The sequence below is a fragment of the Flavobacterium lacus genome (assembly GCF_003268815.1).
GTDB classification, from domain to species: domain Bacteria; phylum Bacteroidota; class Bacteroidia; order Flavobacteriales; family Flavobacteriaceae; genus Flavobacterium; species Flavobacterium lacus.
Genome location: NZ_QLSV01000002.1, coordinates 1 through 115,343, shown reverse-complemented (window position 1 = coordinate 115,343; position 115,343 = coordinate 1). Strand labels below are relative to the sequence as shown.

The following is a 115,343-nucleotide window of genomic DNA, read 5'->3' as shown; positions in this document are numbered from 1 at the left end:
AATTGGCAAGATGAGATCTATAGAAGAACAGATTTTGTTGATAATAATTTATCCATCAAAGGAAATTTGTTTGGAGTTTTGCCTACCAGACTTTCGGTTGGTAATACCTATCAAGAAGGTTTGCGTTTAACAAATGCGTTTACCAGAAATTCTGTTTCTTTGAACTTATCACCTTCTTTGTTTAAAGATCATTTAAAGTTGAGATTGTCTGCAAACTACACTAATCAAAGAAATCGCTTCACTGATGCTGTTGAGGGCTCTGCTATTAGTTTTGACCCTACACAACCGGTGTATGATGCCGAGTCGCCTTCAGGTGGATTTTTTGAATACTACAGTATAAATGGAAGTGGTGAGACGGTCTATGCTACACCAGCTATAGGTAACCCAGTTGCACAGCTTTTACAAACGTATGACAAAGGTATAAATAACCGAATTTTTGGTAATTTTGAAATGGATTATAAATTTCATTTTCTACCAGAATTAAGAGCTGTTTTAAATTTAGGATATGATAAAGCGAATGGTGAAAGAAATATTTTAAGAGGAAGAGATGCTCGTTCAGGATATTTAAATAACAACATATCAAGAGGAACAATTGCTAACGAAGAGCAAGAAAGAATTAATTCATTGTTAGATTTTTATTTAGTTTACAACAAACAGTTTGGTAAATTGAACCTTGAAGCGACAGCTGGTTATTCTTATCAAAAATTTGAAGTTTCCGGATTACGATTTTTTAATCTTGTAGACCCTACTAATACTGAAGAGCAAATAGCTTATGCAGATGATGATGTAGTGCTTTTGGGTTATTTTGGAAGAGTGAATTTCAATTATAATGACAAGTATCTTCTGACCTTAAATTACAGAAGAGATGGTACATCTAGGTTTGGAGAACAAAATCGTTTTGGAAATTTCCCATCTGTAGCTTTAGGATGGAAGATTAAAGAGGATTTCTTTAAAGATTCACAAACACTTTCTGAGTTAAAACTTAGACTAGGTTGGGGGGTTACAGGACAGCAAGCTATTGGTGATACAAATTTTTATCAGCAAATCTACAATTCTGGTTTGCCAACATCACAATATATAATAGGAGGGCAACCGATAAATGTTGGGGTTTCGACTGCTTTTGGGCCAATTAGATGGGAGGAAACGGCTACTTATAATTTTGGTTTGGATTATGGTTTTAACGATAATAGATTAAATGGATCGTTGGATTTATTCTACAAAGAATCTACAGACTTATTACAAACAGCTCCTTTTGCTGATGGGTCAAATTTTTCTAATCAAGGGCCTCAAAACATCGGTGATATGAACATCAAAGGGATAGAGTTTTCAGTTAATTACGATGTAATTAAAAATGATAACTTAAACTGGAATGTTGGTTTTAATGCCACTAAATTTGAAAGACGAATCGATCAAATCGCACTAGGAACTCCGATTTTAGGTGGTTTTGCTCCGGGAACGGGTGGTACATCTCAGATTTCTCAAGAAGGATTTACTCCAAACTCATTTTTTGTTTACAAACAATTGTATAGTGCAGATGGTTCTCCAATTGAAGGGGCATTTGCAGATATAAATGGCGATGGGCAAATCAATGGTGATGACCGTTATATATACAAAAATGGTGATCCGGATTTGTTGTTAGGTTTTAATACAAGCTTAAATTATAAAAGTTTCGATTTGTCGTTTAATTTAAGAGCAAGTTTCGGTAATCGAATTTATAATGCTGTTAAAGCGGACAGATCTACGTTTAGTAGAATTGAAAATGGTGTTTTGGAAAATATTTCACCTAACGTTTTATACACAGAGTTTGTTCAACCTAATAATGAAGCATCTGTACTATCAGACATGTATATTGAAAATGGTTCATTCTTACGAATGGATTATGCTACAATCGGTTATACCTTTAAGAACTGGTTAGGTGGAAAAGCATCGGTTCGCTTATTTTCAGCTGTACAAAATCCATTTGTTATTACTGAATATTCTGGGTTAGATCCAGAAATAACGGGTGGTGTTGACAATACTATTTATCCTAGACAAAGACAATTTTTGTTTGGTGCTAATGTGAAATTTTAAATAAAAAACTATGAAAAAAATGAAAAACAGAATTGCTATCTTTTTAGGTCTTGCTTTTTTAATGGCAGCCTGTGAAGATGATTTAAATGTAATTCCTGAAGATGACAATCGTCAGTCTTTAGACCAGTTTTATGCTCAGCCCGGAGCATATCTTCAAGCAATAGCTGGAGTTTATGGTAACTTGGCATTAACTGGAACAACAGGTCCTGATTCTTCTAATATCGGAGGAATTGATGCTGGTACTAGTCAATACGGTCGTGTGCTATGGTACATGCAGAATTTGGCTACTGATGAGGTTATTTGGAGTTATGAAAATGACCCAGGAACTGCTGAAATTCAACGTAATACATGGAACGCAACAAATCCAATTGTTCGTGGAATGTTCAGTAGAGGTATGTTTCAAGTTACTTTGGTGAATGAATTTTTAAGACAATCTCAGCCAGGTGTTTTAAGCTCACGAGGGATAACCGATGCGCAAACATTGGCCAGCATTGAAGAGTATAGATTAGAGGCTAGAGCTCTGAGAGCCTTAGCCTATTATCACTTAATGGATTTATTTGGAAAAGCTGCATTTACCACTGAAAACGATGCTATTGGTGTTGCCGGTCCAGAATACAACAGACAACAATTGTTTGATTATATCGAAAGTGAATTACTTGATATTCTTCCAAACCTAAAAGCTCCAAGAACAAATCAGGAAGGTAGATTAGACCAAGCTTTTGCTCGTATGATTTTAGCAAAAATTTATTTGAATGCTGAGGTTTACGTTGGTCAAAATCGTTACAGTGATTGTGCGGCTCAATGTACTGCCATTATTGGTTCTGGTTATTCTTTAGCGTCAAATTATCTAAATAATTTTAATGCTGATAACCATACTTCACCAGAAGCGATTTTCTTTATTCAATCAGATGGACTAGTAACGCAAAACTATGGGCCAACTACCGTTATGATCAATGGTCAAGTAGGATCAATTGAGGCTAATGGTGATCAATTCGGTGTTGGTGGTTGGGGAGGTGCTCTTCGTTTAAGAAAACAGTTTGTTCAAAAATTTGATGGGCCTCAATTTAACAACGACGCTAGAAAGACCATCATTTCAGGTTCAAGAAATATTGATATTTTGAACATTGCAGATAGAAACCAAGGCTATATTTTAGCTAAATACTCAAACAAAACATCAACAGGTGTAGCAGGAGTTAGTAGCACATTTGTTGACACTGATTTTCCTCTTTTCAGACTTGCAGATGCTCATTTAATGTACGCTGAATGTGCCCTTCGTGGAGCTGGAGATGCTTCATTAGCATTGAGTTATGTAAATGCTTTGCGAGAAAGAGCGAATAATGGCTCACAAGCTAATAATATAACATCTGGAGACTTAACACTCAATTTTATTATTGATGAAAGATCAAGAGAATTGCATTGGGAAGGACATAGAAGACAAGATTTGATTCGTTTTAATCGATATACTGGAGGTGCATACAATTGGGCATGGAAAGGAAATAGTGCTAATGGAGTCCCAATTTCGGCAAATCTTAAATTATATCCAATTCCACAAGCTTCACTAGCTTCAAATCCAAACTTAACACAAAATCCTGGGTATTAATATCCTTAACTCAAATATATTATACAATGAAAAATACATTTAAATTACTTTTTACCGCAATCCTTATCTCAGGATTATGGTCTTGTGAAGATGAACAAGAATTGATTTTTAGCAATCCACCGGCAAGTTTTGAAATAGTTACCCCTTTAGATGGATCAGTGTTTTTGGAGCCTGATCGTGCGGGAGATATTGCATTAACTGTTACATGGAATGATGCAGACTTTGGAGATGCTATCATCGCAAACTATGACGTAGAAATTTCATTGCCAAATGCAGAATTTGCTTCACCTATAGTAGCGGGGAACACAACAAATAATTTTGTAACATGGACGGTTGAAGAGTTAAATGGAGCAGCCACTTTAGCTGGTGTTGAGCCATTTACTGATACTCCGCAAGATATTAGCATTAGAGTAAAAGCTTATCTTGGAACAAATCAGTCCGAAATTGTTTATTCAAATGTGATTACTGTTGGAGTAACCACATATACTACTGAAACTCCTCTACTTTACGTAGTAGGTAATTTTTTAGCAGCTGGTGGTTATGGAAATGATTGGACGCCATCAAGTGCAGTGCCTTTAGCCTCTTCTGGTTTTGGAGAAACCGATTTTGAAGGGTACGTGTTTTTCAACGCTGCATCTTTTGAATACAAGTTTTTGCCAACAAATGTAAGTTTTGATGGTGATTATGGAGATGATGGAAACTTTTCAGGGACACTTGTTCAAGAGGGAGAAGTTAACTGTACAGGTACTGGTGCAGGTTATTATAGAGTTCAGGCCGACACAGACTTGCTAACTTATTTAATTACACCAACAGCTTGGGGTATTGTAGGTGCAGCAACTCCTGGAGGATGGGATAATAGTACTGCTTTGACGTATAATTCTACCTCTAAAAAATGGGAAGGAACTGTTGTAATGACGGCTGGTGGTTACAAATTTAGAGCGAATAATGCATGGACTGTCAACCTAGGAGGTAGTACAGATTCGTTAACATATAACGGTCCTGATCTTATTTTAGATGCATCGGGAACTTACCTTGTTAAACTTGATCTAAGTAACCCAAGAGCATATTCTTATGAGTTAATTGCTCAATAATATTTTAAAAACCTCAAAAAAGGGCTGTATCTCTACAGCCCTTTTTTATCATTAAAAATTTTTTACTATGAAAAGAAATTATTTTTTTATTTTTTTATTAGCCTTAATTTCATCTTTTGCTTTCAGTCAAGTTACTATTACGCCTGCAACTTTTAATGTGGATGATCAAATTACCATCACCGTTTCTACTGCTGCTCAAGCTTGTAACCAAATGGGAACTAATCCTGCTAAAGTATACATGCATGCCGGTATTGGTGATGATGTAAATGCATTTGGATTTTCAGTAATAGGTAATTGGGGTCAAGACGATAGCGTCGGTTTGATGACTAATAACGGGAACGGTACATGGTCAATAACTTTAACACCGAGTACTTATTTCGGAATTAATACCACGCAACAAGCTAATGCTACAAAGCTAGGAATGGTGTTTAGAAATGCCAATGGTTCTCAAAAGATTGAAAGACTACCCTTATGTGATGACTTTATATTCGATGTAGGTACTTTTCAAGTAAACTTGTCATCTCCGGGGAATAACACCTCAACCATTATAAATTCGGGTGGTAATATTTCGGTTGCTGCAACAAATACTGGCGGTAATGCAAGCTATGTTTTAATAGCAAATGGAGTTACGATCAATACAAATGCTTCAACTGCGAATTATTCTTTTGATCATACCAATATTACTTCCAATCAAACGTATGAATTACAAATAACACTCGGCTCTTCAACAATTACCAGAAGATTTAGTGCTATTGTAAACCCTGGAACATTAGCACAAGCAATTCCAGGTGGCTTGGAAGATGGTATCAATTATAATCCATCTGATCCAACACGAGCAACATTAAAATTAAATGCTCCCGGAAAAGATTTTGTCTATGTAGCCGGCAGTTTTAATAACTATCAACCAAATTCTTCTTACGCAATGCGAAGAGACCCTTCCACCAATATTTTTTGGTTGGAATTAACAGGATTAACCCCCGGACAAGTTTACACCTATCAATATTGGGTGGTAGATCAAACCCCTGTTGCGAATTCGCCGGTTTTAGTGAAAACAGCGGATATGTATTCAACGCTAGTTTTATCTCCTTTTGATGATCCATGGATTCCAGCAGTAACCTATCCAAATTTACCTACATATCCTGCCGGTCAAGAAAGAGAAGTTACCGTTTTGCAAACAGGACAAACACCTTATAATTGGAGTGATGCAACGTTAAATTTTGTTAAACCGGATAAAGATAATTTAGTGGTTTATGAGGTTTTAGTAAGGGATTTTGACGCCAACAGAAATTATCAAGATATTATCGATAAAATTGATTATTTTTCAGATTTAGGTATTAATGCTATACAATTTATGCCAGTGATGGAGTTTGAAGGAAATGAGAGTTGGGGTTATAATACATCCTTCCACTTGGCTCTGGATAAGTTCTATGGAACGGCGGATAAATTTAAAGAATTGGTTGATGTTTGTCATCAAAGAGGTATTGCAGTAATTCTTGACTTAGCATTAAACCACTCTTTCGGAAGAAACCCTGGCGTTAGAATGTGGATGAATGATCCCGATGGCGATGGATGGGGACCACCTTCTTCTGATAATCCGTATTATAATACAACAGCTCGTCACAGTTATAGTGTAGGGGAAGATTTTAATCATCAATCTGCTTTAACGCAATATTATACACGAAGAGTGGTAAAACAATGGATTGAAGAATTTAAAATTGATGGTTTTCGTTGGGATTTAACCAAAGGTTTTACACAAAATTGTACTGGGCCTGACGAAGGATGTACGAATGGATATCAAGCCGATAGAGTGCAAGTGTTGAAAGATTATGCTGATTATTCTTGGAGTCTAGATCCAAACCACATTGTAATTTTCGAACATTTAGGTTCTGATAATGAAGAACAACAATGGGCAAATTATAAATTAAATGAAGGAAAAGGAATTTTGATGTGGGGAGAAATGTATTCACAATACAAAGAGCTTGCCATGGGATTTGCTACTCAAAATATCAACCGTATGGGTCACGTAAGCAGAGGATTTGCCGGGAAAAGATTAATCGGTTATCCGGAAAGTCACGATAAAGACCGAATGATGTATGAGGCCATAACCTTTGGAAATGGTGGTGGTACTGCTCCGGTTAACGGAAATTTAACCAATGCTTTAGCGAGAATGGGAGCCATTGGAGCAACAAGTATTTTAGTCCCTGGACCAAAAATGATATGGCATTTTGGAGAGCTTGGTAGTAATCAGTCTATTTTTACATGTAGTAACGGAACGGTGAATGATGAAGGTCCTTTTATTCCAGGTGATTGTAAATTGGATACTAAACCACAAGTACAGTGGACCGAAAACTGGTTGTCTGACCCGAGAAGAACTGCGATTTTTGATGATTGGTCACGAATGATTAAACTAAAAATTAACGAGCCTGTTTTCAATGGAGATTATGCCATAAGTCCTAATGGAAGTAATATTCGTCAACGAATTTATGTGTTTAATAATTCTTTACAGGCTCCACAAATAAGTAGTGTAGTTATTTTGGCCAACTTTTCCGTGGCTGCTCAAAACATTACTCCAGATTTTCCTTTTGTAGGAACATGGTATAACTTAATGGATGACACAGAATTAAATGTAACCAATACTACAACAGCTATTAACCTGCTTCCAGGTCAATTCAGAGTATATGGCAATAGACCATCCACGTTGTCTACTAACAATTTTGAAATTAATTCGAATGTTACGTTGGCTCCAAACCCAACTTCTAACTCGTTCACTATTTCAGTCGCCACAACAAAAGTGGAAGTGTATTCTGTAACTGGACAATTAGTGAAATCATTTAATAATTCGTTTGACAACACGTATTCTTTTGATGTAAGTGACTTAAATAAAGGAATTTATTTTGTTAAAGCAGCCGACGAAAACGGAAATGAAAAAATCATGAAATTACTTAAAAATTAATATTTGAAGTTAGTTAATTATAATACAATGCCATTAAGCCCAGTTCTTTAACTGGGTTTTTTGTTTTTTTATAACTATTGTGAATTAGATTTTAATAATTTAATTTCGTGCCATGAAAAAGTCAATTAAAACAATCGTTTTTAAGATTCTTAAGATAGCTGGAGTAACCTTTATGGTCTCGTTGTTATTACTTTTTCTATTGCCCACACTATTTCCTGAAACCATAACCAATAAAGTTAAATCATTTGCAAATGAAAAGCTCAACGGAGAATTAAGTTTCAAAGAAACCAATCTTTCTTTTTTTACTCATTTCCCTTCTTTAACACTATCATTAGATGAGTTTTTGTTAAAAGGTTCGGCTCCATTTGAAAAAGATACATTAATTTCTGCTAAAGAAATTGCATTTGGAATTAATGTAAAATCCATTTTTTTTGATGAGAAGATAAAAATTGATAAAATATTTCTTTCTGGTGGACTTATCAATGTAAAAGTGAATAAAAAAGGTCAGCCTAATTACAATGTTTATCTTTCAGATAATATAGAAGAGTCCACAGACTCAACTTCTGCTTCTATAAAATTAGAACGTATAGACATTAAAAAAATACGGTTGGTTTATGAAGATCAATCTACCAAAATGCTTATCAGAGCGAAAGAATTTAATTACTTAGGGAAAGGGGATTTGCATGAATCAATTTTTGACTTAAAAACGAAAGCACAAATTGAAGGATTCGATTTTTCATTTGACAATCAAGAATATCTAAAAAATAAAAAGGTAAATGCTGAACTTATAACCAAAATAAATACCAACTCTCTTGCCTTAGTTTTTGAAGAAAATAACTTGATGATTAACAAACTTCCGGTTGAATTTAAAGGCAAATTCAATTTCTTAAAAAATGACTATAACCTAGATTTTACTGTAAAATCGGTAAATAGTCAGCTCAATGACTTTTTTACAGCTTTGCCGCCTCAGTTCATCACTTGGCTTTCCAAAACAAATATCAAGGGAAAAACAGATTTGCTTTTTTCGTTAAAAGGGAAATACATTGCCGAAGAAAATGAAAAGCCGGATATTCATTTTAATATGAAAATTAGAGATGGATTTGTTTCTTACAACAAAGCACCATTTCCCGCGGAAAATATTTTCCTGAATTTTGACACGAAATTACCTTCATTAGACACCGAAAAATTGGTTTTAAAAATTGACTCTATCTACTTTGATGTAGGGAAAGATTTTTTTAACGGAAATTTAAAAATCAATGGTTTGTCCAATCCAGTGATTGATGCCAGAATTCGCTCAAAATTAGATTTAGCTAAATTAGATCAGGCTTTAGGAATTGAAAATATGGATTTAAAAGGAAGTTTTTCTGCCAACATAGTTTCCAAAGGAGAATACAACAAGGAAAAGAAAAAATTTCCCGAAACTAAAGCTAATTTGGAACTTAAAAATGGTTTTGTAAAGTCACGCTATTATCCCAATCCTATAAAAAATATCAATTTTAAAGCGGTTGTAAACAATGCTACAAGTCAATTCAACGATTTTAGTTTACTAATTTCTCCCGCTACATTAGAATTTGAAGAAAAACCTTTTAATCTGTATGCATCACTTCAAAATTTTGAAGATATAGCTTATGACATCAAAGCAAAAGGCGAATTAAATATTGAAAAGATATACAAAGTATTTTCGCAGAAAGGATTAGGTGTAACCGGTTTTGCCAAAATGGATTTAGCTTTTCAAGGCAAACAAAGCGATGCAACTTCGGGAAAATACAACAACCTAAATAATAAAGGAACGTTAGAGCTTAAAGAAATTAAGATTAATTCAGCCTTTTTACCCAAACCATTTGTGATAAACGAAGGTCTCTTTTTGTTTAATCAAGACAAAATGAATTTCACTAATTTTATTGCTTCCTACGGCCAATCCGATTTCAAAATGAATGGTTACATGGAAAATGTCGTCAATTTTGCCCTTTCGGAAAAGGAAGTTTTAAAAGGAAGTTTTTCGGTAGATTCCGACTTTATCCAAATAAATGAATTCATGGCTTTTGCAGATGAAACTGAAGAAGAGAAAGACACTACCATCCAAAATGGTGTGGTAGTCATTCCGTCAAAATTTGATTTTAATCTCAAGGCAAACGCAAAAAAAATCAATTTTGACGATTTAAATATTGAGAATTTAGCTGGGAAAGTAAATGTAAGTCAAGGAAAATTATCACTACAAAACACTACCTTTTCCCTAATCGGAACAAAAGTGAGTATAGACGCAGTTTATTTTCATGAAACGCCCACTCGAGCAGATTTTGATTATAAAATTAGAGCTTTCGATTTTGATATAAAGCGAGCGTATGACGAAGTTGCCCTATTTAGAGAAATGGCCTCCGCGGCAGAATATGCCGAGGGAATTATCTCATTAGACTATAAAATAGCCGGAAAGTTAGACGGAAACATGATGCCGGTTTTTCCTTCGCTGGTGGGAGGAGGAACACTTTCTGTAAAAAAAATCAAAATAAAAGGCTTTAAATTATTTAATGTAGTGAGTCAAAAAACAGAAACCGATGCGTTGAAAGATCCCGAAATTTCTAAAATTGATATCAAAACAACAGTAAAAAATAATTTAATAAAGATTGAACGTTTCAAATTTAAAACTGCCGGTTTTAGACCAAGAATTGAAGGCGAAACCAGTTTCGATGGTAAAATTAATTTGAAAATACGAATCGGACTTCCTCCTTTAGGCATCATAGGAATTCCTGTTAAAGTGACCGGTACACAAGAAAATCCTGAAATTGGAATTGGTAGAAAAACAGAAGATTTAGAAGAAACAGACTATGTGGAAGGAATGGAGTTAGCTAAACCCGAAGTCAAAACCAAAACAACTCCAATTGTTTCTGATGAATTGCAACCTCAAACAGCAAAAGATTCACGAAAAACGGATTAAATTTCAATTTTTTTTATAAAAACAAAAAACCCGAATAGAACTATTCGGGTTTAAGTGGTACCTCCAGGGATCGAACCAGGGACACATGGATTTTCAGTCCATTGCTCTACCATCTGAGCTAAGGTACCTTTACAATTGCATGCAGTTTTGCTTGTTGATTGCGGGTGCAAATATAGAACGATTTTTATTTTATACAAAACAATTATTAAAAAAAATCTATTCGTACCTTCGTCCGCAGAAAAGTGAATTATGGTTTTAGTGGTTGATATAGGAAATACTCGAATTAAATGTGCTGTTTATGAGGTGAATACATATATTGATTCCTTTGTTTTTGAGGATAGTAACGCACAAAATAAATTTAAAAATATTTTTACAACCTATCCAAAAATCAAGGATTTGGTAGTCTCCTCTGTTGGAAAAGAGTTAGATTTTGATTTAAAATCACTTTCAAAAAGTATAACTATTCATGTTGTCTCCCATCTTGATTCCTTTCCGTTTCAAAATAAATACGCAACGCCAAAAACGTTAGGAATCGACAGAATGATACTTGCATCGGGAGCAACTTTACTCTATCCGAAACAAAATCGACTTGTTATTGATGCAGGAACTTGCATAACCTATGACTTTATAGATGAAAATGACCATTATTGGGGAGGTGCCATTTCACCGGGTTTTAGACTTAGGTATGAATCATTACATCAGTTTACAGCAAAGTTACCGTTATTAACTTTTGAAGAATCTGAAATATTTTTTGGAAACTCAACAAATGAATCTATTCATGCGGGAGTAGTAAACGGTTTACTGTATGAAATAGATGGCTTTATTGACGGTTTTAAAAAGCAATATGAAAACTTTACCATAATTTTAACGGGTGGAGACACTGTTTTTTTGGCAAAAAGATTAAAAAATACCATATTTGCCAATTCAAATTTCCTTTTGGAGAGTTTGAACCAATATTTTCAATATAAAATCAAAAATGATTAAAAAAATTCTGATAGGCTTTTGTCTATTCTTTTCTGCATTAACTTGGGCCCAAGAAGGGACAGCTTCTCCTTATTCTTTTTATGGAATTGGCGATGTGATATTTAAAGGTGCTGTTGAAAATCGTTCGATGGGAGGTGTGAGTGTTTTTAGTGATTCAATACATGTTAATTTACAAAATCCAGCTTCATTTTCTCATTTGAAACAGACAACATTTACCGTTGGAGCAAATTACAATAATTTAAAATTAAACACCACCTCCGAATCTGAAAAAGCAAGGAGAACAACGATTGATTATTTAGTGGTTGCTGTACCTGTTTCTAAAAAGTTTGGGGCGTCTTTGGGGCTGCTTCCCTTTTCATCTGTTGGGTATAAAATTGAAAGTATTAATGATGATCCATCGCAACAAAGTTCTAGATATTTTGGAGAAGGAGGTGTCAATCGATTTTTTGGAGGTTTAGGATATTCAATAAATGCTCATTTAAGCATTGGTGCAGAAGTGAATTATAATTTTGGAAATATTTCAACCAATTCAGTTGAATTTATCCCTACCATTCAATATGGTACCAGAGAATTAAATTCCAGTAGAGTTAATGGTGTAAATTTTAATTTTGGTGCAATGTACAATAGAAAAGTGACCGAAAAGTTGACCCTCTTTGGTAGTGTTGCCTATTCACCAGAAAGTATTTTGAATTTAGATAATGAAAGAAATATTACTACGGTTTTAGTCACAAATAATTTTACAGTAATTCCTCAAGAAGAAGGCATCCTTCAAAAAAGCACTTCAAAACTTAAACTACCATCTAAACTTGTTTTTGGTACAGGAATTGGTGAGGTTCGAAAATGGATGGTAGGTACTGAGTTAACCATACAACAATCCAGTAATTTTGCAAATCGATTCAACGATATTAATAACGTACAATACGAAAATTCAACTAAGTTAAGTTTGGGAGGGTATTTCATTCCAAAATACAATTCTTTCAATCGCTATTTGGAAAGAGTTACCTACAGGGCCGGTTTTAATTACGCAAACACTGGTTTAATTATTAATAATGAGTCCATAAATGATTATGGCATAACTTTTGGTTTAGGTTTACCACTTGGAGGAAGTTTTTCTAATATCAACATCGGTTTTGAGTATGGAAAAAGAGGCACAACCAATGCAGGTTTGATCGAAGAAAACTACATCAATATATTTATAAGTTTATCATTGAATGATAAATGGTTTGTTAAAAGAAAATATGATTAATACAGAAATTTTATAACTATGAAAACTAAACTAATTATTGTCTTTGCGTTTCTAATCGGAATAATGAATGGAAAAGCTCAGAGCGACGCAGATTGTGCAGAAAAATTATCTATTTTTAATGAGCTTTGTAAAGCAAAAGATTTCGCTGCTGCTTATGAACCTTGGATGTACACGCGTAAAAATTGTGCTTCCTTTCACGAGGCAATTTACATTAGAGGTGAGCAAATAGTAAATTATCGTATTGAAAACGCTAAAACACCTGCTGAAAAAGAAGCTGAAGTGCGTGATTTGGTTAAAATGTACGGAGAATATGATACGCACTTCCCAAACAATAATAGAGGGAATAAAGTAAGAAAGTCAATGGCGTTGTTCGAAAACAACGTTGGAACTCCAGAGGAAGTTTATCAACTAGTTGATGATGCTTTTAAAACAGACAGAGCAAACTTTACAAACGCAAAAGCACTTTATGTTTATTTTGAAATCTACGTAAACGATTTTGAGGCTGGTAAAAAAGGTATTCAATTACAAGATTTATTTAATAAATATGACGAAATTTCAGATAAAATTGACGAAGAAGAGAAAAAACTTTCAGATGAGTTAGATGTAATTTTGCAAAAAGAAGAGGCTGGCACCGAGTTAACCAAAAAAGAAGCTAGTGTCAAAAATGCCAATCAAATTAACCTAGATGCTTTTCAAACCATCAGAACAAGTATGGATAATAAAATCGCACAGCTATCTACTTGTGATCGTTTAGTGCCTTTTTTAACGGCAGGCTTTGAAGATAAAAAAGGAGATGAAGAATGGTTAAAAAGAGCCGCAGAACGATTATACAAAAAAGGATGTTCTTCTGACCCGTTGTTTTCAAAAATATCTGAAACCTTACACCAGTTGAATCCTACAGCCAAATCGGCCTACAATTTAGGGGTTTCTTATTATAACAAAAAGAATGTTACAAAAGCATTGGAATATTTTAACCAATCGGCAGAATTGCATAAAGACAGTGGTGAAAAAGCAAAAGTGTATTACACTGTAGCAAGAAATATCTACGGAAGTAGTAACAAATCACAAGCAAGAGCTTTTGCAGAAAAAGCTGTTGCTGCAAAACCTTCTTTTGGAGAAGCTTACGTTTTTATCGCTCAGCTTTATGCCAATAGTGCTAACGAATGCGGAAACGACCCTTTTGAAAAAAGAGCCATCTATTGGTTAGCTGCCCAAACTGCCAGAAAAGCAGGAACTACAGCAGGAAATGCGGCGGCAGCTTCCTACGATAAACTAGCTCCTTCTAAAGCAGATATTCACAGTGCAGGAAGAGCAGGCGAAAGCATCCGTTTTAGCTGTTGGGTTGGAAGAAGTGTTACGGTTCCTAATTTATAAACGATGCATTGCATACATAAAATAATCAATTTCAGTGTCACAGTTTTTACTGTGACATTGTTTTTTGGTTGCCAAAGCAATTTTAAAGATATCCAACGAATAAATGTTTCCGAATTTATGGCTTCGGGTGAAGCAGATTCTGTTAATCTGAAATATACCGATTCGGGAAGAATTAAAGCCGTTTTAGTAAGTCCAAAAATGATGGATTACGGCACAGTTCTTTATCCTTTTACTGAGTTTCCAAATGGAATTGAAGTAACATTGTATGACCAAGAGGGTAAGAAAAACTTCATCCAATCGGATTATGCAGTTACATTCAAAGGAACAGAAATTATAGACTTACAAGGCAATGTAAAAATGACTTCTGAAGGAGGCCAGTATTTGGAAACGGAGCAATTATACTACGACCAAAAAAACGAATGGTTTTTTACCGAAAAAAAGTTTAAATTTACCGACCCATACAAAGGAGAAACAAAAGGTGAGGGCCTAGATTTTAGTAAAGATTTTAAACGAATCAATTTTCAAAAAGTTTCCGGTGTAATTAACGAAACCGAATAGTAGGGGAGTATTTAGTAGGGATTAAGGAGTGATTATTAATGAGAAAGCCTCAACTTATTGCAACAACAGACAGCCTACAACAGATAACAGATAACAGACAACCGACAACCGACAACAAACATGACCTATTTAAAATACATTCAATATTTTTATCTTTTTGCAGCCGGATTTTTTATTTACCAAGGTTTTGCCAATTGGAACGCTGAGGAAAAAAGTCCTTGGATGCTCTTTTTTTTTGCTGCGTTAGCCATTTTCATGTTCTTTTTCAGAAGACGTTTTATGAATAAAATGGATAATCGGGACAAGAAATAAACGTTATGGAAGTCAGTATCATTCTTGTTTCTTTGCTGCTTTCGGCGTTTTTTTCCGGCATGGAAATAGCGTTTGTCTCTTCAAATAAAGTGTACCTCGGAATAGAAAAAATGCAAGATGGGTTTGTGGCTAAAATTTTAACCAAAATAACCCAAAATCCATCCAAGTTCATAGCCTCCATGTTGGTGGGAAATAATATTGCTTTAGTAATTTATGGTTTTACCATGGGCGATTTAATCATTAAATTGATTTATCCGGAATTCATCAATAATGATAATTTACCGTTTCAAGTTTTAATGATTCAAACGCTGATTTCAACCGCTATCATTTTGGTTACAGCCGAATTTTTACCAAAAGTTTTTTTTCAAATTTATGCCAACACCTTTATTAAAATATTTGCTGTTCCGGCTTACTTTTTTTACCAATTGCTCTATTATATCTCTTCTTTTGTAATTTGGATTTCCGATTTTTTTCTTAGGAAATTATTCAAAACCGAAGGCGACGAGGCTCAACTTTTTTTTAGTAAAGTAGAATTAGGAAATTTTATTTCCGAACAAATGAATTCGGTCGAAGATCATAACTCCGTTGATTCTGAAATTCAGATTTTTCAAAATGCTTTAGAGTTTTCCGGTGTAAAAGCAAGGGATATTATGATTCCAAGAACCGAAATTTCTGCCGTAGAGATTCATGATTCGGTTAAAGAATTAAAATCCCTTTTTATAGAAACCGGTTTCTCAAAAGTAATGGTTTTTCAATCTTCTTTAGACGATATTGTGGGTTATGTACATTCATTTGAATTGTTTCGCAAACCAAGAACTATTAAATCAGTGATGATACCAGTAGAATTTGTGCCTGAAACGATGTTCATCAAAGATGTTATGAATTTGCTCACCAAAAAACGTAAAAGCGTTGCCATCGTATTAGATGAATATGGCGGAACCTCCGGTATGATAACCATTGAAGATATTGTGGAAGAACTTTTTGGTGAAATTCAAGACGAACACGATTCAGACGAAACGCTGATTGAAGAACAACTCGGAGAGAAAGAGTTCAGGTTTTCCACTCGTTTGGATGTTGAATATATTAATGAAGTATATAAATTAAACATTCCTGAAGATGATTCTTATTCAACTTTAGGCGGATTTATCGTAGATCATGTCAAGGAAATACCTCAAAAAGGCGAAGTGATCGAAATTGATAATTTTCAGGTCTTAATTGAAGAGGCTTCGAATAAAAAAATAGAGTTGGTAAAAATGATAATTGATTTTTCAGATTAAATCAATTTGCTTTTGTAGTTATAAAAGCGAATATTCTTCTTTATTGAGTAGCATTATTTTTCGCTACGTAAAAAATCCACAAAATATATTGAATTCTTTATAATTATTTCACAGATAATTGTATTTTCGCAAACTGAAATAAAATTAAACACAAATAGAAATGGCGATTTTAGGAAAAATTAGACAACGTTCATTTATTCTTATAGTGATTATTGCGTTGGCATTATTCTCTTTTGTATTAGCAGATGTAATTCAAAGTGGCGGTTTTAGCCAAACTTCAAACAATGTAGGAACAATTAATGGAAAAGACATTCCCTTTGAAGAGTTTAGAATAAAAGTAGGAAATGCTGAAAAATCAGGTCAAGGAATGTCAAACATTCAGGCCGTTAATCAAGTTTGGAATCAAGAAATAAACCTTGCTTTATTATCTGAAGAACTTGAAAATTTAGGAATTAGAATTGGTGAAAATCATTTAATTGAAACATTGAAGGCAGACCCTAACTTTGGTCAGAATCCTTCCTTTCAAAATGAATTAAAACAATTTGATATCAACAAGTACAGAGAGTATATTAAATCAAGTTCAAACCAAGAAGAAGTTCAGTATTTTGAAAATGTAGAGGAAAACGCAAACATCAATGCAAAATACCAATTGTATAGCACCCTGGTCAAATCGGGTTTCTTTACCACTCAAAATGATGCTAAATTCAAATATAATTTAGAAAACAAAAAAGTTACGTTTGATTTTGTGGCTGTTCCTTATTCATCAATCAAAGATAGCGATGTAAAAGTGACTGATGCTGAAATTATCGAGTTCATGAAGAAGAACGAGAAAAAATACAAAGCAGATGAAACAAGAGAAATCGAATTTGTTGTGATCGAAGATCAACCATCAGATTCAGATAAAAACGACATCAAAAATAAGTTAAATTCATTCTTGGCTCCATCAGTAAGATATAATAAGGAAACAGATTCAAACGATACAATTCCTAGTTTTTCTGCAACAACTGATGTAATTAAATTTGTAAATGAGAATTCTCAATTCCCGTATGATTCAACCTATATAGGAAAAACGGATTTACCAGCTGAACATGCAGAAGCTATTTTCAACTTAGCAGATGGTCAAGTTTATGGTCCCTATCAATATGGTGAATACTTTGCTTTAAGCCGTTCGATGGGAAGAAAAGCGGGTGCGAAAGCAAGAGCTAGTCACATCTTAATCAGTTTCACAGGTTCAAGAGCTCAACCAAAAGAAGATAGAACAAAAGAAGAAGCAAAAGTAAAAGCAGAAGGAATTTTAGCAGAAGTTACTGCAAATCCAGATGCGTTTACGATGCAAGCATTTACTGTTTCAGAAGATCAAGGTTCTGCACAAAAAGGTGGAGATTTAGATTTCTTCGGACCTGGTCAAATGGTTCCTGCCTTTAATGATTTTGTTTTCAATAATCCAATCGGAAAAGTTGGTTTAGTAGAAACTGAATTTGGTTACCACATCATTAAAGTAACAGACAAACAAGATGCTATTCGTTTAGCAACCATTGCTCAAAAAATTGAAGCTTCAGAAAAAACTTCTGAAAATGCTTATACAAACGCAGTTAAATTTGAATTAGCGGCGAATGATAAATCATTTGAGGCAGCTGCAAAAGAGGCTAAATTAACAGTTAACCCATCTATTCGTGTAAAAGCGTTAGACGAAATGTTAGGTCAATATGGCTCACAAAGACAAGTTATTCGTTGGGCTTTTGAAAAAAATACCGATGTAAATGATGTTAAACGTTTCGAACTTCCTAAAGTGGGTCACTTAATTGCAAAATTGAAAAAGGTAAACGAAGAAGGTTTATTAGCCATCGAAGATGCCAGAATTCAAGTCGAGCCAATCTTGAAGAACAAAAAGAAAGCTGAGAAAATCATGGCAAAAATGAAAGCAACTTCATTAGATGCGATTGCCCAAGCCAATGCAGTGCAAGTGCAAACAGCATCAGATGTAACTTTGGAGAACCCATCTGTAGCATCTGCCGGTTACGAGCCAAAAGTTGTTGGAACTGCTTTTGGAACCGCTGTGAATAAACTTTCTGCTCCAGTAGAAGGTAATGCGAGTGTTTTTGTAGTAAAAACGACCAAAGTAACGGAGCCTTTACCAGCCAAAGATTTTACAACACAAGTGAATGCTTTAAAATCTCAAAATGCTTCTGCTGTGGGTAGAGTATTTGGAGCATTAAAAGAGAAAGCCAAAATTAAAGATAACAGATTACAGTTTAATTATTAATTCAAACCGTAATTAGTGAAAAATCCCAACCTTTATCAAAAAAGTTGGGATTTTTTTATTTTAGAATCATCTCATGATAACGAAGGATGGTTTCAAAACCACGTTCTTTAAAATAAGCACTGGGATCATCTTTTGAAACCACAAGCACAAAATCTCCGCCCCAAGCTCCTAAACTCTTAATTACGCCTTTAAAATCATAAAAGAAAGCTTCTTTGATGGTGATGGTTTCCAGCACTTCACTCATAATGCTCTCATGCTTTTCCATTTCATAAACAAATGATTTTAAATCGGAAGAAGAAAGGACAGCATTCGTAATCTTATTTATTTTTTCAATGGTTTTTCCAATGTTGTGTTGGTTGTTGATGTAATTGGCAATCGCCGATTTACTACTTTGTTTTCGGTTCAAATAAACAAAATACAAGTTGTTTCGAAATTCCGGATAAAATTCTACCGTTTTAAATTCCGGTTGATTATTGATTAATTGATAAACGATTGGCGAATCTTTTTTTGCACAGGCGATGTCATAACCACTTCCTCCAAAACTTCGGTTCAACAATTCAAAAGCATCAATGTGTAACCATTGCCCAATGTTGTTAATTAATGTAGAAGAAGTACCCAAGCCCCAATTTTTTGGAAAGGTCAAATTGGTTTGGATGTTGAAACCATTTTTATCTAAAAAATCCGGATTCATTTGATAAGCTTCATGCAAAATTTCCAACAACGTGTTTCGAACTGAATTTTCTGCATCAAACTGTTTATTGATGATTTCGTCAAAAGTAAATTCATCTTCAAACCAAGTGCTTCCGTCTTGATCAAAACTTTTCCATAGAATTTGTTTGGATGGAATTGGTTCCACAGTTAAATTCTGTCCGAATTTTGTTGGTAAAGCTAATGCCAAAGCTCCGTCAAGAACTACATATTCTCCGGTTAAGAGTAATTTTCCGTTGCTGTAAAAGGTTTTTTTCAAGGTGATTTATTTTCTAATTTCTTCCAAAAATCCCGCCACAGAAGCATGTGAAATCGTATTGTCTTTAAAATACTCCGCTACTTTTATTCTTTCTTCTGCCGTAGCGTGATATTGATTTAAAATATTGTTAATGTGCATTTTCATATGACCTTCCTGAATTCCTTTGGTTGTCAATGAACGCAAGGCAGCAAAATTTTGAGCCAATCCAACAGCGGCCACAATTTGCATTAATTCGCGTGCCGATGGTTTTTCTAAAATTTCTAAATTCAATTTTACTAAGGGATGTAACGAAGTTAAACCGCCCACCGTTCCTAACGCTAACGGAATTTCTAACCAAAATTTAAAAATGCCGTTTTCAATTGTTGCGTGTGATAAACTGCTGTATTTTCCGTTTCGGCTTGCGTAAGCATGTGCTCCGGCTTCCACGGCTCTAAAATCGTTTCCGGTTGCTAAAACCACGGCATCAATTCCGTTCATGATGCCTTTGTTGTGCGTCACTGCCCGATAAGGTTCTATTTGTGCAATTTGAACGGCTCGCACAAATTTTTCGGCAAATTCTTTTGGGTTTTCGATTTGTTTTTCGGCTAAATCTTCAATTGAACAGGAAACTTCTGCTCTAACAATGCAATTCGTCACATAATTCGACAAAATACTCATCACCACTTCGATGTTTTTTTCTTCTTCCGAAAAAAATTCAAAAGTTTGAGCTTCTTGTTTCAAGGTTTTAGCAAATTGCTCCAAACACGAATTGATAAAATTCGCACCCATGCTGTCTTTGGTTTCAAAAGTTGCATGCAATTGATAGTAATTTTCTAAATCAGCAGTTTTATCATTCAAAACGATGTCTAAAATGCCACCACCGCGTTTTTGCATATTTTTAGTAATGCTTTCTGTTTCTGAATAGAATTTTGCTTTCCTTTGATTGAAGAAATCAACTAATTTCGATTTATCTCCTTGATAAATAAAATGAACTTGTCCGATTTTTTCGGTGTTCAAAACCGTTGTTTTAAATCCGCCACGTTTCGACCAGAATTTAGCCGATTTAGCTGCAGCAGCCACGACCGAACTTTCTTCAATCACCATCGGAACAGTATAATTTTTTCCGTTGATGTTGAAATTTGGAGCAATTCCCAACGGTAAATAAAAATTGGAAATCGTATTTTCGATGAATTCGTCGTGCAACTGTTGTAGTTTTTCATCCGTATTCCAATAGTTTTTAACTAATGAAATAGCTTCTTCAGGTTGTGAAAAATACTGCTTTGCAATCCATTCAATTTTTTCAACTTTGGATAATTTGGAAAATCCGGAAATTTCGTTGTTCATATTTGATGCTTATGGTGGTGCAAAGATACAACTAAGAGGAATAAAAGTTTAAAGTGAATTCTTGTATTTTATCAAACCGAAGACAATGATTTCTTTAGTTTCCATTTTTACTCTATAAACAACTGTGTAACCTTTGAAAATATAATCTCTTATTAAATCATCTTCAAAGTAAATAGATTTTCTAAAATGAAACGGATTTTTTTAGTCTTTTAAGATATTTTTTTGTAAATCATTCTTGAATTTACGAGCAGCTTTAGGTTTGTCTTTTCCTATAAATTCAACTAAATCGGATAGGGCATTGATAAATTTTTCGGAAAAACTAATCTTCATATTTTGAAATTATTTTTTCCATAACCAAATCCATTTCTTCCATCGAAATACACTTAGATTTTCCACTCTCAATATCTTCTAATTCCTTTTGCAAAATGGCTTTATTTTTTTCAAAAAAAGGATCTTCCTGAATAATTTGAACTTCATTTTCAGAAAATGAACTTAATAATTCAAGAATTTTTGATTTTAAATTGGCTTGAAATTGAATTCGAATAGTTTCCATACTAAAATATTTACACACAAATTTAATGAAAATTAAAATTAGATGTGTTTTTTAAAATTTCTATTTCATTTCAAAATCCCTAAAATTGCTATTTAACAGAAAAAAACTCGTTTTATTCCGATTTTTTCACTAAAATTGAATCTTTTTTTAATGCATCAAAAATGAATCAATTCTCAAAACTCGTTTGTTTCTTATTTCTTGTGTCCGTGGCCGCAATCGGTCAGCAAAAAATAACCTTAGAAGACATCTGGTCCTCAGGAACTTTCCGAACAAAGGGGATGGATGCTTTGCAAGCTCTCAAAAATACCAATCAATATACGGTTTTAAATGTTGACAGAACTTCACGAACTTTTCAAATCGATTTGTACGATTTTGCTACGTTGAAGAAAGTAAGCACGCTTATTGATACGAAAAATCATTCAGATTTAAAATCCATTGACAGTTACACCTTCAATTCAACTGAAACGCAATTGCTGATTGCATTGAATTCGGAACCAATTTACCGACATTCTTCCGTGGCTGATTTTTATATTTATGATTTAACATCCAAGAAAATACAAAAAGTAGCCGATTATAAAATTCAAGAACCTACGTTTTCTCCCGATGGGAAAAAGATTGCTTATGGTTTTGAAAATAATTTATATGTATATGATCTAGCTTCCGATAAACATACTAAAATTACAACAGATGGGAAGAAAAATCAAATCATCAATGGAATTACCGATTGGGTTTATGAAGAAGAATTTGCTTTTGTAAGGGCTTTTGATTGGAATAGTTCGAGCACACATTTAGCCTACATTAAATTTGATGAAACCGATGTGCCGGAATTTTCAATGGATGTGTTTGGGAAGGAATTATATCCTTCGCAAGAGGTTTTTAAATATCCGAAAGCGGGCGAAAAAAATGCGTTGGTTTCTTTGCATATCTATGAAATAGCTTCAACTCAAATCCAAAATATCAATTTGAGTCAATATAATGATTTTTACATTGCTCGAATGAAATGGACAAATGATGCAAATGCGTTGAGTATTCAAGTGTTAAACCGTCATCAAAATAATTTAGATTTACTTTTTGTGGATGCTAAAACCGGAACGACAAAAGTGGTTTTGAATGAAAAAGACGCAGCTTATGTTGATGTAACCGATAATTTGACCTTTTTGAAAGACAACAGTTTTATTTGGACTTCAGAAAAAGATGGATTTAATCACATTTATCATTACGATAAAAATGGTAAGTTTCGCAATCAAATCACCAAAGGAAATTGGGAAGTGACTTCCTATTACGGTTTTGATGAAAAAAATGGGGAAGTTTATTATCAATCGGTTGAAAATGGTTCCATTAATCGAGACATTTACAAAATCAAATTAGACGGGAAAAATAAAGTCCGTTTAACGAATAAAACCGGAACCAACAAGGCAACTTTCAGTCCGAATTTTCAATATTTCATCAATTCTTTTTCCAGTTCAACTGAACCAACTTCATACACCTTACACGATTCTAAAGACGGAAAGCAAGTGCAATCCATCGTTGATAACAAAGAATTAGCTTCAAAATTAGAAAGTTACAATCTCCCCACCAAAGAATTCTTCGAATTAACGACCGAAAAAGGGCATAAACTAAACGCTTATATCATCAAACCAAAAGATTTTGATGCTTCTAAAAAATACCCATTATTATTATTTCAATACAGCGGACCGGGTTCACAACAAGTAGCCAATCAATGGTTGGGAGCGAATGATTTTTGGCATATGATGCTGGCTCAAGAAGGCTATTTAGTAGCTTGTGTGGATGGAAGAGGAACCGGATTCAAAGGAGCTGCTTTCAAAAAAGTCACTCAAAAAGAATTAGGAAAATACGAAGTAGAAGATCAAATTGATGCCGCAAAAGTACTGGGAAATTATCCGTACATCGACAAAGCTCGCATCGGAATTTGGGGCTGGAGTTACGGCGGATTCATGTCAAGCAATTGTATCTTAAAAGGAAACGATGTGTTTAAAACAGCCATTGCTGTTGCTCCGGTAACCAATTGGCGTTTTTATGATTCGATTTATACGGAAAGATATATGCAAACGCCTCAAGAAAATGCAAGTGGTTATGATGATAATTCGCCCATTAATCACGTAGATAAATTAAAAGGAAATTACCTTATCATCCACGGAACTGCTGATGACAACGTACATTTTCAAAATGCAACCCGCATGATTCGTGCCTTGCAATTGGCCAGCAAACAATTTGACCAAGCCATTTATCCCGACACAAACCACGGCATTTATGGCGGAAAAATTCGACTACAATTGTACACCAAAATGACTAACTACCTTAAAGCTAATTTATAACCAAACTTATGACAAACGATACTTCGCTGGATAAAAAAGAATTATTCGGACATCCAATTGGGCTTTTTATTTTATTTTTTACAGAAATGTGGGAACGTTTCTCATTTTATGGGATGAAGGCGTTGTTGATATATTATTTAGTACAATACCATTTGTTTCAAGATTCAGCAGGAAATTTATTAGTTGGAAGTTATGCAGCATTAGTGTATGCAACTCCAGTACTTGGAGGTTATTTAGCTGATAAATATCTTGGATTTAGGAAAGCGATTATTTTTGGAGGTGTTTTGCTGGTTTTAGGGCATATAGGAATGGCTTATGAAGGTAATGCTGCTACGCAATCTGTAACTGGTGAAATTGAAAGGGATAATTTTGCACTACAAGTATTCTACTTTTCATTAGCATTTATAGTTATGGGTGTTGGCTTTTTAAAAGCTAATATCTCTTCTTTAGTAGGTGAATTATACGAACAAGGAGATATAAGACGGGATTCTGGTTTTACTATTTTTTATATGGGTATTAACTTAGGCTCGTTTTTGGCAACTATTATTTGTGCTTGGCTTGGTGATGAATATGGATGGAGTTATGGTTTTGGGGCTGCTGGCGTTGGTATGTTTTTAGGATTAATAACTTTTATTTATGGAAGAAAATATTTAAAAGGAAAAGGTGAAACAAATTATCCTGATGCCTTGAATAAAACTTATTTTGGTATAAAGACCGAGTATCTCATTTATATTTTTGCAACCTTATCAACGGTTATTATTTGGCAAATGGTACAAAGTCATAGCGTAGTTCAAAACTTGCTAATTATAGCTGGTGCTATCTCATTTGTTTATATAGTATATTATGCCATTACTAAATTAGATAAAGTAGCAAGAGAACGATTAATTGCGTTAACAGTATTAATAGTTTTTACAATTGTATTTTGGGCATTATTTGAGCAAGCTTACACATCAATGAACTTGTTTGCTTTAAGAGCTATGGACACTACATTTTTAGGAATTGAATGGAAACCTAATCAATTTTTGAGTTTAAATGCCTTATTTATTATTCTTTTAGCACCAGTATTTGCTTGGTTATGGGTAAAAATGGGAAAATACAATCCCAACACAGCCGTTAAGTTTGGTTCAGCACTGGTTTTAGTAGGTTTAGGATTTGGAGTTTTGGTATATGGAATTAATATTGCTGAAGCTGGTCAAGTGGCTGCAATATGGTTAGTTCTTGCTTATCTGTTACATACAATGGGAGAACTTTGTTTATCACCAGTAGGTTTATCAGCTGTAACAAAATTGTCGCCTGCAAAAATAGTTGGATTTATGATGGGCGTTTGGTTTTTAGCTACTGCAAGTTCCGAATTTATTGCAGGTCTTTTAGCTAATATTGCAGCAATAGACACTACCAATGGTGAGTCTCCAGACTTGAATTTAGCAAAACAAGCCTATTCAAAACTATTTGAATATTTATTTTATACAGGAATCGGATTTGGTTTCCTATTATTAATTTTATCTCCATTAATCAAAAAATTGATGAATGGGGTTGACAAAGAATTAAACAACTAACAACTTTTTTATGAATACATCTTCTAACGACTTCTTCAAAGACCAAGTTCTCGGACATCCTGCCGGACTGTTTGTTCTCTTTTTTACCGAAATGTGGGAACGTTTTTCCTATTATGGAATGCGAGCCATTTTGGTTATTTTCTTAATCTCAACCTTCGATAAAGGCGGTTGGGAATGGACTACCGAAAGAGCCATGGGATTATACGGGACTTACACGATGGGCGTTTATTTAACGCCGGTTCTTGGAGGTTTGTTGGCAGATAAATTATTAGGTTATCGCTGGGCTGTTATCATTGGAGCTTTTATTATGACTTTAGGTCACGCCGCGATGGCACTTGAAACCGAATTGTTTTTATATATTGGTTTGGGATGTTTAATCATCGGAAATGGTCTTTTTAAGCCAAATATGACATCGATGATTAGTCATTTATACAAAGATCACCCTGAAAAGAAAGACGGTGCTTATTCCATTTTTTATATGGGAGTTAATGCCGGTGCTTTCTTAGGAATTATGCTGTGTGGTTACATTGGTGAAAAAGTTTCCTGGAGTTTAGGTTTCGGATTAGCCGGAATTTTTATGTTCTTCGGAATGTTGCAATTCTATTTTACACAAAATATTTTTGGTCAAGTTGGACTTTCTCCAACTAATAAAAGTCTGATCAAAACAGATGAAGTGGATCATACTCCATCAAATATTATTAGAGATAGAATGATTGTGGTTTTCATTTTTTCAATTTTTACTGTTTTCTTTTGGGCTGCCTTTGAACAAGCGGGTGGTTCGATGACAATTTTTGCTGAAAAATATACACAACGAATTTTAGAAGGAAATGCCGGTTTTTCATTTAAAATTATTGATGCTGTTTTAACGATTCTACCGCTAGGAATTATCACGTATGTGTTAGCTAAATTGTTTTCTAAAACGTTCGCAAAATATTCTCTTGGAAATATTATTCTTTCATTGAGTTTTATCATTATTTGGGGAATTGTAATTTGGAAAGTAAATAGAGAATTTACTGCCACGGAAACAGAAGTTCCGGCAACATGGTTCGGAATTCTCAATTCATTATTTATTATTATTTTTGCTCCTATGTTCTCAAAACTATGGGAGAGTAAATACAATTTACCCGGAGCAATTAAGTTCGGTTTAGGATTAATTCTGCTTGGTTTAGGATTCGGGTTTTTAGCTTTTGGAGCCCAATCCATCGTTTCTGGTGAAGATTTTGTTCGCGTTAGTATGGTTTGGTTGGTATTAGCTTATTTATTCCACACGCTAGGAGAACTTTGTTTGTCACCCGTTGGATTGTCGTATGTAAGTAAATTGGTTCCTGCAAAATGGATAGGAGTGATGTTCGGAATTTACTATCTTTTCATCGCAATGGGTAACAAATTGGCTGGATCAATGGGAGGAATGATTGAAAAAATAGCCAATGAATATTCATTAAGCACTTTTTTCCTTATTTTTACAATCGTGCCAATTGGAATGGGAATTTTAATTTCAGCTTTAAATCCAATTATCAAAAAATTAATGCACGGTGTTCGATAATTTTCGGCATCATTTTTGAAAAAACATATAAAAATTTTAATTATGAAAAAGATAATCTTGCTTTTTGCTTTTATAACAGTCTCTTTTGCTCAAGCACAAGAAATTAAATGGGTCACTTTTGATGAAGCGATGGCTTTGCAAAAGAAAAATCCGCAACCAATCTTTATGGATGTTTATACCGATTGGTGTGGACCATGCAAAATGTTGGATAAAAATACCTTTCAAACCAAAGAATTTGCAGACTATATTAATGCCAATTATTATGCTGTAAAATTTAATGGAGAAGGAAACAATGAAGTAAATTATAAAGGAAAAAAATATGCCAATCCGGGTTATGATGCCAACCGGAAAGGTAGAAACAGCATGCACGAATTCACCGGATTCCTTAAAGTTGAAGGTTATCCCTCGATGTATGTTTTAGATAAAAAAGGTGAAATTGCCAAAGTAATTGTAGGTTATTATCAAGCTGAGCAATTATTGGCAGAATTAAAAGCGATTTAAAAAATGAAGAAAGTTTTTTTTCTATTTGTCTTTTTTTGGAATTTTCAAACGGTTTCTGCTCAAGAATTAACGTGGCATACCGACGTAAATAAAGCCATTGAAATATCCGCTCGAACTCAAAAACCAATGCTTTTGTTTTTCACCGGAAGCGATTGGTGTGGCTGGTGTATCAAACTACAAAAAGAAGTTTTTTTTAAACCGGAATTCAAAGAATGGGCCAAAAATGTGGTGTTGGTTGAATTAGATTTTCCTCGAAAAACAAAATTAGAACCTAATTTGGCTCAACAAAATGCGCAGATGCAGCAAATTTTTCAAGTTTCAGGGTATCCAACGATTTGGCTTGTGAATCCTCAAAAAAATGGAGAACAAATCAATCTTCAACAACTCGGAAAAACAGGCTATGTAGCTGGTGGTCCAGTCAAATGGATTGAAGTGGCCAATCAGTTTATTGCAAAAAAATAGGGATTAGTCTAAACTAATTCGATAATATCCCTTTTCACTGGTCGAGTGAAAAGGGATATTTTTTTCCTGGCAGGTTTTCTGCCAATCTTCAATTAGATTTTTATAATTACTACCGTCAGCAATAATGATTTCAGGCTTTAAATCGGTGAGTAATCGCTCAAAATTAATTTTAGGCGATTGTGTTAGTAAAATTATTTCGGGTTGAACCGGAAGTTGATAAATACCTTTTTCATCAATAACTAAAATTTTCCTTTTGTTAATGTAGTATACATTTTGAAGTGTTGAAATACGATCAATTGCTCCAAAATTACTTTGAATATAATTTTTAATCACATAGTTAGAATTTATTAGCGAATCATTGCTATGCAAAACAATAGTATTATTTTTTTTACTAGCCAAAATGGTTTTTTTAGGGTATTGAAAAATGATAAATTCATTCTGGCTTTTATGAAATTCCATCGAGCTAATGATAGAAATTTGAAAAATAAAAAACGTAATCAGGGCCATAATGATTCGGTTGGATGTTGGTTTTTTTACGAAAATAATTACACTCACAATTGCTAAAAGTGAAGCCAAAAGGATGTAATAATTAAACGGAATATCTTTGATAATAAATTGCTCAAAAGAAGAAACAATTTTAACATAATCATTCATAAAACCAATGAATTCAGAAAGCAATTTTGTAAGGAAAGATAAATAAATCCCTATTGTATATAGAATAATGGTTGCTATTCCAGTCACTAAAATTAACGTCAATAAAGGAATGATAACTAAATTGGTCACAAAAAATAAACCCGGAAATTGATGAAAATAGTAAATACTCAACGGTAGAACGCCAAGTTGAGCGGCAAATGAAACCGTGATAATATCGTAAAAATAACCAATAATTTTATTCTTAGGAATCCATAATTTACTCAGTAATGGTTGAATGGTTACAATAGAGAAAACCGCACAATAACTCAATTGAAAACCGACATCAAAAATAAAATTGGGTTTAAAAAGCAGCAAAATCAAGATGGATGAACCTAACGTGTTGTAAATATTTGTTTCCCGATTCATATACATGCCAATACTCACAAAGGAGAACATCGTAACAGCACGAACAACTGACGCAGACAAGCCGGAAAGCAAAGCAAATGACCAAAGAATGAGTAGTAGAAGAAGTGGAGTGATAATTCGTCCATAACGAATACGATCTAAAGGTTTTAGTAATGCTTTGAAAAAATAAAGCAAAATCCCGATATGCAAACCCGAAATTGCCAAAATATGAATAGCTCCAGATTTGGAATAATTGTCTAGTGTTTCTTGTTCAATATTTTGCCGTTGACCTAAAAACAAGGCTTTAATGATGTTAATTCTATCAGTTGGAAGTGCTTCATTTTCAAAAAAAGAAACGACTTTATTTCTCGTTTTTTCCAGAAAAAAAGCAAGATTTTCCTCTTTTGCAATTACTTTATAATTTTTATTTTCTAAATACAATTGATGAAAGACGTTCTTCTTTTCTAAATAAGCGGCATAATCAAATTGATTCGGATTATGTGGTCTTATGATGGGTTTTAGCATTGCATGAGCCAAAATAACATCGCCTATTTCAAATTCTTTTTCGGCATCTTTTTTATTCAAAATGAGTAGAAGTTTACCTTTTGTTTCTTTTTGATTCACCGATTCCACTGTCATGAAATATTTATAGGAATAGGGATTGGGTTTTAGTTTGCCTGAAATAATGCCTTTTACCAAGCTCTTTTCGGAAGAATTATAATCAGAATTTGAATAATGAGAAGCTTGATTTTTTGGAGAATGTAAAGCGTAAAGTGCTATTCCGATTGTAAAAGCTACTAGATAGGACGAAACGCCAAAACCGAGTCGAAGCTTCAAATTTTTTCTCAGCAAAAAATACAAAATCAGAAACGGAACCAATGCTCCTAGTAAAATAACAAAGGATAAATACAAATCCGGTTTGATTTCGTTGGAAACTAAAATCCCCAAAACCAAACAGATAGTCATTAAAATTGTAGGGAATTTTATCACTTTCATAGTGACGAAAGTAATAAAAAAATCAATTAGGAAGAAAAAAATTACAATTAAAAGTGTTCGTCAGATAAAACCCGATTAGCTTGAGCAAAAGTTCTTTGGTAGTAAGCTTCTTTAGTAGAAGAAATAATAACGCCACGTTGCACAGAAGAATGAATGAATAAAATTTCATCGTCACGCACTTCAGTAACTAATCCAACATGATTTATCACGCCACGATTACTGGTTTTAAAAAAGATTAAATCGCCTTTTTTTACGTCTTTTAATTTTAATTTTTGACCTACTTTAGACATGTCATTAGAACTTCTGGGAAGTGAAACGTCAAAGGTTTTAAAAACAGTGCTAACCAAACCGGAGCAATCCATTCCGCCAGTGGTTGTTCCTCCACCACGATAGCGAACACCTTCGTATTGCATGGCGGAACTGATAAGTTGTTTTACAAAATAGGAGGTGTTATCATCATCCGGGACATAATCATCATCAGCTGATTCTGTAATTCTTGATTTTTTTGTTTTTTCGGTGAATTTTTTATCCGTTGTAGATGTAGTATTTTTTGCTACTGTTTGAGATGTTTTTGGAGTAGAATAAATTCCTTTTTTCTGAGCTTCGTTTTTTGATGTAACAATGCCGGACGGGGTAGATTTACATCCCACTAAAAAGAATAACAAAAATGATATTATGACTACGTTTTTCAAAAAAATGATTTTTACAAAGTTAAAAAATAGAATCTTTAAAATCAAGAAATATCTCTTACAATTAACTTGGCTACTTTTTCACTCGCACCTTCGCCACCTAATTTTTTTTCTAAAAGATGGTATTTTTCAATTAATTTTTGGCGGTTTTTTTCATCCAAAATTTTAGTTAATTCAGTTTTAATTCTGGTTGAATTACATTCACTTTGAATTAACTCGGTTACTACTTCTTCATCCATAATTAAATTCACAAGCGAAATATATTTCAACGTAATAATCCGTCTGGCAATTTGATACGAAATCCAATTTCCTTTATAACAAACCACTTCAGGCACTTTAAACAGAGCAGTTTCCAAAGTTGCTGTTCCTGATGTGACCAAAGCTGCATGAGCCACACTCAGTAAATCATACGTTTTATTCGAAATAAAATGAACGGCTTTGTTCGTCAAAAATTGCTTATAAAACTCAAATTCCTGACCTGGTGCTCCGGCAATCACAAATTGATAACCAGGAAAATCATTCACAATTCCCAACATTTCGTTCAAAAGCTTACTAATTTCCTGTTTTCTGCTTCCGGGTAAAAGAGCAATAATGGGTCGTTCGTCTAAATTATGTTCTTTTCTAAAGGTTGATTCATCCACTTTTGTTCGGTTATGAATCGCGTCGATCAACGGATGGCCCACAAATTCAACCGGAAAATGATGTTTATTTTCATAAAAATCTTTTTCAAACGGAAGAATCACATACAATTTGTCAAAATCACGTTTGATGTTCTTGATACGATTTTCTTTCCAAGCCCAAATTTGCGGAGAAATATAATAATGAGTCGGAATTTTTTTCTTTTTTGCAAATTCAGCAATTCGCATATTAAAACCAGGGTAATCAATAAAAATAATTACATCGGGATTAAACTGCTCAATGTCTTTTTTACAAAAAGTAATGTTGTTTAAAATCGTTTTTAGGTTGAAAATTACTTCTGCAAAACCCATAAAAGCGAGTTCTTTGTAATGTTTTACTAAAGTTCCGCCGGCTTTTTGCATCAAATCGCCTCCCCAAAACCGAATATCAGCCTGAGCATCTTCTTGATGAAGAGCTTTTATTAAATTCGACCCATGTAAATCCCCCGAAGCTTCGCCGGCTAAAATATAGTACTTCATTTTAAACAAATATAGTGACTATGGTGAGGGCAATTGTTGCTAAAACAACGCCTCTTGCCATTAATTCTTTGTTGAATTTTAATAAAACAAAAAACAAAATAACGTTGATCACGGCTCCTAAAGCAATTAATTTCCCTAAAGAATTTTGTGTTTTTAGAGCAATCACTCCATCAGCAAATTCAAAATCAGTAGCTAATGAAATGAAAAGAAAAACACCAATAAAAGCACCAATAATTCCTAAAATGAATCCGATGAGTAAATCTGTTTTTTGCATTATAAATTGAATTGATATGTATTTAATTTTTGAATCGCGTGATGGGCAGTTAAATCAAATTGAACGGGTACGATTGAAATATACCCATTGGCAAGAGCCCATTCGTCAGTGTCTTCGCCTTTATCTTGATTGATGAATTCGCCGGTGAGCCAGTAATAATCTTTTCCTTGTGGTGTTTTGCGTTTATCAAATTCTTCCTTCCAAAAAGCTTTGGCTTGGCGGCAAACTTTCATACCTTTTAATTCTTTTTCTTTTAATTTTGGAAAGTTAACGTTTAAAATTACACCTTCGGGCAAACCGTTTTCCAATACTTGTGAAGCAATGGTTTTAATGGAGTTTTTGATCGGCTCAAAATCGGCATTCCAATCATAATCTAATAAGGAAAAGCCTATGGCGGGAATTCCTTCGATACCGGCTTCCACAGCGGCACTCATTGTTCCCGAATAAATCACATTGATAGAAGAATTTGAACCGTGATTCACGCCTGAAACACATAAATCCGGCTTTTGTTTCAAAATTTCATTCACAGCCAATTTTACACAATCAACCGGAGTGCCGGAACAACTGTATTCTTCTTTTACTTTGGAATCAAAATTTACTTTATTGATAAAAAGCGTGTTGTTGATTGTGATGGCGTGACCCATGGCACTTTGCGGACTGTCCGGAGCTACCACAACCACATTGCCTAATTGTTTCATAACATCAATTAAGGCTCTGATGCCAGGAGCAGAAATTCCGTCGTCGTTGGTTACTAAAATGAGCGGTTTTTTATTCATTATGAATGATTAATTTTGAATTAAGCCTGTGTTTAAACCACAAATTTAGCTTTATCATATCCTAAAGAAAACAAAATTAACTCTTTTTAAGATTTTGAAGCGTAACAAATTTCATAACTTTGTTTGGTTAAGTGATTTTTTTGAAATTAATTTACTAAAAAAAATGAAACTACAACAGAAGTGGCATAATTTTTATGACTACGTATAAAGAAAGATAATGAAAACCATATTGCTATTTATGAAAAGAAACCTCAAATTGGTGTTATTGACAGTTGTTTTGTCGGTTGCATTGCTGGCATTTAATGCCATAGATTCAAAGAAGAGTGTAAGTTCTGATCCTGAAAAAGATAAACTTTTAATCGAGCTGCTAACTTTTGTGATTGAACGCGGACACTATGACCCGGTCGCTATTGATGATAATTTATCTAAAGGGATTTATAAAGATTATGTTGAAGCCTTAGATCCATCGAAACGATTTTTTTTACAGTCTGACATTGATGAGTTTTCAAAATATGAGTTATTAATAGATGACCAAATTAAGAAAAAAGACTTGTCATTTTTTGATTTGACTTATAACACCTACCTGAATAGAATGCAAGAAAGTCAGAAATATTACAAAGATATCTTAGACAAACCCTTTGATTATAGTGTTGATGAAACCATCGATACTGATTACGAAAAATTGCCTTATGCCAAAAATAAGGCTGAGCTAAAAGAACGATGGAGAAAACAAATTAAATTGTCTACTTTATCATCATTGACTGATAGAATCAAGTTGCAAGAAGATGAGAAGAATGGTGTGGTTGATGGCGAAATTAGCGATGAAACGGTAAAAGAAAAATTAAAAGAAGGTAAAGAAAACAAGAAAGACGAAAAACCTAAAACATTAGTAGAGCTGGAGAAAGAAACTAGAGAAAGTTCTTTAAAATCGTTGGATGATTACTTTACTTTTATCAAAGAATTGGATAGAAATGATTGGTTTGGGGTTTATGTAAATGCTATTGCTTCCCGATTTGATCCACACACTAATTATATGGCTCCTGACGATAAAGAGCGTTTTGACGTGAGTATAAGCGGAAAATTTGAAGGGATTGGTGCTCGTTTACAAAAGAAAAACGATTTAACCGAAATCACCGAATTAATATCAGGTGGGCCAGCTTGGAGGGGTAAAGAATTAGAACAAGGTGATATCATTTTAAAGGTAGCTCAAGGTAATGAAGAGCCTCTTGATATTGTTGGAATGCGATTGGATAACGTTGTAAAAAAAATCAAAGGACCAAAAGGCACCGAAGTGAGATTGACCGTTAAAAAAGTGGACGGAACAATGAAGGTAATCTCTTTAATTCGTGATACGGTTGAAACCGAAGAAACCTATGCCAAATCAAGTGTGGTGGAGCGAAATGGAATGAAATATGGTATTATTTATTTACCTAAATTTTACATTGATTTTGAAAACCAAGACAGCCGTGACTCAGGTAAAGACGTAGCCATCGAGGTGGAACGTTTAAAGGCACAAGGTGTAAATGGAATCATCATGGACGTTCGCGACAATGGTGGAGGTTCTCTAAAAACAGCTGTTGACATTACGGGTTTGTTTATTGAACAAGGACCTGTGGTGCAAATCAAATCGACCGGAACAAAAAAAGAAGTGCTATACGATAGAGATCCAAAAATTCAATGGGATGGTCCTTTGGTTGTTATGGTGAATAACTTCTCCGCCTCGGCGTCAGAGATTTTAGCCGCCGCAATTCAAGATTATAAAAGAGGAGTCGTTTTAGGAAGCAAACAGACCTACGGAAAAGGAACGGTTCAAAATGTAATCGATTTAAACCAGTTTGTTCGTGGAAATACTGTTGGCGATTTAGGTGCTCTGAAAACAACTACTCAAAAATTTTACAGAATTAATGGTGGTTCAACCCAATTAGAAGGGGTAACAAGCGACGTTGAAATGCCGGATCGTTATTCTTATATTGATATTGGTGAAAGAGATTTGGATAATGCCATGCCTTGGACAAAAATTGATCCAGCTCCATTTACCATTTGGGATAAACAAACCAATTTTGACCGTGCCGTTGAAAATAGTAAAACAAGAATGAATCAAAATGAGCATTTTCAACTGATTGAAAAAAGTGCTAGATGGACAAAAGAACGCAGAGATGCCTCCGTATATAGTTTGAAACTAGAGACTTTTACAGCCGAACAAAATAGTTTAGAAGAAAAGAGTAAACAATTTAAACCTATTTCAGATTATAAAAATGATTTAGTTTTTAGACCAATTCCTCAGGATTTTGAATTGATGAACAAAGACGAATCATTTAAAGAAAAAAGAGAGCGTTGGTTTGAGAGTCTTTCTAAAGATATTTATGTAGAAGAAGCTCTAAATGTGTTAGATGATTTGCAAACTAAGCCAGTTGTAAAAGGGAAAGTAGATTTAAAGAAAAAAATAGTAAAATCATAAACGGCAAATTGTATATTTGAACAATAGTTGAAAAATAAACTAATGTCCAAAAGTAATCAGTCGTTAACTAGCATAGCACTTCAAAAATTCCAAAAGAATTTTTGGGGTGTTTTTAGTTTTGGTTATATCGCTTTAATGGTATTATTGGCACTATTTGCTTATTTTTTAGCACCCGATAATTCTGAAAATGCCAATCAAATGCATTTGTCCATTCATTCAAAGTCACCAGGATTTTCAGTTCAAATGCTATCCATTCCAGCCGAAAAAATTGCGGCTAAAACGGTGAAAGGGTACTTTTTCGGGCATCCGAATCAAGTGACCGAAATTCCAATTTTAGAATATACTATTATAGGGAATTCAATACAATATATTGAGTATACCGAAGATGTTGATTTAAAGCAAGTCAAACAAATTCATTTAGATAAATTCATCGGTTATGCTTCTATTCAACAAGTTGAAAAAGAACTAATTACTAACAAAAAATTCCTCTTCGGAACCGATAAATACGGTCGAGATTTGTTGAGTAGAATGTTGGTTGGCTCACGCGTTTCAATAGCAATTGGATTTGTAGCTGTTTTAATTTCTGTTATTGTTGGATTGTTTTTTGGTGCTCTTGGCGGATATTATGGCGGAAAAATCGACGCCATGGTCATGTGGTTAGTAAATGTAATTTGGTCCATTCCCACACTTTTATTGGTTATTGCTATCACACTTGCTCTCGGAAAAGGGTTCTGGCAAGTTTTTGTAGCCGTTGGGTTAACCATGTGGGTGGAAGTTGCTCGTGTGGTTCGTGGGCAAATTATCAGTGTTAAAGAAATGCAATATGTAACAGCCGCAAGAGCATTAGGTTTTTCAGATATTCGAATTATTTTGAATCATATTATTCCAAATATCATGGCTCCTGTGATCGTGATTTCGGCGGCTAATTTTGCTTCTGCTATTTTGATTGAAAGTGGACTTAGCTTTTTAGGACTAGGAGCACAGCCGCCCATCCCGAGTTGGGGAGGAATGATTAAAGATCATTACAGCTATATCATTTTAGGAAAACCTTACCTGGCATTAGTTCCCGGAACAGCAATTATGCTTATCACGTTAGCTTTTATGATGACGGGCAATGCCTTGCGTGATGCCTTGGACGTAAAGCAATAAAAAACCACGCTTTCACGTGGTTTGATTTTTTAGTTTCTAACTTTTCCTAATTTTTTTTGAGCACTTTCAATATCAGCTTCCAATTCTTTAATCCTAATTTGTTGTTTGCTGATTTTGATGTTTTCTTTTTCAACTTCAATCTCAGTTAATTTTCCTTTGCGCTTCTTTTTCTCAAAACGCTCCATGTTTTTTTGTAACGACTTTTTTTCTCTTGCTACTCTGTCATTAGCTCTGGTAACACCTTTTTCTGCAGATGCAACTCTACTTTGTTGTCTTTCAAACTGTTTTACTTCTTTTTCGTGTTTTCGTTGATCTCTAGCTAATTGTTTTGCTTGTTTATCTGCTTTATTTTTCGCTTTTTCAGCTTCTTTAACTGCTTTTTCTTGTTCTCTCAAAGCTTTTTGTTCCGCTTTAGCAGCAGCGTCTTTTTCTTTTATTGCCTTTTCTTGGTCGATTTTAATTTCTTCTAATTTTTTTGTTTCTTCAATAATAGTGTCGGTTTTTACTACAGTGTCGAGTACTGTTGTTTTTGTCTCTTGTGCTTGGCTCATAAATGAGATTAGCAAAACCATAAGGATACTAACTTTAAATTTCATAATGGTGTATAATTAAAATTAAACAATTTGTTGTACCAAAAAAGAATTTGTTTTTTAATACATTTACAAAGTTAGCAATAATCGTTCCCATTTGTTAAATATAGGTGTTTTTATATGAGTAAATTATTCTTTCTATCTTTCATAATGGTTGTTTTTTGTTTTTTTCTTCATGTAAAGAGCATCATGTTTTTAATGAAGTTGATATAGATAATCAAATTGTTGGTGATGAATACGCTCAAATAAATTGGAATGAATTTGATTTTTATCCAACATCAACAGCTGGACAAGTGGTAAATCACACGTTTTATACACTTTCCTATGTTGAAGAACATGAACAAGCTGAGTGGGTTGCTTATGAAATAAAACCAGGGATATCATCTAATTCAGATTTAAAACGCCCCTATTTTATTGAAGATCCTAAAGTTAAAACACGCTCTGCTGATTGGAGAAATTATAAAAATTCAGGATTTGATAAAGGGCATTTGTGCCCCGCAGGCGATATGAAATTTTCTAGAAAAGCATACAATGAAACATTTTACACTTCTAATGTTGCTCCGCAAAGAGCAGATTTTAATGCAGGGGTTTGGAATCGCTTAGAACAAAAAGTGCGGTATTGGGCAGATAAATATGACGGATTGTTTGTAATCACTGGTGGAGTTTTAGAACCAAATCTCCAGAAAATCGGAGAGGAAGAAGTTTCTGTACCGGATTATTTTTATAAAGTTCTTCTTGATGTTTCCAATGATAAACCACGAATGATTGCTTTTTTAGTTCCGCATAAAAATAGCGATAAACCACTCTATGAGTTTGTAATTTCTGTGGATGAACTAGAAAAGAGAACAGGATTAGATTTTTTTCATCAGCTGCCCGATGAGCTAGAAAATAGGATTGAAAAAAGTGCCGATTATAAGTCGTGGAGTTTTAATTAATGAATTATGAAAAAGATAATTTTAGTTGTATTGATGATGGTGTCAAATTATTTTTTTGGTCAAGATTTAAAAGTAATGACCTATAACATTCGCTTAGATTTAGCTAGAGATGGCGAAAATAGTTGGTCAAATAGAAAAGAAAACATCTCCAATTTAATCAATTTTTACGAACCGGATATTTTTGGAATCCAAGAGGGCTTGCCTCATCAAGTTCAGTTTTTAGACTCTATACTTTTGGGTTATAAAGTGGTTGGAGAGGGAAGAGATGGAGGAAAAAATGGGGAACATAGTTCCATTTTCTACAAAAGCAGTAAGTTTGAATTAATTGAGTGCGATACGTTTTGGTTATCTGAAACACCGGATGAAGTTTCAAAAGGCTGGGATGCAGCATTGAACAGAATATGCACTTATGGGATTTTTAAAGACAATGAAACAAAGCAACTATTTTGTGTTTTTAATACGCATTTTGACCACGTTGGTGAAGTTGCACGAAATAAAAGTGCTCAATTGATTCATCAGAAAGTCTCACAATTAAACACAAAAGATTATCCTGTAATGATCATGGGTGATTTTAATTTAGAACCTCAATCTGAACCTATTTTATTCTTATCTAATCAATACAATCATGTAAAAAGTGATGCAAAATTGATTTATAATTCAGGCGGAACTTTTAATGGTTTTGAATTTCATAAACCTATTCTTAAAGAAAAAGAAATTGATCATATTTTTGTTTCAAAAAAATCATTTGAAATTAAAAAATATGCAGTTTTAACCGATAGTTATTCGTGTAAATACCCATCAGACCATTTTCCGGTATTGGTTGAGCTTAAATTTTTGAAGTAACCTACCATTCGTTTACTTTATTGGCATCTAATTTTAAAAAGATGAACAATAAAATTGTAAACGACCACAAACTTGATCCTCCGTAAGAAAAGAAAGGCAATGGAACTCCTATGGTGGGAAAAAGTTTGATAAGCATGGTTATATTCACAAAGAAATGGGTAAATAATATCGTTGCAACACAATAACCGTAAACCCTACTAAATTTTGTTTTTTGCTGTTCGGCTAAATAGATAATTCTGAACAAAAGTGTAACAAAAAGCAAAATTACTATGGCAGAACCTACAAAACCCCATTCTTCGCCTACAGTTGTAAAAATATAATCGGTGTGTTGTTCAGGTACAAAACCGCCTTTTGTTTGTGTTCCTTCCATAAAACCTTTTCCTATTAATCCACCGGAACCAATGGCGATCATCGATTGATTTAGGTTGTATCCTTCATTTTTTAAATCTACGTTGTCGCTAAATAATACATTAATACGGTCTTTTTGATGCGGTTCTAACACATTGTCAAACACAAAACCTACCGAAAGCACAAAGGAAGTTGCAGCGACAAAAACGATTAAATACGCCAATGGATTTCTGTCAACTCTTCTAGCTCTTAAGTAATGAAAAATCATAATCACCACAATCCCAATTAATAGATACATGGGTTGAATGAGTAAAGCTGTAAAAAAAAGTACTACAGCTATAAATCCTGTCCAGAGATACCATTCGGGTAAACCTTCTCGGTTTAACACTAATATCAATGATAAGAAAATCATGGCACTTCCGGCATCCGGTTGCATTAATATCAGCAAAACCGGTAATCCAATAATGGCAAATGCGATTAATTGGTGATTCAAATTTTTTAGAAAAACCTGCGAGTCACTTAAATATTTAGCCAAAAGAAGAGCAACAGCTGTTTTTGCAATTTCGGATGGTTGGAAACTAAACGGGCCAAAACCATACCAGTTTGTTTGACCTTTTACGGTTTTTCCGAATACAAACAATCCCAGGAGCAACACAATCCCAACAATATAAAAGACAAATGAAAACTTTTCATAGACTTTAGCATCAATGGTTAATACCACTATGATTAAGGGAATACTAAGAATGATAAAAAGGAGCTGCTTACCATAGTAATCACTGAAATCAAATTCGGTAAATTCAACGGGAATTGAGGTTGAAAAAATATTTATCCATCCCATTACTACTAAAATAAAGTATAATAAAACGGTTATCCAATCTAAATTACTGGTTACACTTTGATTCTTCATTACTGATTAATTCTAAAGGGTTGACCACTTAATACTTTGGCATATTCACTTTCTAAACTTGAATTGAGGATTTTTTTCTCTAAATCAGTTCTTGATATTTTTCCTTTTAAATATTTTTCAATCATTAAACTGGCAATTGGTCCTGCAATTCGAGCACCCCAATAACCATTTTCAACAAATACAGCAATTGCAATTTTAGGGTTGTCTTTAGGGGCAAATGCCACAAAAATAGAGTGGTCGGTTAATTGTACGCGTTGTCCATTTATTTTGGTAAAATTCTCTGCCGTTCCTGTTTTTCCACAAATTTCAATTCCTTCTACTTGCAAACGAGAGGCTGTTCCTTTGTTGTAAACGTCAAATAAACCCTGAATTACAGGCGGAAAATACTGTTTGTCAATTGTAGTTTGATGCTTGGTGGTGAATTTTTTATCAATAGTATGATCTTTGATTTTCTTGATTACGTGAGGAGTAAAGTAAAAACCTTGATTTGCAACGGCACACATCACATTACACAATTGAATAGGCGTCATCAACACTTCTCCTTGCCCTATGGAATTCGATATAATTGTGGTGCTTTTCCATCCTCCTGCAGAATAATATTTATCGTATAATTTTGAAGTGGGAACATTTCCTTTTCGTCCGGGAGGTAAATCATAACCCATAAAATTTCCTAAACCGAAACTTTTTAAATGATTACTCCAAGCATCCACACCATAAGCAGGTTTTGGATATTTTTCAATAATTTTTTTATACGTATTGGCAAAGTAGGTGTTGCATGAACTATAAATTCCGGCATTCAAACTAAATCCACCGGAGTCGTGGCATTTCATAAATCGGTTTCCGTAGCTAAATCCTCGTCTACAGAAAAACGTAGTTTGTTCATCAATTACTTCTTCTTGCAAACCAATTAAAGCAGTCAAAATTTTAAACGGTGACCCTGGAGGATATTCGGCTAACAAACCTCTATCATACAAGGGTTTTGCAATACTGTCGTTGTATAAAGCGGTGTAATTTCTAGAGCGTTGTCTTCCAACCAAAAGAGCAGGGTCGTAGGTTGGTGCCGAAATCAATGCTAAAATTTCACCTGTACTTGGTTCAATGGCAACAATACCGCCACGTTTATTTTGCATAAGTTCTTCGCCGTATTTTTGAATATCAATATCCAATGTAAGCGTGATGTCATCTCCTTGTTTAGAAATTGTGTCAAAAATTCCTTCTTTATACGGACCAATATCTCGGTTAAATTTATCTCTTTGAATATATTTTACACCTTTTTTCCCTCTTAGAAATTCTTCATATTGTTCCTCAACTCCTTGTTTTCCAATTAAATCACCACTTTTGTAGTATGGATTTTTTTCAATCATTGCCGGATTTACTTGTGTAATAAATCCAAAAACATTAGCACCAGCTTTCACTTGATAATCTCTCAATGAACGTTTTTGGATATAAAAACCTTCGAATTTTCTGATTTTTTCCTGAAAAGCAGCAAATTCTTTTTTATTTAATTGTGGTAAGAAAACAGAGGGCAATCTCGGACTATATACAATTGCTTTGTTGATTTTTTTATCAAATTCTTCTTTTGTAATATCGACTAATTCGCAAAATTTTAAAGTGTCCAAATTTTTAATCTCTCTCGGAACAACCATAATGTCATAGGATGGCTGATTAGCGACCAAAAGTTTTCCTTTTCTGTCATAAATATAGCCGCGTTCGGGATATTCATAAACAATTTTAATGGCGTTGTTTTCCGATTTTAATTTGTATTCGTCGTCAATTATCTGCAAATAGAATAACCTCACCAAAATGGCAACGGTTACAAAAATAATCAAGGATGGTAAAATAGCTTTTCTCAATTTTTAGTAGGCTTAAACATGTAGATGAGTAAAATACAAAGTATTAGTGTAAAGATAGTACTCAAAATGGTTCTAAGCAAAATATCCCAGAAAAAACTGAATCGGAATATTTCCAGTAAAAAAAAGATAATGTGGTGTGTTAAAACTGAAATTAACAGAAATGAAAACCGTTCCGGAGTAAGTCTTTCGTTGATTTTTACGGTTTGATATTCATAACTCAAACCAAACGAAAATTTAAAAAAGGAAGGTCTTAAATAAGCTAATGTTAAACAAGATGCTGCATGAACACCACCGGAGTTGTTAAACATATCCATTGTAATTCCTAATAAAAAACTAGCTAGTAAAAGGCCATTTTTATTACTGTTAACCGGATAAAGTAAGATGAAAAGTATGTACGGGTAAGGATTAACATAACCCAAAAAATTAATTTTACTGAAAATAGCTACCTGAGCTAGAATTAGCAAAACAAAGCGAATACTATTGATAATGACCGTACTATTCATTTAAGTTTTGATTTTCTAATTCTAAAATTTGTTTACGATCTTTGTTTTCAATGATATAAACATGACCTAAACTTGTCATATCGTTGAACAATTTTACATCAATGGTAAAATAATTTGTTTTATCATCAGTATATATTTTTTGAATCGTTCCGATATTCACATTTTCAGGAAAAATAATCGATTGAGCTCCGGTAACGATAGTATCTCCTTTTTTTACCGATGCTAGTCTTGGCACATCAATTAACTGAACATAGCCTGTATTTTTACCATTCCAAGTTAAGGTTCCAAAATGACTGGTTTTTTTAATCTTGGCATTGATTTGTGATTTTACATTCAAAATACTAATTACGGTAGCATAATCAGCTGATGTGTTTTCCACAATTCCAATAATACCTTTACTGTTTACAACGCCCATGTCTGGTTTAACGCCTTTAACAGTTCCAGCATTGATGGTTAGGAAATTTTCATGAACATTATACGAGTTGTTAATGATTTTTGACTGAATCACTTTATAGTTTCCAAAACTGCTCAGTAATTCTTTGTCTATTATTTTGGTAGTATCTTTTCTGTTGTAAAGTAAGCTTTTTAAACGAGCATTTTCATTGGCTAAACCTTCGTTTTCAGTTTTTAAATTCAAATATTCGTTCACCGAATTGATGCGTTCATAAACCCCTCCGGTCACAAAATTAGCCGAATTAATTACTTTACTTCGATGATACGAATGCGATTGAATAGTGAGCGATAACGAAATGACTAAAAGCAACAAAAACAGTAGCCTTGTACTGTTTTTAATGATAAAAATAAATATCTGCTGCATGTTTCAGTGATTCAGATTGGTAATTCCGTTGGCGTAAATAGCAGTAAAACTGATTATTTGATTAAAATACTTCTGAACTTGTTGATGTTTTTCAATGCAATTCCGGTACCACGAACAACGGCTCTCAACGGATCCTCAGCGATGTAAACCGGTAAATCTGTTTTAAGCGAAATTCGTTTGTCTAATCCGCGTAACATTGAACCACCACCGGCAAGATAAATTCCTGTGTTGTATATGTCTGCAGCTAATTCCGGCGGAGTTTGCGATAAAGTTTCCATTACAGCATCTTCAATTCGTTGGATTGATTTGTCTAATGCTTTGGCAATTTCACGATAGGAAACATCAACTTGTTTTGGTTTTCCGGTTAATAAGTCACGACCTTGTACCGACATTTCGTCCGGCGGCGTATCTAACTCTTCAATAGCGGCACCAATTTCAATTTTTATTTTTTCTGCGGTACTTTCTCCTACAAACAAGTTGTGTTGGGTACGCATGTAGTAAACAATATCATTTGTAAAAACGTCACCGGCAATTTTAACCGATTTGTCACATACAATTCCACCTAAAGCGATCACGGCAATCTCAGTTGTTCCACCACCGATATCCACAATCATGTTTCCTTTAGGTTGCATGATATCAACACCGATACCGATGGCTGCCGCCATTGGTTCGTGAATCAAATAAACTTCTTTTCCGTTTACGCGTTCACAGGATTCCTTTACAGCTCGCATTTCTACTTCTGTAATTCCGGATGGAATGCAAACCACCATGCGAAGGGCAGGAGTGAACAAACGTTTTTTTAATGCCGGAATACTTTTGATAAACATACTGATCATTTTTTCAGAGGCATCAAAATCGGCAATTACACCATCTTTTAGTGGCCTAATTGTTTTTATGTTTTCATGCGTTTTACCTTGCATTAAGTTGGCTTCCTTTCCAACAGCGATAATTTTCCCCGATATTCTATCACGAGCTACAATCGACGGAGAGTCAATCACTACTTTATCATTATGAATAATTAAGGTATTTGCGGTACCAAGGTCAATGGCGATGTCCTCGGTCATGAAATCAAAAAATCCCATACGTTTGTTTAGGGTTAATTAGGTTTATAAAATTGTAACGTACAAAGGTAAAAAAATTAATGTTTAAAATGACGTGTTCCTGTAAATACCATTGCAATTTTATTTTCGTTGCAATAGTTGATACTTAATTCATCTTTAATTGATCCACCAGGTTGAATAACAGCGGTTATTCCGGCATGATGAGCTATTTCTACACAATCCGGAAACGGGAAAAATGCATCACTTGCCATCACTGCACCATTTAAATCAAAACCAAAAGTATTCGCTTTTTCGATTGCTTGTTTTAAAGCATCTACACGTGAAGTCTGACCCGTTCCGGAAGCAATTAATTGTCCGTTTTTGGCAAATACAATCGTATTTGACTTTGTGTTTTTGCAGATTTTTGAGGCGAAAAGTAAATCTTCAATTTCTTGATGAGTAGGTGTTGTAAGGGTAACGGTTTTTAGACCTTCTTTATTGTCGGTTATGTTATTTTTATCTTGAATTAACAATCCGTTCAAACAAGTTCTAATTTGTTTGCTTGGCAATTCAACTTCATGCTGAACTAAAATGATGCGGTTTTTCTTTTCTTGTAGGATGGAAACAGCTTCGTCATCATAACTTGTAGCAATCACCACTTCACAAAATAATTGATTAATTTCTAAAGCAGTTGCTTTGTCAATTTTTCCATTGGCAATTAAAACGCCTCCAAAAGCAGAAGTTGGGTCGCCTGCTAAAGCATCTAAATAGGCTTGTTTCATTGAACTTCGTGTTGCAATTCCACAAGCATTATTGTGTTTTAAAATAGCAAAAGTTGGATCATTTTCTTTAAATTCTAAGATCAAATTGACAGCCGCATCAACATCTAACAAGTTGTTGTATGACAATTCTTTTCCGTGCAATTTGCTGAACATTTTATCAAAATCACCAAAGAAAAATCCTTTTTGATGCGGGTTTTCGCCATAACGAAGCACTTGACCATTTTCGATACTTTCTTTGTAAACCGTTTCGTCTGTATTGAAATAATTAAAAATAGCCGAATCATAATGCGAAGAAACATGGAAAGCTTTCGTAGCCAAATGACGTCTTTGATCTAAAGTGGTAGCACCATTTTGAGAAGATATCAAATCCAATAAATAATTGTATTCATTCACAGAAGCAACGATAACAGTGTCTTTAAAATTTTTTGCAGCAGCACGAATTAAAGAAATGCCACCAATATCAATTTTTTCGATGATATCTGCTTCGGAAGCACCGGATGCAACCGTTTTTTCAAACGGATATAAATCCACAATGACCAAATCAATTTGCGGAATTTCGAAAGCTTTCATTTCTTCCACATCGCTTGGGTTGTCTTGACGATTCAATATTCCTCCAAAAACTTTTGGATGAAGCGTTTTTACTCTTCCTCCTAAAATAGATGGATAGGAAGTTACTTCTTCTACCGGAACTACCGGAATGCCTAAGTTTTTAATGAATTCTTCTGTTCCTCCGGTCGAATAAAGTGTTACATTTTGTTGATGTAATTGCTGTACAATTGGCTCTAATCCGGTTTTGTCAAACACTGAAATTAAAGCAGATTGAATGGTTTTTGTAGTTGTCATTGTGTTGTTGTTTTTTGAAGGTGCAAAAGTACTATTTGTCCGTTTAACTATCAAAGGAATATAGGATTAGTTTTCTTTTTTTTTACTATTTTTTATTTGATAATTATAAGAATTTTGTTTTTAATTCTAGTGACTAGTAACCAAATAATTAATTTAGAAAGTAGAATACAAAAAACATCTATTTTAGTGTAACAAAACCGCAATTTAAACTACCAATAACTATATTTACAATTAAGAAAAATTCTATGCTTCTTTATCTTCGTTTGCTCAAGGAGAGTTTCAATTTTGCAATGAATGCGTTGCGAAACAATAAATTGCGGACTTTTTTGTCGCTACTTGGAGTAACAATTGGCATTTTTTCAATCATTGCTGTTTTGGCGGCCGTAGATTCTTTAGACCAAAAAATCAAAGGTGACTTAGGTGATTTAGATAAAAATACGGTTTATTTATTGCGTTTTTCTTTTGGCCCTACCGAGGTGCCTAATTGGAAGAGAGAACAATTTCCGGATGTAACCTATGAAGAATTTGACTATTTAAAACGATCATTAAATGGTGTAGATAAAATTGCGTTTAATCTTTTTACCCGAAATGAAAACATTAAATTTGAAGGGAAAACGGTGAGTTCTGTGCGTGTTACGCCCACAACGAACGAATTTGACGGAATAGACGGAATTAAAATTGACCATGGACGTTTTTTTAATGAATCGGAATCTAATTCAGGAACCGGAGTAATTATTTTGGGTTACGAAGTTTCAAACGGTTTATTTGATAGTCCGGAACAAGCTCTGGGGAAGAAAGTTCGCATGTATGGTCAACGTTTTAACGTAATTGGAGTGACTCAAAAACAAGGTTTTTCAACTTTTGGTGATAGTCGTGATAACGCCGTTTTTATTCCGATGAATTTTATTAGACGGTTATATGGAGAAAACAGCACAATGTTAACACCCGCCATTTTAATCAAACCTGAAAAAGGTATTGATATGGAGGGTTTTAAAGGAGAAATCACTCAAAAACTAAGAAGTTTTAGAGGCTTAAAAGCCGCTGATATTGACAATTTTTTCATCAATGTGCTTTCCGGTTTTACCGATATGATTGACAGTATCGTAGGACAAATGAATGTGGTGGGATGGATTATCTCTGGATTTTCACTCTTAGTAGGTGGTTTCGGAATTGCCAATATCATGTTTGTCTCTGTGAAAGAAAGAACTAATTTAATTGGCATTCAAAAATCATTGGGAGCCAAAAATAAATTTATTTTGTTTCAATTTTTATTTGAAGCAGTCATACTTTCTGTAATCGGCGGAATTATTGGTTTGGTCATGGTTTGGCTCATTGCAATGGTTTTGTCTAAAGTATTGGATTTTGAATTTGTATTGAGCTTTGCTAACATGATGCTCGGTGCCGGATTAGCAGGAATTATTGGTCTCATCGCAGGAATCGTGCCAGCGATTTCGGCTTCAAAATTGGATCCGGTGGAGGCGATAAGGAGCGGGATGTAAATGAAATACTTTATTACATAAAAAAATCCCGATTGCTCGGGATTTCATTTATCTAACATCTTCATTTAAAATTAAATCTAAATAGAGATTCACTTTGTCTTTTAATTCTTTTCGGTGGGTGATAAAATCCAGGAATCCGTGTTCTAACAAAAATTCTGAAGTTTGAAAACCTTCTGGCAAATCTTTTCCGGTGGTGTCTTTTACAACTCTTGGCCCTGCAAAACCGATTAATGCTCCGGGTTCACCAATATTAATATCGCCTAACATGGCATACGATGCCGTTGTTCCTCCCGTAGTTGGGTCGGTACATAATGAAATGTAGGGAAGTTTAGCTTCGGCTAATTGAGCTAATTTTGCTGAAGTTTTAGCTAATTGCATTAATGAAAATGCAGCTTCCATCATTCTTGCTCCTCCTGATTTTGAAATCATCACAAAAGGCACTTTGTTTTTGATGGAATAGTCAATTCCTCTGGCAATTTTTTCTCCAACCACAGCTCCCATAGAACCACCGATAAAGGCAAAATCCATACAACAAACGACTAAATCTTTCCCTTTTGATTTTCCTACGGCTGTTCGTACCGCATCTTTCAATCCGGTTTTGTCGTAGGCTTCTTTTAATCGGTCGGAATATTTCTTCGTATCCACAAAATGCAAAGGATCTTTCGAAGTCATTTTGGCATCTAATTCTTTGAATTTATTGTCGTCAAACAAAATTTCAAAATATTCTTTACTTCCAATTCGCACGTGAAAATCGTCATCCGGACTCACCCAAAGATTTTTGGCTAATTCGTCCTGATCAATAATTTTTCCGGTAGGCGATTTATACCAAAGTCCTTTAGGAACGTCTTTTTTATCTTCCGTCGCGGTTTGAATTCCTTTTTCTGTTCTTTTAAACCAAGCCATATAGTAAGTATTCAGTGTTCAGTATTCAGTGTTCAGTTTTTATAGTGTATTCACATTGTTCAAATCAGCGAAAGCTTGCTCTAAACGGGTGTTGAATGTAACTTCACCTTCGCGAATCCATTTTCTTGGGTCGTAGTGTTTTTTGTTTGGAGAATCTGCTCCGTCCGGACTACCAATTTGAGTTCTCAAGTAATCAATTTTGTTTACCATATAATCACGAATTCCTTCCGTAAAGGCAAATTGTAAATCGGTGTCAATATTCATTTTGATTACACCATACGAAATGGCCTCTCTGATTTCTTCTAATGTAGAACCTGATCCGCCATGAAAAACAAAATCAATCGGATTTGAATCGGTATTGAATTTTTTCTGAACAAATTCCTGCGAATTTTTCAAAATAATTGGCGTCAATTTTACATTTCCGGGTTTATAAACACCATGCACATTTCCAAAAGCAGCTGCGATAGTGAATTTTGGACTCACTTTCATCAATTCTTCATACGCGTAAGCCACTTCTTCAGGTTGAGTGTATAATTTTGAGCTGTCAACATCTGAATTATCAACACCATCTTCTTCACCACCGGTTACACCTAATTCAATTTCTAATGTCATTCCCATTTTACTCATACGAGCTAAATATTCTTTACAAATATGAATGTTTTCTTCGATTGGTTCTTCCGATAAATCAATCATGTGCGAGGAAAATAATGGTTTTCCTGTTTCAGCAAAATGTTTTTCAGATGCATCCAACAAACCATCAATCCAAGGCAATAAATTTTTTGCACAATGGTCTGTGTGCAGAATTACGGTTGCTCCGTATGCTTCAGCTAATGTATGAATGTGTTTTGCACCGGCAATTCCACCTAAAATAGCAGCACGTTGTCCTTCGTTAGAAAGTCCTTTTCCAGCATTATATGATGCTCCTCCATTTGAAAACTGAATAATAACAGGAGCATTTAATTTTGCAGCTGTTTCTAAAACACCATTGATCGTGCTTGAGCCGATAACATTTACAGCCGGTAAAGCAAATCCTTTTTCTTTTGCATAATTAAAAATTTCTTGAACCTGATCTCCGGTTGCAACTCCTGGTTTTATGTTGTGTGCCATTTTGCTTATATATTAGTTAAGAGAACAAAAATAGGAATTAATCGAGTGAACAAAAAATAATTGACTATAAAATCGAAGCAGTATCAGTTAGTTTTTCTAAAAAATTACGATAACGTTTTAGAAAGGATAATTAATTCCCACATTAAAGACAGAGTTACTAAAATTATATTCTCTAAACCACCTTTTTCCAACTTCATAGGCTGGATTGTACGTTTTAAATCCGAAATCGAATCGGGCAACCACAAATCCGAAGTCATATCGAATTCCGAAACCGGATCCTACGGCAATGTCTTTTAGTGAATCTACTCCTTTAAAAATAAAATCTTCGTCTTCCACATTGTCCAAAACGTTCCAAATATTTCCGGCATCCACAAAGAGAGCACCTCTTAATTTACCAAACATTTTAAAACGTAATTCGGCATTCAATAAAATCTTCATATTGGCTTCGTTAAAATCGTTTCTGGCTCCACTTCTTCCCGGGCCAAGTCCATAAGGTCGCCAAGCTCTGTTGTCGTTTGAACCTCCACCAAAATAACTTCGTGAAAACGGAATGCTGTTTGAATTTCCGTAAGGAATGGCTATTCCAAAAAATGTTCTGGTTGCAAAAACCATATTGTTTCTCAAATCAAAATGTTTGATATATTCAAATTCACCTTTGAGGTATTGTGAAAACTCAATGTCAAAAAAAGTTGTGTTCCCATTTGGTCCTGTTGGCTGGTCAGAAGCATCTGCAATAAGTGATAATAAATTTCCAGCAGATTCTCCTTTAATTCTGAAAACGTAAAAATTATTGTCTAATAAGCTGGTTTTTGTGGTTTTAGAAAAACTATAACTCGACGCAATGATGAGGTTGTTTTCGGTTAATCTGTTTTTACGTTCGTTTATGCTTCGGATGGTATTAAAATCAGATGGAGTTGGATTAATGCCGGGATCATTCAGTAAGATTTCGTTAAGAAAACCGTCTGTTCCAAATGGAATAGTTAAGTTGCCATCGTCGTTTAAAAATGATGAATCAACTTCATAATTTTGTGCTATATCATTCAACGCTTGATAGGATGAACGATATACATTGAAATAATTACTCACATTAATATTCTTAATGTACTGAATATTGAACAAATCAAAACGAACAGCATTATATCTTTTAGGGGTCCAGTTATAAGTAAGAGCACCTGTAAAATTTTCTTTATCTAAACCAATGTTTTCCTGCTTGGCAAAACCTAAGCTAATTTGTGTGGATGGAATCATTTCTTTACGAATAATTCTGTCTGTTTTCAGAGGAAAGAAAACCCGCGGAAAATTCAATCGCAGATCCGCACCGTATTCTGAAATATTGAAAAAAGTATTGTCCGGATTTGCCAGGTCTTGTGATGAACCAATATTTCCTCTCGCTGCTATTTCGAGCGTTTCTGCTCCATTGAATATATTTCGAATAGAAAAAGAGGCATTTCCGGCTAAACCAAAGTCTTGAATATTTGAATGTAAAGCGTCAAATGAAGCCCCAAAACTGTATTTTTTTCTCGAACTGAGGTAAATATTCGCGATCAAAGAGTTTGCTAAACTGTCGTTTGGATCAAGTTCATATTGAATAGAGGGATAAGTAAAAACTTTGAAATTATTAAGCGAACGAGAAGTAAGGTTGTTTTTGAAATCGGCATAAGTGTCACCTTTACTAATAAATATAGCATTTGTAATTGCTTTTGGACGGTATTTTAATTTGTCAACACTATATAAGTTATAGTTATTATACACAATACTATCTGCGATTTTCACTTTGTTTTTCGAGGATGGATTGTCAGTGTAAATATTGACCTCACTAATTTTATAAACTTTAAAAGGAGTTTTAACAAGTGAGTCGCCATCTCGAAATGAATAATCACTGATTAACAAATTGACATTTGCTTTATTTCCGGTGTTAATTGTATCGATATCAAAATTGATATAATTTTGTTGAAAATTATACACACCATTGTTTCTGAAGGAGTTTGTAAGTCGATTTCTTTCTTCTTCAAAATGGTCAGATTTATATTGTACACCAGATTTTATGATTGACAATTGTTCAGTTCTCCTGTACAGTGAATCTATCACGGGCGAGCTTATTTTTTTGTTGATACTATCTATCACATAAGGTTTGCCCAGTGTTACGACATAAGTTGTAGCTGCTTTTTTTGTTCCAATTGTATCGGTAGTGGTAGTTGTATTTACATTGAAATAACCTTCATTAAAATAATACACTTTGAGTTTTGTTGCTGATTTTTGTGTTTTTAATTCATCTAAAATAACAGGGGCTTCACCGGTATTTTTTAAAAAATTATGAATACCCGAGTACCAAAAAGATTCGCCTAAACGGTATACTTGTTTAGAGGAAAAGAATTTTGAATTCCTTTTAAATCGGATTGTGTCTTTAATGAATTTTTCTGTAAAAAGTGAATCATGATTGGGTTTTGCCCAATTATACAAATATAAACTTAGCGGTAAATTTAGAAATCGGGTGTTTGGTTTTTGCGAGATTAGTTCGGTTACATCCTCGTTTTTTATTTTTTTACCATCAACAATAATTTCTGATTTTGCGAGTAGATTTTTACCTTCCGGAACTCTTTTGACAGAGTCACAGGCGTAAAAAAAGAGTATAATTAAAATTATTAATGATATTTTTGCAGAAATCTTTTTCAATTGAATTAGAAATTTAATTCAAAAGTACATTATTTTATGGTTAGTAAAAACCAAATTAAACGAATTACCGGATTACATCAAAAAAAGTTTAGGAATGAGCAACAACTTTTTATTGCAGAAGGTATAAAAGTAATTCAGGAATTATATAATTCAAGTTTTGAAATTCAAGAGTTTTATTCAACGGATTCGTCTCTGCAACTGAATAATAAAGTTAAGCCGGACATTATTTCGGAAACCGATTTAAAGAAAATAAGTTGTTTAAAAACACCTAATACCTGTTTGGCTGTTTTTAAAATAGCACCGTCAAAACCAATTAAATATGAAGGTTTAACGCTGGTTTTAGACGATATTCGAGATCCTGGAAATTTGGGAACAATTATTCGTTTGTGCGATTGGTTCGGCATCGAGCAACTGATTTGTTCCGAGGAAACAGCAGATCTTTATAATCCAAAAGTAATTCAGGCAACAATGGGTTCAATTGCAAGAGTAAATGTGGTTTATACTTCTTTAGAACGTTTTTTAAAGAATACAAAGCAACCTATTTATGGTGCATTTATGGATGGTGATGTGGTGTATGAAACTGAATTGCCAACCACTGCCGTTTTGGTCATGGGAAATGAGGCCAATGGAGTTACTGCAACTGTTGAAGCTTTGATTCAGAAAAAAATCAGTATTCCACGGTTTGGAAAATTACAAAAAACAGAAAGTCTCAACGTTGCCACTGCCACGGCTATTTTGTTGAGTGAGTTTCGAAAAAATCTTAGTGGAAAGTAAAATTCACAAAAAAACCTCTTGTTTTCATCGAATCTACTGTAGAAGTCCATGGACTATTTGGGTCGTTATCGCGAATTAATTCATCGTTAAAACTAAATACACCTCTTATGGAAGGTGAGAATTTGAAATATTCTAAATAAATATCGATTCCAAAACCCACTTCATAAAAATTTGTCCATTTTACCATTCGGAAACGGTTGTTCGAATTATCGTCTTGAGCATTGGCATTACTCGAAAGATTAAGAGCAGTTGAAACTCCTCCAAGTAAGTAAGGTCTAATGTTTCCTATTCGTTGTGATGAAAATTTTAGCAATAAAGGAAAATGAATATAAGTTGATTTCACTTCTCGAAAAGCATCAAATTGGTTATCAAAATTTGGAAAAGTTAAATTTCGTTGTGTGTAGTATAAACCCGGTTCAAAACGGAGGTTTATATTTTGATGCAAACGTAAATCACCAACCAACCCCACGTTGAAACCGGTGGTAGATTCCGATAAAATTTCTTCGGTAACACGGTTTTGATCAATTTTAAAATCATAAGAATTAAAACCTAAAAAATACCCCCAATGAACGCGTTGCTGATCAAAGTTTTCAAGATGGATAATCGGGTCTTTTCCAAAAACACCGCCAAATTGTGCATGTGTTTCAATTGCAAATAAGAGAAGTAGAGTTAAAAATAGTGTCTTCATTTTATTTTTTTGATGCTGAATAAATAGTAGCTACACCAAAAGTTTGGGGCATTGCTACTACATCTATAAACCCAACTTTTCTCAAAATATTGTTTAATGCTTCTCCATACGGAAATACTGAAGCGGATTCAGATAAATAAGCATAGGCAGAATTGTCTTTTGAAAACAACTTTCCGATGAGCGGTAAAATATTTTTGGTGTACAAATGGTAGCCTTGTTTAAAGGGAAATTTCTTTGGAACAGAGGTTTCTAAAATAACAAAGATTCCGTTTGGTTTTAAAACGCGTAGAATTTCAGCTAAACCTTTTTCTAAGGTTTCAAAGTTTCTTACACCAAAAGCAACGGTTATTGCGTCGAAGCTATTATCCTCATAGGGTATGTTTTCAGAGTCACCCAAAACCATTTCTATTTTAGTAGAAAGTTTTTTTTCATTAATTTTTTTTCTTCCTACGTCCAGCATTCCGGCAGAAATATCCAAACCTACAATTTTTGTAGCATTAGTGTTCGTCATTAAAATAGCTAAATCGCCGGTTCCTGTAGCAATGTCAAGAATAGTGTCTGGATTTTTGGCAGAAACCATTGCCAATACTTTTTTACGCCATTTCACATCAGTACCAAAAGAAATCACACGGTTTAAACCGTCATAATTGCCCGAAATGGTATCAAACATTTGAGCAACTTGTTCTTTTTTACCTAATGAGGAATCTTTATATGGTGTAACAGATTTTGACATACTAAAATTTTAGGCAAATATAAACTATTCTGTAATCATAACAATAATAGAACTATTTAATTTGTTTAACTAATCAAAAGAAAAGATGAACAAAAAATCACTGTTTTTAGTGATACAAAAAAATCACTAGAAGTGGGTATTGTGTACATGATTGATAATGTGGAATTTTACAACATGAATCAAATGTTACATATCATGTTGTCAAGAATTGTAAAGGCTGAATTAAGATGGATACTACTGGCACTAGTTATCACATTTTTTCTTGTTAGCAGTATCGACAGTATCGCTTTAATAGGCTATACTGCAGTTGGGGTGCCACAAACGTTCTTAGGGTTAAATTTGTTTTTGGAAATTTTAGTTTTTTTCGCTTTTAGTACCTTTGTGGTATTTGGTATTAAAGGCTTCTTTGAGATGTATTCTCAAAGGTTTGCCAATGTCGTGATCTTCATTTCTGGAGTATTTCTGGCAGTGGTGATTTTTATATTAAGTTATCAGATACTGATGCTTGAATAGGCCAGTTCATACATGATTACATTGATTCTAAACATCCCGAAAGGGATGTTTTTTTATTTACGAATAAACGTTTGATACGTAAAATCAACCAAATGTTTTTCATCTTTTGGATGATATTCTTCCTCTACTAACTGCCAACTGTCCGGATTTATTTCGGGAAAATAGGTATCAGCGTCAAAGGAGTCATGAACACGAGTGAGTTCAATAACATCTGTATAATCGAGTGATTGTTTATAGATTTCGCCACCACCAATAATGAAAGCGTTTTCTTCTTCGGGAACAAATTCAAGAGCTTTTTCAATACTATCAACCACAATACAGTGTTCTGGTTGATAATTTTTTTGTCTAGTAATAATGATGTGGGTTCTGTTAGGAAGTAGCTTGGGGAAACTTTCAAATGTTTTTCTACCCATGATAATAGGATGACCGGAAGTTAATTCTTTGAACCGTCTGAAATCGTCCGGCAGATGCCAAACTAGATTATTGTCTTTTCCTAAAGCATTGTTTTCGGCGACAGCCGCAATCATTATTATCATTATTAAAATTCTTTTTTTGAATTAGATTCGTTTTCTATTTTTTGTTCCAATTGTTTAATTCGTTGTTCCTGTTTGGCCATTAAACGTTCAATTTGATCACGTTCCCAGTTTTTATTCATAAATCGGTCAGTAATATACACTTTGATGAAATGAAGAATAAAAAGGAAAAACCAGATGGTAACTGCCCATAAATACCAACCTTCAAAGGGTTGAATATCAAAAAACTTTTCCACTAAAAAAAAGAATAAACTCCCAATTAAAAAAAGAACAAAATGATAATAAAGCCGCTTCTTTTGTTTAATTCTTCTACGAGCATATTCGTATTGTTCGTGTTGCTCAGTGTTCATGATGGTTTTTATTTATGGTTTTTTGGTTCTGAAAGGTATTATATTTTTGAAAAATAAAAAAATCATTTTTACAGATAATGAAAAGCGAAACCGTTTTCCTATCTAGAATTGTTAATCTAACCTATTATAAATTAATAAAATAGCTATTTTTTGTGGTGGTTTTTGGTAATTTAACAAAAAGAAAGCTAACTATTTGATTTTCATTATTCTATTTGTTTCTTTGTGGCGTAATTTTAAAATTAAATTAATTATGGCAATCAAGAAGCAATTTATAAAAACAAAACCGGTTTGTAAAGTAACTTTTTCAATCGAAGCAAAAGAAGCTACCACTGCAGCTGTTGTTGGTGATTTCAACAACTGGAATCCTAAAGAAGGAGAATTAGCAAAATTAAAAAATGGTACTTTCAAAGCTACTTTTGAACTACCTGCTTCTAACTCATACGAATTCCGTTATTTAGTTGATGGAGAATTCGTAAACGATGATCAAGCTGATGCTTACAAATGGAATGATTTTGCTGCTGCTGAGAATAGTGTTGTAGCGGTTTAAGAAAAACTTAAAATTTAAATTTAACCACCTTTTTAGGTGGTTTTTTTATGTCAACTTGAAAGTTAAAGGAATTGACATTGTCATTCTTACGGGCTTGCCTTTTTGATAACCGGGTATCATTTTTGGCAATAATGAAAATATTCTTTTTGCTTCATTCTCCAAAATAGGATGTGGACCTCTTATGTTACTTATGTTAACATTTCCATCTTTTTCAATTATAAAGGAAATAAATACTTTTCCCTGAATTTTATCTTTAATTGCAGCTCTAGGGTATCTGAAATTAATTTTAATATGTTCTTGTATTTTTTCTTGGAAGCAACGTTTTCTTTCTTTCATTGAAATTTCTTCGCAACCGGGAAAAATGGGTACATCTTCAATAATTTGAAAAGAAACGTTTTCTTGATTCTCGCTCTCTTCTGTTTGAGCTGAAATCAAATTAAAACACAAGAGAAAAAACAGAATTTTAATTTTAAACATAATATTTTTATTTAAACAGCCACAACTCCTTTAATATGCGGATGCGGATCATATCCTTCCAGCGTAAAATCATCAAATGTAAAATCAAAAATAGCTTTAATTTCCGGATTCAAAATCATTTTTGGTAAAGGTTTTGGCTCACGCGAAAGTTGTAATTCCAATTGTTCAATGTGATTGTTATAAATATGAGCGTCACCAAAAGTGTGAATAAAATCTCCCGGTTGTAAATCGCAAACCTGAGCAATCATCAATGTAAATAAGGCATACGAAGCAATGTTAAACGGAACACCCAAAAAGATATCGGCACTGCGTTGATATAATTGGCAACTCAATTTTCCCTCAGCGACATAAAATTGAAAAAAAGCGTGACAGGGTGGAAGAGCCGCTTTTCCGTTGGCTACATTTTCTGCAAATGATTTGGATGTGTCGGGTAAAACCGAAGGATTCCAAGCGGAAACCAACATTCTACGGCTATTTGGGTTCTTCTTTAAGGTTTCGATTAATTCGGTAATTTGATCAATTTCTTCACTGTTCCAATTCCGCCATTGATGACCATAAACCGGACCTAGATCACCGTTTTCATCGGCCCAATCATCCCATATTTTAACCCCGTTTTCTTTTAAATAACTGATGTTGGTTTCGCCTTTAATAAACCAAAGTAATTCGTGTATAATCGATTTTAAGTGTAATTTTTTAGTAGTAACCATCGGAAAACCTTCGCTTAAATCAAAACGCATTTGGTAACCGAAAACACTAATCGTTCCGGTTCCGGTTCGGTCACCTTTTTGCGTTCCGTTTTCTAAAACGTGTTTTACGAGATCATGATACTGCTTCATTTTTTTCTGATTCTATAAACATTAAACGATTTAACTAAATTATTTTCATAAAAAAACAATAGTGTTGGAATTCCTATAATTTCAGATGAAATAATTATAATATTTCTAAAAGTAAAAAATAAAATTACAGCAATTACAATACTTGTAAAAAAGCTAGATAATATTAAAGTTTTAGATACTTTACCAAAAATATCATTTATGTGTGTTTTTTCTTTTCTTAAACAATTAGAACAAATAGTGTCTTTAAAATCACCATTTTGCATTTGATATGTTCCTCTATCGCTTTCACTGATAGAAATTTTATTTTCATGCCTGCAATGATTACAAATAAAATGATGTGTCATAATTTATCCAATAATCATTCCGGCAATAGTTGCTGATAGCAAAGATGCTATACTTCCACCAATCACCGCTTTTAAACCAAATTCGGAAAGTGTTTTCCTTTGTCCGGGAGCTAATGATCCAATTCCGCCAATTTGAATTCCGATAGAAGCAAAATTTGCAAAACCACATAACATATAGGTGGCCATAATTACTGATTTATCATATGTGAAATGGATCGTTGATGCTACATTTTTTAATTCTGCTAATTGAATGTACCCCACAAATTCGGAAGCTGCTAACTTAATTCCTAATAATTGACCCATCAACATCACATCTTCCTTTGCAACACCAATTAACCACATTAACGGAGCAAAGACAATTCCTAGGATAGTTTCTAATGAAAATTTTGAATAAGGAGTATTTGCGGCAATAACATCATTCAATCCGGACCATCCGCCAATCCAACTTAAAGTATAATTAATCATCGCAATAAAAGCAATGAAAACCAACAACATTGCAGCAACATTTGCTGCTAATTTCAAGCCTTCTGTCGTACCGGTTGCAATAGCATCAAGAATATTTGAACCAATTTTTTCTTTGGAAACCTCCACATTGGTGTTGATTAATTCGGTTTGAGGATATAGAATTTTAGAAACAACTATAGCTCCAGGAGCAGCCATCACTGATGCGGCGAGTAAATGTTTAGCAAATTCCAAACGCAAAACCGGATCGTTTCCGCCTAAAAAACCAATATATGCCGCCAAAACTCCTCCTGCTACAGTGGCCATTCCGCCGACCATAACTAAAAGAATTTCACTTTTATTCATTTTCTCCAAATAGGCTTTAATCATCAACGGAGCTTCGGTTTGACCTAAAAAGATATTTCCGGCAACTGATAAACTTTCTGCTCCCGAAATGCCTAGAATTTTGGTTAAAAGCATCGCTAAACCTTTTACCACAATTTGAATTATTCCCAAATAAAATAATAACGAAGTCAAAGCGGAGAAAAATATAATAGTTGGTAAAACTTGGAATAAAAAGATGAATCCAAAATTATCCACATTCATCATTCCACCTAGTAAAAATTCGCTTCCGGCTCTCGTAAAATCTAATACTTTGACGAATAATCCGCCAACAAATTCAAATATATTTTTTACAAAAGTTACTTTCAGTACACCAATTGCAAGTATCAATTGAGCCAAAATTCCGATTCCAACTGTTTTCCAATTAATCGCTTTTCGATTGGCACTAAATACAAATGCTAAGGCTAAAAGTGAAAGCATTCCTAAAATTCCTTTCCATAAGCTGGTTATTGAAAATCCTTGGCTAGCAATCAATTTTGCTTGATTTTGAGCCGGTTTTATTTTGTTGGAAGAGAAAAAAGAATACGCTTTATCTTTCGATTTTAACGTTAAAAGTGAATCTGATTTAGATTCAATTGTAAATCGTTTGGTTGGTGCATCGGAACCATTTTCAAACAGAAAAAGAAAATTATCTTGTACTAAATAATCACCTTTTTGAGTTAGGCTGTCTGAACTGATTTTGAGCTCATAACCACCTTCTTTTAATTCTAAATAATCCGTTTCAGAAGAACTTAATTGCCATTTTTTTTCAAGTTCTTGTGCACTTAAACCAACTGAAAACAGCACAGTTAAAGTTAGTAAAATTATTTTTTTATACATTTTTAAAATATACTAGTTGGATTATTTTATAGGATTTTGGAATTATCTAAGATTCCTTTTTTGAAATTTCATCTCTAATCTTAGCTGCTTTTTCATAGTCTTCGTTTTGAACTGCTTCATTCAACAATTCATATAATTCCTGCACACTTTTTCCGCTGTAACTATCTTTTGGTGTAGTTTCTTCTGAGCCAAATGTTTCGGGCGTAGTCAAAACACCATCGTTATCTTCGTTGGCATTTTCAGGGTCCATTGAGTTTCCTTTTAGATAAACCCCGGCTTTGTCCAAGATATTTTTGTAAGTAAAAATAGGAGCATTAAATCGCAAAGCTAACGCAATTGCATCGGAAGTTCGAGCATCAATAATCTCTTCAATTTTATCGCGTTCGCAAATTATACTCGAATAAAAAACACCATCCACCAATTTGTGAATAATCACTTGTTTTACAATGATATCAAATCGGTCTGCAAAATTTTTAAATAGGTCGTGCGTGAGTGGGCGAGGTGGTTTTATCTCTTTTTCTAAGGCTATGGCAATCGATTGGGCTTCAAAAGCTCCAATCACAATGGGTAATTTTCGCTCTCCATCTACTTCATTTAGAATCAATGCGTAGGCACCGTTTTGGGTTTGACTATAAGAAATTCCTTTTATGGCTAGTTTAACAAGACTCATATTATAATATTATAATGCTCTAAAAATAAGGCATTTATGCTTAATTAGTAATAAAAAAATGGGCTATCCAAACAAAGATACAACTATCTCGATTTAGATAGCCCAATGAGGGCACAATTTATAAAAAATTATGAATTTTGAGCTTTAAATTCTTTTAATTTTTGAGTCAATTTAGGAACAATTTCAAAAGCATCGCCAACTACGCCATAATCGGCTACTTTAAAGAAAGGAGCTTCAGGGTCAGAATTGATGACTACTTTTACTTTAGACGAGTTAATTCCGGCAATATGTTGAATTGCTCCTGAAATTCCAATCGCAATATATAAATTCGTTGCAACAGGTTTTCCGGTTTGTCCAACGTGTTCGCTGTGAGGTCTCCAGCCTAAATCGGAAACCGGTTTTGAACAAGCAGTAGCTGCTCCTAAAACAGCTGCTAAATCTTCCACTAATCCCCAATTTTCAGGCCCTTTTAGCCCGCGACCACCAGAGATTACAACTTCCGCATCGGCTATTGTAACTTGCCCGGTTATTTTTTCTACGTTTTCAACTTTAATAGTAAAGTCAGCATCGTTTAAACTTGGTAAAAAATCTTCAGAGGATAAAGATGAATTACTTTCTACTATTCCATACGAGTTTTTAGCCAAACCGAGCACTTTTACATCCGTAGAAATTTCGGTGATGTTGAAAGCTTTGTTTGAAAAAGCATTTCTTTTTACTTGAAATGGCGAAGTGCTCAAAGGCAATCCAACCACATTTGAAGCAAAACCCGCTTCTAATCCAACAGCTACAAAAGGGGCTAAATAAATACTATCTGTCGTTGAGGAAAGCACAATAACTTTTGCTCCCTCCTTTTGAGCCGCTTGTTTGATTACATCGGCGTATGCTTTTGCATTAAAAGTAGACAATTTATCGTTACTCACTTTCAAGACTTTATCCACACCATATTTTGATAATTCTGAAACATCTGCCGTATTTACTGTGACAGCAGTAACCGTTGTTCCAATCGATTCTGCAACTTTTTTTGCATAGGAAGCTATTTCGAAAGCTACTTTCTTAAATTTTCCGTCAGCCGATTCTGCATATATTAATAATGACATAATTTTTTTGTTTAAAAGTTTAAAATGGTTTAAGAGTTTAAAAGGGTTAAAAGTTTAAGTGTTTGTTAAAAAACTGAACACTAAAAACTGAACACTGATCACTAAATTACCTTTGCTTCGTTGTGTAACAAACGCACTAGCTCATCCAAATTATCAGCACTAACTAATTTTACTGCTGACTTTGGAGCGGGTTTTTCAAATTTCACCGCTTTCGTGCTGATAGTTGCATCAAGGGGTTCCAAAACGGTTAATACTTTTGTACGAGCTGTCATAATTCCTCTCATGTTGGGAATTCGTAAGTCTTTTTCCTCCACTAATCCTTTCTGACCGCCAATTACTAATGGTAAAGTGGCAGAACTAGTTTCTTTACCACCGTCAATTTCTCTAATCACTTTGGCAGATGAACCATCCACTTTTACATCAATACAAGAATTGATAAAATTATAACCCAATAAACCGGCAATCATTCCGGGAACCATTCCACCATTATAATCCAATGATTCTTTTCCGCAAATCACTAAGTCATAGTGACCTTGTTTGATTACTTCGGCTAATTGTTTGGCTACAAAAAAGCCGTCGGTTGGACTGGCGTTTACGCGAATTGCTTCGTTTGCTCCAATAGCCAGTGCTTTTCTCAAGGTAGGTTCAGTATCGGGGCCGCCAACATTAACAACGGTTACGTTTGCTCCTTGTTGCTCTTGAAACCAAATTGCTCTGGTTAAACCAAATTCATCGTTCGGGTTAATAACAAATTGCACACCATTTGTATCAAATTTTGAATCGCCGTTTGTAAAATTAATTTTTGAAGTAGTATCAGGTACATGACTGATGCAAACTAATATTTTCATATAATAAATTTAAATTATTTCGGTTACGAAAGTACAAATAAATTTTCTAATTTTAGTATGCGTGCATAATATTTTTTCAGTATTATATCGTTTTCGTAGGGTATTATAAACGTTTTTTCATTTTTTTCTTCTAATCAATGGGAATTCTCAATTTAAATAGCATCAAAAATTATCAACTATTTTACCTTCAAAATATGCATTTAAGTGATTTTTAATTTTTATTTTTGCCTTTCGTTAAAAAGACTTAAGATAATATAGATATGAGAACAATTCAATTCAGAGAAGCAATTTGTGAGGCCATGAGTGAAGAAATGCGACGTGATGAAAGCATTTATTTAATGGGTGAAGAAGTAGCAGAATATAATGGAGCCTACAAAGCTTCCAAAGGAATGTTGGATGAGTTTGGTCCAAAAAGAGTAATCGATACGCCAATTGCCGAACTTGGATTTGCCGGAATTGCCGTTGGTTCAGCCATGAACGGATGTCGTCCGATTGTAGAATTTATGACCTTCAACTTCTCTTTGGTTGGCATTGATCAAATTATAAATAACGCAGCAAAAATGCGTCAAATGTCGGCCGGACAATTTCCAATGCCGATGGTTTTTAGAGGGCCAACCGCTTCTGCCGGACAATTAGGGGCAACACACTCACAAGCATTTGAAAATTGGTTTGCCAATACACCGGGTCTAAAGGTTGTTGTACCATCAAATGCGTATGATGCAAAAGGTTTACTGAAAGCTGCCATTCGGGATAATGATCCGGTTATTTTTATGGAATCAGAACAAATGTATGGTGACAAAATGGAAGTTCCGGAAGGAGAATACACTATTCCACTTGGTGTTGCCGATATCAAAAGAGAAGGTTCTGATGTAACCATTGTTTCTTTTGGAAAAATCATTAAAGAAGCTTTTATCGCTGCAGATGAATTGGCAAAAGAGGGAATTTCGTGCGAAATCATAGACTTAAGAACAGTTCGTCCGATGGATTATGATGCCATTCTGAAGTCGGTTAAAAAAACAAATCGTTTAGTAGTTTTAGAAGAAGCTTGGCCATTTGCCAGTGTAGCTTCAGAAATTACGTATATGGTTCAAGAAAGAGCTTTCGATTATTTAGACGCTCCAATCCAACGAATTACAACGGCGGATACGCCGGCACCATATTCACCTACCTTATTAAAAGAATGGTTACCAAATTCTTCGGATGTTGTAAAAGCAGTAAAAAAGGTTTTGTATAAATAATCAAAATAAAAACTATATTTGAAACTTCATCAACCTATTATTTGATGAAGTTTTTTTTTACAATTTGCTATGAAAATTAAAAGCCTTTTATTTCTATTTCTACTTTTTTCAGTGTCAATGAGTGCTCAAACCAAAGTGAGTGGAATTGTTGTTGATGAAAAAAACGAGCCTATTCCCTTTGCCAATGTCTATTTTAAGAATTCTACTGAGGGTGTAATCACAAACGAAAACGGTAGGTTTTATCTGGAATCTCAAAAAAGTCATGGTGTTTTAGTTGCCTCCTTTATCGGCTACACCGCTCAAGATATAAAATTAGAAAAAGCGGTTACCTACAATTTGAAAGTTACGTTAACCGAAGGAGAAACCCTCCGTGAAGTGGTTTTAGTTTCGGGTAAATTATCTAAAAAAAACAATCCGGCCATAGATATTCTTCGGAAAATTTGGGCAAGAAAACGACAAAATGGACTAAATCAGTTTAGTCAATATCAATATGATAAATATGAAAAGGTTGAATTCGATTTAAACACCATTGATAGTGCTACCATGAAAAGTAGACTGTTTAAAGGAATGGAGTTTGTGTTTGAACAAATGGATACCTCCGCAATTACCGGAAAAACATACCTGCCTATTTTTATAAATGAAGCTATTTCTGAAGTGTATGGCGATAATATTGCTAAACGAGAAAAAGAAATATTAAAAGCAAACAAAAATTCCGGATTTAGTTCGAATCAACAAATTATCGCATTTATTAAAGACTTGTATGCAGATTATGATATTTATGACAATTACCTAAAGTTTTTTGATAAAGATTTTGTTAGCCCGCTGTCGAGAACCGGAATTGATGTCTATAATTATGCTCTTACAGACAGTATGTTTATTGATAACAAATGGTGTTACAACATTGTTTATTATCCTAGAAGAAAAGGCGAACTTACTTTTAAAGGTGATTTTTGGGTGAATGATACCACATTCGCTATTAAAAACATTAATATGGCAGTAACTAAAAGTGCCAACATTAACTGGATTAAAGAAATTTATATTGAACAAGAGTTTGATGTGGTAAATGATTCTGTTTTCCTGCTAAAAAGAGATCACATGATGTCTGATTTTGCTTTTAACAAAAAGGAAGAATCGCAAGGTGTTTATGGAAAGCGGACTACGTTATTCAAAAATCATAAATTCAACGAAGAGAAACCAAAAGAATTTTACAAAGAAGAAGTTAATTTTATAGACAACTCTGTTTATAGTAAATCAGATGATTATTGGCAAGAAAACAGGTTTGAAAGTTTAAGTAAAGACGAATTTGGCGTTTACAAAATGCTTGATACGCTCCAAACAGTAAAAAAATTCAAACAAATGTATAACTTGGTTTCTATTTTAGGAAGTGGATATATACAAAAAGGGAATTTTGACATTGGCCCAATTTTTTCAACATTTGGTTACAATGAAGTTGAAGGAATTCGTGTTAGGGCAGGCGGGAGAACCTATTTTGGACAAAATGACCCATGGCGATTACAATTTTACACCGCGTATGGTTTTAACGACAATCAATTTAAATACGGACTTTCCGGAAAAGTTTTACTCAATAAAAAGAACCGTTTAATTCTCGAAGCAGGAAATAGGCGTGATATTGAACAAATCGGTGCGAGTTTAACCACAACAAATAATGTATTAGGTAGAAGCTTTGCTTCTTCAGGACTATTCATGGCTGGTGCCAACGATAACCTTACTAGCATTAATTTAAGCATGGTTTCTTTAAATATTGAACCCGTAAAAAATGTAGTATTTGAAACCGGATTTTCCTTCCGTACCCTTAAACCTGCGTGGGAAAAATTTAGTCTAGATTATTTTTCGGATGAGTCGCCAACTGGTATTGAAAGTGATGTAAAGCAATCAGAAATTTCTTTTTCATTAGATTATACTCCAAAACGTAAAACAATTGGTTACGGTGTAGAAAGAAGTATTGTAGATAGCCCGTTCACCAGAATTTTTGTTAATTATAGCCAAGGTTTAAAAGGAGTATTTGATAGTGATTTCGAATACCAAAAGGTGCAATTGTACATTAAACAACCCATTTTAGTGGGAGGTTTCGGTCGATTGAATGTCACAACCGAATTGGGTAAGACTTTTGGAGAGGTGCCGTTAGGTTTATTGAGCATAGTCCCGGGTAATCAATCGTATTTTCTGATTGATAATACATTTAATAACCTTAATTTTTATGAATTTGTAACCGATCAGTATGCTACCTTCCAATTAGAACATCATTTTCTTGGGAGACTACTGTCCAGAGTTCCGGGTTTAAGAAAATTAAATTTAAGAGAAATTATTGGTATAAAAGCAGTAGTTGGATCGGTTTCAGATGAAAATAGAGCACTTAATGCATCTTCTTTAAACTATTTGTCTCCAGAAAAACCCTATTGGGAATACAGTGCCGGAATCGGAAATATTTTCAAAGTTTTCCGAATCGATTGCTCTTGGCGAGGGAATTATCGCAATCTCCCAGACGCAAATAATTTTACAATTAAAGGTTCTTTTGGATTTTATTTTTAAATCAAAAAATTTCAACCTCTTTTTTTAATAGTTCATAAAGATTTATGCACAATGTTATTAATTCCCTAAAAATTTACTTTCCGTTTAACATGTTGTTTTAAGGCCTTACCTTTGCAAACCTAATTATTTGTAAAGAAAAACAAACCTATGAGTCCAGCTAAACAAAGTACTTTTGATGTATTAATCGAAATTCCTAAAGGAAGTAGAAATAAATATGAATACGATTTTGAATTAAAAAAAATTCGCTACGATCGAATGATTTTTTCATCCATGATGTATCCTGCCGATTATGGTTTTATTCCCGAAACATTAGCGTTAGACGGTGATCCGTTGGATGTTTTGGTTTTAGTAACCGAACCCACTTTTCCAGGTTGTGTGATGGAAGTAAAACCGATTGGTGTTTTCCACATGGCAGATGAAAAAGGACCGGATGAAAAAGTGATTTGTGTACCGGTTTCAGACCCTATTTGGAATAATTTAAATGACTTATCAGACATCAACCCCCATTTACTGAAAGAGATTGAACATTTTTTCCAAGTTTATAAAGATTTGGAAAACAAAAAAGTTGATGTAGAAGGGTGGGGAGATGTAAACGAAGCCAAAGAAATCATCGAGAAATGTGTGGATCGTTTTGCTAATTTAGAAAACAAAACAGCGGGATTATTTAGTATTCGTTAAAGAATTTACTATTTTATTAAAAAAAGCAACATTCAATTTAGAATAGTTGCTTTTTTTTATTCCTATTTTGTTACTTTTGCAACTGTTAAAAAAATTATAAAGTACATTTTTATGGATTCAATTATGATTTACGTGCCAATAGTAATGGCATTAATTGGCTTAGCTTTTATGTGGGCCAAAAGAGCATGGGTTTTAAAACAAGATGCCGGAGATGGAAAGATGAAAGAAATTTCAGATTACATCTACGAAGGTGCTTTGGCCTTTCTTAAAGCTGAATATCGATTATTGACTTTCTTCGTCATCGGTGCGAGTATCGCGTTGGCAGGAATTTCATATATCGTTCCAACAACACATATTTTAATAGTAGTAGCATTTATTTTCGGAGCAGTTTTCTCAGCTTTAGCCGGAAATATGGGGATGAAAATCGCTACAAAGACAAATGTAAGAACTACACAAGCGGCTCGTACGAGTTTGCCACAGGCATTGAAAGTATCTTTTGGTGGTGGAACCGTAATGGGATTAGGCGTTGCCGGTTTGGCCGTTCTGGGTCTAACAGGTTTCTTCATTATATTATTCCATTTCTTTATGAATGGAACTTGGACCTCTACAGAAGACATGACAATTGTACTTGAAACTTTAGCCGGATTCTCTTTGGGTGCAGAATCAATTGCTTTATTTGCTCGTGTTGGTGGTGGTATTTATACCAAAGCAGCCGATGTTGGTGCCGATTTAGTAGGTAAAGTAGAAGCCGGAATTCCGGAAGATGATCCTCGTAATCCTGCAACGATTGCCGATAACGTAGGGGATAACGTGGGTGACGTTGCCGGAATGGGTGCCGATTTATTCGGTTCGTATGTGGCAACTGTTTTAGCCGCAATGGTTTTAGGAAATTATGTAATTAAAGATATGGGAGGTTCAATCGAAGACAATTTCGGTGGAATCGGTCCAATTTTACTACCAATGGCTATTGCCGGTTTTGGAATTTTATTCTCAATCATCGGAACCATGATGGTAAAAATTAAAGACAACAATGCAAAAGAAAAAGAAGTACAAGGTGCATTAAACCTTGGAAACTGGGTTTCCATTGCTTTAACAGCAATTTCATGTTTTGTATTAGTTAGATATATGTTGCCGGAAACCATGAGCATGCAGTTCTTTGGCGAAGGAGTTAAAGAAATTTCCTCAATGCGAGTTTTCTATGCAACCATTGTTGGTTTATTTGTGGGAGGTGTTATCTCTTCCGTAACTGAATATTATACAGGATTAGGAACAAAACCGGTATTGGCAATTGTACAAAAATCATCAACCGGAGCAGGAACAAACGTGATTGCAGGTTTAGCAACGGGTATGATTTCAACTTTTCCAACGGTGTTGATTTTTGCAGGTGCTATTTGGGCTTCGTATGCTTTAGCTGGTTTCTACGGAGTTGCATTAGCAGCTTCGGCAATGATGGCTACAACAGCTATGCAATTAGCAATTGATGCATTCGGACCAATTTCTGACAATGCCGGAGGTATTGCCGAAATGAGCGAATTACCAAAAGAAGTTCGTACCCGTACCGATATTTTAGATTCAGTCGGAAACACAACAGCAGCAACTGGAAAAGGTTTTGCTATTGCTTCTGCAGCTTTAACTTCGTTAGCATTATTTGCTGCGTATGTAACGTTTACAGGAATTGACGGAATCAACATTTTTAAAGCTCCGGTTTTAGCCATGTTGTTTGTGGGTGGAATGATTCCGGTGGTTTTCTCTGCTTTAGCAATGAATTCTGTTGGAAAAGCTGCGATGGATATGGTGTATGAAGTGCGTCGTCAGTTCAAAGAAATTCCGGGAATTATGGAAGGAACTGGAAAACCTGAATACGGAAAATGTGTGGAAATTTCTACAAAAGCTGCTTTACGCGAAATGATGCTACCTGGAATTTTAACCATTGGTTTCCCAATTTTAATTGCAGTTTTACCTATGTTGATTGGATATGACAATAAGTTAATCGCTGAAATGTTAGGTGGTTATATGGCTGGAGTTACCGTTTCTGGTGTACTTTGGGCTGTGTTCCAAAACAACGCCGGTGGTGCTTGGGATAATGCAAAAAAATCTTTCGAAGCCGGTGTAATGATTAACGGTGAAATGACATACAAAGGTTCTGATGCTCACAAAGCTGCCGTAACCGGAGATACTGTTGGTGATCCATTTAAAGATACTTCTGGCCCATCTATGAACATTTTAATCAAATTAACTTGTTTGATTGGATTAGTAATTGCTCCAATTTTAGGTGGTCACGATGCAGTTACAGTGGTTGAAGAAGTAGAAGCAATTGAAGTTGTTGATGCAGTAGTAAAATCTGAAAACAAAGAAATCTCAATTGATAAATCAAAAGCAGCTGATGGAAAAGTAACCGCAAATGTTACGATTAATACAACTATTGATGGTGAAACAAAAACTTCTACTCAATCTTTTGAAGGAACAGAAGAAGAAGTAAATACAAAAATTGAAGAATTCAAAAAACAATAATCTTTTGAACATATCATAAAAAAATGCCTTGCAACTGCGAGGCATTTTTATTTTTACTAAATTTAGCGTGAACAAACAAACCCTCATGACTAAAATTTTTCTTTCCATCTTTCTGTTTCTATCCTTTTTGGGATATAGTCAAGAAAATTTGCCACTTATTCCAATTCCGAAACAAATTGAATTTGTGAATGAGTTTTTTGAACTCGATAAAAGCACCGTCATTCTATCTCAGGATAGTAATTCGTTTGAAGCATTATTTCTCAAAGAAACAATTAAGTTGAAAACAGGGTTAGATTTACCCATCAAATCTACGTATACAAAGGGAAATAGTATTCAATTGTCAATTCAAATTCCCGATACAATTGGATTTGATAGAGAAAAGTATGAACTTTCTATTTCTAAAAAAGGAGTACAGCTTTTGTCTTTTTCCAACCAGGGATTGTTCTATGGAATTCAAACTTTTTTACAATTTATTCCATTTCAAAAATCAGATAAAGTAAAAACACAAGGTGTTTCAATTTCGGATAGTCCCAAATTCAAGTGGCGAGGAATGCATCTTGATGTTAGTCGGCATTTTTTCTCCATCGATTTTATCAAAAAGTACATTGATTACATTGCCATGTACAAAATGAATACGTTTCATTGGCATTTAACAGATGATCAAGGGTGGCGAATTGAAATTAAAAAATACCCAAAACTCACGGAAATTGGAGCTTGGCGAGACGGCTCAATGGTTGGTCATTATAATGAACAACGATTTGACACCCTTCGCTACAGTGGATTTTATACGCAAGAAGAAATCAAAGAAGTGGTAAAATATGCTCAACAACGACATGTTACCATTGTACCGGAGATCGAAATGCCCGGACATGCTCTAGCGGCATTGGCTTCCTATCCTGAATTTTCCTGCACCGGAGGTCCTTTTGAAGTAGCTAAAGGGTGGGGCGTTTTTGAAGATGTTTTTTGTCCAAAAGATGAAACATTCGTTTTTTTAGAAAACATTTTATCAGAAGTAATTGATTTGTTTCCTTCAAAATACATTCATATTGGTGGCGATGAAAGCCCGAAGGTTCGTTGGAAAAATTGTGCTCATTGTCAGTCCTTAATTAAAAAAGAAGGTTTAAAAGATGAACACGAACTTCAAAGTTATTTTATTCAACGAATTGAAAAATTTGTAAACACTAAAGGACGAAAAATAATGGGATGGGATGAAATTCTCGAAGGCGGACTAGCTCCAAACGCAGCCGTTATGAGTTGGAGAGGAACTGAAGGCGGAATTGCTGCCGCCAAACAAAAACACTTTGTGGTCATGTCACCCGGTTCGCATTGTTATTTTGACCATTATCAAGGCGACCCAAAAAATGAACCATTGGCTTTTGGAGGATATACTCCTATTGAAAAAGTTTATGCTTTTAATCCAATTCCGAACGAATTATCAATTGAAGAAGCCGTTTATATCCTTGGAGCTCAAGCCAATGTTTGGACGGAATATATTGAAACTTCCAACCATGTTGAATACATGATTATGCCAAGAATGGCAGCACTTTCTGAAGTTGTATGGGGAACAGCAAACGCTTCGGATTACAAAAATTTCGAAAATCGATTAATCGACCATTTAGATTTTTATGAAAAAATGGGTATTAATTATAGCAAGGCCATTTACGAGGTAACCACTGCTGTTTCTTCAGGAAAAAATGGGGTAGAATTTATCTTGAAAGCCGTCAATCCAAGTGGAATTCGTTTTACAACTGATGGTTCTCAACCAACAAATAAAGCAATGATTTATACAAGCCCTATTTCAATTACAAAAAGTTGCACCATCAAAGCGGCTTATTTTGAAAACGAAAAGCAAAAAAGTAACTCAATTGAACAAACGTTCAACATCAACAAGTCATCCGGAAAGAAAATAACTTTAGAACATCAACCACATGAAAATTATGGAATTGGCGGAAGTTTTACTTTAGTGGACGGAATGAAAGGCAATCCATCCAAATTTGGTCGAGATTGGCTCGGATTTTCCGGAAAAGATGTCGTGGCAACGATTGATTTAAACAAAATTGAAACTATTTCTAAAATAAAATTAAATGTTTTAAAAAGTAAAGGAAGTTGGATTTATTATCCAAAAGAAATTGAATTTCTCCATTCAGAAGATGGAAATAGGTACACTTCAATTAAAAAGTTTTCAGAAGTTGAAATCGAAAATTTAAAGGGTAATATTGAAGGAATTTTCAAAAATACACAAGCAAAATACATTAAAATAATAGCTAAGAATTTAGGTGTAATTCCCGATGGAAATCCAGGAGCAGGTTCTAAAGCTTGGCTTTTTATAGATGAAATTTCAGTAGAATAATATGGCAAATAGAAGAAAATTTTTAAAAACAACTGCATTAGCGACTGCTGGCGTGGCATTTCAATCTTTTATTTCAAAATCGGAAGAGGTTGTAGTAGAAATAAATTCAGGAAAAGTTAATAAGCCAATTGTGCTGTCTACTTGGCGATTTGGAATCGAAGCGAACGAAGCAGCTTGGATTGTTCTCAAAAACAAGGGTAGAGCTTTGGATGCTGTTGAAGCAGGCGTAAAAATTCCCGAAGGCGATCCCACAGAAAGAAGTGTAGGTTATGGCGGAAGACCGGACAGAGACGGTCGTGTCACACTCGATGCTTGCATCATGGACGAATTATCAAATATTGGCTCTGTGGCGTGTTTAGAACATATCAAACATCCCATTTCAGTAGCCAGAGCTGTCATGGAAAAAACGCCGCATGTCATGTTGGCGGGAGAAGGAGCTTTGCAATTTGCTTTACAACAAGGTTTTAAAAAGGAAAATCTTTTGGTGGAAGAATCCGAAAAGGAATGGAAAGAATGGTTGAAAACAAACGAATATAATCCCAAAGCAAACATTGAAAATCACGACACCATTGGGATGATTGCATTAGATGCAAATGGAGATTTATCAGGAGCGTGTACCACGAGCGGAATGGCTTTTAAAATGAACGGTCGAGTGGGTGATTCCCCAATTATTGGTGCCGGTTTGTATGTGGATAACGAAATCGGAGCAGCAACTGCAACTGGTCACGGCGAAGAAGTGATCAGAATTTCAGGCTGTCACTTGGTGGTCGAATTGATGAGACAAGGCAAATCACCACAAAAAGCGTGTGAAGAAGCCGTGATGCGAATTGTAAAACTGACACAAAAAAGAGGTAAAAATTTGAAAGATATACAAGTGGGTTTTATCGCTTTAAATAAAAAAGGCGAGTACGGTTCGTATTGTGTGCAAGGAGGTTTCAATTATGCAGTGCATGATGCAAAAGGAAATAAATTAATCGATGCGAATTACTTTTTAAAATAATGAAAAAACTAGAAATCGCATGTTTTAATTTGGAATCTACGCTTATTGCTCAAAAAGCGGGAGCCGATAGAGTGGAATTATGTACTGATATAGCAGTTGGTGGAACCACTCCAACAATTGAAATGATTCAACAGGTTCGCGAACAATTAACAATCGATTTATATGTAATGATTCGTCCGAGAGGAGGAAATTTTGTTTACACAATGAATGAACTAATGATTATGTATTTGGAAATACTTGAATTCAAAGATATTGGGGTGGAAGGCTTTGTTTTTGGAGTAGTAACAAATGATAATAAAATTGACGTGGCTGTAAATAAATCTTTGGTGGAATTAGCCAAACCTTTTCCGTGTACATTTCATAGAGCTTTTGATGAGATTTTAGACTACGAAAAAGCACTAGAAGATGTTATTTCGTGCGGGTTTTCAACTATTCTCACTTCCGGAACATTTCCAAATGTGATGGAAGGAAAGGAAGTTTTAAAGCAGTTGGTCATTCAAGCTAATAATCGTATTGAAATCATGCCGGGTGGCGGTTTGCGTTCGACCAATATTTCCAAATTAGACGAAAATGTAAATGCCAATTGGTATCATTCGTCAGCCATTACGGATGGAAGTGAAATAGCAAATCTAGAGGAAATCATCCAATTAAAGAACGAACTCAACTATTAAAAAGAATTACATGCCTTATAGGATTAAAAAATTCTTTGTCTTTCTCTTGTTCCTAAATTGTTTTTACTTTTTTGGACAAACCTCCTATCGCAATTTGTCATCTGAAAACTGGACATTCCACCAACAGAACGAGGTGAAAAAACACAAGGCAACGATTCCCGGAACCGTTCATACTGATCTGTTTCAAAACCAATTAATTCCCGATCCTTTTTTTGGAGCAAATGAAAAAGAACTGCAATGGATTGAAAATGAAAATTGGGAATACGAAACGTATTTTGCACTTTCTGAATCGGAATTTAAAAATCAAAATATCGATTTAGAGTTTGAAGGTTTAGATACGTATGCAACCGTTTTTTTAAACGGAAATGTTGTTATTGAAGCCAATAATATGTTTCGAAAATGGATAGTTTCAGCCAAATCAAATTTGAAAATAGGAACTAATCATTTAAAAATAAGCTTTCATTCAGCAGTCCAAAAAGGAAAAGAAGAGGCCAAAAAATTAGCGTATACGTTACCCGAAAAAGAACGTGTTTTTGTTCGAAAAGCACAATATCAATTTGGATGGGATTGGGGTCCACGTTTTGTAACAGCCGGAATTTGGAAGGAAGTACACTTAAAATGCTGGAATAAAGCTAAGATTGAAAACATTCTGTATGAACAAAAATTACTAAATTCTGAAATTGCAAAATTGAATTGTGTTTTCACCATCACAACAGAAAAATCAGGTAAATATCAAATTAGATTAGGAGAGAAACCATTTCCATTTCAACTAAAAAAAGGACAAAATACTGTAAAAATTCCAATTGAAATTCCAAATCCAATTTTATGGTGGTGTAATGGTTTGGGAGTTCCACATCAATATATTTTTAGATTCTCATTGGAACAAAATGGAGCTATACTTGATGAAAAAGAATTAAAAATTGGTTTGCGAACTATCGAATTGGTTCAGGAAAATGATCAAAAAGGTAAAAGTTTCTATTTTAGATTAAACGGAAAACCCTTATTTATGAAAGGAGCGAATGTCATTCCTCCCGATAGTTTTTTACCAAGAGTTACAGATTCCGTTTATCGTTCGATGGTGAAAGAGGCTAAAAATGCTAATATGAATATGTTGCGGGTTTGGGGTGGAGGTGTTTATGCTGATGACGCTTTTTACGATGCTTGTGATTCAAACGGTATTTTAGTTTGGCAAGATTTTATGTTTGCCTGTGCAATGTATCCCGGCGACGAGCAATTTGTTGAAAATGTGAAGCAAGAAGTGATTGACAACGTCATCCGTTTGCGAAATCATCCAAGTATCGCTTTATGGTGTGGCAATAATGAAAATGAAGAAGGTTGGCACAATTGGGGATGGCAAAAACAATTTAATTATTCAAAATCGGATTCTACCAAAGTTTGGAACGATTATCAGAAAGTCTTTCACGATTTAATTCCAAAAACGTTAGATAGTTTGTTATCAAAAACGGAAAACCGATATTGGCCATCATCACCTTCATTAGGTTGGGGTCGAAAAGAAAGTTTAACACAAGGCGATGTACATTATTGGGGCGTTTGGTGGGGAAAGGAACCATTTGAAATCTACAATCAAAAAGTAGGAAGATTTGTAAGCGAATATGGTTTTCAAGGGATGCCAAATTTAGAAACGTTGAAAAAAGTGATTTCTGATGAAGACCTAAATTTTACATCCGAGGCTTTTAAAAACCATCAAAAACATCCGATAGGATTTGAAACCGTCAACGAATACATGGAACGCGATTATAGAGTTCCAAAAAACATTGAAGATTATACCTATGTCTCTCAATTGTTGCAAGCCCGGGGAATGCAGATTGCCATTGAAGCCCACCGAAGAGCCAAGCCGTATTGCATGGGAACATTGTACTGGCAGTTGAACGATTGTTGGCCCGTAACATCATGGAGTTCAATGGATTTTTATGGAAATTGGAAAGCGTTTCATTATCAAGCAAAGCGAAGTTATGAAAATTTGTTGCTTGCTGTTCAAGAAGAAAACGAACAATACAAAGTGTATTTAGTGAATGATATTTTTGAAAAAAAAGCAGGAAAATTGGAATTGGAATTACTTTCATTTAATGGAGAATCGCTTTGGGAAACTTCCAAAAAAATTGGTGTAGATGAAAATTCAAGTAGTGTGATCTATGAAATTGCAAAAGCTGATTTTGAAAAATTCGATTGGAACAATATTGTATTAAAATTGAAATGGAATGATATAAAATCAAATTATTTTTTTGCAAAACCAAAAGATTTGAAATTATCAAAACCAAACATTGAAATTCAACACATTGATGACTTTACCATTGAAATAGCTACTGATATATTAGCAAAAAATGTTTTTTTGTCATCGGAAAACGAGGTGTTTTTTGAAGATAATTATTTTGATTTGTTGCCAAATGAAAAGCGAATTATTAAATTATCAAAAGCGGCAAAAAAAATAAAAGTGAAATCGTTGTTTGATACAATAAAATAAAAAAGCCTCAACTAAATTGAGGCAAATTCTGTTATTTTATGTCTAAAACAATCCATTTATTTCAGCATCAATTCGATTGATAATCATCCCTAAATCTTCCGGATTATCTACGAAATTAATGTTGTCAACGTCAATAATCAATAATTTTCCTTTGTCATAACTTTGAATCCAAGCTTCGTAGCGTTCGTTCAAACGACTTAAATAATCAATTGAAATTGTGTTTTCATACTCACGACCTCTTTTGTGAATCTGGCTCACTAAATTCGGAATAGAACTTCTCAAGTAAATCAATAAATCCGGCGATTGCACCATACTTTCCATTAATTCAAACAACGATTTATAGTTGTTAAAATCACGATTAGTCATCAAACCCATGGCATGCAGGTTAGGAGCAAAAATATGTGAATCTTCATAAATCGTTCTATCCTGAATAATTTTCTTTCCGCTTTCACGAATTTGCAAGACCTGTCTGAACCGACTGTTTAAAAAGTAAATTTGTAAATTAAACGACCATCGTTCCATCTGATGATAGAAATCGTCCAAGTATGGGTTGTCTACCACATCCTCAAAATGTGGTTCCCATTTAAAATGTTTGGCTAATAATCGAGTTAAAGTGGTTTTTCCGGCTCCAATGTTGCCTGCTACTGCTATGTGCATTATGGTAAACTTATTTGATAAGTACTAATTTCGTTGTTGGTAAAAATAATCAAAAATTGGTCTTTAATCCGAAATTTTTCGACGATTTTTTCATCTAAATTAATTGGTGAACTTTTATTCTCTTTAAAAGAATGACAATACAATTGATTCCCACTTTGATAAATCACGACATCTGTAGAAATAATTTGAGCTGAATCAAATTCAGGAATCTTCCCTAAAGTGGAAATTTTCCCAAACACATCACAAAACGAAACAGTTCTGTTTGAATCTACCCAATAAAATTGATTGTAATCGGTTTGATAGTATTCAATTGGGTCCTGGAAAGGTTGAGATAGCGGTTGGAAAACCTGCTTTGTAAAATCATATAATCCCAATTGCATTGGCAATGAATTAAAAACCCATAGGCGATTTTGAGAGGCTAAACCTACCGCCGAAGTTACAATCGGGTTGTTTTTGTTTTTGGAAAAGTTTATCGATGAGGTTTCATTCAACTGATTGTCTAAGGTGATGACCGAATTAAAACCTTCATAAAAAAGTACTATTTTTAAAGGATTTTGTAAATCCACTCGCTTTATTTTTCCTAATGAAAGATTTTTATATTGAAATAACTCTGCGTCTTTTTGTTTATAAAAAACATTGCCTTTGATATAATAGCAGTAGCCAAATGAATCCATATTGATAAATTCATCTGCCACAAGCTGCTGGTTTGAAAGTAAAATTGGTGTAATCTTCTTTTCTTGAGCAAGCCCAACCGAAAGAAAAAACATCCAAAAAGAAATAATTATTTTTTTCATCTTGGCTAAAGTACAATTATAATGATAATTATTTTGTAAGAATTCCTTAATTTTTAACAAAATGTTGGTAACAATAACCCAATTAACTCGTCATATTTGTTCTATCAACATTAAACTTTTTGGAGATGAAAACTATTGTAGTTACATTACTTACTTTTTTTGCGGCGGTTGTTAGTGCTTTGGCACAAGATTTTCAGGGCATGGCCGTTTATGAATCAAAAACCAGCTCTGCGGACGCTCGGTCAACTTTTGCAGGAAATAGAGAAATTACGCCGGAAATGCAAAAGACGATTGAAGAACGAATGAAAAGCATGTTTGAAAAAACATTCATTTTAAGTTTTGATAAAAGTGCTTCCATCTATAAAGAAGAAGAAAAAATAGAAGCCCCCGGTCAAAGTGGTGGCGGAATGCGATTTATGTCAAATATGATGGGTGGTGGCGGAACTCATTACAAAAACGTAAAAGAAAAAGTGTATACAGTTGATAAAGAGGTTTTTGGAAAAGAATTTTTAATCGTTGATTCATTGCCTAAATTAAATTGGAAATTAGAGGGCGAGACGAAGCAAATTGGTAATTATTTGTGTTTTAAAGCCACCGCTGTACGACCGGTAAGTCAATCTGATTTTAGAAATTTCAGAAGAAAAGCGGATGATAAAAAAGAAGAAAAATCAGAAAATGCCGTCACTGAGAAAAAGGAAGAAAAGAAAGAAGAGTCCAAAACAACCAATTTTATGGATGGTTGGGAAATGCCAAAAGAAATAACTGTTACCGCTTGGTATACACCTGATATTCCGATTAATCAAGGACCCGAAAATTATTGGGGACTTCCAGGGTTAATCCTAGAAGTTACTGATGGGAAAACAGTAATTCTTTGTTCCAAAATTGTGATGAATACCAAAGACAAGAAAGAAATAAAAGCTCCTAAGAAAGGGAAACCTGTAACCCAAGCGGAATATGATAAAATTGTGACAGATAAGATGAATGAAATGCGAGAAATGAATCAAGGTCGCGGCGGAAGAGGCGGTTTTAGAATGGGGGGTTAATCAATCAATGCATTTTATTTAAAATTTTTATCAAAAATATTCATGTCTAAAATTTACTTTTTTCTTCTTTTCGGAATTTATATTTGCCAAGCTCAAAATGTTAGGGTTGAAGGTTTTGTAAAGGACACCTTGCAAAGACCCCTTGAAATGGCCAATGTAATGGCAATCAATCAAGTTACCAAAGCCATGGATGGATACGCAATTACCAACGACAAAGGCCGTTATCAATTGAGCTTAAATCCAAATTCTACCTATAAAATCAAAGTCAGCTACATTGGTTTTCAAACATTGGATGCTGATTTGGAAACAAAAACTGAAACCATTCAAAAAAACCTGATACTTAAAGAAGGTGGCTTTGAGTTAGAAGGCGTAGAAATTGTCCAGGAAATGCCGGTTTCCATTAGCGGCGATACCATTATTTACAACGCAGATTCTTTTAAAACCGGAACAGAACAAAAACTGGAGGACATTCTGAAAAAATTACCAGGCGTTCAAGTAAATGAAGATGGTGAAATTGAAGTGGAGGGAAGAAAAGTAAGCCAATTGCTAGTTGAAGGAAAAAAATTCTTTGAAGGTGATACAAAAATTGGTTCCAAAAACATTCCGTCAGATGCGGTTGATAAAGTGCAGGTATTGCGAAATTTCAACGAAGTTAGTCAATTAAAAGGCTTAGAAAACAATGAAGAAAATATTGCAATCAATATAAAACTAAAGAAAGGTAAAAATAAATTTTGGTTTGGAGACATTCTAGTTGGTGGTGGTCCCGATGAACGATATGTACTTAATCCTAAAATCTTTTATTACAGTCCAAAAACCACGGTTAATGTTATTGCTAATTTTAATAATATTGGCGAAGTTCCTTTTTCGATTCGCGATTTCTATCGTTTAACTGGTGCTGCAAGAAACACCATCTCTAGAAGCGGAACCAACGTTGGTATTTCAAGTAATAATTTAGGTATTTCAACCACTCAAAATGATAGAGCTCTAGAAATTGATAATAAATTTGGTGCGATAAACTTTACGCAAGAAATAACAAAAAAATGGAATTTTAGCGGATTCGGAGTAATTTCATCCAATAAAACGCTTACCAATACAAACTCTAATTTTGGTATTTTCCAGCCCAATTCATCAGAATTGCAAACGGTTGAAGACAGGACGGATGTTTCTAATTTGAGAAACAATTTGGCCGTTTTTAAACTGGGTTCAAAATACAAAAAAAGTGCAGATTTCCAATTAGATTATGATGCAACGATTAGACGCTCTAATCAATCAGAAGATAATTTGGTCAATACTCAATCTACTATTTTTACAAGTGGCGGAAACATAGATCGAATAAATAATATTGTTTCTTTTAAAGAACAAGATCCAATTGCTTTTGAGCAAAGCTTGAATATGTTTTGGACGAAAGATAAAAAGAACACTTTCGTTTTGGAAGTTCAACATTTATACCAAGACGAAGATCCGTTTTATAATCCCAGTTTATTACAAGATCCTTTTCCCGGAATCGGATTTCAATCAGGACAAAGTCGTTACGATATTCAGCAAGAACGTTTTGTAAAAACAAATAAAGTAGATGCAAAAGTTGATTATTATTTTTCAATCAACAACAAAAGCATTTTAAATGTAACCTTAGGAAACACCAATTCCTATCAAACTTATAATTCTTCAATCTTTCAGTTATTAGATGATGGGACTTTGTTTCAATTGCCAGACAATGAAGATTTTATTTTTGATAACGATGTAAAGTATGCTTTCAATGATGCGTATCTGGGAGTGCATTATAAATTTATTTTAGGTAATAATTTCACTTTCAATCCTGGAGTTAATTTTCACCAATTCAACATCTACAATGACCAGTTGAACAGCAGAGTTCGTGATGATTTCTTTAGAGTTTTACCTGATATGTTTGCACAATGGCAAATCAAGAAGTCAGAGTCGTTGACCTATAATTACCGAATGAGTAACTTTTTTAACGATGTAAATACATTGGTAGAAGGGTTTACTTTGAATAACTTTAACGCATTAAGTGCAGGAAATCGCTTTATTGATAATGCGTTACAACAAAGTCATAATTTAAATTATTCAAAATATAATTTATTTAATTACACCACTATTTTTGCGAGATTAAATTACACGAGAACAACAGATCCAGTAGTAAATCGTTCGTTTTTTAATGGAATTAGCCAAATTAGTGAACGAGTAAATGGCGATTTTTCAAATGAAGTTGTTAGTGGAACTTTTTCATACCAACGTTCTTTTAAAAAGTATTATAAAGCAAGTGCAAGCACTAATGTTACATGGTCAAAAAACAATCAGTTGTTTGTAAATCCATCTGATCCAACCAATGCAGATGCAGATTTTTCAAGAAATATAGAGAATTGGAATCAATTATATCGTGTAAGTTTTGGAACACAATTCCAAAAGCTTCCGAATTTAGAAGCGGCTTATGCATTGATTATAAGAGATAATCCCGGTGCGGTTTTTACAACGCATAGTCCTTCAATTACCTTAGATTATAGAATTGTTGAAGGGTTGGCTTTGACGTCAACGTATACGTACAATGATTTTAGATCTAGAGATGGAAATACCAATAACACCTTTGATTTGTTAACGGCAAGTATTAATTATAGAAAGAAAGATTCCAAATTGGAGTATAGAGTTAGTGGAACAAACTTATTGAACACAAAATCCATAAATAACGATAGTTTTAATGTCGTAAGTTTTAGTTCTTCGCAATATTTTGTTCAGCCAAGATATTTGATTTTCTCGCTACAATACAATTTATAAATAATGTTATGTAAAAAAGGCTTCAAGATAATAATTGAAGCCCTTTTTTTTTAGTGTAGATATTATAGTTTAAAAGCAGTTTTAACTTGATCGACAAAATCTAATTTTTCCCAAGTAAACAATTCTACTTCAACAGTTTTTGACAATCCTCCCGGAGCATTAAATGTTTTGGTTACCGTTTCTGGAGTTCTTCCCATATGGCCATAAGCAGCGGTTTCGCTATATATAGGATTTCTCAATTTTAAACGTTGCTCAATAAAATACGGACGCATATCAAAAATACTTTCCACAATTTTACTGATTTCACCGTCTTTCAAATTTACTTTTGCAGTGCCATACGTATTCACGTTGATTGATGTAGGCTGAGCCACACCAATGGCATATGAAACCTGCACTAAAATTTCATCGGCAACACCGGCTGCCACTAAATTTTTAGCAATGTGACGCGTTGCATACGCGGCACTTCTGTCCACTTTTGATGGATCTTTTCCGGAAAAAGCACCACCACCATGAGCTCCTTTTCCGCCGTAGGTATCTACAATGATTTTTCTTCCCGTTAAACCAGTATCTCCGTGAGGTCCACCAATTACAAATTTTCCGGTTGGATTAATGTGGTACTTGATATCGTTATTAAATAAATGAGCATATTGAGGATTTTTTGCAATAACTCTCGGAATTAAAATTTCGATAATGTCTTTTTTGATTTTGGCCAACATCGTCGGTTCGTCTGCAAAATCATCGTGTTGGGTTGAAACTACAATCGCATCAATTCGAACCGGTTTGTTGTCATCAGAATATTCCAAAGTAACTTGCGATTTTGCATCAGGACGCAAATAGGTAATTTCATCGTTTTCTCTTCGTAGATCTGCTAAATCTTGTAACAATTGATGCGATAATTTTAATGCTAACGGCATATATTCGGAAGTTTCATTGGTGGCATAACCAAACATCATTCCTTGGTCACCGGCACCTTGTTCTTCTTTGCTTGCTCTGTCGACGCCTTGATTAATATCGGCCGATTGTTCGTGAATGGCAGATAAAACGCCACACGAGTTGGCTTCAAACATATATTCGCTTTTGGTGTAACCAATTTTCTTGATAACATCTCTGGCAATGGTTTGCACGTCTAAATACGTATTTGATTTTACTTCGCCAGCCAAAATTACTTGCCCAGTTGTTACCAGCGTTTCACAAGCTACTTTTGATTCTGGGTCAAAAGCCAAAAAATTGTCGATTAGAGCATCACTAATTTGATCTGCTACTTTGTCTGGATGTCCTTCGCTAACTGACTCAGACGTAAATAAATAAGCCATAAATATAATTTAATTTTAACTGAAAATTTTCAGGATTAATAATAGCTAAGAAGCGGAAAAAAGTATAGTGCAGGAAAATAACTAAAGAAGAATTCTGCTTTAGCATTTTTTTTATTCTGAACTTGTTTCAGAATCTTGTAGAATAAAGATTCAAGTTCGAATAGAGGTTGCAATCAGTACAAATTTTTCCTCTAATTATTGTTTGCAAAGGTATGGAGGTTTTTATTAAAATAAAAATTATATTGATTATTTACGGTTTAAAATTTTAGCATAAGTCAATTTCCAGTATTTTTTATTAAAATGGTTGATTTAAAAAAAATACAATGATTTTATAATATGTTGTCCAATGTGTTATTTGTACTTTAATTTTAATTTGTGGGTAAAAGCATAAAATGATGAACTAAAAAGATTACTTTTTCTATCTAAAATGAATTTTCATTTAACTTTCAAATTAAAAATTTTTGTTCAACCTTTTTTTGTTTTATATTTGATTGTTAATCTTAAAACATAAATTATGAAAAAACTATTACTTTTTATCATTGTTGCTTTATCGTTAAATATAAATGCACAAACAACAATTTTTGCCGAGGATTGGGACGGGAATGGACCAGGAATCAATGAATGGATTTTATACAATATTGACAACAGAACGCCCGTTGGGCCCGGCGGAATAGATGGTGAAGCATTATCTTTTTTAATCCAAGATGCTTGGACAGTCCTATCATTTGAGCAAATTCAAGGAGCAAATTCTCTTTTTGAAGCTTATCCGGCGGCGGCTACAGGAATGGAGGGAAACATTATAGCGAGTAATTCTTGGTATACTCCGGTTGGAATAGCGAATGATTGGCTTGTATCACCTTTAATTACTATTCCAGAGGGAGCTACAAATATAAGTTTAAATTGGGCCGCCACAAGCTTAGGTGCTACTGCCTTTCTTGAAGATTACAGAGTACATCTATCACCAACAGGCGGATCTCAAGTAGCTAATTTCACAACGCTTTTAATTGATGTGAACAACGAGTTGAATACAGGGAACTATCGTACTCAAGCACTAAGTAACAATTTAGCAGGAACATCTATTAGATTTGCTTTTCAAAATGATGGGAATGACCAGTATGTAATGTTTTTAGACAATATCACTTTAACTGCTACAGTTCCTTTGTCAAGTAATGATTTCTTCGCGAATAACTTTAAAATCTATCCAAACCCAGCAAAAGACGTCATTAACCTTGCTACTTCTACAACGTTAATTGAAAATGTTGTAGTAACAGATTTAAACGGTAGAACAGTTAAATCATTTAATTTAAATGGCCTTACACAAGCTGAATTAAACATTTCCGATTTAACTTCAGGGATGTATTTTGTCTCTGTAAAATCAGAATTAGGTGTTGGTACTACTAAGATTGTTAAGCAGTAAATAAAAACAACATTTGTTTAAAATAAAGTCCGAAATTTTCGGACTTTATTATTTTTGTTAAGTTTTTGATTTTATATCTTATTTTGTATTATTTTTGAATCTAAATTTAAAAACATTAATTATGAAAAAACTATTACTTTCTACTTTAGTTCTTTTTGGAACGTCACTTGGCGTAAATGCCCAAGTTTTACAATCAGATAATTTTGATTCGTACAATGTTGGGAATGTCGGTACAATAACTGACGGAACGTTAGAGGGTCAAGGAGGATGGCTTACATTTATTAGTGCAACTGGCTCAGATAACACTGATAATGAAAATTATCAATTTGTTGCTGGTGACGCTTCTGATAATGATTTTCGATTAACAGGTTCGGCTACTGCCGCGGGAACCCGTTTTATGTGGAAAGACGGATTGGTATCTGCATGGGCAGAAAGAACTGTTGGGAACGAAATTATAGAAGTTGAATTTGATTATTTTACTGGTGGAGCTACCACAAGTAACAACGAATTTAGAGTTTACATCTATAGTGATGAAACACCAACAGCAAAAGTTTTGGCAGGTATTGGAATTGCTAAAAACTTGGTTGTATCAGGTGCGCCCTTTTCTAATGTCGTACGAGGATTTTTGCATTGGTCTCAAGGAACAGTTGCAAATACTGGAACTTATTCCATTGGATTGGGAGCTTCAGCAGCAGCCCCTTTAACACTTCCTCAAGACACATGGGTGAGATTAGGTTTCAGCTTTAATAAAACTACTGCGGAAGTAAAATGGAAATCTAGTTTAGGGTTAGATACATTTTTCACAGGTAACGCAAATTTCCCGATGGTAACTGCAGGAATCAATCCAGGTGAAGTAGATTTCTTAGGAGTTGCAGGAGCATTAAACACTGTGGCTTCATCCGCTGATTTTGATAACTTTTTAGTTAGAGCTTCAGCGACAGACAGTCTGTTAAATTTTGGTAACGAATTTGCAACCGCTAATTTTTCAATTTATCCAAACCCTGCAACTGATGTTGTAAATGTAAATGCAGGTGATTTACTAATCAATTCAGTGCAAGTTACTGATATTAATGGTAGAGTAATCAATACAATTAATGTGGCTTTATCCTCAACAGCAGAGATAAATGTATCAGATTTAACCGCTGGAATTTATTTCTTAACAGTAAATACAGATCAAGGAGTAGGTACTTCAAAAATCATCAAAAATTAATTCACAATAAGAATCAAATTTAATCCGGACTTAGTTCCGGATTTTTTTTAATTTATTTTTCACAACAATCTAAATATAATAGATTTAAAATCTATTATAGTGCGTTTTAGTAATAAAATTTAGAAAATTAATCTAAAATATTTTTTTATCTAGAAAATGTTACTACATTTGCCAAATCAAATACCAAAACAATGAAATTTAGAATTGGCTCTATGTGTTGTCGTATGATGTGGAAATCTCCGCAGAGGAAACCTATTGCATAATTTTAATTTATAAAATGTATACAATCAAACCTCTGCCAATAACAGAGGTTTTTTTATAGCCAAAACTTAAACTCAGCAACTCAGCAACTCAGAATCTCAGCAACTTTTTAAAAATGAACACTATAAAAAACATAAAAATGAACCGTATGATGATGCACATCTGTTGTTGCATGATGAATTCTCATTGCCAAAAGCGAAAGACATAATCTGGTTATACACTTGTTTTGTTAAGTCCTTTTGGTAAGCCATCCAAAAGGACTTTTTTTTTACTCTGAACTTGTTTCAGAGTCCCAAAATCCCAAAATCCCAAAATCCCAAAATCCCAAAATCAAATAATCCAACAATCTAATAATCCAAAATCATGAGCACACAAAAATTCTCCACAAACGCATTACACGCAGGACACGACGTAACCAAAAACGGTGGAACAAGAGCTGTCCCAATTTATCAAACCACTTCGTATGTATTCAATAACTCGCAACACGCCGCTAATCTTTTTGGTTTAGCCGAAGCCGGTTTTATTTACACCCGTTTAAACAACCCAACCAACGACATCCTAGAACAACGCCTAGCAACGCTCGAAGGTGGAATTGGAGCCGTAGTAACTGCCTCAGGAACTGCCGCTATCGCCACCACATTTTTAACATTACTAAAAGCAGGTGATCACATCGTTGCCTCCAATAGTTTGTATGGCGGAACCTACAATTTGTTGAATGTAACGTTACCAAGATTAGGCATCAACACCACATTTGTAGATCCATCCAATCCGGAAAATTTCACTAAAGCTTCTAAAGAAAATACCAGAGCTTATTTTGTTGAAAGCCTCGGAAATCCTAAATTGGATGTACTCGATTTAAAAGCCATTTCCAAAGAAGCAAAAGCGTTCAAAGTGCCTTTTATTGTTGATAACACAGTGGCAACTCCCTATTTATTAAATCCAATTCAATTCGGAGCAGACATCGTAATTCATTCGTTAACCAAATACATCACCGGAAACGGAACATCATTGGGCGGAGTAATCATCGATGCCGGAAATTTTGATTGGAGTAACGGAAAATTCCCGGAATTTACAGAACCTTCAGCCGGTTATCACGGATTAAAATACTACGAAGTTTTAGGAGCTGCTTCGTTTATTGCTAAAGTTCGCATCGAAGGTTTACGCGATTTTGGTGCTGCTTTAAGTCCTTTCAATGCTTTTCAAACCATTCAAGGATTGGAAACCTTAGAAATCCGAATTAAAAAACATAGCGAAAATGCATTGGCTTTAGCCAAATGGTTGCAAAGTCAAGAACAAGTAGCTTGGGTAAATTATCCCGGTTTGGAAACGTCAAAATACAAAGCGTTAGCCGATGAATATTTACCGGAAGGAAAAAGCGGAATCGTCACATTCGGACTCAAAGACGGATTTGAAGCAGCCAAAAAAGTAGCCGATGAAACCAAATTGTTCTCGCTTTTAGCCAATATCGGGGATACTAAATCTCTCATTATTCATCCGGCTAGCACCACACACCAGCAATTGTCTGCTGTTGAGCAAGAAGCAACGGGCGTAACCAAAGATCTAATTCGTCTTTCTGTCGGTTTAGAAGACATCGAAGATTTAAAAGCCGATTTAAAAGCGGTTTTTCAAAAAATTGATTCAAAAAAGTTTGTATAAGTTTTGTTTGTTTTAAACTGTCTTTTTTCCACGTTTGAAAAAAGACAGTTTTTTAAAAAGAAAAAGCTAGAAAAAGACAACCATGAAAAACTTAAAAAAAATCGACTTATTTAATTTCAATCTAGAAATTTTAAAAGTCAGACCCTATATTCCACTTTATTTCGAGATATTTGGTCAACCCATCGGTACTGCTCCGGTAGTTTTGGTGAATCACGCCTTAACCGGAAATTCAACCATCACAGGCGAAAACGGTTGGTGGAACGATTTAATCGGTGAAAATAAAACCATAAATACCAATGATTTCACTATCATCGCTTTTAATATTCCCGGAAACGGATATGATAATGTCTTTGGAAATCTCATTTCAGATTATAAAGATTTTACCATTCGTGATGTGGCAAGAATTTTTTGGGAAGGATTATTTCATCTCAATATCGATGAACTTTACACTGTCATAGGCGGAAGTTTAGGTGGAGCAATTGCTTGGGAAATGGCGGCTCAACACCCAACCAAAATTAAAAACCTAATTCCAATTGCAACTGATTGGAAAGCGACTGATTGGGTGATTGCTAACGTACTCATTCAAGACCAAATTCTTAACAATTCCGATGATCCCATTGCCGATGCTCGTTTGCACGCGATGTTGTTGTATCGAACACCACAATCTATCAATCAGCGTTTTCAACGAAATTCAAATTCTTTTGGATTTGAAGTCGAAAATTGGTTGTGCAATCACGGTTCAAAACTAAAAAACCGCTTTCGTTTATCAGCCTATAAATTGATGAATCATCTGCTAAAAACGAACGATATTGCCAAAAACAGAAAAGATTTTCTTTCCGTGGCAAGCCAAATTCAAGCCACTATCCACATTGTTTCGGTCGATACCGATTACTTTTTCATTGCCGAAGAAAATCGAGAAACCTATCAAAACCTAAAAAAAATAAAAGAAAATGTTTTCTATCACGAAATTCAATCCATTCACGGGCACGATGCTTTTTTAATCGAATTCAACCAATTAGCCACTTTTTTATCACCCATTTTCAACACTCAAAACACGCAAAAATATGTCAACGCTTAGAATAAATGTTATCCTCTTCGGAATCGGAAACGTAGGAAGCACGCTCATCAATCAAGTTTTAGAAAGTCAGCAATTTTTCCTCGAAAAAAGAAATATCGATTTACGTTTTCCCATCATCACCAATTCAACTGTCGCTTTTTTCGAAAAAGACGGCGTCAAAAACCAATGGGAAAGCAATTTTCAATCAACTGCTTTTCCTTATTCCATCGAAGATATTGTGAACTATGTTCAAACCAATAACCTCGAAAATCTCATCGCCGTCGATGCCACTGCCAGCGAAGAGTTAATTAAGTTTTACATTCCGCTCATTCAAAACGGATTCAGCATCGTCGCCGCAAATAAAAAAGCGAATACGTTACATTTCGATTTTTACAAAGAATTACGTCGAAACCTTCAAAAATTCGACCAGTCTTTTTTATATGAAACCAATGTCGGAGCCGGCTTACCTGTCGTTCAAACCATAAATGAATTACACCTTTCCGGTGAAAAAATCACCAAAATCAGAGGTGTTTTTTCCGGTTCATTAAGTTATATTTTCAACCGATTTGGCAACGAAAACAATACTTTTTCATCCATTTTAAAAGACGCCGAAAAATCAGGCTACACTGAACCCGATTCTAGAGAGGATCTTTCCGGAAACGATGTCGCTCGAAAATTGCTCATTTTAGCCAGAGAAATTGGAATTCAAAAAGAATTTTCAGATGTACAAATTTCATCTCTTTTATTACCCGATTTAAACGAAGAAAATACCAAATCCGAATACGCTTCCAGCAAACAATTACTCGATAAACCTTATGATATTGCTAAAATCACCCAAGCTGAAATGCACGTACTTCGTTACGTTGGCGAACTCGATGTAATCAACCAAAAACTCGAAGTCAAACTCATATCCACACCCAAAAATTCAGCCCTAGGACAACTTAAAGGTGCCGATAATTTGATTGAAATTTACACCCAATCCTTTGGCGAAATCCCCATCGTCATTCAAGGTGCCGGAGCCGGAAAACAAGTCACAGCCCGAGGCGTTTTAAACGATATTCTCAAAATTGCCGAAAAAATCAAATTAAAAGAATCTGTTTTTAATTGATTTCGGCTAGTAATTTTTCTACATATTTTGGTATTTATAGCGTATTTTTCTGTTTTAAAACAAATTCAAATAAAAAACAGAAAAATATTCTAAAATATCAAATTAGTCTTTATATTTGCCCCGTTCATACACATACTGATTGTTATCACGAAAGCCGGAGGGACTAGACCCGTCGAAAGCTTAGCAACCCTGCAACTGTAGAAGGTGCTACATTCTATTCTTTATGCTGAACTTTGTACTGAACTCGTTTCAGTTTTGTTTCAACAACTCAATAAAGGAACAGATAACGCGTTTATTTCCTCTATTTTCCTGATAATTTTTTTAGTTAGAAGCTAATCCCGCTTTCCGCTGCAATTTTTTGCCGCATCCGGCTTTTTTTCTACGCTTCAAAAAGAGCTTCCTTTGGTCGCTTTTTTAAAGCAAGAAAAAATAGCCATCTGCATCAAAAAATTTCCGCTACAATCGGGGCTAGGTGTCGGTGCCAGAATGAACATTTTGATAATTTCAGAGAAATAAAAAATATGTCAACGCAATCAAACCACAATATTGGAGTTCCCCCTTCGGGGGCTAGGGGGCTAATAAAAGCCCTACAAGAAAGAATCCTCGTCCTCGACGGAGCCATGGGAACGATGCTGCAACGATACAACTTCTCCGAAGAAGATTTTCGCGGTGACCGTTTCAAAGATTTTCCATATCCGCTCAAAGGAAACAACGACTTACTTTCCATCACTCAGCCCGAAGCTGTAAAGGCTGTTCATCGAGCTTATTTTGAAGCCGGAGCAGATATCGTAGAAACCAATACTTTTTCCGGAACCACCATCGGAATGGCCGATTATCATCTGGAAGATTTGGTATATGAACTCAATTACCAATCCGCCAAAATCGCCCGTGAAGTTGCCGACGAATTCACCGATAAACCTCGTTTTGTCGCTGGTTCTATCGGTCCAACCAACCGAACCGCATCGATGAGTCCCGACGTAAACGATCCCGGATTTCGTGCCGTTACGTTCGACGATTTACGGATCGCCTATAAACAACAAGTAGAAGCTTTGATTGATGGTGGTAGCGATGTTTTATTAGTAGAAACCATTTTCGACACACTCAACGCCAAAGCCGCTCTTTTTGCCATCGAAGAAGTCAAAGAAGAACGAAAGCTCGATATTCCGGTGATGGTATCTGGAACCATCACCGATGCTTCCGGCCGAACACTTTCCGGTCAAACCGTTGAAGCTTTTCTCATTTCCATTGCACATATTCCATTACTAAGCATCGGATTCAATTGTGCATTAGGAGCAGACCAATTGAAACCTTATCTAAAGCGTTTGGCGATGAATACACAACTCAATATTTCCGCTCATCCCAATGCAGGATTACCTAATGCTTTTGGACATTATGACCAAACACCGCAAGAAATGCAGGGGTTAATCCGTGAATATTTACAAGAAAATTTGGTAAATATTATTGGTGGTTGTTGTGGGACAACTCCAGAGCACATTAAAGCCATTGCAGAAATTGCATCTGAATTCAAACAAAGAAAGTTTGAAGGTACATATTTATTCAATAAAGCATCCGCATCGTAAACATATAAAAATGAAAAAGTATTTAAAATTATTGGCGTTAATAATTAGTTCAATCTTTTTTGGTTGCTCTTCAACGGACGACTGCACTAAAACCATCGTCATTCCTAGCAGAACCATTGTTACCCCATCCGGAAGTTCTTTTATTCCGGAAACCAGTGAAATAGTTCCTTGTGATTACGAAATACCCCCAATTCAAGAACAATTACCTGTTGAAAACTTTTCATATGAAGTAGTAAACTTTGAATTCATACAAAATACCGGGAATAATACAAACCGACTAAAATTTGAAATCAAACTAAATAATCTAAATAATTTTGTTATAAATGGTTTTGCATACATAACTTTAGATGTTGATGGTACAGTTTCTTCTTCTGGCTTTTTGAATGGGGCAAGCTCGATTTGTGGTCAAATAAATCCAAACTCGAGTTGTATCTTTTCCTATGACAAAGAATCTTCTCTTGAGTTAGGACTTATTCAATCTATACAATTAGTGAATGTTAAATATTATTTAGCAAATTAAATGGATTCAATTTCTGAAATCTGTAGTTACATAAAGATATGTCAAGAACGAACAAAATAAATTTACAATTATCAGGATTAGAACCGCTTTTTGTCAATGAAGAGTCAATTTTTGTAAACGTCGGCGAACGAACAAACGTCACCGGTTCACGAAAATTTCTTCGTTTAATCAAAGAAGAAAAGTACGAAGAAGCTCTCGATATTGCTCGTACTCAAGTAGAAGGTGGTGCCCAAATTATCGATGTCAACATGGACGAAGGAATGTTGGATGGGGTGCATGCCATGACCAAATTCCTAAATTTAATCGCTGCCGAACCTGATATTGCTCGAGTTCCCGTTATGATTGACAGTTCCAAATGGGAAATCATCGAAGCCGGATTAAAAGTCATTCAAGGAAAAGGAGTTGTCAATTCCATTTCGTTAAAAGAAGGAGAAGAAACGTTCATCCATCACGCCAAATTAATCAAGCGATACGGTGCGGCGGTTATCGTAATGGCTTTTGATGAAAATGGTCAAGCTGATAATTACGAGAGACGCATCGAAATATGTAAAAGAAGCTATGATATTCTTGTAGAAAAAGTGGGTTTCCCAGCCGAAGACATCATTTTCGACCCAAATATTTTTCCAGTTGCAACCGGAATGGACGAACATAAATTAAACGCGTTGGATTTTTTCAGAGCTACAAAATGGATTCGTGAAAATTTGCCGTTTGCCAATATTTCCGGTGGTGTGAGTAACGTTTCTTTTTCTTTCCGTGGAAACGATAAAGTGCGTGAAGCCATGCATTCCGCTTTCCTTTATCACGCCATTCAAAACGGAATGACAATGGGAATTGTGAATCCGGAAATGCTCGAAATTTATGATGAAATTGATCCCGTTTTATTAAAACACGTTGAAGATGTTCTTTTGAATAGGCGAGAGGATGCTACTGAACGGCTTTTAGAATTAGCCGAAACATATAAAGGAGATTTCAAAGTCAATGAAAAAGCGATTCAAGAGTGGCGAAATGGCTCTGTTCAAGAACGATTAACCCATTCATTAGTCAAAGGAATCGATGAATTCATTGAAATTGATGTTGAAGAAGCCAGACTAAATGCTTCTAAAGCTATCGAAGTCATTGAAATCAATTTAATGGCAGGAATGAATGTCGTTGGCGATTTATTCGGAAGCGGAAAAATGTTTTTGCCACAAGTGGTTAAATCGGCTCGAGTAATGAAAAAAGCGGTAGCTTATTTACTTCCTTTTATTAGCCCCCCAACCCCCAAAGGGGGAGTAAAAACGTCACAATATTGGGCAACAGCAAATCCTTATAATTATGGATTGTTAAAACAGTTTGCACGAGAAATGAGAAATAAACCGACGGAGGCTGAAAAAATCCTTTGGTATGTTTTGTCCAATAAAGGAATAGATGGGCACAAATTTAGAAGACAACATATTATAGGAAATTATATTGCTGATTTTATTTGTTTGAAATCAAATTTGATTATCGAAGTTGATGGAAGTATTCATCAGTTGCCAGAAAACCAAGTAAGTGATGTTGAAAGAACAAAATGGTTGCTTTCTGAAGGATATAGAGTTATTAGATTTAAAAATGAAGAAGTGTTGTTTGAAATTGAAAAAGTTATTGAACGAATATCCGCAAACTTGGTAGCTCCCCCTTCGGGGGCGGGGGGGGCTGGTAAGATATTGATGGCAACCGTCAAAGGCGATGTTCACGACATTGGGAAGAATATTGTTGCGGTAGTTTTAGCTTGCAATAATTTTGAAATCATCGATTTAGGTGTCATGGTTCCACCGGAAAAAATCATTGAAACGGCCATCCGTGAAAACGTTGATATTATCGGTTTAAGCGGATTAATCACTCCATCATTAGATGAAATGGTTTATTTGGCGAAAGAAATGGATAAATTAAATATCAAAATTCCGATTATGATTGGTGGTGCAACAACTTCTCGTGCTCACACAGCAGTCAAAATTGCACCCGAATACAAAGAAACCGTTGTTCACGTAAATGATGCATCGCGAGCTGTTACTGTGGCAACCAATTTGTTACAACCCGATACTAAATCAGCTTACGCCAAAACCGTTCGTGCTGATTATGATCAGCTTCGGGAAGGTTATTTAAATAGGAGCAGAGAAAAGAATTTTCTATCAATCGAAGAAGCTCGAAAAAATAAATTACAGCTCGATTGGAAAAATTATCAGCCTGCAAAACCCAATTTTATCGGAACAAAAACTGTTGAAGTTGAATTATATGAATTAGTTGATTTCATTGATTGGACACCTTTTTTTCAATCGTGGGAATTATTCGGAAAATATCCAGCTATTTTAACTGATGAAATTGTGGGACAACAAGCTTCTGATTTATTTGAAGATGCACAAAAAATGTTGGAACAAATCGTCAATGAAAAATGGTTAACTGCCAAAGGAATTCTCGGAATTTTTCCGGCTAGTTCAATAAACGACGATGACATAGCAGTTTTCCCGTCAACCGACAACGGACAACCGACAACGTTTTTGACCTTAAGACAACAATCCCAAAAAACTGCCGGAGCACCAAACATTGCTCTAGCTGATTTCATCGCTCCAAAAGATTCCGGAATTCAAGATTACATCGGTTGTTTTTGTGTTACAACAGGATTTGGTGTAGATGAAAAAGCATTAGAATTTGAAAAACAATTAGACGATTATAATTCCATTTTGGTAAAAGCGTTAGGTGACCGATTAGCAGAAGCTTTTGCAGAATATTTACACCTAAAAGTACGTAAAGAGTTCTGGGGTTATGATTCCGATGAAAAATTATCGAATGAGGATTTAATCAAAGAAAATTACACCGGGATTCGTCCTGCTCCGGGTTATCCTGCCTGTCCGGATCATTTGGAAAAACCAACGATTTGGAAATTAGTAAAGGTAGAAGAAAAAATAGGTGTAAAACTGACCGAAAGTATGGCGATGTGGCCTGCTGCATCGGTTTCAGGATATTATTTTGCCCATCCGGAAAGTAAATATTTCGGATTAGGAAAAATCAAAAAAGACCAAGTAGAAGATTACGCAAAACGAAGAAACGTCAGTTTGGAAATGGCGATGAAATGGCTTTCGCCGAATATAGCAGATTAAAAACCGTTGTCTGTTGTCCGTTATCAGTTAACCGACAACCGACAACCGACAACAGATAACCAAAAATGAAAGTAACCCAACATATCGAAAACGCCCAAGGCAAACCTTTATTTTCCTTTGAAATTTTGCCACCATTAAAAGGACAAAATATTCAATCCATTTTTGATTCAATTGATCCGTTGATGGAATTCAATCCTCCGTTTATTGATGTAACATATCATCGGGAAGAATACGAATTCAAGGAATTGCCGAGCGGTTTATTACAGAAAAAAATTGTAAAAAAACGTCCGGGAACGGTGGGAATTTGTGCAGGAATTCAAAATAAATATGAGGTTGATGCCATTCCTCACATTTTGTGCGGTGGTTTTACCAAAGAAGATACTGAGAATTTACTAATCGATTTGGATTTTTTAGGTATTGATAATGTCGTAGCTCTTCGTGGTGATGCGTTGAAAAACGAAATTTATTTCAGACCCGAAAAAGAAGGAAATGAATATGCCACTGAATTGGTTACACAAATACACAATTTGAATAAAGGCATTTATTTGGATGAAGATTTACAAAATTCATCGTGTACCAATTTTTGTATAGGTGTGTCGGGTTATCCTGAAAAACATATGGAAGCACCAAGTTTAGATAGCGATATTCATTTTTTAAAACAAAAAATTAAAAACGGAGCAGACTACATTATCACCCAAATGTTTTTTGATAATCAAAAATTCTTTGATTTTGTAAAAAAATGCAGAGCAGCCGGAATTACCGTACCAATTATTCCGGGATTAAAGCCAATTGCTACTAAGAAACAATTGAATTTAATTCCACATCGCTTTAGTATTGAATTGCCGGACGATTTAATTATGGCGGTCGTAAAAGCAAAAGATAACGATGAGGTAAAACAAATCGGAATCGAATGGTGCACGGCTCAAAGTAAGGAATTGGTTGCGGCTGGAATTCCGGTTTTACATTATTATTCCATGGGAAAAGCTGAAAACATCAAAGCAATTGCAAAAGAAATATTTTAAAATCAATTGTTTCATAAAGTTTTCTTACTAATTATATTCTTTTATATTTGCCGGAATAACATTTAGAATGAGGAAACTTTATATTTTAGTACTGCTTTTTACAACAGTTCTCTCTGCTCAGGAAAAAACTGAAACTACCGCTTTAGATGTTCACTACTTTAGAGGAAATGTTTTACCTCATACGGACGATTTGCAACATTTTCTGCAAGGTCATCCGGATGGTGTTTTAATAAGTTTATATAAAAAAACATATGGTCATCAAGCGTGGGAAAGAGCATTTAATTATCCGGATTATGGTGGTTATTTTATTTATCAAGATTTTAAAAATGATATTTTAGGAAAAGTATATGGCGTTGGGGCCCATTATAATTTCTACATTTTAAATCGAAAAGTTCAGTTTAAAATCGCTCAAGGAGTAGCCTATACAACTGATCCGCACGATAAAGAAACCAATAGTAAAAATGCAGCTTTTGGCTCAAAGATTGTAGCAAACACGAATTTTGCTCTGCATTATACTACTCGATTAATAGATAATTTTGATTTTCAAGCAGGATTTTTATTAACTCATTTCTCTAACGGAAGAATAAAAGCTCCAAACAGCGGTGTCAATTCGTATGGTGTAAACATAGGAGTTACTTATAATTTTGAAGAGCCTCTCGAAAGACAAGCAGATACTTTGCCAAAAGTAAAAATCACAGAGCCAATTAAGTACAATTTTGTTTTAAGAACAGGCATTAGTGAAAGCTCAATTGTAGGAAGCGGACAAAAACCCTTTTATCACCCTGCTTTTTATATTGATAAAAGAATCAGTAGAAAAAGTGCATTTCAATTAGGAACGGAGCTTTTTTTAACACAATCCTATAAAGAATATATCAAATTTATGGCAATTGCCTATCCGCGAGAAAATGTAACGGTTGATACAGACTATAAAAGAGTTGGTGTTTTTGTGGGATATGAATTGTTTATAAACAGAATTTCGCTTGAAGCACAACTCGGTTATTATGTTTACCAACCTTATAAATCGGATATTCCTATTTATGATAGAGTTGGAATGAAATATTATTTTACTAAAAAAATATACACTGGATTATCCATCAAAACACATGTTTTTCTCGCAGAAGCAATGGAGTTTGTTGTTGGAGTTAGACTATAAGTTATGAAAAAGCACATTTTTATTTTATTGTTTTCAATTGTGATCTTAAGCTGTGAAAACCCTGCTGATTGTGTCAAATCAACAGGAAGTATGGTGATCAAAGAAGTTGAAGTTACACCATTTGAATACATTAGAGTTTATAAAGGAATTGGGTTGGTTATAAAACAAGGCGAAAACTACAAAGTAGAAGTTCGGTCGGGTGAAAATTTAATCGACGACATTGAGGTTAAGGTACGAGATAACACGTTGTTTTTAAGAGATAAAACCACTTGCAACTGGGTGCGTGATTATGGACAAACAACGGTTTATATTACAGCTCCAAATTTGATTGAAATACGTTCTAAAACAGAACAAAATATAGTTTCAGATGGCGTGTTGACTTATCCTTCACTCAATTTAATTGCATTGGATAAAGATGGTGATGGAGAAGACGGTGCCGGAACAGGCGATTTTACACTTCAAATTGATAATGTAAACCTTTTCATAGGAAATAATAATGTTTCCAGGTACTACATTTCAGGAAAAACAAACGATTGTTTTGTGGGCTTTTACAATGGAAATGGAATTGTAAAAGCAGAAAATTTAGAAATAACTAACTTTGGCTTGTTTCACCGCGGTTTTAATGACATTCATGTCAATGTTTTACAATCAGTAACAGGCGATTTATATAGTACCGGAAATTTAGTGATTCATTCAAATCCATCCCAAGTAGAAGTTATTCAACACTACCAGGGAAGAGTGATTTATAACTAATTATTTTTTCGTTTTTTCTCTAAAAATAGCTTCCAAGTTTTTGCTCTTTAAATGAATTTGAAGTGTTTTTAAACCATTTTCATTTGCAAAATCAAATAGTTTTGAACGCATGTCTTCGGAGGATATAAAAGTGATTTCCCAAATAGAAGCAGTTATTTTTTTCACTGATTTAAAGTTTGGTAAAGTTGACAGTAATCCCTCTGAAACCGCTTTGTCAAATTCTACTTCAATTACTTGTTCTTGCTCATCAGACATTAATTTGTCTAATTTTTTATCGGTTACAATTTTCCCGTTGTTGATGATTATTACACGATCACAAATGGCTTCAACTTCTTGCATAATGTGTGTGGAAAGAAAAACAGTTTTGTCTTTTCCAATATTTTTTATCAAATCTCTAATTTCTACTAATTGATTTGGGTCTAATCCTGTTGTGGGTTCATCTAAAATTAAAACTTCAGGATTGTGTAGTAAAGCTGTAGCCAAACCAACTCGTTGACGATAACCTTTTGATAATTGTCCGATTTTTTTATGACTTTCAGGAGTCAAACCGGTTAATTCAATCACTTCCTGAATTCTGCTTTTAGAAACCTTATATACATCCGCATTAAAAGCCAAATACTCACGGACATACAAATCTAAATACAACGGATTGTGTTCCGGTAAATAGCCAACAATTTTCTGAACTTCTTGATTGGCATTTGAAACATCAAAATTATTAACCAAAGCAGTTCCTTCATCAGAAGTTATGTAAGTTGTCAATATCTTCATCAATGTTGATTTTCCGGCACCATTCGGGCCTAAAAAACCTACGATTTCTCCTTTATTCACTGAAAATGAAATGTTATCCAATGCTTTTTGAGCACCATACATTTTTGAAATATTTTTAACTTCGATAGACATACGCAATGATTTAAAGCAAAAGTATAGTTTTTAACTCATTTTTTCTCTAAAAAGTATTTTGATTTAAATATTTTACTATATTAGCATTTCAAAATCACAACAAAAAGATGATTTCATATAACACGTATTATTTCACTAATTTCTTTTATTTTTTCTATTGGAAAAAATCGGGATTGGTATTGTGTTATGTAAGGTAAATTTTTTAATTCAAAAACAATATAAATCCCGATTCCATGTGAGTCGGGATTTTTTTTATGCTGAATTTAATTCAGAATCATTAATTAAGAAATTATGATAACAAAAATAGCAATACAAGGTATAAAAGGTTCATTTCACCATCAAGTGGCAGAAAATTATTTTTCCAAATCGATTCAATTGGAAGAATGTATGTCGTTTGAAAAATTGGTAAAAAACGTCCTGAATGATACGTCAAGCAAAGGAATTATGGCTCTCGAAAATTCCATCGCCGGTTCAATTATTCCAAATTACGCCTTAATCGATCATAATAATTTGCACATTATTGGCGAATATTATTTAGACATTCATCACAACCTTTTAGCGTTAAAAGGGCAATCAATTGAGGATATAAAAGAAGTGCAGTCGCACCCAATGGCGTTGTTGCAATGTGCTGTTTTCTTTTCAAATTATCCGCACATCAAATTAATTGAAAGCAACGATACCGCCGAAACAGCCAAACGCATTCAAGAGCAAAAGTTGCCTGGAGTGGCAGCAATTGCGAGTAAAAAAGCAGCGGATTTATATGATTTGGAAATTGTGGCAAACGGAATCCATACCGTAAAAAATAATACGACTCGTTTTGTGATTATAAAATCGGTGAATAAAGAAATTCCAAAAAACGAAATCAATAAAGCCTCCTTGAAATTTGAGTTGGAAGATAAACTTGGAAATTTAGCCCTTGTGTTGAAAATGATTAGCGATTGCCAATTGAATATGACTAAAATCCAGTCGTTACCCATCATTGAAACCCCATTTCAATATTCATTTTTTATCGATGTGGTTTTTGATAAATATGAATTTTATGAAGAAGCAAAAGGAAAATTAAGACAAATAACCAGACATTTCAAAGTATTAGGCGAATATAAAAACGGACGATTATGATTACAATGGCAGACCGCTTAAGTTCGGTTCAAGAGTATTATTTTTCCAAAAAATTGCGGGAAGTTAATCAGATGCTTTCCGAAGGAAAACCGATTATTAACATGGGAATTGGAAGTCCGGATTTGTTGCCGCATTCATCTGTGGTCAAAGCAATTCAGAATTCAATGAACGATAAAAAAGCACACGAATACCAAAGTTATCAGGGTTTACCCGAATTGCGACAAGCGATGACAACATTCTATCAAAATCAGTTTAATGTTTCGATGGATTTTGCATCTGAAGTTTTACCGTTAATGGGTTCAAAAGAGGGAATTATGCATATTTCGATGGCTTTTTTGAATAAATCGGATGAGGTTTTAATTCCAAATCCCGGTTATCCTACGTATGCTGCTGTAACTGAATTAGTTCAAGCAAAGCCTGTTTTTTATGATTTAGTGGAAGAGAATAACTGGCTTCCCGATTTTGAAGGGCTCGAAAAATTAGATTTATCCAAAGTCAAAATCATGTGGGTTTGCTATCCGCACATGCCAACGGGAGCGAATGCTACGAAAGAAGTGTTTGAAAAACTAATCGCTTTCGGGAAAAAGCATCACATTTTAATTGTAAATGATAATCCGTATAGTTTTGTTTTGAATGATAATCCGATGTCGATTCTTCAAGTGGAAGGAGCAAAAGAGGTGGCGATGGAACTCAATTCACTCAGTAAATCATTCAATATTTCGGGTTGGCGAGTGGGAATGATTTTGGGTAAAAACGAATTTATTTCTGCCATTTTAAAAGTTAAAAGCAATATGGATAGCGGCATGTTTTACGGTATTCAAAAAGGAGCAATTGAAGCATTAAATTTAGATGAAAATTGGTTTAAAAGTCAAAACGAAATCTATACAAAAAGAAGGAGCTTACTTTATCAATTGGTTGAAAAATTAGGTTGTTCGTATGATAAAAATAATGTTGGATTATTCATTTGGGCTAGACTTCCAAAAGTGGAGCGTTCATCCGAAGCTTTTATTGATGCAATTTTAATCAACAAAAATATTTTCATTACACCAGGAACAATTTTTGGCAGTAATGGCGAAGGATACATTCGATTTTCGTTGTGTATTGAGGAGGAAAAAATTAAAGAAGCATTAGCTCGATTTTAGTATGAAAGCAACAATTATTGGTTTAGGATTAATAGGCGGCTCAATGGCTTTGGACATTCAGCGATTGTATGAAAACGTCCTAATTATCGGAATTGATTCAAATGAAGATCATCTCAACGAAGCAATTTCGTTAGGACTAATTCATCGAAAAGGAAATTTAAAAGATGATTTGGATGGTGATTTTGTCATTCTGGCTGTGCCCGTTGATGTGGCTTTACTACTTTTGCCAAAAATTTTGGATAACATTGCTGAGAATACTATTGTAATTGATGTAGGTTCAACCAAAAAACCGATTTGTGAAGTGGTGGAAAATCATCCCAAACGAAGCAATTTTTTAGCGACACATCCCATAGCAGGAACCGAATTTTCAGGGCCCAATGCAGCCATCGAAAATTTATTTGAAGACAAAGTGAATATCCTCTGTGAAATTGAAAGAACATCATACAAAAAACAGGAAAAAGCATTGGAATTATTCCGAAAATTGAACATGCGAATTCGCTATATGGAACCCAAATCGCACGACAAACACATTGCGTATGTTTCACATTTATCGCACATTAGTTCGTTTATGCTAGGAAAAACTGTCATCGAAAAGGAAAAAGATGAAAAAGATATTTTCGATATGGCCGGAAGCGGATTTGAAAGTACTGTTCGATTAGCCAAAAGTTCACCCGCGATGTGGACACCCATTTTTAGACAAAATAAAAAACAAATTGTCAAATCGTTAGAAGAATACATTGCCAACTTATCCACTTTTAAATCTTTTTTAGAATCGGATGATTATGAAGCCATTTTTAACGAAATGAAAAACACGAATAGAATTAAAGAAATTTTAAAATAAAAGGTTGTCTGTTGTCTGTTGTCCGTTATGCGACAACCGACAACGGATAACCGACAACCGAAACTATGGAAAACGATAAAAATTTAAAAAACTGGTTAACTGATTTTCAACTAGAACATCCGTTAGTAATTGCCGGACCTTGCAGTGCCGAAACCGAAGAACAAGTATTGAAAATTGCCCGTGAATTAAAAGATTCTGATGTTAGTATTTTTCGTGCCGGAATTTGGAAACCACGAACGCGTCCGGGCGGATTTGAAGGAGTAGGAGCCATCGGATTAAAATGGCTTCAAAAAGCCAAAGCAGAAACCGGACTATTGATGGCAACTGAGGTAGCCACCGCAGCTCACGTAAAATTAGCCTTGGAACACGATATTGATGTGCTGTGGATTGGTGCTCGAACCACTGTGAACCCTTTTGCCGTTCAGGAAATCGCCGATGCTTTGGAAGGAACCGATAAAATTGTATTGTTAAAAAACCCTGTAAACCCCGATTTATCTTTATGGATTGGTGGTTTAGAACGCTTGTATAATGCTAATATCAAAAAATTAGGCGTGATTCACCGAGGATTTTCAACCTATGAAAAAACAAAATACCGCAACAATCCGGAGTGGCAAATTGCGATTGATTTTCAAAATAAATTTCCTGATTTGCCTCTGATTTGTGATCCTTCACACATTACCGGAAAACGCGATATGATTCAGGAAGTCTCGCAACAAGCGTTGGATTTGAATTATGACGGATTGATTATTGAAACACATATTGATCCGGATAATGCTTGGAGTGACGCGGCTCAACAAGTTACACCAGCGGTTTTAAAGAAAATTTTTCACGATTTGCGTGTTCGTAAAGAAACCGATGAAGCCGATGATTACACGATGCGAATGCACAAATTACGAACTCAAATAGATGAGTTTGACAGTAAAATTCTTGAGATTTTAGGGGGAAGAATGAAAATTGCCGACCAAATTGGTGGATTGAAAAAAGAGAAAAATGTGGCTATTTTACAAAACAAAAGATGGCAGGAAATTTTAGATAAAATGATTTATGAAGGAAAGTTAAAAGGACTGAGTGAAGATTTTATTGTGCAACTTTTCAAAGCAATTCATCAAGAAAGTATCGATCATCAAGAGAAAATTATAAATAGTTGACAGAAATACAATTAAAAGAATGATTTTTTTTAAAATTTTTATCAATGTGAATTCTATTTTTTGTAATATCGCACCTTATAAATTTAATCACATAAAAAATGAAGAAAACTATTTTTGTAGCACTATTATCTTTTAGTGCCATGTTAAATGCTCAAGTTGATAAAATCCATAAGCACAATGGAGAAACTGTTGACGGAAAAGTAACTCGAGTAGAAGAATATACTGTTGTATTTAAATATGACGGTGAAGATGCTGAAAACGTTATTGGTAAATATGCAATTGAAAAAATTGTTTATGGAAAAACCGGCCGCGTTGAAGAAGTGACTGATAAAATTGTAGTGAACGGAGAGCAGGACTGGGAAAAAGTTGTTATTCTTGAAGAAAAATCGTATATCGCTGGTTTAAAAAAAGCAGAGGAAATTAGAGGAAAAACAGGTTTGATTAATTATCACACGGGAAACACGGGGGATAAAAAAGCAGAAAAAAAGTTAAAAATGGCTGCAGCAGCAATGGGTTGCCCGTTTATTTTGCAAACTGCTGATAAAACAACAGTTGGTGCGAGTTCGAATTCTCTTGGAGGTTCTCAAGCCATTAAAAAAGGTGTTGCTTACAGATACTAAATAAGTTCTTTGATAAAAAAACAAAGGAGTTGTCGTCATTGACAACTCCTTTGTTTTTTTACATTATAAATTTTCTTAAAAAGATTTGTAATATCTTTGCCTCATGACAGGAATAGTTTATAAATCTACCGGAAGTTGGTATACCGTTAAAGCCGAAGACAATCAATTTTATGATTGCAGGATTAAAGGAAAATTCCGCATAAAAGGAATCAAAAGTACCAACCCAATCGCGGTAGGTGATGTGGTTGATTTTGAAATTGATGAAACTTCCGATGCTATCACAGGCACAATTCATAACATTCACGAACGAAAGAATTACATCGTTCGAAAATCGGTTAATCTATCACATCAAATGCACATTATTGCATCTAACGTAGATTATGTATTTTTATTAATAACAATCAATAATCCGCCGACTACCACAAATTTTATCGATCGATTTTTAGTAACAGCCGAAGCCTATGGTATCGAAACAATTCTGGTTTTTAATAAAATCGATACATTCAACGATTTAACTTCCGATGAGCAGCTTTACATGCAATATATTTATCAACAAGTCGGATATAAATGCCTACGAGTTTCTTCTACGGAGGAAAAAGGAATTGAAGAATTAAAAGAGTTTATGCGAGGGAAAACCACCATGTTTTCTGGTCATTCTGGTGTAGGAAAATCGACATTAGTGAATGCCTTAGAACCTGCGTTACATCTGAAAACCAAAACAATTTCTGAACAAAGTATGCAAGGCCAACACACAACAACTTTTGCAGAAATGTATGATTTATCATTTGGAGCAAAAATCATCGACACGCCAGGCATAAAAGGGTTTGGTATCGTTGATATGGAGAAAGAAGAAATTAGCGGCTATTTTCCAGAATTTTTCAAATTAAAAGACCAATGTAAATTCAATAATTGTCTGCATAAAGATGAACCAAAATGTGCCGTCAAAGAAGCATTAGAAAAAGATGAAATTTCATGGTCGAGATACAATAGCTACCTGAAAATTTTAGAAGGCGATGACGAAAGTTACCGAACAGATAATTATAATGAAGATCGAATTGCTAGCGATGAAACAAGAAATAAATAATTATTCGTACTTGGTGCCCTATTTTAATCGAAAGTTATCATGAAAGCAGTCATCCAAAGAGTTGCACAATCAAGTGTAACCATCGAAGAAAAAGTTGTTGCTTCCATTCACAAAGGTTTGTTAGTATTGGTGGGAATTGAAGAAGCCGATACAACGGAAGATATGGAATGGCTTTCGACAAAAATTGTCAATCTTCGCATTTTTGGTGATGAAAATGAGGTCATGAATTTATCGATTAAAGATAGTGATGGCGATGTGATTGTGGTAAGTCAATTTACGCTTCATGCTTCTACCAAAAAAGGGAATCGCCCCTCATATAGTAAAGCGGCAAAACCTGAAATTGCGATTCCGATTTATGAGAAATTTATCCAACAAATAGAAAAAGAATTAGGGAGGCAAATTCAAACCGGTCAATTTGGAGCAGACATGAAAGTAGCAATTTTAAATGATGGTCCGGTTACGATAATTATGGATACAAAAAATAGAGAGTAAAACTTGTTTTTTATAAGATTTAATTTATATTTGACTTTTTAGAATTTCCAAAAACAAAAACATTAAATATTAAAATTTCAGGCAATTAATTTTGTTTGAGTAAAATTTATTTTACATGAGGAACCTACTTCAACTCTTTTGTTTTTGTTTCACTTTTGCGTCATCTGTTTCAGCACAAAATCTCTATTACCTCACGATTCCAAATGAGTTAAAAGAAAATGCCAATGCTTGCGTAAGGTTAAGCAAAATCAATGTTACAATATCTTCAAATAAATCGATGAAAATTGCTTCAGAACGAATTGTAACGGTATTCAATGAATATGGATTAAAACATATGAAAGCTGCATCTCACTATGATAACTCTACTAAAATAAAATCAATTGAAGCAATAATTTATAATGCTCTTGGTGAGGAATTAAGAAAGATTAAAAGGAAAGATTTCAGAGATCAAAGCCTTGCAGATGGCTTTTCAATTATTGGAGATAACAGAATCTTGTATTTGGATTATACTCCAATACAATATCCTTTTACAATGGTATTTAAATCGGAAGTAGAAACATCAAATACTGCATTTTTACCTATTTTTAAGCCCTATGAAGATTATTATGTAAGTATTGAAAAATCAGAATTGTCATATTTTGTTTTACCCGAATTGGGACTCAAATTTAAAGAGTTGAATAGCGAAGGTTCCAAAATAGAAAAAATTGAAAATAGTAGCTCATTAACATTTTTCATTGAGAATATTTCAGCAAACAAAAGAGAAGAATATTCACCACCTTTTCAAAAAATGGTACCTAGTGTATTATTTGGGCTTACTAAGTTTCATTTAGAAGGAGTTGATGGCGAAGCTGAAACTTGGAATTCTTTTGGTAAATGGATGTACTCAACGTTATTAAATGGAACAGATATATTACCTGAAACTGCAGTACAAAAAATTAAAAGCATAGTAGGTGAAGAAAAAGATCCATTGAAAATAGCACACATTGTTTTTAAATACATACAAAACAATACTCGATATGTTAGTATTCAGTTAGGAATTGGAGGTTGGAAACCAATGGACGCAAAAGATGTTGACCGTCTCGGATATGGAGATTGTAAAGCATTGGCAAACTACGCAAGAGCTCTCTTGAAAGTTGTGGGTGTTGAATCATTTTACAGTGTTGTTTACAGGGGGTCCGAAAAAGAAGATATAGATGAAAATTTCGTCACCATGCAAGGAAATCATGTTATTTTGGGGATTCCTTATAATGAATCAATTTATTGGATGGAGTGCACTAGCCAGAACATCCCTTTTAATTTTCAAGCCAATGATACAGATGATAGATTAGCACTCTTAGTGAAACCAGAAGGCGGTAAGTTAATAAGAACTAATGTCTATCTAAAAAATCAAAATAAGCAAGAGACAATTGGTAGTTATAATTTACAATCTAATGGTTCAATTTCCGGTCAAGTTTCAATTACATCTTCAGGTTTTCAATACCAAAATAAATATGAACTTGAAAATCAATCTGTGATTGATAAGGAAAAATTTTATAAAAATTATTTTAGTACGATCCCTAATTTAAAATTAAATCAAATTCAATTTCAAAATGATAAATCACAAATTCAATTTACAGAAAACATAACGTTAAGTGCCGAGAATTATGCAAATAAGAATGGCAATAGATTACTTTTCGCTTTAAATGCCTTCAACCAAAACAGTGCTGTTCCACCCAAATATAAAAATCGAAACAATGCTTTTGAAATCCCAAGAGGATATCACGATAACGATTATATAATTATCACTTTGCCCAATGATTACTTAATTGAAGCAAAGCCCAATGACGTAGATATTGTATCAAAATTTGGTTCGTATTCCATTTCATTTGAGTATTTGGAAGATAAAGTTATTTTTAAAAGAGACTTAATCATGAATGAAGGTGTGTTTGAAAAAGAAGATTATGAAGAATTTCGAAAATTCAGAGAACAAATTGCAAGAAATGACAACTCAAAAATTAGTTTATTAAAATCTTAAATTTTCACACATGAAAAATATTTACACTATATGTTTAGTTGTTTTCGTTTTTGCATTTTCGTATGCTCAAAAAATAGAATTAGGAAATGTAACGCTTAGTGAACTTAATCAAAAAGCTCATCCAGATGATCTTACTGCAACTGCAGCTTATTTATTTCAAAAAGGTACAACTACGTTTGAATATACCGAATCAGATGGTTTTTATATCTCAACAATAATTGAATCAAAAATTAAAATCTACTCTAAAGAGGGCTATGATTTTGGGAATTTTGAAATCCCCTATTATACGCCAAGTAGTGGAGCCTCAGAAAGAGTGGTAATTTCCAAAGCATATACATACAATGAAGTAGATGGAAAAGTTGATAAAATTAAAATGAAAGGTTCTTCGGAGTTTACAGAAAAAATAAATAGCAATTGGTCTAAGAAAAAAATTGCATTATCCGACGTTAAAGAAGGCTCTATTGTAGAATATAGAGTTGAAATTAAATCTCCTTACATAACAAATTTTCCGGTTTGGGATTTTCAAAAAACAATACCTGTAAATTATTCTGAGTATAATACTTACATTCCGGAATATTTTTTCTACAATTTGCATCAAAAAGGGACATTGTCTCTTGAAGTAAAAAGCACAAAAATCCCTCGCACAATAAATTACACTTATACAGAAAATGTAATTCCAGGAATGTCACAAGGAATGCCAAAGAGAATTACAAATTCTATTGATTTTATGGTATCCAAAACATCTTATGTCCTAAAAAATATTCCTGCTATAAAAAATGAAATTTTTGTAAATAATATAGATAATTACAAAGTGGCACTTCATCACGAATTGGCCGGACGAAGAATGCCGAATAGTGGATACGATGATTATGCAACAAACTGGGAAACAGTTGCTAAAACAATTTATGACAGTGAAAATTTTGGCGAAGAATTAAAGCGTACCTCTTTTTTTGAAGCAGATATTAATTCTTTAGTTAGTAGTGTCTCAGATATAAATACAAGGGCTTTTACGATTTTTAATTATGTTAAAAAACACATGAATTGGAATCAACGATATGGTTATGTAACCGATGAAGGATTAAAAAAAGCATACGTTCAAAAATCGGGTAATACGGCCGACATTAATTTACTTCTTTTATCAATGCTTCGATATGCTGGAGTAGATGCAAACCCTGTTTTACTCAGCACTAGATCAAATGGAATTCCTTTATATCCTAACAGAACAGCATTTAACTATGTAATTGTCGCTGTAGAAGTGCCAGATGGATTAATTTTGTTAGATGCAACGAATAAATTTACAACGCCTAATATTTTGCCAATAGAAACACTTAATTGGAATGGTAGACTGATACGCAAGAATGGAAGCTCAACGGCTGTAAATTTAATCCCAAATTTCATATCTAAAGAAGTTACAACTGTTTTAGTCTCGTTAAATGAAGACGCGACAATAACAGGGCAAGCAAGAATTTTAGAATCGGAGTACAATGCTTTTTTACACAGAAATTCCAGCTTTGGATTATCAAAAGAATCTAGTATCGAACAAATTGAAAAAAGGCACACCGGAATTGAAGTTTCAGATTTTAACGTAACTAATGAAGCTGAATTATCAAAACCTATAATCCGTGATTTTTCATTTACACATGCTAATTTAGCAGAAATTATAGCTGATAAAATATATTTTTCACCGATGTTGTTTTTCGCAATACCCGAAAACCCGTTTAAACTAGATTCTCGTGAATATCCTATAGATTTTATTTTTCCCCGAAATGATAAATATGCCATATCGATTACGATACCGGATGGTTACAAAATTGAACACCTACCAAATGCCTCAAATGTAATGTTCGAGGATGAAGTCATTGTGTTTAAATACAATATTAAACAAGTAGGTAATGTTATTCAATTGATTGCGAATGTTGATATTAATCAAGCAATTGTGGCTCCTGTTTATTACGAAATGTTAAAAAGTTTTTTTAAAGCTGTAGTAGAAAAAAACGACGAAAAAGTAATAGTAAGCAAAATCTAATTTAATTGTTATGAAAATCATCAAAGTTCTTATTTTAATTTTAACTTTCAATATCCATGTTGGATTTTCTCAAACAACTAAACTTGGAAAAGTGACAGAGTTTGAACTGAAAGAGAATGCACCTAAATTAGACCCAAACGCATCAGCGGAAATCATTTTTATGAAAGGAAAAAATTCAATTGATTTTGATGCACAAGGTTATGCAGTCTTGACAACAGAAGTTGAAACTAAAATTAAGATTTATTCAAAGGAAGGTTATGAATGGGCTAACCATCAAGTTCCGTTTTATATTGGAGGAAGGTCAGGATCTATTTATTTTTCCGATGCATATACTTACAATTGGGAGGGTAATAAAATTGAAAAAACTAAATTGAAAAGTGAAGGAGAGTTTAAAGAAAAAATAAATGAAAACTGGGAATTTAGAAAAATTTCAATGCCTAACGTAAAAGAGGGATCAATTATTGAATATAAATATACTATAAAATCCCCTTACATAACTTCACTCCAAGAGTGGTTTTTTCAGTATAAAATACCTGTTTTATATTCAGAGTATGTAGTTCATACACCTGAATATTATAGATACAATGTGCTGTTAAAACCATATTTAGAAGTAAATAAGACCGAGACAGTTCAACGAAATGCAAACCAGAATTTCAATGAGTTGGTAACGGTTTACAAAGTCGCTAATGTGCCATCGTTTACCGAAGAAAAATATGTTTCAAATGTTACTAATTACATCTCGTCTGTTAGTTATGAGTTGGCTTCAATTAAACAATCTGACGGTAGTTTAAAAAATTTAGCGATAACTTGGGAAGATGTGTCCAAGTCCATCTATGAAAATAATAATTTTGGAAAAGAATTATCCCAAAGTGCGTATTTTGAAGAGGAAATTAACAAGATAATAGCAGAAAAGAAATCGCAGGATAATTTGTTAAATTCAATCTTTAGTTTTGTGCAAATGCGCATGAATTGGAATCAACGATATGGTTACCTATGTGATTCAGGAGTCAAGAAGGCCTACAAAGAAAAATCTGGAAATGTAGCCGAAATCAACCTAATGTTAACAGCCTTTTTAAGATATGCTGGATTTAATGCCAATCCAATATTAGTAAGTACTAGATCAAATGGAATTGCCATTTTCCCCAACAGAACGGCCTATAATTATGTAATATGTGGTGTAGAACAAAATGGAGAGCTAATACTATTAGACGCTACAACCAAAAACACAACCAAAAACAGCTTACCTTTTAGGTCAATAAATTGGGTGGGAAGAATGATAAAGCCTGATGGAGAATCATTAGAAATTAATTTAATACCTAATTTTCAATCAAAACAAAATAATACTGTTCTATTCCAATTTACTGAAGATTTAGAAATTCAAGGAAGAGTAAGAAAACAATATTTTGATTATTATGCTTATGATTTTCGCGAGAATTATGCTAAGTTGAGCACTACTTCAAATAGTGAAAGAGTAGAGAAAAACTACCAAGAAATTGATGTTGACGAATATAATTTATCTAATGAAATTGAAAAAGATAAGCCAATAATAGAAGATTTTTCTTTTAAATCAAATCAGTTAGTTGAAAGGATAGATTCTAAAATTTATATCTCACCATTATTGTTTTTGACGGAAACCGATAATCCTTTCAAAATTGAAAAAAGACAATACCCTATAGATTTCATATTTCCGAGACAAGATAAAAATACAGTGTCATTTACAATTCCTGAGGGATACGAAATGATATATCTCCCGGAATCTAAAAATCTTGTACTGGAAGATAATTTAATATCTTTTAAATTTAATTGTGTTTTGAAAGGAAATATTATTCAAGTAGTTTCAGTTTTAGATATAAACGAGTCTATTGTACCGTCAATTTATTATGAATCAACCAAACTTTTTTTCAAAAACATGATAGAGAAGCAAAACCAAAAGATAATTTTGAAAAAACTTTAATTTATGAACCTCAAAAACGCCCAACTCGACGTAGATAACTGGATCAAAAACCACGGCGTTCGTTATTTCAACGAATTAACCAATATGGCTCAACTTACCGAAGAAGTAGGTGAGGTGGCTCGAATTATAGCCCGTCGTTATGGTGAACAATCCGAAAAAGAAAGCGATAAAAACAAAGACCTTGGCGAAGAATTAGCCGATGTAGTTTTTGTAGTTTTGTGTCTCGCCAACCAAACCGGAATCGATTTGCAGGCCGCTTTCGATAAAAAATTAGAGATAAAAACCAATCGCGACCACGATCGTCATCAGAATAACGAAAAATTGAAATAAGTTTGAAAACGAAACTTATACATTTTATAACTGCTCTGGTGATTTATGGATTTATTGGATGGTTAATGATGTTCTTCTTGGAAGATGAAAATCATAGTCCATGGTTTTTCGTGATTTTTTGGGGAGTTTCCATGGCTTTAGCCGAATTGTTTATCTTTGAAAAAATAAGAAACCGAAAAAAACAAAAATGAAGTGGATTCTCCTTATTATAGCCGGATTATTTGAAGTTGCTTTCGCAACCTGTTTAGGCAAAGCCAAAGAAACGACAGGAACAACGATGTGGATTTGGTATGGCGGATTTTTAGTTTGTCTGGCGATTAGCATGATTCTGTTGGTAAAAGTGACTAAAGTTCTTCCCATCGGAACCGCGTATGCAGTATGGACCGGAATCGGTGCAGTAGGAAGTGTACTCGTAGGAATCTTCGTTTTTAAAGAACCAGCCACTTTCTGGCGAGTTTTTTTCATCAGCACATTAATCATCTCAATAATCGGACTAAAAGTTGTCACTAAATAATGAATACAAAATTAACCTATAACCCGCAACCCGCAACCCGCAACCTTCAACTAAAAATCACCGGTTCCAAATCAGAAACCAACCGATTATTGCTGTTACAAGCACTCTATCCCAACATCAAATTAGAAAACACCTCTAATTCCGATGATAGTGAAGTAATGCTAAAAGCAATCCAACAACCAACAACCGACAACCGACAACGGACAACCGACAACGGAAAACCGACAACCGAAATAGACATCCACCACGCCGGCACCGCCATGCGATTCCTCACCGCTTTTTTTGCCGTTCAAGAAGGAAATGAAGTCGTTCTAAACGGCTCCTCTCGAATGAAAGAACGACCAATCAAAATTCTAGTCGATGCCTTAAATCAATTGGGAGCCGAAATCACCTACGAAGAAAATGAAGGTTTTCCACCCATCAAAATCAAAGGAAAAAAAATAACAAAAAACAACGTTTCACTTCCGGCAAACGTCAGCAGTCAATATATTTCCGCTTTGCTATTAATCGCTCCAAAACTCGAAAACGGTCTAAAACTAACTCTCGAAGGCGAAATCACATCCGTTCCATACATCAATATGACATTGGCATTGCTAAACGAAATCGGCGTTGAAACTTCGTTCGAAAATAATGTAATAAAAGTCAACCCGCAACCCGTAACCCACAACCCGCAAACAGTAACCATTGAGTCTGATTGGAGTTCTGCATCCTATTGGTACTCCATAATTGCATTATCCGAAATCGGAACCCAAATAACACTGTCAAGCTACAAGAAAAACAGCCTGCAAGGCGACGCCGCTCTAATCGAAATCTATAAAAGTTTCGGAGTAGAAACCGTTTTCAATGACAATCAGGCAATTACAATATCAAAAGCAAACACCCATCACCCATCACCTATAACCTTTAACCTAAACAACTCCCCCGACATCGCCCAAACCATCGCCGTAACTTGTTTCGGACTCGGAATTGGCTGCCACCTTGCAGGATTACATACCTTAAAAATCAAAGAAACCGATAGATTAGAAGCTTTAAAAACCGAACTCTCTAAACTTGGAGCAAACATTTCGGTTACTAATGATAGTCTTACATTACAACCTTCAGAAAAAATAATCGAAAACGTTTCCATAGCAACCTACCAAGATCACCGCATGGCCATGGCTTTTGCACCACTCGCCCTAAAAGTTCCCATCATCATTCAAAATGCCGAAGTTGTCTCCAAATCATACCCCACTTTTTGGGAAGATTTAAAAAATTTCGAATTTCAAGTTGTGGAATAGTACAATATTTACATCTCAAAAAAACGCATAACCTGAGTCCCTTAGCACCTTAGCACCTTTCCACTAAAAATAAACCTCAAAACACTTGACAACGCCTATTTCACAATCGTATATTTGCAACCTGAATTTTAAATGTGTAAGGAAATAACCCTTAAACTTTTAAACTTTTAAACTTTAAACCTTTTTAAATGAAATTATCTCATTTTCAATTCAATCTTCCAACCGAATTATTGGCCGAATACCCTGCAGAAAATCGTGACGAATCACGTTTAATGGTAATCGACAGAGCAAAAAAAACAATCGAACATAAAACATTCAAAGACATCATCAACTATTTCGACGATGGTGATGTAATGATTATGAACAATACCAAAGTTTTTCCAGCTCGTTTATACGGAAACAAAGAAAAAACTGGTGCTAGAATCGAAGTATTTTTATTGCGAGAACTTAACGCCGAACAACGCCTTTGGGATGTTTTGGTTGATCCGGCCCGAAAAATCCGTATCGGAAATAAATTGTACTTCGGAGATGATGATTCATTAGTAGCCGAAGTAATCGACAATACAACCTCGCGCGGAAGAACATTACGCTTTTTATACGATGGTTCGTATGACGAATTCAGAAATAAATTAACCGAACTGGGCGAAACCCCAATCCCAAAATACATCACCAGAGAAGTAACTCCGGAAGACGAAGAACGGTACCAAACCATCTACGCTAAAGTAGAAGGAGCTGTAGCCGCACCAACCGCCGGACTACATTTCTCTAAACACCTAATGAAACGCCTTGAAATTAAAGGAGTTGATTTTGCCGAAGTAACCCTCCATGTTGGTCTCGGTACATTTAACCCTGTTGAGGTAGAAGATTTGTCTAAACATAAAATGGACTCTGAAGAGCTAATTATTACACAACAAGCCTGCGATATCGTAAACAATGCGCTAACTCACAAAAAACGAATTTGCTGCGTAGGAACAACTTCCATGAGAGCCATCGAATCATCAGTATCATCAGCCAGAACAATGAATCCGTTTGAAGGTTGGACAAACAAATTCATCTATCCGCCTTACGATTTCAGTATTGCGAATTGTATGGTAACCAATTTCCACACACCAAAATCAACCTTATTAATGATGATTTCAGCTTTCTGCGGACATGATTTAATGAAAAAAGCCTACGAAGAAGCAATCAAAGAAAAATACAAATTCTACTCCTATGGTGATGCTATGCTAATCATCTAATCTGAACTTGCCTCAGGTTCTTTATCAGCTGGCAAGGCTGAATACATTTCAGTATAGCAGATTCTAAAATACATAATCCCAATCTTTTCAGGTTGGGATTTTTTTGGGCGTGCCCACAAGGGTCAGGCTTTCTGCTTCAAGTCCTCACAAAAAACACCATTTTCTATAACCCAAATAGAGCTTCCTTTGGTCGCTTATTCGGCTTTAGAAAATTGGTGTTTTTTTGTTCCGGGCTTTCCACTACAATCCTTCACGCAATCTGTGCTAACAAAGTGTTTTAGTGTTTCAGCTTAGTTATATAGTAGATTGATACAGATTGCATATTTTTTATCAAATCGCTTTGAATAAGAAATTGTCTTATTGAAAAGAAAATTAAAACGGTGAAAAAAATAGTTTGTAAGAGATATGATGACGCAGTTAAAACTTTTTTCAATTGGCTACAAAATGGTCTTTTTTTCATTTTTTTACTGTTTGTTAATCTGTAGCTCTGCTGTGCATTTCAAAAAAAGCTAAAGTATATGTAAGTATCTTTGTTTTTCGCTTCAATAAAAAAAGTGTAAAACACTTCAATGCAAGACAAAAAAACAAAAAATAAATAGCTTAATTTTTACTATAATGCTAAGGTGAAACAGCTTGAAACCTTTCGTTCAGTAATTTGACAGCCAAAATATCAATGCTACAAAAGAAATTAGCTAGTTATCTAATCTACTTGCAAATGGTTTTAGACGTAAAATTCCATGAAGTTCATCCTAATTCCATTCTAGCGAAGCAATCCTTCCGTGGTTTCCGTGAGATTTTTTTCATTACCACTATCCATAATCCACTCCAATCCATCATAGCGAAGCGATGCAAATCTATGAAAGTCCGCGTTTAGCTTCAGCTAACCTGCCTGCCGGCAGGCAGATCCGTCCAATCTGCGTTCCCTTGACAAGTTTTCCAAAGCTTTGTGCCTTGATTTCTTTGTGACAAAAACCAGATATTGCGTTATTTTAGGACGGTTCAAAGGACGGGTCAACTCCATAAATACTGTATAGTTGAAGTATGGATAAAGTATGGATAGTGTATGGATAAAGCATCAAAGGTGGCAGAATTAATCAGAGCTAAAAAACTTTCATTTGCAAACAGCGACAAATCAGCCTCTTAAAAAAAACTTTCAAAAAGAGTTACAAAAAGATTTGGAAAGCCCAAAAAGAGTACTACTTTTGCACCCGCATTGAGAGCGACGTTCTGTAGAAAATTGGAGTTAAAAAAAATCTGTAAAAAGATTTGGAAGGAGAGAAAAAAGAGTAGTATCTTTGCCCTCCGCAAGCGACAAAACTGGGATTAGGAGAGTAAAAAAAAAAGAAAATTAATTTTTTTTTCGAAAAGCTTGCCTAATCAAAAAGAAGTTGTACTTTTGCACCCGCTTAGATAGCTAGTCTACGATTTTAATTGTAGAGTTATATAAGAAACTGAAACAAGTTCAGTTAAAAACAAGAAGACACGTTCATAGACATATTGAATTGACAGCACGATTAGACAGTAATGTTTAATCGAAAAAAAAGAGAGAGTAAGGCTAATCGAG

The 115,343-nt window shown here is 34.3% G+C and carries 94 protein-coding genes and 1 tRNA gene (1 of these 95 running past the window's edge); 61 read left to right on the top strand and 34 right to left on the bottom strand.

The annotated features are described in order from the left end of the window. From B0I10_RS02150 to B0I10_RS02130, 5 genes are all read left to right on the top strand, one after another. Window positions 1–2,070 carry the 3' portion of a SusC/RagA family TonB-linked outer membrane protein gene (locus B0I10_RS02150; RefSeq protein ID WP_112084855.1) on the top strand. The gene continues 897 nt to the left of window position 1, outside the view, so the window shows 2,070 of its 2,967 coding nt (coding positions 898–2,967); the start codon falls outside the window, past its left edge; its stop codon occupies window positions 2,068–2,070. A 19-nt stretch (window positions 2,071–2,089) separates the two neighbouring features. Then, entirely contained in the window at window positions 2,090–3,670 is a 1,581-nt protein-coding gene (locus B0I10_RS02145; protein WP_112085027.1) for a RagB/SusD family nutrient uptake outer membrane protein, read from the top strand. A gap of 26 nt (window positions 3,671–3,696) precedes the next feature. Then, on the top strand, window positions 3,697–4,761 hold the full coding sequence (locus B0I10_RS02140) for a SusE domain-containing protein (RefSeq protein ID WP_112084854.1): 1,065 nt from the start codon (window positions 3,697–3,699) through the stop codon (window positions 4,759–4,761). A gap of 67 nt (window positions 4,762–4,828) precedes the next feature. Further along, window positions 4,829–7,714, top strand: a complete 2,886-nt coding sequence (locus B0I10_RS02135) for an alpha-amylase family glycosyl hydrolase (protein ID WP_112084853.1) — start codon at window positions 4,829–4,831, stop codon at window positions 7,712–7,714. A gap of 112 nt (window positions 7,715–7,826) precedes the next feature. Next, a complete protein-coding gene (locus B0I10_RS02130) occupies window positions 7,827–10,646 on the top strand; it encodes an AsmA family protein (protein WP_112084852.1) in 2,820 nt (939 codons plus the stop codon). A 55-nt stretch (window positions 10,647–10,701) separates the two neighbouring features. On the opposite strand, the gene B0I10_RS02125 is transcribed toward B0I10_RS02130, so the two are convergent. Then, window positions 10,702–10,774, bottom strand: a tRNA-Phe gene (locus B0I10_RS02125). 121 nt (window positions 10,775–10,895) lie between these two features. Between B0I10_RS02125 and B0I10_RS02120 the strand changes: the two genes are divergently transcribed. The 7 genes from B0I10_RS02120 (at window position 10,896) to B0I10_RS02090 (ending at window position 18,660) form a co-directional block, all read left to right on the top strand. Beyond that, window positions 10,896–11,630 carry a type III pantothenate kinase gene (locus tag B0I10_RS02120; RefSeq protein ID WP_112084851.1) on the top strand — a complete coding sequence of 245 codons (735 nt, stop codon included), beginning with the start codon at window positions 10,896–10,898 and terminating at the stop codon, window positions 11,628–11,630. Further along, on the top strand, window positions 11,623–12,876 hold the full coding sequence (locus tag B0I10_RS02115; protein WP_112084850.1) for an outer membrane protein transport protein: 1,254 nt from the start codon (window positions 11,623–11,625) through the stop codon (window positions 12,874–12,876). Before B0I10_RS02120 ends, B0I10_RS02115 begins: the two co-directional genes overlap by 8 nt. A gap of 18 nt (window positions 12,877–12,894) precedes the next feature. Beyond that, window positions 12,895–14,250, top strand: a complete 1,356-nt coding sequence (locus B0I10_RS02110; RefSeq protein ID WP_112084849.1) for a tetratricopeptide repeat protein — start codon at window positions 12,895–12,897, stop codon at window positions 14,248–14,250. A gap of 3 nt (window positions 14,251–14,253) precedes the next feature. Further along, window positions 14,254–14,808, top strand: coding sequence for an LPS export ABC transporter periplasmic protein LptC (gene lptC / locus B0I10_RS02105; RefSeq protein ID WP_112084848.1), 555 nt, complete (start codon window positions 14,254–14,256; stop codon window positions 14,806–14,808). 120 nt (window positions 14,809–14,928) lie between these two features. Continuing rightward, window positions 14,929–15,120, top strand: a complete 192-nt coding sequence (locus B0I10_RS02100; protein WP_112084847.1) for a hypothetical protein — start codon at window positions 14,929–14,931, stop codon at window positions 15,118–15,120. 5 nt (window positions 15,121–15,125) lie between these two features. Then, the gene (locus tag B0I10_RS02095; RefSeq protein WP_112084846.1) at window positions 15,126–16,397 is read left to right on the top strand and encodes a hemolysin family protein; all 1,272 of its coding nucleotides are present in this window, start codon (window positions 15,126–15,128) and stop codon (window positions 16,395–16,397) included. Window positions 16,398–16,557: 160 nt separating this feature from the next. After that, a complete protein-coding gene (locus tag B0I10_RS02090; protein WP_112084845.1) occupies window positions 16,558–18,660 on the top strand; it encodes a peptidylprolyl isomerase in 2,103 nt (700 codons plus the stop codon). Window positions 18,661–18,715: 55 nt separating this feature from the next. Here the strand turns inward: B0I10_RS02090 and B0I10_RS02085 are convergent, their stop codons facing one another. From B0I10_RS02085 to B0I10_RS02070, 3 genes are all read right to left on the bottom strand, one after another. Further along, window positions 18,716–19,627, bottom strand: a complete 912-nt coding sequence (locus tag B0I10_RS02085) for a GYDIA family GHMP kinase (RefSeq protein WP_112084844.1) — start codon at window positions 19,625–19,627, stop codon at window positions 18,716–18,718. Window positions 19,628–19,633: 6 nt separating this feature from the next. Then, on the bottom strand, window positions 19,634–20,950 hold the full coding sequence (locus tag B0I10_RS02080) for a hydroxymethylglutaryl-CoA reductase, degradative (protein ID WP_112084843.1): 1,317 nt from the start codon (window positions 20,948–20,950) through the stop codon (window positions 19,634–19,636). A gap of 319 nt (window positions 20,951–21,269) precedes the next feature. After that, entirely contained in the window at window positions 21,270–21,503 is a 234-nt protein-coding gene (locus B0I10_RS02070) for a hypothetical protein (protein ID WP_112084842.1), read from the bottom strand. Window positions 21,504–21,664: 161 nt separating this feature from the next. Here B0I10_RS02070 and B0I10_RS02065 point away from each other — a divergent pair, with 161 nt between their 5' ends. The 5 genes from B0I10_RS02065 to B0I10_RS02045 are packed head-to-tail and all read left to right on the top strand — an operon-like array spanning window position 21,665 to window position 27,901. Then, complete coding sequence (locus B0I10_RS02065) at window positions 21,665–23,839, top strand: S9 family peptidase (RefSeq protein WP_112084841.1); 2,175 nt, start codon at window positions 21,665–21,667, stop codon at window positions 23,837–23,839. A gap of 8 nt (window positions 23,840–23,847) precedes the next feature. Beyond that, window positions 23,848–25,395: a peptide MFS transporter gene (locus tag B0I10_RS02060; RefSeq protein ID WP_112084840.1), complete on the top strand. Its 1,548-nt coding sequence runs from the start codon at window positions 23,848–23,850 to the stop codon at window positions 25,393–25,395. Between the two features lie 10 nt (window positions 25,396–25,405). After that, on the top strand, window positions 25,406–26,938 hold the full coding sequence (locus tag B0I10_RS02055) for a peptide MFS transporter (RefSeq protein WP_112084839.1): 1,533 nt from the start codon (window positions 25,406–25,408) through the stop codon (window positions 26,936–26,938). A 42-nt stretch (window positions 26,939–26,980) separates the two neighbouring features. Further along, the gene (locus tag B0I10_RS02050) at window positions 26,981–27,439 is read left to right on the top strand and encodes a thioredoxin family protein (protein WP_112084838.1); all 459 of its coding nucleotides are present in this window, start codon (window positions 26,981–26,983) and stop codon (window positions 27,437–27,439) included. 3 nt (window positions 27,440–27,442) lie between these two features. Continuing rightward, window positions 27,443–27,901 carry a thioredoxin family protein gene (locus B0I10_RS02045; protein WP_112084837.1) on the top strand — a complete coding sequence of 153 codons (459 nt, stop codon included), beginning with the start codon at window positions 27,443–27,445 and terminating at the stop codon, window positions 27,899–27,901. 3 nt (window positions 27,902–27,904) lie between these two features. Here the strand turns inward: B0I10_RS02045 and B0I10_RS02040 are convergent, their stop codons facing one another. The 5 genes from B0I10_RS02040 to surE are packed head-to-tail and all read right to left on the bottom strand — an operon-like array spanning window position 27,905 to window position 32,831. Beyond that, window positions 27,905–29,935 (bottom strand): ComEC/Rec2 family competence protein, encoded by a 2,031-nt coding sequence (locus tag B0I10_RS02040; protein WP_112084836.1) that lies wholly within the window; start codon window positions 29,933–29,935, stop codon window positions 27,905–27,907. 47 nt (window positions 29,936–29,982) lie between these two features. Further along, on the bottom strand, window positions 29,983–30,627 hold the full coding sequence (locus B0I10_RS15770) for a C40 family peptidase (RefSeq protein ID WP_245942933.1): 645 nt from the start codon (window positions 30,625–30,627) through the stop codon (window positions 29,983–29,985). A 41-nt stretch (window positions 30,628–30,668) separates the two neighbouring features. Continuing rightward, the gene (lpxB, locus tag B0I10_RS02030) at window positions 30,669–31,781 is read right to left on the bottom strand and encodes a lipid-A-disaccharide synthase (RefSeq protein WP_112084835.1); all 1,113 of its coding nucleotides are present in this window, start codon (window positions 31,779–31,781) and stop codon (window positions 30,669–30,671) included. 1 nt (window position 31,782) lies between these two features. Then, window positions 31,783–32,055: a hypothetical protein gene (locus B0I10_RS02025; RefSeq protein ID WP_112084834.1), complete on the bottom strand. Its 273-nt coding sequence runs from the start codon at window positions 32,053–32,055 to the stop codon at window positions 31,783–31,785. Next, window positions 32,055–32,831 (bottom strand): 5'/3'-nucleotidase SurE, encoded by a 777-nt coding sequence (gene surE / locus B0I10_RS02020; protein ID WP_112084833.1) that lies wholly within the window; start codon window positions 32,829–32,831, stop codon window positions 32,055–32,057. Before surE ends, B0I10_RS02025 begins: the two co-directional genes overlap by 1 nt. A gap of 217 nt (window positions 32,832–33,048) precedes the next feature. On the opposite strand from surE, the gene B0I10_RS02015 reads away from it, so the two are divergent. Continuing rightward, complete coding sequence (locus B0I10_RS02015) at window positions 33,049–35,289, top strand: carboxy terminal-processing peptidase (RefSeq protein WP_112084832.1); 2,241 nt, start codon at window positions 33,049–33,051, stop codon at window positions 35,287–35,289. Between the two features lie 42 nt (window positions 35,290–35,331). Then, window positions 35,332–36,438 (top strand): ABC transporter permease, encoded by a 1,107-nt coding sequence (locus B0I10_RS02010; RefSeq protein WP_112084831.1) that lies wholly within the window; start codon window positions 35,332–35,334, stop codon window positions 36,436–36,438. Between the two features lie 29 nt (window positions 36,439–36,467). Here the strand turns inward: B0I10_RS02010 and B0I10_RS02005 are convergent, their stop codons facing one another. Continuing rightward, window positions 36,468–37,034: a hypothetical protein gene (locus B0I10_RS02005; protein ID WP_146740295.1), complete on the bottom strand. Its 567-nt coding sequence runs from the start codon at window positions 37,032–37,034 to the stop codon at window positions 36,468–36,470. A gap of 155 nt (window positions 37,035–37,189) precedes the next feature. On the opposite strand from B0I10_RS02005, the gene B0I10_RS02000 reads away from it, so the two are divergent. Both B0I10_RS02000 and B0I10_RS01995 read left to right on the top strand, forming a co-directional pair. Continuing rightward, entirely contained in the window at window positions 37,190–37,963 is a 774-nt protein-coding gene (locus B0I10_RS02000) for a DNA/RNA non-specific endonuclease (protein WP_394336150.1), read from the top strand. Window positions 37,964–37,969: 6 nt separating this feature from the next. Further along, window positions 37,970–38,806: an endonuclease/exonuclease/phosphatase family protein gene (locus B0I10_RS01995; protein WP_112084828.1), complete on the top strand. Its 837-nt coding sequence runs from the start codon at window positions 37,970–37,972 to the stop codon at window positions 38,804–38,806. 1 nt (window position 38,807) lies between these two features. Here the strand turns inward: B0I10_RS01995 and rodA are convergent, their stop codons facing one another. The 6 genes from rodA to purH are packed head-to-tail and all read right to left on the bottom strand — an operon-like array spanning window position 38,808 to window position 45,899. Further along, window positions 38,808–40,061, bottom strand: a complete 1,254-nt coding sequence (rodA, locus tag B0I10_RS01990; protein WP_112084827.1) for a rod shape-determining protein RodA — start codon at window positions 40,059–40,061, stop codon at window positions 38,808–38,810. Further along, complete coding sequence (gene mrdA / locus B0I10_RS01985; protein WP_112084826.1) at window positions 40,061–41,914, bottom strand: penicillin-binding protein 2; 1,854 nt, start codon at window positions 41,912–41,914, stop codon at window positions 40,061–40,063. Before mrdA ends, rodA begins: the two co-directional genes overlap by 1 nt. Beyond that, a complete protein-coding gene (locus tag B0I10_RS01980; RefSeq protein ID WP_112084825.1) occupies window positions 41,911–42,417 on the bottom strand; it encodes a rod shape-determining protein MreD in 507 nt (168 codons plus the stop codon). Before B0I10_RS01980 ends, mrdA begins: the two co-directional genes overlap by 4 nt. Beyond that, window positions 42,410–43,234: a rod shape-determining protein MreC gene (mreC, locus tag B0I10_RS01975; RefSeq protein WP_112084824.1), complete on the bottom strand. Its 825-nt coding sequence runs from the start codon at window positions 43,232–43,234 to the stop codon at window positions 42,410–42,412. The genes B0I10_RS01980 and mreC overlap by 8 nt, the downstream gene beginning before the upstream one ends. A gap of 53 nt (window positions 43,235–43,287) precedes the next feature. Beyond that, window positions 43,288–44,316, bottom strand: coding sequence for a rod shape-determining protein (locus B0I10_RS01970; RefSeq protein WP_112084823.1), 1,029 nt, complete (start codon window positions 44,314–44,316; stop codon window positions 43,288–43,290). A gap of 56 nt (window positions 44,317–44,372) precedes the next feature. Continuing rightward, a complete protein-coding gene (purH, locus tag B0I10_RS01965) occupies window positions 44,373–45,899 on the bottom strand; it encodes a bifunctional phosphoribosylaminoimidazolecarboxamide formyltransferase/IMP cyclohydrolase (RefSeq protein WP_112084822.1) in 1,527 nt (508 codons plus the stop codon). Between the two features lie 245 nt (window positions 45,900–46,144). Between purH and B0I10_RS01960 the strand changes: the two genes are divergently transcribed. Beyond that, complete coding sequence (locus B0I10_RS01960) at window positions 46,145–47,398, top strand: ABC transporter permease (RefSeq protein WP_112084821.1); 1,254 nt, start codon at window positions 46,145–46,147, stop codon at window positions 47,396–47,398. 48 nt (window positions 47,399–47,446) lie between these two features. Here B0I10_RS01960 and accD read toward each other — a convergent pair whose 3' ends face one another. From accD to tamL, 3 genes are all read right to left on the bottom strand, one after another. After that, a complete protein-coding gene (accD, locus tag B0I10_RS01955) occupies window positions 47,447–48,301 on the bottom strand; it encodes an acetyl-CoA carboxylase, carboxyltransferase subunit beta (RefSeq protein WP_112084820.1) in 855 nt (284 codons plus the stop codon). A 39-nt stretch (window positions 48,302–48,340) separates the two neighbouring features. After that, entirely contained in the window at window positions 48,341–49,408 is a 1,068-nt protein-coding gene (gene fbaA, locus B0I10_RS01950) for a class II fructose-bisphosphate aldolase (RefSeq protein ID WP_112084819.1), read from the bottom strand. 117 nt (window positions 49,409–49,525) lie between these two features. Beyond that, window positions 49,526–52,081: a translocation and assembly module lipoprotein TamL gene (tamL, locus tag B0I10_RS01945; protein ID WP_112084818.1), complete on the bottom strand. Its 2,556-nt coding sequence runs from the start codon at window positions 52,079–52,081 to the stop codon at window positions 49,526–49,528. Between the two features lie 36 nt (window positions 52,082–52,117). Between tamL and B0I10_RS01940 the strand changes: the two genes are divergently transcribed. Next, window positions 52,118–52,855, top strand: a complete 738-nt coding sequence (locus B0I10_RS01940) for a TrmH family RNA methyltransferase (protein ID WP_112084817.1) — start codon at window positions 52,118–52,120, stop codon at window positions 52,853–52,855. On the opposite strand, the gene porT is transcribed toward B0I10_RS01940, so the two are convergent. Continuing rightward, window positions 52,842–53,543, bottom strand: a complete 702-nt coding sequence (gene porT, locus B0I10_RS01935; protein WP_112084816.1) for a type IX secretion/gliding motility protein PorT/SprT — start codon at window positions 53,541–53,543, stop codon at window positions 52,842–52,844. The two genes, B0I10_RS01940 and porT, sit on opposite strands and share 14 nt — an antisense overlap. 1 nt (window position 53,544) lies before the next feature. Further along, window positions 53,545–54,276: a bifunctional demethylmenaquinone methyltransferase/2-methoxy-6-polyprenyl-1,4-benzoquinol methylase UbiE gene (gene ubiE / locus B0I10_RS01930; protein ID WP_112084815.1), complete on the bottom strand. Its 732-nt coding sequence runs from the start codon at window positions 54,274–54,276 to the stop codon at window positions 53,545–53,547. 195 nt (window positions 54,277–54,471) lie between these two features. On the opposite strand from ubiE, the gene B0I10_RS01925 reads away from it, so the two are divergent. Continuing rightward, window positions 54,472–54,789, top strand: a complete 318-nt coding sequence (locus B0I10_RS01925) for a hypothetical protein (protein ID WP_112085025.1) — start codon at window positions 54,472–54,474, stop codon at window positions 54,787–54,789. 53 nt (window positions 54,790–54,842) lie between these two features. Here the strand turns inward: B0I10_RS01925 and B0I10_RS01920 are convergent, their stop codons facing one another. After that, window positions 54,843–55,325: a dihydrofolate reductase gene (locus B0I10_RS01920; RefSeq protein ID WP_112084814.1), complete on the bottom strand. Its 483-nt coding sequence runs from the start codon at window positions 55,323–55,325 to the stop codon at window positions 54,843–54,845. 2 nt (window positions 55,326–55,327) lie between these two features. Beyond that, window positions 55,328–55,672 carry a 2TM domain-containing protein gene (locus B0I10_RS01915; RefSeq protein WP_112084813.1) on the bottom strand — a complete coding sequence of 115 codons (345 nt, stop codon included), beginning with the start codon at window positions 55,670–55,672 and terminating at the stop codon, window positions 55,328–55,330. A gap of 250 nt (window positions 55,673–55,922) precedes the next feature. Between B0I10_RS01915 and B0I10_RS01910 the strand changes: the two genes are divergently transcribed. Further along, window positions 55,923–56,219, top strand: coding sequence for an isoamylase early set domain-containing protein (locus B0I10_RS01910; protein WP_112084812.1), 297 nt, complete (start codon window positions 55,923–55,925; stop codon window positions 56,217–56,219). A gap of 45 nt (window positions 56,220–56,264) precedes the next feature. Here the strand turns inward: B0I10_RS01910 and B0I10_RS01905 are convergent, their stop codons facing one another. The 7 genes from B0I10_RS01905 to B0I10_RS01875 all read right to left on the bottom strand — a co-directional run bounded on the left by B0I10_RS01905 (window position 56,265) and on the right by B0I10_RS01875 (window position 62,153). Next, window positions 56,265–56,696 carry an energy transducer TonB gene (locus B0I10_RS01905; protein ID WP_112084811.1) on the bottom strand — a complete coding sequence of 144 codons (432 nt, stop codon included), beginning with the start codon at window positions 56,694–56,696 and terminating at the stop codon, window positions 56,265–56,267. Between the two features lie 11 nt (window positions 56,697–56,707). After that, entirely contained in the window at window positions 56,708–57,532 is an 825-nt protein-coding gene (locus B0I10_RS01900) for a thymidylate synthase (protein WP_112084810.1), read from the bottom strand. Continuing rightward, window positions 57,529–57,876: a hypothetical protein gene (locus B0I10_RS01895; protein ID WP_112084809.1), complete on the bottom strand. Its 348-nt coding sequence runs from the start codon at window positions 57,874–57,876 to the stop codon at window positions 57,529–57,531. The genes B0I10_RS01900 and B0I10_RS01895 overlap by 4 nt, the downstream gene beginning before the upstream one ends. A gap of 3 nt (window positions 57,877–57,879) precedes the next feature. Continuing rightward, window positions 57,880–59,538 (bottom strand): NupC/NupG family nucleoside CNT transporter, encoded by a 1,659-nt coding sequence (locus B0I10_RS01890; protein ID WP_112084808.1) that lies wholly within the window; start codon window positions 59,536–59,538, stop codon window positions 57,880–57,882. A gap of 46 nt (window positions 59,539–59,584) precedes the next feature. After that, window positions 59,585–60,208 carry a bifunctional nuclease family protein gene (locus tag B0I10_RS01885; RefSeq protein ID WP_112084807.1) on the bottom strand — a complete coding sequence of 208 codons (624 nt, stop codon included), beginning with the start codon at window positions 60,206–60,208 and terminating at the stop codon, window positions 59,585–59,587. A gap of 128 nt (window positions 60,209–60,336) precedes the next feature. Next, on the bottom strand, window positions 60,337–61,305 hold the full coding sequence (locus B0I10_RS01880) for an electron transfer flavoprotein subunit alpha/FixB family protein (RefSeq protein ID WP_112084806.1): 969 nt from the start codon (window positions 61,303–61,305) through the stop codon (window positions 60,337–60,339). A 101-nt stretch (window positions 61,306–61,406) separates the two neighbouring features. Next, the gene (locus tag B0I10_RS01875) at window positions 61,407–62,153 is read right to left on the bottom strand and encodes an electron transfer flavoprotein subunit beta/FixA family protein (RefSeq protein ID WP_112084805.1); all 747 of its coding nucleotides are present in this window, start codon (window positions 62,151–62,153) and stop codon (window positions 61,407–61,409) included. A gap of 260 nt (window positions 62,154–62,413) precedes the next feature. On the opposite strand from B0I10_RS01875, the gene B0I10_RS01870 reads away from it, so the two are divergent. The 8 genes from B0I10_RS01870 to B0I10_RS01835 all read left to right on the top strand — a co-directional run bounded on the left by B0I10_RS01870 (window position 62,414) and on the right by B0I10_RS01835 (window position 75,633). Next, on the top strand, window positions 62,414–63,391 hold the full coding sequence (locus B0I10_RS01870; protein ID WP_112084804.1) for a pyruvate dehydrogenase complex E1 component subunit beta: 978 nt from the start codon (window positions 62,414–62,416) through the stop codon (window positions 63,389–63,391). A 69-nt stretch (window positions 63,392–63,460) separates the two neighbouring features. After that, window positions 63,461–65,941 carry a DUF5686 family protein gene (locus B0I10_RS01865; protein WP_112084803.1) on the top strand — a complete coding sequence of 827 codons (2,481 nt, stop codon included), beginning with the start codon at window positions 63,461–63,463 and terminating at the stop codon, window positions 65,939–65,941. 147 nt (window positions 65,942–66,088) lie between these two features. Further along, entirely contained in the window at window positions 66,089–66,619 is a 531-nt protein-coding gene (locus B0I10_RS01860; RefSeq protein ID WP_112084802.1) for an inorganic diphosphatase, read from the top strand. 111 nt (window positions 66,620–66,730) lie between these two features. After that, complete coding sequence (locus B0I10_RS01855) at window positions 66,731–69,130, top strand: sodium-translocating pyrophosphatase (protein WP_112084801.1); 2,400 nt, start codon at window positions 66,731–66,733, stop codon at window positions 69,128–69,130. Between the two features lie 85 nt (window positions 69,131–69,215). After that, window positions 69,216–71,480, top strand: a complete 2,265-nt coding sequence (locus B0I10_RS01850; protein ID WP_112084800.1) for a glycoside hydrolase family 20 protein — start codon at window positions 69,216–69,218, stop codon at window positions 71,478–71,480. A gap of 1 nt (window position 71,481) precedes the next feature. Next, window positions 71,482–72,480, top strand: a complete 999-nt coding sequence (locus tag B0I10_RS01845) for an isoaspartyl peptidase/L-asparaginase family protein (RefSeq protein WP_112084799.1) — start codon at window positions 71,482–71,484, stop codon at window positions 72,478–72,480. Continuing rightward, the gene (locus B0I10_RS01840; protein WP_112084798.1) at window positions 72,480–73,151 is read left to right on the top strand and encodes a copper homeostasis protein CutC; all 672 of its coding nucleotides are present in this window, start codon (window positions 72,480–72,482) and stop codon (window positions 73,149–73,151) included. Before B0I10_RS01845 ends, B0I10_RS01840 begins: the two co-directional genes overlap by 1 nt. A 10-nt stretch (window positions 73,152–73,161) precedes the next feature. After that, window positions 73,162–75,633: a beta-mannosidase gene (locus tag B0I10_RS01835; protein ID WP_181456871.1), complete on the top strand. Its 2,472-nt coding sequence runs from the start codon at window positions 73,162–73,164 to the stop codon at window positions 75,631–75,633. A gap of 42 nt (window positions 75,634–75,675) precedes the next feature. On the opposite strand, the gene B0I10_RS01830 is transcribed toward B0I10_RS01835, so the two are convergent. Further along, on the bottom strand, window positions 75,676–76,290 hold the full coding sequence (locus tag B0I10_RS01830) for a deoxynucleoside kinase (RefSeq protein WP_112084796.1): 615 nt from the start codon (window positions 76,288–76,290) through the stop codon (window positions 75,676–75,678). After that, complete coding sequence (locus tag B0I10_RS01825; protein ID WP_112084795.1) at window positions 76,290–77,084, bottom strand: hypothetical protein; 795 nt, start codon at window positions 77,082–77,084, stop codon at window positions 76,290–76,292. Before B0I10_RS01825 ends, B0I10_RS01830 begins: the two co-directional genes overlap by 1 nt. 125 nt (window positions 77,085–77,209) lie before the next feature. On the opposite strand from B0I10_RS01825, the gene B0I10_RS01820 reads away from it, so the two are divergent. Both B0I10_RS01820 and B0I10_RS01815 read left to right on the top strand, forming a co-directional pair. Beyond that, on the top strand, window positions 77,210–78,127 hold the full coding sequence (locus B0I10_RS01820) for a GLPGLI family protein (protein WP_112084794.1): 918 nt from the start codon (window positions 77,210–77,212) through the stop codon (window positions 78,125–78,127). Between the two features lie 42 nt (window positions 78,128–78,169). Next, window positions 78,170–80,914, top strand: a complete 2,745-nt coding sequence (locus tag B0I10_RS01815) for a TonB-dependent receptor (RefSeq protein WP_112084793.1) — start codon at window positions 78,170–78,172, stop codon at window positions 80,912–80,914. A 62-nt stretch (window positions 80,915–80,976) separates the two neighbouring features. Here the strand turns inward: B0I10_RS01815 and metK are convergent, their stop codons facing one another. Beyond that, complete coding sequence (metK, locus tag B0I10_RS01810; protein ID WP_112084792.1) at window positions 80,977–82,227, bottom strand: methionine adenosyltransferase; 1,251 nt, start codon at window positions 82,225–82,227, stop codon at window positions 80,977–80,979. A gap of 514 nt (window positions 82,228–82,741) precedes the next feature. On the opposite strand from metK, the gene B0I10_RS01805 reads away from it, so the two are divergent. From B0I10_RS01805 to B0I10_RS01755, 11 genes are all read left to right on the top strand, one after another. After that, entirely contained in the window at window positions 82,742–83,644 is a 903-nt protein-coding gene (locus tag B0I10_RS01805; protein ID WP_112084791.1) for a T9SS-dependent choice-of-anchor J family protein, read from the top strand. 121 nt (window positions 83,645–83,765) lie between these two features. After that, entirely contained in the window at window positions 83,766–84,854 is a 1,089-nt protein-coding gene (locus B0I10_RS01800; RefSeq protein ID WP_112084790.1) for a T9SS type A sorting domain-containing protein, read from the top strand. A 624-nt stretch (window positions 84,855–85,478) separates the two neighbouring features. Next, on the top strand, window positions 85,479–86,771 hold the full coding sequence (locus tag B0I10_RS01795; protein WP_112084789.1) for an O-acetylhomoserine aminocarboxypropyltransferase/cysteine synthase family protein: 1,293 nt from the start codon (window positions 85,479–85,481) through the stop codon (window positions 86,769–86,771). An 82-nt stretch (window positions 86,772–86,853) separates the two neighbouring features. Then, the gene (locus tag B0I10_RS01790) at window positions 86,854–87,849 is read left to right on the top strand and encodes an alpha/beta fold hydrolase (protein ID WP_112084788.1); all 996 of its coding nucleotides are present in this window, start codon (window positions 86,854–86,856) and stop codon (window positions 87,847–87,849) included. Next, window positions 87,836–88,936, top strand: coding sequence for a homoserine dehydrogenase family protein (locus tag B0I10_RS01785; protein WP_112084787.1), 1,101 nt, complete (start codon window positions 87,836–87,838; stop codon window positions 88,934–88,936). Before B0I10_RS01790 ends, B0I10_RS01785 begins: the two co-directional genes overlap by 14 nt. Before the next feature lie 521 nt (window positions 88,937–89,457). Then, window positions 89,458–90,516, top strand: coding sequence for a homocysteine S-methyltransferase family protein (locus B0I10_RS01780; protein ID WP_112084786.1), 1,059 nt, complete (start codon window positions 89,458–89,460; stop codon window positions 90,514–90,516). A 10-nt stretch (window positions 90,517–90,526) separates the two neighbouring features. Then, complete coding sequence (locus tag B0I10_RS01775) at window positions 90,527–91,036, top strand: hypothetical protein (RefSeq protein WP_112084785.1); 510 nt, start codon at window positions 90,527–90,529, stop codon at window positions 91,034–91,036. Between the two features lie 38 nt (window positions 91,037–91,074). Further along, entirely contained in the window at window positions 91,075–94,152 is a 3,078-nt protein-coding gene (locus B0I10_RS01770; RefSeq protein ID WP_112084784.1) for a vitamin B12 dependent-methionine synthase activation domain-containing protein, read from the top strand. A gap of 65 nt (window positions 94,153–94,217) precedes the next feature. Beyond that, window positions 94,218–95,174 carry a methylenetetrahydrofolate reductase [NAD(P)H] gene (metF, locus tag B0I10_RS01765; RefSeq protein WP_112084783.1) on the top strand — a complete coding sequence of 319 codons (957 nt, stop codon included), beginning with the start codon at window positions 94,218–94,220 and terminating at the stop codon, window positions 95,172–95,174. 67 nt (window positions 95,175–95,241) lie between these two features. Beyond that, entirely contained in the window at window positions 95,242–96,327 is a 1,086-nt protein-coding gene (locus B0I10_RS01760; RefSeq protein WP_112084782.1) for an acyloxyacyl hydrolase, read from the top strand. 3 nt (window positions 96,328–96,330) lie between these two features. Further along, window positions 96,331–97,080, top strand: coding sequence for a head GIN domain-containing protein (locus B0I10_RS01755; protein WP_112084781.1), 750 nt, complete (start codon window positions 96,331–96,333; stop codon window positions 97,078–97,080). Here the strand turns inward: B0I10_RS01755 and gldA are convergent, their stop codons facing one another. Beyond that, window positions 97,081–97,980, bottom strand: coding sequence for a gliding motility-associated ABC transporter ATP-binding subunit GldA (gldA, locus tag B0I10_RS01750; RefSeq protein WP_112084780.1), 900 nt, complete (start codon window positions 97,978–97,980; stop codon window positions 97,081–97,083). Window positions 97,981–98,271: 291 nt separating this feature from the next. Here gldA and B0I10_RS01745 point away from each other — a divergent pair, with 291 nt between their 5' ends. The 15 genes from B0I10_RS01745 (at window position 98,272) to queA (ending at window position 113,779) form a co-directional block, all read left to right on the top strand. Next, a complete protein-coding gene (locus tag B0I10_RS01745; protein ID WP_112084779.1) occupies window positions 98,272–99,099 on the top strand; it encodes a prephenate dehydratase in 828 nt (275 codons plus the stop codon). Next, window positions 99,096–100,241, top strand: a complete 1,146-nt coding sequence (locus tag B0I10_RS01740; protein ID WP_112084778.1) for a pyridoxal phosphate-dependent aminotransferase — start codon at window positions 99,096–99,098, stop codon at window positions 100,239–100,241. Before B0I10_RS01745 ends, B0I10_RS01740 begins: the two co-directional genes overlap by 4 nt. Window position 100,242: 1 nt before the next feature. Beyond that, window positions 100,243–101,082, top strand: a complete 840-nt coding sequence (locus B0I10_RS01735; RefSeq protein ID WP_112084777.1) for a prephenate dehydrogenase — start codon at window positions 100,243–100,245, stop codon at window positions 101,080–101,082. 65 nt (window positions 101,083–101,147) lie between these two features. Further along, complete coding sequence (locus B0I10_RS01730) at window positions 101,148–102,230, top strand: bifunctional 3-deoxy-7-phosphoheptulonate synthase/chorismate mutase type II (protein WP_112084776.1); 1,083 nt, start codon at window positions 101,148–101,150, stop codon at window positions 102,228–102,230. A 98-nt stretch (window positions 102,231–102,328) separates the two neighbouring features. After that, complete coding sequence (locus tag B0I10_RS01725) at window positions 102,329–102,850, top strand: hypothetical protein (RefSeq protein ID WP_112084775.1); 522 nt, start codon at window positions 102,329–102,331, stop codon at window positions 102,848–102,850. A gap of 103 nt (window positions 102,851–102,953) precedes the next feature. Next, on the top strand, window positions 102,954–103,934 hold the full coding sequence (gene rsgA / locus B0I10_RS01720; RefSeq protein WP_112084774.1) for a ribosome small subunit-dependent GTPase A: 981 nt from the start codon (window positions 102,954–102,956) through the stop codon (window positions 103,932–103,934). A 39-nt stretch (window positions 103,935–103,973) separates the two neighbouring features. Next, window positions 103,974–104,426: a D-aminoacyl-tRNA deacylase gene (dtd, locus tag B0I10_RS01715; RefSeq protein WP_112084773.1), complete on the top strand. Its 453-nt coding sequence runs from the start codon at window positions 103,974–103,976 to the stop codon at window positions 104,424–104,426. A gap of 277 nt (window positions 104,427–104,703) precedes the next feature. Further along, window positions 104,704–106,440 (top strand): DUF3857 domain-containing protein, encoded by a 1,737-nt coding sequence (locus tag B0I10_RS01710; protein WP_245942931.1) that lies wholly within the window; start codon window positions 104,704–104,706, stop codon window positions 106,438–106,440. A gap of 10 nt (window positions 106,441–106,450) precedes the next feature. After that, window positions 106,451–108,466, top strand: coding sequence for a DUF3857 domain-containing protein (locus B0I10_RS01705; protein ID WP_112084771.1), 2,016 nt, complete (start codon window positions 106,451–106,453; stop codon window positions 108,464–108,466). 10 nt (window positions 108,467–108,476) lie between these two features. Further along, window positions 108,477–110,420, top strand: coding sequence for a DUF3857 domain-containing protein (locus tag B0I10_RS01700; protein ID WP_112084770.1), 1,944 nt, complete (start codon window positions 108,477–108,479; stop codon window positions 110,418–110,420). Window positions 110,421–110,423: 3 nt separating this feature from the next. Beyond that, complete coding sequence (locus B0I10_RS01695) at window positions 110,424–110,750, top strand: nucleotide pyrophosphohydrolase (protein WP_112084769.1); 327 nt, start codon at window positions 110,424–110,426, stop codon at window positions 110,748–110,750. 2 nt (window positions 110,751–110,752) lie between these two features. Next, complete coding sequence (locus B0I10_RS15560) at window positions 110,753–110,941, top strand: hypothetical protein (protein ID WP_146740294.1); 189 nt, start codon at window positions 110,753–110,755, stop codon at window positions 110,939–110,941. Further along, window positions 110,938–111,264, top strand: a complete 327-nt coding sequence (locus B0I10_RS01690) for a DMT family transporter (protein ID WP_112084768.1) — start codon at window positions 110,938–110,940, stop codon at window positions 111,262–111,264. Before B0I10_RS15560 ends, B0I10_RS01690 begins: the two co-directional genes overlap by 4 nt. Continuing rightward, entirely contained in the window at window positions 111,264–112,541 is a 1,278-nt protein-coding gene (gene aroA, locus B0I10_RS01685; protein WP_112084767.1) for a 3-phosphoshikimate 1-carboxyvinyltransferase, read from the top strand. The genes B0I10_RS01690 and aroA overlap by 1 nt, the downstream gene beginning before the upstream one ends. 188 nt (window positions 112,542–112,729) lie before the next feature. Next, window positions 112,730–113,779: a tRNA preQ1(34) S-adenosylmethionine ribosyltransferase-isomerase QueA gene (gene queA / locus B0I10_RS01680; RefSeq protein ID WP_112084766.1), complete on the top strand. Its 1,050-nt coding sequence runs from the start codon at window positions 112,730–112,732 to the stop codon at window positions 113,777–113,779. Window positions 113,780–115,343: the final 1,564 nt, after the last annotated feature.

Coding starts and splice junctions, on each gene's coding strand:
- B0I10_RS02145 (WP_112085027.1), top strand. CDS start 2,090: ATGAAAAACAGAATTGCTATCTTTTTAGGTCTTGCTTTTTTAATGGCA.
- B0I10_RS02140 (WP_112084854.1), top strand. CDS start 3,697: ATGAAAAATACATTTAAATTACTTTTTACCGCAATCCTTATCTCAGGA.
- B0I10_RS02135 (WP_112084853.1), top strand. CDS start 4,829: ATGAAAAGAAATTATTTTTTTATTTTTTTATTAGCCTTAATTTCATCT.
- B0I10_RS02130 (WP_112084852.1), top strand. CDS start 7,827: ATGAAAAAGTCAATTAAAACAATCGTTTTTAAGATTCTTAAGATAGCT.
- B0I10_RS02120 (WP_112084851.1), top strand. CDS start 10,896: ATGGTTTTAGTGGTTGATATAGGAAATACTCGAATTAAATGTGCTGTT.
- B0I10_RS02115 (WP_112084850.1), top strand. CDS start 11,623: ATGATTAAAAAAATTCTGATAGGCTTTTGTCTATTCTTTTCTGCATTA.
- B0I10_RS02110 (WP_112084849.1), top strand. CDS start 12,895: ATGAAAACTAAACTAATTATTGTCTTTGCGTTTCTAATCGGAATAATG.
- lptC (WP_112084848.1), top strand. CDS start 14,254: ATGCATTGCATACATAAAATAATCAATTTCAGTGTCACAGTTTTTACT.
- B0I10_RS02100 (WP_112084847.1), top strand. CDS start 14,929: ATGACCTATTTAAAATACATTCAATATTTTTATCTTTTTGCAGCCGGA.
- B0I10_RS02095 (WP_112084846.1), top strand. CDS start 15,126: ATGGAAGTCAGTATCATTCTTGTTTCTTTGCTGCTTTCGGCGTTTTTT.
- B0I10_RS02090 (WP_112084845.1), top strand. CDS start 16,558: ATGGCGATTTTAGGAAAAATTAGACAACGTTCATTTATTCTTATAGTG.
- B0I10_RS02080 (WP_112084843.1), bottom strand. CDS start 20,950: ATGAACAACGAAATTTCCGGATTTTCCAAATTATCCAAAGTTGAAAAA.
- B0I10_RS02070 (WP_112084842.1), bottom strand. CDS start 21,503: ATGGAAACTATTCGAATTCAATTTCAAGCCAATTTAAAATCAAAAATT.
- B0I10_RS02065 (WP_112084841.1), top strand. CDS start 21,665: ATGAATCAATTCTCAAAACTCGTTTGTTTCTTATTTCTTGTGTCCGTG.
- B0I10_RS02060 (WP_112084840.1), top strand. CDS start 23,848: ATGACAAACGATACTTCGCTGGATAAAAAAGAATTATTCGGACATCCA.
- B0I10_RS02055 (WP_112084839.1), top strand. CDS start 25,406: ATGAATACATCTTCTAACGACTTCTTCAAAGACCAAGTTCTCGGACAT.
- B0I10_RS02050 (WP_112084838.1), top strand. CDS start 26,981: ATGAAAAAGATAATCTTGCTTTTTGCTTTTATAACAGTCTCTTTTGCT.
- B0I10_RS02045 (WP_112084837.1), top strand. CDS start 27,443: ATGAAGAAAGTTTTTTTTCTATTTGTCTTTTTTTGGAATTTTCAAACG.
- B0I10_RS02040 (WP_112084836.1), bottom strand. CDS start 29,935: ATGAAAGTGATAAAATTCCCTACAATTTTAATGACTATCTGTTTGGTT.
- lpxB (WP_112084835.1), bottom strand. CDS start 31,781: ATGAAGTACTATATTTTAGCCGGCGAAGCTTCGGGGGATTTACATGGG.
- B0I10_RS02025 (WP_112084834.1), bottom strand. CDS start 32,055: ATGCAAAAAACAGATTTACTCATCGGATTCATTTTAGGAATTATTGGT.
- surE (WP_112084833.1), bottom strand. CDS start 32,831: ATGAATAAAAAACCGCTCATTTTAGTAACCAACGACGACGGAATTTCT.
- B0I10_RS02015 (WP_112084832.1), top strand. CDS start 33,049: ATGAAAACCATATTGCTATTTATGAAAAGAAACCTCAAATTGGTGTTA.
- B0I10_RS02010 (WP_112084831.1), top strand. CDS start 35,332: ATGTCCAAAAGTAATCAGTCGTTAACTAGCATAGCACTTCAAAAATTC.
- B0I10_RS02005 (WP_146740295.1), bottom strand. CDS start 37,034: ATGAAATTTAAAGTTAGTATCCTTATGGTTTTGCTAATCTCATTTATG.
- B0I10_RS01995 (WP_112084828.1), top strand. CDS start 37,970: ATGAAAAAGATAATTTTAGTTGTATTGATGATGGTGTCAAATTATTTT.
- rodA (WP_112084827.1), bottom strand. CDS start 40,061: ATGAAGAATCAAAGTGTAACCAGTAATTTAGATTGGATAACCGTTTTA.
- B0I10_RS01980 (WP_112084825.1), bottom strand. CDS start 42,417: ATGAATAGTACGGTCATTATCAATAGTATTCGCTTTGTTTTGCTAATT.
- mreC (WP_112084824.1), bottom strand. CDS start 43,234: ATGCAGCAGATATTTATTTTTATCATTAAAAACAGTACAAGGCTACTG.
- B0I10_RS01970 (WP_112084823.1), bottom strand. CDS start 44,316: ATGGGATTTTTTGATTTCATGACCGAGGACATCGCCATTGACCTTGGT.
- purH (WP_112084822.1), bottom strand. CDS start 45,899: ATGACAACTACAAAAACCATTCAATCTGCTTTAATTTCAGTGTTTGAC.
- B0I10_RS01960 (WP_112084821.1), top strand. CDS start 46,145: ATGCTTCTTTATCTTCGTTTGCTCAAGGAGAGTTTCAATTTTGCAATG.
- accD (WP_112084820.1), bottom strand. CDS start 48,301: ATGGCTTGGTTTAAAAGAACAGAAAAAGGAATTCAAACCGCGACGGAA.
- fbaA (WP_112084819.1), bottom strand. CDS start 49,408: ATGGCACACAACATAAAACCAGGAGTTGCAACCGGAGATCAGGTTCAA.
- B0I10_RS01940 (WP_112084817.1), top strand. CDS start 52,118: ATGGTTAGTAAAAACCAAATTAAACGAATTACCGGATTACATCAAAAA.
- porT (WP_112084816.1), bottom strand. CDS start 53,543: ATGAAGACACTATTTTTAACTCTACTTCTCTTATTTGCAATTGAAACA.
- ubiE (WP_112084815.1), bottom strand. CDS start 54,276: ATGTCAAAATCTGTTACACCATATAAAGATTCCTCATTAGGTAAAAAA.
- B0I10_RS01925 (WP_112085025.1), top strand. CDS start 54,472: ATGTTGTCAAGAATTGTAAAGGCTGAATTAAGATGGATACTACTGGCA.
- B0I10_RS01920 (WP_112084814.1), bottom strand. CDS start 55,325: ATGATAATAATGATTGCGGCTGTCGCCGAAAACAATGCTTTAGGAAAA.
- B0I10_RS01915 (WP_112084813.1), bottom strand. CDS start 55,672: ATGAACACTGAGCAACACGAACAATACGAATATGCTCGTAGAAGAATT.
- B0I10_RS01910 (WP_112084812.1), top strand. CDS start 55,923: ATGGCAATCAAGAAGCAATTTATAAAAACAAAACCGGTTTGTAAAGTA.
- B0I10_RS01905 (WP_112084811.1), bottom strand. CDS start 56,696: ATGTTTAAAATTAAAATTCTGTTTTTTCTCTTGTGTTTTAATTTGATT.
- B0I10_RS01900 (WP_112084810.1), bottom strand. CDS start 57,532: ATGAAGCAGTATCATGATCTCGTAAAACACGTTTTAGAAAACGGAACG.
- B0I10_RS01895 (WP_112084809.1), bottom strand. CDS start 57,876: ATGACACATCATTTTATTTGTAATCATTGCAGGCATGAAAATAAAATT.
- B0I10_RS01890 (WP_112084808.1), bottom strand. CDS start 59,538: ATGTATAAAAAAATAATTTTACTAACTTTAACTGTGCTGTTTTCAGTT.
- B0I10_RS01885 (WP_112084807.1), bottom strand. CDS start 60,208: ATGAGTCTTGTTAAACTAGCCATAAAAGGAATTTCTTATAGTCAAACC.
- B0I10_RS01880 (WP_112084806.1), bottom strand. CDS start 61,305: ATGTCATTATTAATATATGCAGAATCGGCTGACGGAAAATTTAAGAAA.
- B0I10_RS01875 (WP_112084805.1), bottom strand. CDS start 62,153: ATGAAAATATTAGTTTGCATCAGTCATGTACCTGATACTACTTCAAAA.
- B0I10_RS01870 (WP_112084804.1), top strand. CDS start 62,414: ATGAGAACAATTCAATTCAGAGAAGCAATTTGTGAGGCCATGAGTGAA.
- B0I10_RS01865 (WP_112084803.1), top strand. CDS start 63,461: ATGAAAATTAAAAGCCTTTTATTTCTATTTCTACTTTTTTCAGTGTCA.
- B0I10_RS01860 (WP_112084802.1), top strand. CDS start 66,089: ATGAGTCCAGCTAAACAAAGTACTTTTGATGTATTAATCGAAATTCCT.
- B0I10_RS01855 (WP_112084801.1), top strand. CDS start 66,731: ATGGATTCAATTATGATTTACGTGCCAATAGTAATGGCATTAATTGGC.
- B0I10_RS01850 (WP_112084800.1), top strand. CDS start 69,216: ATGACTAAAATTTTTCTTTCCATCTTTCTGTTTCTATCCTTTTTGGGA.
- B0I10_RS01845 (WP_112084799.1), top strand. CDS start 71,482: ATGGCAAATAGAAGAAAATTTTTAAAAACAACTGCATTAGCGACTGCT.
- B0I10_RS01840 (WP_112084798.1), top strand. CDS start 72,480: ATGAAAAAACTAGAAATCGCATGTTTTAATTTGGAATCTACGCTTATT.
- B0I10_RS01835 (WP_181456871.1), top strand. CDS start 73,162: ATGCCTTATAGGATTAAAAAATTCTTTGTCTTTCTCTTGTTCCTAAAT.
- B0I10_RS01830 (WP_112084796.1), bottom strand. CDS start 76,290: ATGCACATAGCAGTAGCAGGCAACATTGGAGCCGGAAAAACCACTTTA.
- B0I10_RS01825 (WP_112084795.1), bottom strand. CDS start 77,084: ATGAAAAAAATAATTATTTCTTTTTGGATGTTTTTTCTTTCGGTTGGG.
- B0I10_RS01820 (WP_112084794.1), top strand. CDS start 77,210: ATGAAAACTATTGTAGTTACATTACTTACTTTTTTTGCGGCGGTTGTT.
- B0I10_RS01815 (WP_112084793.1), top strand. CDS start 78,170: ATGTCTAAAATTTACTTTTTTCTTCTTTTCGGAATTTATATTTGCCAA.
- metK (WP_112084792.1), bottom strand. CDS start 82,227: ATGGCTTATTTATTTACGTCTGAGTCAGTTAGCGAAGGACATCCAGAC.
- B0I10_RS01805 (WP_112084791.1), top strand. CDS start 82,742: ATGAAAAAACTATTACTTTTTATCATTGTTGCTTTATCGTTAAATATA.
- B0I10_RS01800 (WP_112084790.1), top strand. CDS start 83,766: ATGAAAAAACTATTACTTTCTACTTTAGTTCTTTTTGGAACGTCACTT.
- B0I10_RS01795 (WP_112084789.1), top strand. CDS start 85,479: ATGAGCACACAAAAATTCTCCACAAACGCATTACACGCAGGACACGAC.
- B0I10_RS01790 (WP_112084788.1), top strand. CDS start 86,854: ATGAAAAACTTAAAAAAAATCGACTTATTTAATTTCAATCTAGAAATT.
- B0I10_RS01785 (WP_112084787.1), top strand. CDS start 87,836: ATGTCAACGCTTAGAATAAATGTTATCCTCTTCGGAATCGGAAACGTA.
- B0I10_RS01780 (WP_112084786.1), top strand. CDS start 89,458: ATGTCAACGCAATCAAACCACAATATTGGAGTTCCCCCTTCGGGGGCT.
- B0I10_RS01775 (WP_112084785.1), top strand. CDS start 90,527: ATGAAAAAGTATTTAAAATTATTGGCGTTAATAATTAGTTCAATCTTT.
- B0I10_RS01770 (WP_112084784.1), top strand. CDS start 91,075: ATGTCAAGAACGAACAAAATAAATTTACAATTATCAGGATTAGAACCG.
- metF (WP_112084783.1), top strand. CDS start 94,218: ATGAAAGTAACCCAACATATCGAAAACGCCCAAGGCAAACCTTTATTT.
- B0I10_RS01760 (WP_112084782.1), top strand. CDS start 95,242: ATGAGGAAACTTTATATTTTAGTACTGCTTTTTACAACAGTTCTCTCT.
- B0I10_RS01755 (WP_112084781.1), top strand. CDS start 96,331: ATGAAAAAGCACATTTTTATTTTATTGTTTTCAATTGTGATCTTAAGC.
- gldA (WP_112084780.1), bottom strand. CDS start 97,980: ATGTCTATCGAAGTTAAAAATATTTCAAAAATGTATGGTGCTCAAAAA.
- B0I10_RS01745 (WP_112084779.1), top strand. CDS start 98,272: ATGATAACAAAAATAGCAATACAAGGTATAAAAGGTTCATTTCACCAT.
- B0I10_RS01740 (WP_112084778.1), top strand. CDS start 99,096: ATGATTACAATGGCAGACCGCTTAAGTTCGGTTCAAGAGTATTATTTT.
- B0I10_RS01735 (WP_112084777.1), top strand. CDS start 100,243: ATGAAAGCAACAATTATTGGTTTAGGATTAATAGGCGGCTCAATGGCT.
- B0I10_RS01730 (WP_112084776.1), top strand. CDS start 101,148: ATGGAAAACGATAAAAATTTAAAAAACTGGTTAACTGATTTTCAACTA.
- B0I10_RS01725 (WP_112084775.1), top strand. CDS start 102,329: ATGAAGAAAACTATTTTTGTAGCACTATTATCTTTTAGTGCCATGTTA.
- rsgA (WP_112084774.1), top strand. CDS start 102,954: ATGACAGGAATAGTTTATAAATCTACCGGAAGTTGGTATACCGTTAAA.
- dtd (WP_112084773.1), top strand. CDS start 103,974: ATGAAAGCAGTCATCCAAAGAGTTGCACAATCAAGTGTAACCATCGAA.
- B0I10_RS01710 (WP_245942931.1), top strand. CDS start 104,704: ATGAAAATTGCTTCAGAACGAATTGTAACGGTATTCAATGAATATGGA.
- B0I10_RS01705 (WP_112084771.1), top strand. CDS start 106,451: ATGAAAAATATTTACACTATATGTTTAGTTGTTTTCGTTTTTGCATTT.
- B0I10_RS01700 (WP_112084770.1), top strand. CDS start 108,477: ATGAAAATCATCAAAGTTCTTATTTTAATTTTAACTTTCAATATCCAT.
- B0I10_RS01695 (WP_112084769.1), top strand. CDS start 110,424: ATGAACCTCAAAAACGCCCAACTCGACGTAGATAACTGGATCAAAAAC.
- B0I10_RS01690 (WP_112084768.1), top strand. CDS start 110,938: ATGAAGTGGATTCTCCTTATTATAGCCGGATTATTTGAAGTTGCTTTC.
- aroA (WP_112084767.1), top strand. CDS start 111,264: ATGAATACAAAATTAACCTATAACCCGCAACCCGCAACCCGCAACCTT.
- queA (WP_112084766.1), top strand. CDS start 112,730: ATGAAATTATCTCATTTTCAATTCAATCTTCCAACCGAATTATTGGCC.